Here is a 114,821-nt window from a genome sequence, read left to right as displayed (position 1 = left end):
ATTATAGCGATGATACATAATGATGGAGAAGCGAATAGGGCCATGATTACACCTCCGAAATCATTCTTATCCCGCATTAACAGGCAGTAACACTCCCACCTCAAAATTCAGCGGAAGCGAAGAAGTTAGGTGGGAGATGAACTGTCCGTAAAAGCCCGATTGGTTCAACTAATAATCAGTGGGGGATGGAGAAAACCCCCACTGATTAAAGTTTCACTTTATGTGCATTCTATAAATGGTCTAGCACTGTTAGAGAGTTTCCGATCTTTCAACCATATTATTGATGATTCAGATTGGAATGGGAAATCTATTAAATCTACTATTCTGATAAATTCTTGGGGGATATAAGATACAGCACTTTTAGGTAGAATCGAGGCTCCGATCCCAGCCATGATGAGCATAAGTACAAATGCAGAGTCGGGACATTCACATGCTATATTTAATTTTATACCATGACGACTGCATTCATCAATGACGAGCTGATGGTAACTGTCTTCTTTATCTTTATGTAAAAGTAAGAGGGGGATATGATCTAGTTTAGTTATGGAGATTGGAAGATTTGAATGATGAAGCTCCCATTTTGCAGGCATGACTAATACGAATGGCTCCTTTGATACACAAATACTAGAAAAAGCCTTCTTATTAAAAGGGGTACGTAAGACAGCGAATTCAATATTCCGATTTTCTAATTGCTCTATTAAGTATAAAGGACCACCTTCCCATATTTTTAAGTTTACATTTGGATAGTTCTCTTGAAAATAGCGGATTTTTTCAGATAAAAAAGGAATGCACGAGTGAAATGCGCCAATAGACAGATTTCCTCGTAATCCTTCACCGGTATCTTTAATCTCTGTAATTGTTTCCTCTAATTGTTGGATAATACTTTTTGCTTTCCTATATAATATTTTACCTTCTTCAGTTAAATGCATATTTCGACCGTTTCTTTCAAAGAGGCTTACTGATAATTCTTGTTCTAGTAACGATAGTTGTCTACTTAGAGGTGGCTGTGCCATATGAAGTCGATGAGCAGCACGGGTAAGCTGTCTTTCTTCGGCGATTACAATAAAGTAACGAAGTTGTCTTATATCCATTTCCAATCCTCTTTCTATACCTTTTTTATATACAAAAACAACCTTATAAATAGTTTTTATATAATACGTCACATGATATCATAAATAAAACAAATTAAATATAGAAAATTCTAAAGATTAAAAATATTTTCTGGTAGATTAATAACTTGAAAGTAGATTGTATCGTTCTGAGGAGGGAATATTTATGAAAGTTTCGTTATTCATTACATGTTTATCCGATGTGTTTTTTCCTCAAGTAGGTAAGAGTGTTGTGGAAATTATGGAGCAATGTGAAGTAGAAATAGATTTTCCTGAAGGACAAACTTGCTGCGGGCAACCTGCCTGCAATAGTGGATATCAAAAAGAAGCTAAAGCGGCAGCGAAACAAATGATAAAAGCATTTGAGCATAGTGAATATATTGTGACCCCTTCAGGATCTTGTGCTAGCATGATTCATCATTATTATAAAGAAATGTTTAAAGATGATAGTGAATGGTATGAAAAAGCAGTTCGTTTAGTGGATAGGACGTATGAGCTGACGGATTTTTTAATGAATGTACTCGGAACAAGTAATTTAAAATCTAAGCTAGCTGAGACAGCCGTTTTTCATCAATCGTGTCATATGAGTCGCGGACTTGGGATAAAAGATGAACCACTTAAGTTACTATCACAAGTAGAAGACCTAGACGTAAAAGAATTACCATATTGCCAAGATTGCTGCGGTTTTGGTGGTACTTTTGCAGTGAAAATGAGCCCGATTTCTGAAACAATGGTTGATGAAAAGATAAAACATATTGAGGCAGCAGAAGCCAATCTCTTAATCGGGGCAGATATGGGATGTCTTATGAATATTGGAGGGCGGCTACGCAGAAAAAATAAAGACATTCAAGTGTTACATATAGCAGAAGTACTGGCGAAGGAGCTGAACAAATGAGTGTAGTGGGAGAACTAGAATTTTTGGAAAGAGTAGATAAAGCCATACACGATTCGCAGATGAGAAGTGCGGTTCCATTTACACAAGATAGGCTTCGGATGGGACGGGAACAAGCTACACATGAATTAGGAAATCTTGAGGAATGGCGTGAGGCAGCATCTGAAATTCGGACGCATACAATTGAAAATTTAGATAGTTATTTGGAACAATTAGCTACAAATGTTCGGGAAAATGGGGGGCATGTCCATTTTGCTTTCAAAGCAGAAGATGCCGTATTGTATGTTTCTGAAATCGTGAGAAAAAAAGGAGCAAAAACAATTATTAAATCGAAGTCCATGGTTTCGGAAGAAATACATCTCAATAAAAACTTAGAAGAAATGGGGGTAAAAGTGGTAGAGTCCGATCTCGGAGAGTATATCATTCAATTAGCGGGAGAAGCTCCATCACATTTAATTGCTCCAGCTATTCATAAGACGAAGGAACAAGTAGCAGAGCTTTTTTCTAAGGAGGCTGGAAGGGAAATACCAGTTGATACAAATCAATTACTACAATTTGCTCGGGAGCAATTGCGTAAAGAATTTTTAGAGGCTGATATTGGTATCTCAGGTTGTAATTTTGCTGTGGCAGAATCTGGATCCGTTGTTCTAATAAGTAATGAAGGAAATGCTCGTCTTACCACTACATTGCCAAAAGTTCATATTGCTATTATGGGAATGGAGCGCCTTGTTCCGACATGGCAAGATCTTGATGTTGTCGTTTCGATGTTAACTAGAAGTGCTACCGGTCAAAAAATTACATCCTATGTAACGGGAATGAATGGGCCTCGCTTACCTGAAGATATGGATGGACCTGAAGAATTTCATTTAATCATTTTAGATAATGGTCGTTCTAATATTTTAGGAACCGCTTATCAAGAAGTGTTGAAGTGTATTCGGTGCGGAGCGTGTGTGAATGTTTGTCCTGTATATCGTAATATTGGAGGACATGCGTATGGAAGTACTTATAGCGGACCAATTGGTGCGGTACTAGCTCCTTTATTAGAAGGGTATGTGGAATTAAAAGAATTGCCTTTTGCATCAAGTTTGTGCGGCGCATGTACAGATGTTTGCCCGGTGAAAATTCCATTACATGACCTTCTCATTGAGCATCGTAAAGATGAGGTGGAACAAGGATTTGTAACGAAATTTGAGCAACTGGCCTTTAAAGGTTTTTCGTTTATGGCGAGTCATCCTTTTGTTTACGAGAAAGCCGTTAAAATGGCTCGCACTGGTTTATCGATATTTGCAAAAGATGGTTATATTGCGAATGGCCCTGGTCCATTAAAAGGGTGGACAGAAAGCAGAGATTTTCCAAAACCTGCGAAACAATCATTCCGAGATTGGTGGGAAAAAGAAAAGAGGGATTCATAACATGACGGATGTACAAGAATCTTTTTTAAACAATATCGCACGTAAACTAGGGCGAAATCGTCGCTCCGGGATAACTCCTCCTAAGTGGAATAACGATCCACTTAGGTATTTTTCTAAAGAGATAGATCACGAGAGTTTAGTAGAACAGTTTATTGCAAACTTGAATGCATTACATACAGAAGTAAGTCATATATACCGCTCAGAAATAGAGAATGCCCTTCAGTATGTTGCAGGAAAATTTGATGTTCAATCTGCGGTGTACTGGGATGATGATAGATTACACCAGCTTGAAATAGGAAAGTATTTAACAAAAAATTTCGTTTCTTATCGAATTTGGCAGAATAAAGAAGATGAAAGAGAACTACGAGACTATGTAGCTCGAGTTGATATGGGAATTACATATGCCGAAATGGGGCTAGCTGAAACTGGAACAGTTGTTTTGTGGAATGGTGGTGGGCGTGGACGTTTAGTTAGTGTTTTGCCGCCAGTTTATGTAGTGATCCTTTCGGAACATACAATTTATAGACGTTTGACAGAAGGAGTGATTGCAGTGCATGAACACGTTCCAAATGGATTACCTGCTTGTATTAATTTTATAACTGGTCCAAGCCGGACGGGTGATATTGAAATGGAATTAGCTTTTGGAGTTCATGGTCCTGGAAAGGTTCATGTCATTTTATTAAAGGATTAGAGAGAGAAATAAAAGTATACGAGGGGGAGTGAGGAGTTTGATGAAGAATAAATTCCGCTATTATGTTTTTGCGATGCTTACGTTAATTACGATGGTGAATTATATTGATCGTGGGGCCATTGCTTATGCACAGTCTTTTATTATAAAAGAATATGGATTTGACCCGAAAGAATGGGGAGCTATATTAGGCTATTTTGGTTACGGTTACATGCTTGGTTCTTTATTAGGAGGTATTTTTTCGGATAAAAAAGGACCAAAGTTTGTATGGATTGTAGCAGCAACCGCTTGGTCTATTTTTGAAATTGCGACCGCTTTTGCTGGAGAAATAGGGATGGCTATTTTTGGTGGCTCTGCTTTAGCAGGATTTGCTCTGTTCCGAGTTTTATTTGGATTCACAGAAGGTCCATCTTTCGTGGTTTCGAATAAGACAGCAGCAAACTGGGCAGCGCCAAAAGAAAGAGCTTTTCTAACATCCCTTGGTTTTGTTGGTGTTCCGTTAGGCGCAGTATTAACTGCACCAGTAGCGGTTATGTTACTCTCTTTTACAAGTTGGAAAATGATGTTTTTCATCCTTGGTGCAATTGGGATTGTATGGGCGATTATTTGGTATTTTACTTTTACAAATATGCCTGAAGATCATCCGCGAGTGACGAAAGAAGAACTAGCTGAAATTCGTAGCTCTGAAGGTGTGCTTCAATCAGTAAAAGTAGAGAAAGGGATCCAAAAAGAGCCGTGGTATTCTTTTTTTAAAGTTCCGACATTCGTCATGGTTACGTTAGCGTATTTTTGCTTTCAATATATCAATTTCTTAATATTAACTTGGACACCGAAATATCTGCAAGATGTATTCCATTTTCAATTATCTTCTCTTTGGTATCTTGGCATGATTCCTTGGCTTGGAGCTTGTATTACATTACCGTTAGGGGCGAAGCTATCCGATCGTATTTTACGTAAAACAGGAAATCTTCGTTTAGCTCGAACAGGATTGCCGATTATCGCTTTATTCCTTACAGCGGTTTGCTTTAGTTTCATTCCAGCGATGGATAATTATGTAGCTGTATTAGCACTTATGTCACTTGGGAATGCATTTGCTTTTTTACCAAGTTCATTATTTTGGGCAATCATTGTCGACACAGCTCCTGTTCAAGCAGGAACCTATAGTGGAATTATGCATTTTATTGCGAATATCGCGACAATCTTAGCCCCGACCTTAACTGGATACTTAGTTGTAAGTTATGGCTATCCTTCTATGTTTATCGTAGCGGCCATTTTGGCCGCTATAGCAATGGGAGCGATGTTATTTGTGAAGCCAGGGCAGCAAACTAAGGCTGAAAGTTTGTTCAATTGGAAGAGTAAGGAGAGATTGGAGGAGCCTCGTACAAATATTTAAATGATTAGAATAAGTGGTGTAAAAAACGAGTTGTATACAAACTCGTTTTTTATTTGTCTGAAACGAATGTTTTCTATAGTAAAATATGAATTAAGTAGGAAAAAATTGAAAATAAAGGCTGGGATCGTACATGTATACAGTTGGACAGTTTTCAACAATATGTGGTGTATCTATTAAAACGTTACATCACTATGATGCAATTCATCTTGTAAAACCTTTGCATACTGATTCTGTAACAGGGTATTTTATCGAATAGTAAAGAGCATGTATGTTTGAATCTGAAAAAATATAATTTTGGGACATTATATTCGGTCGTGTATGAGTTAAATAATTTGAGAATCCATCGTGCAGAAGGACAACCGAATCGTTGTAAATATAAAGAAGATAAAAGATTGGTAGAAGAAATTTATAAAAAGAGAAGGGGAATATAAAGTGAAGCTTTCTGAATTTCAGCAGTATGTATCAAATTTTAGTAAAGAAAAAGGGTTTGCGGATACGACAATTGAGGAGCGTACAATGTATTTGATGGCTGAACTAGGGGAACTAACAGAAGCGGTATTAAGGCGAAATGATGATGATAATATAAAAAGAGAAATAGGCTTAGAAATGTTTGATGTAATTTGGAATGTGTGTGATTTAGCGAATAAATTAGAAATTGATTTAGAGGAAGCATTTCAGGAAAAGATGGAAATCAATCGAGATAGAGAGTGGTAAAGATAGAAAGTGTGGATGGTATGACGCTAACATGAGATAATAGAGAAAAGAATGCAATAGGTAGGATTGTAATGGAGGAAGAAAGTGAACTTAAAATATAAATGTTTAATACTAGATCATGATGATACAGCAGTAAAAAGTACACCGGATATACATTATCCATCATTTGTAGAAGCTTTAAAAGATTTAAGACCTAATGAAACGCCATTATCATTAGAAGAGTTTGTTTCAAATTGTTTTCATCCTGGTTTTTTGAGTTTATGTAAAGATATTATTCGTTTTACACCAGAAGAGCAAGAGCACCAACAAAAAGTTTGGAAAAAATACACCGAATCGAAAATTCCAGACTTTTATGAAGGGTTTCCTGAATTGGTACGGGAGTTCAAGAGACAGGGCGGAATTGTAACGGTTGTTTCTCACTCTGAAAGTAGTCGCATTAAGAGGGATTATGAAAAGCATTGTGGATTTGTCCCAGATGCAGTGTTTGGATGGGAGTTAGAAGAAAATCAGAGAAAGCCACATCCGTATCCAGTGAAAAAGATTTTGTCTATGTTTCATCTACATGAAGATGAAGTCATCGTATTAGATGACTTGAAGCCTGCACTAGAAATGGCAAAGAGCTGCAACGTTACATTTGCAGCAGCTGGTTGGTCGCATCATATTCCGAAAATTAGAAAGCGAATGGAAGAGGAATCAGATTATTATTTTGAGAGTGTAGAGAAGTTTAAAGAATTTATCTTTAATGAGTAAAGAGGAGAAAGAACTTGGGAAACACCAAGTTCTTTTTTTATGCTACATCACAGATATTAGAATAATTGTAGGTGTTCTATTGAACAAATAGCACATTTCAAGAGTGAATAAATTATGTAATTGTACGATTAGAAAAGTATGAAGATAAGAAGATCCCGTTAGTTTTTGTTAATTTTTGTATGCATAGCTTTATTAGGAGGAAGACAATATAACAGTATGGCTCCCTCAATATAATATTCTTTTTGGAGGTTGTTTAGTAAAATCAACAGGTGCGAAAGATTTAGGGAATGTTGCGGATGCATACGTAGATGAATCGATATGAAAATATAAAATCAGTTATACCAGGGCATGGAGATGTAGGAGATAAAAGTTTGCTTTCTCATACGTTAGAGTTATTACAAATAAAATAGAGAAATTGAAAGAGTGATAGAAAAGAACCCTTTGCAGGGTTCTTTTATTTTGATAATCTTTTGACTTGATGATCTTTTCCCCATTCACACAGTTCATTCATAATTTGAATTAAAGATTTTCCGTATTCGCTTATTGTGTATTCAACTCTTGGTGGAACTTCTTGATATACAGTACGATGGATAATCCCATCAGCTTCAAGTTGTCGCAATTGTTGCGTCAGAACTTTTTGTGTAATATCTGGGATCGCACGTTTCAGTTCGTGTGTCCGCTGCTTTCCGTTCATGAGAATGCATAAAATACTACTCTTCCATTTTCCTCCGATGACTTCAAGGGTAGTAGCGATAGGGAAGTTCTGATTCATCTTCATATTACACCTCCATAGGTACTTTGAGGTTCCTATAGCACCTGAAAGTACGTACTTTTCAATTATATGTAACTAATACATACTAATACTAAAGGATTTCATTTATTTATAAGGGGGAAGGGAATTTATGAAAACACTTGTAATTGTAGCACATCCAGATATTGAAAAATCAAGAATTAATAAAAGATGGATAGAAGAACTGGAGAAATATTCGAATGAGATAACAGTACATGAATTGTATAAAGCAGCTCCTAATTGGGAATTCGATATTGAGTATGAACAAAGGTTATTATTAGAACACGATCGTTACATATTTCAATTTCCGTTCTATTGGTATAGTTCACCACCATTATTAAAAAAGTGGTTTGATGATGTGCTGACGTACGGTTTTGCATATGGTTCTACAGGGGATAAAGTACGTAATAAAGAATTTGGTTTGGCAATTTCTATAGGGGGATTAGAAACGCAGTATAAAGATGGGTTTACAATGAACGAACTAACAAAACCATTTCAGGCAACTTGTCTATACACAGGAATGAAGTTCATACCAACATTTACGTTGTATGGAGCAGAATACCAACTAAAGGATGAAGATATCGAAAGAAGTGCAGCTGAGTATATTAACTATATTATGAATAAAAGTAATCTTTATATATGATTTAAAAATATCCCGATCCTTTATAGGTATCGGGATATTTTTATTGGTTTGAAATAAAGTTTGAACAGAATGGATTCCAATATAAAAAATCGCCGGATAGAAAAAAGAGGGACCTTTTTCATAATTACTTCATATGAGTTATGACTTGTTCGGTTGAAAGTTGTTATGTAAGGGGTGTGTCATTGGCTTTTGAAACTTTCTTACCATCTTTATAGTCAAGACAAGAAACTTCAATTAATAAACCATTAAATACTGTAAAATAAAATCCATAACTACTACCTCTCATTGTATAAGGTTCCTTGTCTATTTCCATGCCTCCAGCTACTAAGCGATTATATGCTTGATTAACTTCACTTGAAGTTTCCACTAAAAATCCAATATGAAAAGCTTCAGGATATCTAACAGCCTTTTGCCCTTTGAATGCTTTCGGATCACTTAACACGAGAATAAATCCATTCTCATCACTCATTACTACAAGAGCCTTTCCTTTTTGTTCTAAAAATTGAAAATCAAAAAATGTCTCAAAGAAATGTCTAGCTTCTGATAAATCATCAACACATAGATTTAAATGGTTTAACCTCATTCAATCATCTCCTTTTAAACAGGAAATCCCTATATTAGTAACATTTGAAAGGGAATAGACAAGTATTTGAATGTTATGGTCATGGCTTTCTGTGTAGTTATAGTTAAGGCAACTAGACTATATATATGCTATGTAACATCATAATTATTCTATTCGTACCTTTTGATCTTTACTAGAAATAGAACAACAAACTAGTGAATCTATTCTTGCTAACCCTATACAGGGGTTAGCGGTTAGAATGGGGGGGGAATAATGAGAAGTGAACAAGAAATGATGAATATGTTTATTAATTTACTAAATTCTGTATTTCATTTAAAATAATAAAGAAAATTCTAATAATATGAATTATTTGGCGGGAAGTATGATTCGTAAATTTCAGTCTTTGAGTATAAAGGAAGAGATAAAAATTGAAACAGCCATTGTTACAAGTAGAAACTGAAAGGCTTATGATCCGTCCTGTTCTAAAAGAAGATTATATAAGTTGGTATGAAGGTTTCAACAATCGTTTACCATCTCAATATAAGTATGATGATGGTTATCGATATATGTCGTTTTCAACAAAAGAATGGTTTACCGAATGGATTATCAATGGGCGATGATAGGGTATTCAATCCATAATCAGTACGGGAAAATGGGCTATGGCTTAGAAAGTGTACGGGCCGCTATGGACTTATTCTTTGATCATCTTAAATTCCATCGCATTGAACTGCATATAAATGTTGATAACGAGCCATCGATTCGTCTGGCGGAAAGAGCAGGATTCGTTTTTGAATGTACAAGAAAAGCGTTTTCTCTTGAGAACGGAAAATGGACTGAGTATTTAATTTATTATAAAAATCGTCCTGAAGAGGTTTGATCCATCTGTAGGAGAGATAGATTGGTAGTTTCAATTTTTGTATAGAAAGGTGAACATAATGTACAATCTTACAACTATTCAAAACATATTTGGCCCCTCGAAAAAAGTATTAAATGGTTTGCCAAATGCAGTAACAATTGAAGAAATGGATGAAGATTCTTTTTATGATGCTCAAAATTATAAAGAGCAGATAAAAAAGTTTGAAGAGCTTTGTTCAAATTGGAATGTAAAAAGAGCAAGCATTTTACTAGATAAAAGTTTCAACAGTTATACTCTGAGTGCAAAAGTGTTACGTGAATTTGGCTTTGAGCTTTATGCAGCGAAAATAGAGGTGTTTTGTAAGCTTTCGGATAGCGTAACTCTAGAAAAACAGTATGATTTTTGCTCTATAGACGTAGGGACGTTGTCTGAAGAGGAATTTAAGTCGCTTTGGGAACGATGTATGTCAGATTCGGACAACAAATCATCAAGTCTTAACATTAATGAACATTTTCATGCTATACAAACAGAATTAGGTAAGGGGGGGGGGAAATCATGTATTGCTTTTTATGATAAAGAGCAACCGATTGGAATATCCATTCCTCATATTGAACCTGGTACGAAGAATGAAGGTCGATTATTTTATTTTGGACTATTGCCGGAGGAACGTGGAAAAGGACTTAGTGCTCATATCCATCTTCAATCTTTATACATGTTAGAACAGATGGGGGCTACTTATTATATTGGAAGTACTCATATGACAAATGAAAAAATGCAAAAGGTTTTTTGGAAAAACGGATGCTCTATAAGGACAGAAACGGAATTGTATTGCAAAATATTTAAATAAATTCAGGAGATGAGAAAATGAAGGAAATAAAAGTTTTCCATTATGATGCATTTAGTACAAAGCCGAATATGGGAAATCCAGCTGGGCTTGTAATAGATGCAGAAGGATTAACTAATGATGAAATGCAGCTTATTGCAAAAAAAGTAGGATTTAACGAAACGTCTTTTGTGCTTCCTTCGAATGTAGCGGATATAAGGATCCGTTATTTTACACCAGGGCATGAAATGAATCTTTGCGGACATGCGACAGTAGGAACTATATTTGCACTTCACGAAAGAGGGCTACTGAAGGGGAAACGAAATCTCACAATCGAAACGAAAGCGAGTGTTTTACCAGTACATATAGATATAGATGAAAATGGAGAATCATTTATTAAAATGAGACAAACGGCGCCACAGTTTCAAAAGTTTGATGGTTCCATTGAAGAGCTAGCGCACAGCATTGGACTTCATGGGAATGATTTAGATGAAACGCTACCAATTGTGTATGGGAGTACTGGAATTTGGACTTTATTAGTTCCAATTAAAACGTTGGATGCTTTTCAAAGAATGAAACCAAATAATGAAGAGTTTCCATCTATTCTAAAAGAAGTACCGAAGGCATCGATTCATCCTCTTTGTTTAGAGACGTATGATGAAGCAGCACATATGCATGGCCGTCATTTTTCATCACCTTATTCTGGAACGATAGAAGACCCAGTGACGGGAACTGCTTCTGGGGTAATGGGAGCTTACTATGCTAAGTTTTTGAAAAAAGATTTTAATAGTGAAATGAAATTCATTGTGGAACAAGGGCAAGAAATGAATAAAGATGGTCGGGTCGCTGTTTATGTAACAAAGAAGCAGGAAGATGAGTCCCTACAAATTGAGATTTCTGGAACTGCAGTGTATGTAAAAGAATTTCAAATTTCGATTTGAAAAAAGTCCGGTCATATACCGAACTTTTTTCATCTGTTTAAAACTTCAATAAAAGAGGCATTTCCATTTTGTCTCATTACAGAATGAAAATTGTTATTTTCTAACGTTTCGGCAACCTGTTTTAACTGTCTCACATCATCATGATGAATTAGTAAACTATCTGCTCCGCTTTCTTCAATGTGGAGATGCTCAACCTTACCGATAGCCTCATTTACAGCTTGTAAAAAATCGGGTTTCATATATATCCTCCTAATATGTACAGGTATTTTTTTATAGCATGCCCGTATTTATCAAAATTAAAAGTTGGCGGGAATACAAGAAGGGCTCATTGTTTCATACTTCTAATTCGAAGCAGGTTTTCATTACGTGAAAATAAAATATATATGAGGGAAAGAAGTGTGAAAAGGAGAATTGAAATGAATATAGCAGGGTTTAAAAATTCGATTGAAATGTTATTTGGAGAGCATCTTCATAAATATGGTGATGATGAATATGGCTTAGCAAAGAGGAATTTTGTAAAATAGGTTATACAACGAACCTAACGCTGGAAACAATCGAAGAAGCACGGGTAAATCAAGTCGATATGATCATTACACATCATGCACCGTGGAGCTTTTTATTCGGTATGGAAGAATCTTGTGTTGAGAAATTAAAAGAATATGAAATCAATCATTTTTGGATACACTTACCTTTAGATTTTGTGAATTTTGGAACTTGCACTTCATTATTTAACGAAATTGAGATTGATAAAATACTCGAATATTCTTCGTATGAGGAAGAAGAGTTACCTGGGATTGGAGAATATGAATCTCCTATTTTATTGTATGATTTAGTGGAAAGAGTAGAAGAGAGATTAGAGGAAAAGGTAAAAGCGTGGAAGAATCATAATCGTCCGGTGAAACGAGTAGCAATCTTAACAGGAGCAGGGAACAACACAAATATTATAAAAAGAGCATTGGAAAAAGGTTGCGATACATATATAACGGGAGAGAAAACGTTATATACAGTTCAATATGCAAAATTTAAGGGAATCAATCTTATTGTTGGTAGTCATACGTTTACGGAAGTTTTTGGAGTGGAAAGTTTAGCTTATAAATTAAAAGAGCTGAATCGGGCATTAGAAATTACTAGATTATATGAAGAGCATTTGGAGTGAGGGAGAGAATGCCAACGATATACGCGAACTATGGGGAATCAAGGGTGAAGTTAACATGGCTAAAAGCAAATACATTACCAGATTATGAAGGGATTACGAGTGTCCATGGTTTTTGTTTTTATAAAGATAAGGTTGTATTAATAGATCATCATAGTCGTAGTTGGGATTTTCCTGGAGGGCATCTTGAACAGAAGGAAACGCCAGAAGAATGTTTTCAGAGAGAGGCATGGGAAGAAGGGTATGTGAAAGGGGAATGTACCTTGCTTGGATATATCATTGTAGACCATAGTGAAAATCCAAATTGGAATGAAAATGATTCATATCCCAAAATAGGATATCAACCGTTTTACCGGATGGATATTACAGAAGTTCATGATTTTAATGGAGAGTATGAATCGAATAGAAGAATATTTGTGAAGCCGAGCGAGGTTACATTGTATTATCCAAAGTGGAATGAGATTTATGATGAAATAGTAGCTGCTGCATTATTGGTTTCAGAAAGATAGAGATTCCTTCTTTTATAATATAAGGATTTTTAAAGGTTTTTTCTTATATTTGTCAAATAATTATAAAGTCGTTTCATTTAATAGTAGTGATATTCAAGTACGGGTGCAGAATAGGAATGAGAAAAATGAATATTTCGGAAATTATTGAACAATTGGTTGTTAATGAAGTTATTACTGATTATCCGAAAGGGTACAAAAAATTAACTGGCGGTACTACAAGTAGACTGTATCTTCTAGAAGGAAAAGAGCAGTGTGTTGTAAAGTTGAATGAACCAAAGGTCATTGAAGAAGAAGCGTATTTTCTTGATTTTTATGAAAATGAAAGTATATTTCCTAAGCTTTTGTATATAGACCCGCTCAATAGATATATGGTCTATTCATTTATCCCTGGTTCCACAAGTTATCATGCTCGGGATAAAAGAGATATTCTTTGTACACTTGTACAGAAAGTGATTGATAGATATAAACCAGCTATGAGTATGGATCAGTGGGGATGGAAAGAAGGACCGGTAGACTCTCGGCAGGATTTTCTTTTAAACAGAGTGATGGAGGCTAATGAGAATGTTAAATCTTACATTACACAAGAAGAGTTTCATAGTGTTCTTAAATTAGTACACAGTCCAAATAGAACGGCACATAGCAATCAACCATATGTATTACATGGGGATTGTGGATTCCATAATTTTATATTTAAGGAGCATAAATTATATGGTGTGATTGATCCTTTGCCAGTTTTGGGAGATCCAATATATGATTTAATTTATGCATTTTGTTCGACGCCTGAAGATTTAACGAAAGAAACTATAGACTATGTAGTAGAACAATGTGTATTTCATAAGAATACAAAGGGAAAAGTTTTATATGAAGAAGTACTAATAGGGTTGTACCTTCGATTAGAAACTTGTATCAGGCATCATCCTGAAGATTTAGAAGCCTATTTAATAGCATGGCGTTATTGGATAAATGAGCTTCAGTAAAGAAATAAAATGCTTTATTTTTAGAATAACAGCTTAAAAGAATCGAAAACAAAAAGGGGATAGGAGAATGATTATGAAAAACTTTATTTGTACAACATGTGGCGTACAATATGCAGCAAGTGTAGAAGAACCAGTGAATTGTATGATTTGCAATGAGGAGAGACAGTATATTAATCCGAAAGGTCAATCTTGGACAACACTGGAGGATTTACAAGAGAGTAATACATATAAAAATGAAATCATTGAAGAAGAAACAGGGCTTTATAGTATTACAACAAAACCAGAATTTGCGATTGGCCAAACAACTTATTTGGTAAAAACAGATTCATATAATTTATTATGGGACTGTATTACTTATTTTGATGAAAATACAATTGAAAAGGTAAAAGAATTAGGAGGGTTAGATGCGATTGCGTTATCCCATCCACACTATTATTCTACTCAAGTTGAATGGGCAGAACGGTTCGATGTACCAATCTATATACATGAAGATGATAAACAGTGGGTTATGCGTCCGAGTAAACATATTGTTTTTTGGTCAGGAGAATCATTGCAATTAGCTGATGGACTCACTATACATCGTCTAGGCGGACATTTTAAAGGTGGTTCTATTTTACACTGGTCACAGGGGAGTGAAGGGAAAGGGATTTTATTAACAGGCGATATTATTCAAGTTGTAGCGGACCAGCAGTGGGTGAGCTTTATGTACAGCTATCCAAATTTAATTCCGTTACCAGCAAATAAAGTTGAAGAAATGGCTAAAAGAGTAAAGTCATTGCCTTTTAATCGTTTATACAACGCTTTTCACCGAGTAGTAAAAGATGATGCAAATGAGGCGGTTCAGCGTTCGGCACAGCGCTATATTTCAGCCTTAGAAGGGGAATTATTTCATACATAAAAGGGGAAACGGAAATGAACACATTAGTATGTTTTGGTGATAGTATTACAGATGGTGAAATATTCTGGAATGGCGAACCTAGATTAACTCCGCGTTTACAAGATTTATTTCCTGATTGGAAAATAGTAAATGCAGGTGTTTCTGGTGATAATACGTTCGATGCTTTGAGAAGAATAGAAGAAGATGTGTTATCTTATGAGCCGACATTTGTAACGGTCTTTTTTGGCGCAAATGATGCGGCATTTCATAAACAAGTATCACTACAAGAATATGAAGAGAATTTAATTGAGATTGTGAAAAAAATCTCACCAGAAAAGGTGCTGCTAATTAGCCCGGCACCAGTGGATGAGGAAAGACAGCACGCAAGAACAAATGAAGTACTATCACAGTATGCAAAAGTGGTGGAAGAAGTGGCAAAACAAACAGGAAGTTATTTTCTTGATTTACATTCTCATATGATTCAAGAATTAGAGTATAAGAAGTTTGTAGAAAATGAAGATCGTGATGGGCTGCATTTTGGAGAGACTGGCTATGAATACTTATCAGCGTTAATCGGGGAGAAGTTAAAAGGAATTTTAGAATAAACGGTGGAAAAGAAAAAGCAAAGCTACTGGTAGCTTTGCTTTTATTGTTTCCTTTTTGGTCTACGTACTAATTCACCACCGCAGTTTGGACACACTTGATTCGTTTTTTCTGTGCATGGTGCACAAAATGTACATTCATACGTACAAATATAAGCCTCCGAATCTGTTTGAAGTGAAGTGTTGCAAGTTTGACAGTTTGTTTTCATTTCTAATGCCATATGATTTCCTCCTACTTGTATGAATGTTTGTAATTTAATGATAATATAAACGGGAGAATATGTCTTTTTCATATGAAAGTATATTTGGAAGTTAAATTAGCATTTGCAATGAAATGTGCTATTTTATTTTGAAATTGATTGTTTAGTGACTTTTAAAGATTCATTAAAGGGGATTTAAAGCAAATCTATAAGTTTGTTAGTTGCTAAAACGGTAGCAAACATTTCATGAAGACTTACTAATGCAAGCTTATGGATATCTTCTGCATGATGATAATTTCCATCATATGAGATTCTACCAAATGTAGCTGTCGCATCTGAAACGACATAAGTTGAAAAACCTAAATTACCAGCCATACGTGCTGAAGTGGATACGCAATAGTCCGTTGTTAAACCGATAATGACGGCAGTTTCATAATTGTGTTCTCGTAAATATGCTTCTAAATTGGTTCCGATAAAAGCGCTATTCACATTTTTTTGAAATACTGGTTCATTTGGAAGTGGAGTAGCAAATTCTTTAAATTCACTTCCGCTGCTTTCTTTTCTTAATGGGTGATTTTCTTTATTTGAGATGTGCTGCACATGAATTACAGGACGATTTGTTTTTCTCCATGTTTGTAATATAAGTTCCATGTTTGTTTCAGCATGTATATTATTGCGTTGTCCCCAGTAAGAATCATCGAATCCTTTTTGAATATCAACTAGAATAAGTGCAGCATTTTTAGGTAATCGATTCATTTGTTATTCTCCTTTTCAAAAATGATTTATTTTCCATATGGTAATGATATCAATTATTGTAAAAGTAGAGAATTTCCAGTATTTTTGAAGGGTATAACAAAAAGTTTGAACAAGGGGATAAAGAGGATGGAGATTGAGTGGTTACGATGTTTTTTACTTTGCTCAGAGTATAAAAGTTTTTCAAAAGTAGCGGAGCATTTTCATATGACACAACCTGCAGTAAGTAAGCAGATAAAGAAATTAGAAGCTGAATTAGAAGTGGAATTATTAAGTAGATCTCCACAAGGTATAGAATTAACAGAGGCTGGTATGTATTTTCAAAAAAGAATAATTCCATTCGTTAAAGAATGGGATGGCATTAAACAAGCAATGAAAGACATGGGAGAATCCGTACGTGTAATATTAGGTTTACTACCTAGTCTTGCAGCATTCTATCTTCCAGAAAAACTTGTTGGAAGCCAAAGTGAGAATATGAATTTAGAAACGAAAGTATATGATATGTCTAAAGAGATTATGGAAGATATTTTATCAGGGAATTTAGATGTAGGTTTAGTAGATGAAAAGTGGGTACCAAAAAAGCTTTGGAATAGGCAGTTGTTTGTGGAACCATATGATGTAGTTTTTCAAAAGACACATCCGCTTAGTAAAAGAGAAAATGTAACCATAAAGAAGCTGTTATCGGAGAATTTAGTTATGTATCCAATCGGTTGCGATATTCGAAGAGCGATTATGGAAGAGTTTGAAAGATTGGAAGTAAAACCTAATATTAGTTCTGAGGTATCGTTTCGAGACTTTATTCTTGGGATGGTTGCTGCAGGGGCGGGAATTACAATTGTTCCACGGACGATTTCAGAACGTATTGAACATTTGCCACTGCGTACGATACCCATCCGGGATTTTCAAAAACAAAGAGCAATATATTTGATTGCACGAAATGAAAGGATTGGTAAAGCTCTCTTTAAGATGTTTACAGGAACTGCTTTGTAATTGTTGGAAGGTACTTTTATTACAAACTATTTCTTTTATATACATATCTATACAAAATTGAACAAGTAATACAGCAACAGGGGGTACATGTTTTGTTAGAGAATAATAATTTTTTGGATTCAAAAAGTGGTGTGAGTTTTAACAGTTTACGCGCTGACTGTGAGAATTGCTTCGGCTTGTGCTGTGTTGCGCTTCCTTTTGCAGCTTCAGCCGATTTTGCTGTTAATAAAGATGGGGGTAAGCCGTGCTCTAATCTACAATCAGATTTTCGTTGCAGTATTCATAAAAACCTTAGGCAGAAAGGTTTTAAAGGATGTACTGTATTTGAGTGCTTTGGTGCGGGGCAAAAAGTTTCTCAAGTTACCTTTGAGGGAGTTGATTGGCGCAAAGGTCCAGAACAGGCAAAGAAAATGTATGATGTTTTTCCAATTATGCACCAACTTCATGAGATGCTTTGGTATTTGAATGAAGCTTTAACGTTAAAGGTGACAAGTCCGATTTATGGGGAGATTCGTGACGCGATTGAGGAGACAGAACGACTTTCAAGGCTTAGTCCAGATTTACTAATGAAAATAAATGTTCCATTACACCGAGCAGATGTAAATACTCTTCTTTTAAGGACGAGTGAACTAGTATGGATGGAGTCACGTCACCGGTATAAAGGGACGAAAAAAAATAAGAGAACTGACCACCGAGGAGCAAATCTCATGGGGGTAAAGCTTAGAAGGGCAGATCTTAGGGGAGCGAATTTAAGAGGGGCATACCTCATTGCTGCTGATCTTCGAGGTGCTGATTTAAGAATGGCTGACTTTATCGGTGCTGATTTACGAGATGCTGACTTAAGCGGAGCAAATCTAACAGACACTATTTTTCTAACTCAAGTCCAGATTAATGCAGCGAAAGGGGACGCAAACACGAAATTACCAAGTTTACTTTCTCATCCAACGCACTGGTCTGCTTGAGAAAAAGGTAAATGAAACATTAGGTTTAATTCAATATAAATGTATGTAATAGCTTTATAATCAAAAACACAGGCCGTATTTTTTTATAGCCTGTGTTTTTGATATTGTTAGTTTTTCTTCTCAAATGTGGCAATGATTACACTAAATATAATAAGAGCACCACCAATAAAAAAGTTACGATTCAACGTTTCATTTAAAAGTAACCAGCCTAATAATGAACCAACAATAGGCTGAAAAAAGAAAAACAATGAACCGATGCTGGCATCCATTAACTCAAGTCCTTTATTCCAAAGAAAAAAGGCTCCAGCGGTCGAGATGATTCCTAAATATAAAATACCTAAAATGATAGTGGTATTTAAGTCCCCAATTGGATTAGATTGTAATTCCCAAATCATGCAGGGTGTAATGAAAAATAGTGAAAAGAAGATTGCGTACGTTGTAATGACTAAAGATGAAAATTGTTGAGAAGCAATCTTTACATAAATAGATAGTAGAGCCCATGTAATCGCAGCCCCCACTAAAATGATTGTGCCGATAAAATAAGAGCCAACTTCTATATCCCACCCAATAACAATTGTGACGCCTAGTGTAGCTAAGACGGTAGAGAGTATTCTGCGAGTCGTTAAGTTTTCTTTCAAAATCAATGTAGCAAACACGACCATAAATGCTGGAGTGGCCGATGTAACTAAAGAGCTTGTGTGCGCATCTGATAATTTTGTTCCAACAAATTGGCACGTAATTGAAACAAAGTAGCCGATGAAGCCAATCCAAGCAAAGAGTAGCCAATCTTTTTTGTTTATTTGTATCGTTGTTTTTTGTTTTCGTTTTGTCGTTTTTAAAATCATGTACAAAACTACAAAGGCAATAATAAAGCGAAGCCAGACAAGTGTGAGAGGCGGAATAAAGTCTAGTACATATTTACTAACAACATACATACCACCCCAAATGCTTGCTGCAAGTGATAAACATATAGCGCCTAAAATTGTTTGTTTCATTGTGAAATACCTCCGTCTATTTATAGGATTGTAAAATAAGGAATCCTAAGACGAGGCATGTTTTTTTATAAAAAATACGTATGCCCGTCTTAGATTATAGACGGATTACAGGTTGATCGTTTTCAAATAGGTTGTTGTAGTACATAAGAATTTCTCCTCTCAATATTTTGTATTTGTTTATCATAAATAAGTTTTATAATAAAAGTATAACTTAATTTTCAGATTATTGGAGGGATAAAATGAAATATGTTGTGATTCAGTCTCACACTAGTAATTATCCAGAACCAATTAGTTTAGAAAAAGGAGATCAAGTGCGAGTTGGTAATATATATTCAGGGCCAGAAAGCTGGAACAATTGGGTGTATTGCCGTGCTGAGCATAGTGGTCTGGCGGGATGGGTTCCAGAGCAAATAATAACATGTGAAAACAGTGATTCTGGTATTGTGCTTGAAACATATACGGCGAAAGAATTAAATGTAGAAAAAGGAGATATTCTCATTGGTTTAAAGGAATTAAATGGTTGGCTATGGTGCAAGAAAATAGAATGTGAAGAAGTTGGTTGGATTCCGAAAGTAAATGTACGGTTAAAGCAAAAGATGTATTTTGAAAATTAATATGATGAAACATGGATAAAAATATAACTCAATTCTTTTCGCCCTTGTGTTATAAATTATAAATTCAAACTCATGAAACTCTAAATAAGAGAAATAATAGTAAAATAACCCTTGTATTTCACTGGATAAAATATGGCATAATCATTTTGTCGCAAAATATATAGAAAAATAAGGGTATGTAAAAGGAGAAAATGAATGAGTTTTGCTATTGAAGTTTTAATTCAAGCAGCAATTGATGTCGTGTTTGAATATGTAAAAGATGATGAAAAAACGAAGAAATGGAATACATTTTTAATCGAAAATCGTTATCCGTTAGAGCGAGTGAAAGAAAATCCACGTGTAGGAGATACATTTATTTCCGCTCAAAAAATGGGTAAGAAAATATTTGAGTCGGAAGTGGAATTTTTAGAATGTGAAGCGCCGTATATCATTACTCTTGGCGGTGAGATGAAACAAGGATATTCTACTACAACATACATATTGTAAGAAGAGGAAGGCACACTTCTTATATTAATTGTTGAGTATACACCTAGCAATCTATTCTATCGTATTTTATATAAATTAACAGGTTGGATGTATGGATCAGCTTGAACGTTTAGCAGAGTGTGTAGAAGCTACTCATAATAAAGAAAAAGAAATATAGGAAGAAGGAGATCTGCAACATATAGCGGATCTTTTTTGCATATATTGTGAATAATAAACCGTCACGTTTGACTGTATAGTTTATGTATTGTATGATGTTCTTAACATAAATGGGGAGGGAAAAATCGTTGGGAAGGTGTATCGAATCGGACAGTTGGCTCACTTGGCTCACGTATCGAAACGAACGATTGATTATTATACGAATCTAGGTATCTTAAAAGCGGAGCGATCTCAATCTAATTATCGCTATTACGACGAAACAGCATTTGAAACATTACAATTTATTGAGAAATGCAAGGAAATGCATATGCCGCTTTGTGAGATTAAAGAGAGGATCGAGGAGAGGAAGAAGCTGCTCGGTATCAATGAACACGTTTCGAAACAAGTGAATGAAGTGACAAACCATATCCATCGATTAGAAACAGAGCTAACACAGTTGAAACCTCTGTTAGATGGGTTAACAGATTCACAACGTGAAAAAATATCGAAATCTTTATCGGGTCAAACGACAGCTTTAATACAAACACTGATACTATTTTTATAGTTGAAGTTGGATCCAACTCTTTTAATTTCTGTATAGGGCTATGTTTTCTAAAGAAACAGAGAATAAGAAAACATTATAAGTATACAGGAGGTGAACACCTTAGTTTTTTTACTAAGGGGATTCATTGGAAATATTTAATTTAGTCATGGTTGCGATTTTAATCGCATTTACTGGATTTTTCGTAGCAGCAGAGTTTGCGATTGTTAAGGTACGTTCAAGTCGTATAGATCAGCTTGTTGCGGAAGGAAAACGCGGTGCGTTAGCAGCAAAAAAGGTAACAACAAATTTAGATGAATATTTATCTGCTTGTCAGTTAGGAATTACAGTAACGGCAATGGGACTTGGTTGGTTAGGTGAACCGACAATAGAAAAGCTATTGCATCCATTATTTGAGAAATGGAACTTAAACCCTTCTATTTCACAAGTATTGACTTTTGGCCTTGCATTTATGACAATGACGTATTTGCACGTTGTAGTAGGGGAATTAGCTCCGAAAACAATGGCAATTCAAAAGGCTGAAAGAATAACTTTATTATTTGCTGGACCTTTAATGATGTTCTACAAAGTGATGTACCCGTTTATTTGGGTACTAAATAGTTCAGCGCGTGTCGTAACTGGCTTATTCGGTTTGAAACCAGCTTCTGAACATGAAGTAGCACATACGGAAGAAGAGTTACGTCTTATTCTTTCAGAGAGCTATGAAAGTGGAGAAATTAATCAAGCAGAATATAAGTATGTAAATAATATCTTTGAATTTGATAATCGCATTGCGAAAGAGATTATGGTACCACGGACAGAAATCGTCGGTTTCTATCTCGAAGATTCAGTAGAAGAACACATGAAAATTATCCAAAGCGAACGATACACACGTTATCCAATCTTTGGAGAAGATAAAGATGATATTATCGGTATGGTCAACGTAAAAGACTTCTTTATTCGATATATGAAAGGCGATACAGAAGATTTATCATCTATTCGTACGTATATGCGTCCGATTATTGAAGTGATGGAAACAACTCCAATTCATGATTTACTTCTGCAAATGCAGAAAAAGCGAATTCCAATGGCTGTATTATATGATGAGTACGGAGGTACAGCCGGAATTGTAACGCTTGAAGATATATTGGAAGAAATCGTCGGCGAAATTCGTGATGAATATGATGAAGATGAACATCCACCAATTCAACACGTAAATGAACATCATAAAATTGTTGATGGAAAAGTGTTGATTTCAGAAGTGAAAGATTTATTTGGTCTACACATCGAGGAAGAAGATGTGGATACAATTGGTGGATGGATTATGATGCAGAATCATGAAATTGAAGAAGGACAATGTGTCGAAGCAGAGGGATATGAGTTTAAAGTTCTTGAAAAAGATGCATATCAAATTAAGCGCGTTGAAATTCGAAAAATTGATCATCAACAAGAGAAAGCAGCAACTGTATAGGTTGCTGCTTTCTTTTTCACCTATCGCAAAACTTGAAACAAGGAGCGGATATTTTGATTGAAGTTGCGTTACGAGTATACAAACTACAATTATATATGATCTTTAGTGGTTTACTACTTCTATGGACGATAACGCCTTTTTCAAAGCAAGTTACTGGATTCGGGATCGGATTAGCTGTAAGTGCATACTGTCTTTGGTTGTTAGCCAGACGAGTTGAAAAGATTGGGAAAAGTATTATATTAAAACAACGTGCGCCTGGATTAGGAATTTTAAATCGTTTTGCAGCTGCGATACTAGGTGCGATCATTATGTATGAAATTGAACATGAAATGGAAATGTGGGCATTTGGTACGGGCATTTTAGGTGGTCACTTTTTAATGATTGCGAATTTGGCTTATGCGAATATGCAGTTAGTAAGAGAAGAAGAGGAAAAAAGAAAAAGGGTTACACAGGATTCAAAATAAGAAGATAAAGTGAAACTTTAATCAGTGGGGGTTCTTTATCTCCCACTGATTATTAGTTGAACCAATCGGGCTTTTACGGGCAGTTGATCCCTACCTTCCTTGTTCTCCCTGAATCTTGAGGTGGGGGTCTTACTGCCCGTTAATGCGGGATAAAAGGGAACCGAAAACGGTTCTTTTTTTATTTTCTTATTTTTTCATGGGAAAATAAAAAAATTTAGAAAACCCATCGCTTTCTAAAGGTTATATATGTTATTATGACAAAAGACTTTTTGAAAGAGGTGGATGCAAATGTTACAAGCGCTACTTATTTTTGTACTTCAAATTATTTATGTTCCAGTTTTAACGATCAGGACGATTTTGCTTGTAAAGAATCAAACAAGATCCGCTGCTGGTGTAGGATTACTAGAAGGGGCAATCTATATTGTAAGTTTAGGAATTGTGTTTCAAGATTTATCAAATTGGATGAATATTATAGCCTATGTGATCGGTTTTAGTGCCGGACTTTTATTAGGCGGTTATATAGAAAATAAATTGGCAATTGGGTATATTACATACCAAGTTAGTTTACTAGATCGTTGCAATGAGTTAGTTGATGAGTTAAGACATTCAGGATTTGGTGTAACTGTATTTGAAGGGGAAGGGATAAATTCCGTACGCTACCGTTTAGATATTGTTGCGAAACGTTCCCGCGAGAAAGAGCTTTTGGACATTATTAATCGAATTGCACCGAAAGCGTTTATGTCTTCCTATGAGATTCGCTCTTTCAAAGGCGGCTACTTAACAAAAGCGATGAAAAAACGAGCATTGATGAAGAAGAAAGATCATGCTTCATAAAAAAATTAGCTAATTTCTTTTGATTTAATAGTGTTACACATTGTATAAAAAGAAAAGGATAGATGCAGGCAGAAGCAATCTGAGTGATCTATTCTTTTTTTTTGCCACAAAAGAGTTCATTTGCTACTACAACATAAATGGTTTGTAGTATGGAAGGGTGACTTGTTGATATAATAGCTGAAAAAGAAAGTTTTAAATAAATTTGATATTTGTTTCGCATCGTCATCTTTTATTTTTAAATACTCAAGAGATATTTTGTTCTAGACATCATTTTTTCGTTACAGTGCGTATAAGAAGATAAGGAATTGCGGGAACAGCTGAAAATCGCATATGCGAAGATGTATGAAAGAATATGATCAGTTAATTGGAGAAGGGATTTGAATTACCAAAAGAGAATATGTTTAGAATCTATAAACTGTTTTATTCCAACATAATGATATTAATTGAAGACGAGGAGGAAAAAGCGTGTATAAATTACCGTTAGGCTTACAAATACCAGATCGAATACCAGATCGAATTGGGGGGGATGATTACCACACTATACAACAAAAACGGGCGAGAGCGAACATTGTGGAAGGATACAAGATGAGAGAGATTGAAGGTGAAAAGTTTCAGTATTTTACCGAAATCAATATTGATGCTGATAGAATTTGGCACTTGTTTGTAACATTAGTTAATACAATGATTAAAGAAGGGATAGCTTATGGAATTGTAGGAATGAAAGGGGAAGAGCCCGTTCTTAGTCGCTTTACTGAATCTGACCGAATCATGAATCTTTTCAAAGAATATAAATTTGAACTTACAAATGATGGATTTCTCCAATTTGGAATCGCGACTGAAGATGGTACATCCTATAATGAAATTTTTGTGACAAGCTTTAAAACCTTTCAAGTGTGGAGTGAAAACAAAAGTGACGTTCTAACTGCATTGAATCAACTGCATTTAAAGGAGTATAAGGACCTGGATTTCATTCATGATTTTCCAATAGAGTCAAAAGCACTTTCTCCACAACAATACCCTGGGATTCGACATTACACAGAGGTTTTGGAAGAATTGGAAAAAGCTTTTTCTCTCTTATTATAATGAATATGTTCTGAAATAGGAAATCATAAGAAGGCGAATAAAGAGGTTTATAAAAGAAAAAAGTACATCACTTTAGATAAATGGTGTACCAATGGATATATAATGTGTAACCTTATATAGTTTTTCTTTATTCTGTAAGAGTAGACTTCTCCTTTTTATGTAGAAAAGTAGAATTTATTTTTGTAAAAAATCTATATTCTTTCTTAAATCGTTAATAATTATCAGATAATACTAGATATTTTAGTCTATTAATTATTATAATAGAGTATGAGATGGTTATATTTGAGGCAGGAGAGATAGGTTCCTAGGTAGGGGTCTAGGCGACGCTTTGCTTTTTGCGACCTTTAAGCAGATGCACCTACTCTTTTTTGCTAATATAGGGGATGGAGAGATTATCATGAGCAACATGCAGCAAAAAACAGACGTTATCTTAATTGGTGCCGGAATCATGAGCGCGACTTTGGGATCATTACTGAAAGAGTTAGTACCTGAATGGGAAATCAAAGTGTTCGAGAAACTCGCAAACGCAGGAGAAGAAAGTTCTAACGAATGGAATAATGCGGGAACGGGCCACGCTGCACTTTGTGAACTGAACTATACATCCGAAAAATCTGATGGATCTATAGATATTCGTAAAGCTATCAAAATTAATGAACAGTTTCAGCTTTCAAGACAATTTTGGTCTTATCTTGTAAATAGTAATCTGATTCGTAACCCGCAAGACTTTATCATGCCAATACCTCATATGAGTATGGTGCAAGGGGAAGAAAATGTAACGTTTTTGAAAAAACGTTTTGAAGCGCTTTCAAACAGTCCGCTGTTTCAAGGAATGGAATTTTCTGATGACCATGAAAAGCTGGAGGAGTGGATGCCACTTATTATGGAAGGGCGTACATCGAATGAGCCAATAGCGGCAACGAAAATCGATTCTGGAACGGATGTCAACTTTGGTGCTTTAACACGTATGTTGTTTGACCACTTGCAGAGTAAAAATGTCGAAATAAACTACAAACATAGTGTCGAGAATATTAAACGTGCTAGCGACGGATCATGGGAAGTGAAAGTGCATGATATGAATAGTAGTAAAATCGAATACCATACTGCAAAATTCGTCTTTATCGGCGGTGGGGGCGGAAGTCTGCCTTTACTACAAAAAACCGGTATTCCTGAGTCAAAACATATTGGAGGGTTCCCGGTAAGCGGATTATTTATGGTATGTAACAATCCGGAAGTTGCAGCGCAGCACCATGCAAAAGTATACGGTAAGGCTAAGGTTGGTGCTCCGCCAATGTCTGTTCCGCATCTTGATACAAGATATATTGACAACAAAAAAACATTGCTGTTTGGACCGTTTGCCGGCTTCTCACCAAAGTTCTTAAAAACTGGTTCGAATTTTGATTTGATAGGTTCCGTAAAACCGAATAATGTCCTCACTATGATGGCGGCAGGCGTAAAAGAGATGTCATTGACAAAATACTTGATCCAGCAAGTTATGTTATCGAATGAAAAGCGCATGGAAGAATTACGCGAGTTTATTCCGAACGCCAAAAGCGAGGATTGGGATATAGTGGTAGCGGGACAACGTGTGCAAGTTATCAAAGATACTGATGCCGGTGGTAAAGGAACACTTCAATTTGGTACGGAAGTTGTTAGTGCCGCTGATGGCTCGATAGCTGCATTGCTCGGCGCTTCCCCGGGTGCTTCTACCGCTGTTCACGTTATGCTTGAGGTATTAGAAAAATGCTTCCCACAACATATGAAAGAGTGGGAACTGAAAATAAAAGAAATGATTCCTTCTTATGGCGTGTCACTAGCGGAAAACCCAGAGCTTTTCCAAGAGATTCATACTTCAACAGCGCAGACGCTTGATCTAAGCCAAAAAGAACTAGTTTACAGTTAATTCTTTGGATGTAGGAACAAGGGTATTTAAGGAAGTTAAACAGTTCAATAAAAAAATATAAACGGTAAAGAGATTATACTAGGAAAAATAAAGAAGAAAGAAAATGAAATACACAAAAGAGACTATAAGTAATTTGTAAGCAAATAAAAAACAAATATCTGATAAATAGTTAGTGTTTTATCTGAAGAAGTTAGTGTTAAAGGTTTTACATTATAAAATACTAATTCTATAACAATTGTGTTGATTGACAATAAAGTTGTTTAACAAATATTATCAAGACCTAAATCAAAAAAAGTCATAAAAAATAAAGGGTGATACATATTAGTCATGTATAATATGTATCACCCTTGTAATTCTTGTTCCACAATCGCGCCCTTTAATAGAATATCTGTTTTTTTAATGATTTTAGGTAAAGCATCTTCGTTTGACAAAAGCTAAATCTGCCATTATCATCAACTCGAACTTATTTATGGGAGTGATAAAGATGAAAATTTATGTTGATGCAGATGCTTGTCCGGTAAAAGATATTATTATCTCTGAAGGTACGAATGCTGAAATTCCTGTTATCCTTGTTACTAGCTTTTCTCATTTTTCTAATGCGGAACAACCATCAGGAGTGGAAACGATTTATGTTGATTCTGGAGCAGATGCTGCGGATTATCGGATTATGAAGTTAGCAGAAAAAGAAGACATAATCGTTACGCAAGATTATGGTCTTGCTTCGCTAGGTTTAGCAAAGGGGTGTACGGTTCTTCACCATAAAGGGTATAGCTATACAAATGAAAACATTGACCAATTATTACAAACACGTTATTTGAGTGCAATGGCTCGAAAAAGTGGAAAGCGTACAAAGGGGCCAAAACCATTTACATCAGAAGATAGGGAGAAATTTAGGGAGCTTTTTAAAAGAGCGATTTCACTTTAAAAAAGAACTGTCCATTTTTAAGGAAAACCAAGAAAAATAATATTTTGACAAGTATTTCAGTTCTTTTTTAAGCCTTACACTACACTCACATGAATCAACATTATAAATATTTGATGTAGCATATTAATGGTACCATATTCTATCAAATGACTTAATATACAAGAAAAGACGCTTTTCTAAATAAACGCGCCCGTTTGTGAAATTGGCAAAGGCAGTCTAATTATCGAATAGCCCTCTTCCTCTCAGATTTGCGGAAACAGGCTCCTTTCCTATTTCACGTGCCCATATAGATAACTGACCAATATGGTGGATTTCGTGGACAATGACATGACGTATGATTTCTCCGTGTGTACATTCAATGACTCGGCGCCTGATTGGTGCGTCTCTAGAGCTAATCGGTTCTTCATTGAAATCAGTTTCTGAAAGTTTCCGAGAATCCATTTCATTTGTCCAAGATGTCACAAATGGTTTCACTTTCTCATGGTATTGAGCTGAAAGATTTTTCACTTTTTGTAAGCTAGCATAATCCTCAAACAATGGCTCCTCAGGCACTGGTTCACCTCGCAAACCTAAGATCCACATATATTCCACATCTACAATGTGAAATAGGGTATGTAGGATACTGCCGAACCCACCGACCCGTTTCTTTAATAGTTCTTCATCCGGTATGTCTTCGCACAATGTAAACCAATCATCACGAACTTGCCAGTTATATTGAAACAGTTTCAACATCACAACAACCTCCATCTTTTATAGATTTAATATTTAATTTTCACCAAAAGACTTCAAAATCCTTTTTTAAATAATAACTCTAAAAAAGCCTGTTAAAATCCTCAACAAACTGGCCCGTTTGTTGAACAAGCAGGGACGGATAACGGCCGATCTCGCATTTAACTCTTACAATAAAGTCATTCACCAATATGCCCGTTCTGTAATTCCACAATCGGGCACCTTGTTGAATAACAGCTTAAAAGAAAATTGGTTATCTTTTTTACATGTTAGAAGAGATTGTGAAAAAAATCACTTAAAGAGGAAAAATACTTCAAGAAATATTCTGATGGAAATGTGTTAGAATAGTTATTAGGAATGAGTCTAACTGATTAAAAATGTGTAGTAATGAAGAGAAAAAAAGTTTGAAGCGAGGAAATGATATGAGTACAATCAAAAAGAACAAGTCCCATAAACTAAAAATCGTTTTACGAGCATTAATGATTATTATTGGGGCATTTATAACAGCATATGGACTAGAATCAGTATTAATCCCAAACAACGTATCAGATGGTGGTGTGACGGGCTTAAGTATCGTTAGCTCAGAACTATTTGGATTACCATTAGGAATTCTAATTGCAGTCATTAACATCCCTTTTGTTTGGTTAGGATATAAGCAAATTGGTAAAAGTTTTGCTGTTTATTCGGTTATCGGTATTGCTTCACTAGCAATCGGTACTGTTCTTATGCACCAAGTACCAACTATTATTGAAGGGGATACATTGTTAATTACCGTTGTTGGGGGAATTATCATCGGCTTTGGTATGGGGTTAGCATTGCGTAACGGTGGCGCATTAGATGGAATTGATATGTTAGCCGTATTACTTTCTCGAAAATTACCTTTTGGGACAAGTGATCTCATCTTATTTTTAAACATGTTTGTCTTTATTTTTGTCTCAACAGTATTTGGTCTTCAAGGAGCTATTCTTTCGGCAATTGCTTACTTTATTGCTTCTAAAGTAATTCACATCGTTGAAGTAGGTTTAAGTGGTTCTAAAACCTTTAAAATTATCACGAAAGAACCTGAATTAATGGTAGAAACAATTCGAGATCGCTTAGGTCGAAGTGCAACGTATAATGAAGTTTACGGCGGTTATTCAAAGGAACAATTTAAAGAAATCACTTGTGTCATTAACCGTTTAGAAGAAAGTAAAATGAAAGAACTCATTCATGAAATTGATGAAAATGCCTTTATTACTGTATATGACGTAGCAGAAGTAAAGGGCGGTAATTTCAAAAAACATGATATTCATTAATGGTTTCACAAAAAAACACCTTTTAGTTTTACTAAAAGGTGTTTTTTATACTGGATATTATTGTGGGTTTGAAATACAGTTTAACCGTTTATAAAAAGATGAACCGGAATGATCTACATTTCGTTTGTTCTTATTGAACGATAGAGCAGTTGTGTGGAAGAAGAAATTGGTGGTGAAATTTTAAATATATGAGAATATGCTTATTATAATAAGAGGAGACATAACAAAAAGTGAAGATTATAAAGTTTAAGGAAGCTGATACTGAAGAGATTATTTCTTTGTTTTATGAAACGGTTCATTCAGTAAATTTGAAAGATTATTCTCAATTAGAATTGGATGCTTGGGCGCCAAGAGATGAAAAAGAATCTAAAATGAAATCTTGGAAAGAATCATTAGATCGAAATATAACATTTGTTACAAAAGTTAATGATAAAATTGTTGGATTTAGCGATCTAACGCATACTGGCCACTTAGATAGACTGTATGTTCATAAAGATTATCAAGGACAAGGTATAGCCACAGCTTTAGTAAATATGCTTGAATCTGAGGCGAAAACATTAAATCTTTTAGAAATTGATACAGAAGCAAGTATTACAGCTAAGCCATTTTTTGAACATGGAGGCTACAAAATTGTTTGTTCACAAACTGTAGAGCGTAAAGGTGTTACACTGACTAATTTTAAAATGATAAAAAAATTATAATTATTTTATGAAAAGCACCGTTCAATAGACTGGACGGTGCTTTTCATTGCATTATATACGTTTATAATCCTGTATGAATCATCTCTTTTTCATGTTTTTGCTCCATATTTTTTAAAATATGAAGCAAAATAAAACCTGTAACACCAAGTGTTCCCAAAATAAACCAAGGTGTATACGTCCCTTGCATCTGTGATGTAAGCCATGTTCCTGTATAGTTTCCAATTATAAAGCCAATAGCAAGTGAGAGCTGATAAAAACCAAAATATGTAGCTGTATAAGATTCATTACTATAATTCGCAATTGTAATGTCAGCATTAGGCAATACAAGCGTTTCACCGATTGTAAATAAAATAACACAAACAAATAGCCAATACGGATCTTGAAATAAGGGGATTAGTAAAAAAGAAATTCCCATTAATAGAACGCCATATTTTACAATCGATAGTGTATTGTATTTGTGAAAGATTTTCCTAAAGGCGATCATAAATAAAACGCCTGTAATAGCATTCAATGTAATAACAATTCCTCCTAATTTTTCATTATGACTGATGTTGGTCATATGAAGAGGAAGAGCAACAGTAAGTTGAGTGAACATAATGTAAAAGAAAATCATGATGCCTGAGAATGAGAGGAAATGCTTGTTTTCAAAGACGACTTTGAATCCAGATAAGAGCTGTACATTTTCTGTAGAAACTTGAAAGTGATTTCTAAGAAGATAAAAAAGGACAGCAAATAATAACATGAGTGATCCGGTAAGTATAAATGGATACAAAGGATTCCATATGAGTAACAGGCTGCCAGCAATTGGGCCGATAATAGCTCCGCTGTTAAAAGCAAGATTTAAGTATGTAAATAAATCTTTTCGGATACGAGCAGGTTGTGAGCCAAATACAGCGCGTGCAGCGGGTTCATAAAATGCAGTTCCAAATCCAATTAGTGAAGCAGAAATTGAAATAGTATGAAACTCTGAAAATATCCCTAAACAAATAAAGCCAATGCCTCTTAATAGTAAACCAGATATCATCATAATCATATAGCCTACTTTGTCGGCAATGATACCAGAAAATAAAGGGATAACTCGTGATGTGATAGTCATAATTGTTAAAATTGTTCCTACTTGCATGGCAGAAAAGTGTAAAAAATTAGATAAATAAATAGCGAGAAAGGCATACACAGCAAAGTATCCAAATGCCATGAAAAAGGAAGAAATGAGTATAAAACGTATGGGTATTGAAAAGTTCTTCATAAAATCCCTCCTGTGATGTAACCATTAAAACATTTTAATGGTTAACTGTTTTATATTATAATTATACATAAAGTCAGAAAAAAGTAAATTTTAGAAAGATGGTGAATGAATTTGAGTCACGGCCAAGAGGCACCAGGACAATTAGAAGATGTAAGAGATTTTTTAAATACATGGAGAATTCCAAATGACACAAGAAAGCAGGTAGATGAGCTTAATACAGTAGATGATGTACTTCAATTTATGAGAAACCATTTTGATGAGGAACTCTCTTTTGGTACGTTGGATGAGCTGAAGCAATTTAGAGATGGAATTCGTTTCGTGGTTGAGGAGAAAGGGACACTACAAGAATGGTTTAGAAAGTATCCGTTTCGAGTATGTGTGACAGAGAATATGGATTCTGTTGCATATGAACCAATTGGAGAAGAAAATTTGTATACGATGATTTTACAAAGTATTTTGGTTGCTATTGATCAAAAGAGATGGAGCCGGTTAAAAGCATGTCCAGATTGCCGCTGGGTTTTTTATGATTATTCTCGTAATGGGAGTAAACGTTGGTGTGGTATGTATGCTGGAGGTAAAGATGGGAGAGCGTGTGGTACGATTGCGAAAGTGAAAAATTATCGGGCGAAGAGAAAAGGACGTTCAGGTTATATGATGTGAATTTTAGAGAGGAATGAGAAGTGGAGAAATGTCGTTTATAAAGAAGATGACAAGTGCAATTCTAGGTCGCGCGGATAAAAGGGGCGTGGCTGTCTTTTAAGTCAATCCCGCTTACACTTCGATTGCAGGAAAGATGAAATATATGCGAAAATTCGGTATCTCTATTCATCAATCTGCTGCTTTTACGATTGGGCGCCGGGGGTTAGGATACAAAGAAAAAGTGCCGCGGGTTCTGCAGCTGTATATTCCAAAGAAAGATGCACATCACTGGAGTCATTGGCATCAATTGAACAATCGTTTGGCTATTCGCACACATCATTTCTATCAGTTATAGGATGCGAATCGGCCAAACGAAGCATTACAAATTGAACGATTGGACGTATTGGAAAATGAAAAGAAGAAACTAGCCAAATTATCTGTATTATAAAAAAGAACGCCTTGTCCCAGTCTTTTACGCTTATTACCAGAGCAGATAACAAGTCTAGGAACTGGATGCATGACAAGGTGTTCTACTCTCGATATAAGAAAAAAGTAGCTGTACCTCTTTTGTTTTCCTCGGAAGATCGAATGGGTCGTCTTAGGGACACTACGGAACTTCTATATCGTTGTATCCTCTTTGTTGAACGAGAGGAACTGTTTTTGCTAGGGCCGAAACAGGAGAATCCTCCACCTCAGGCTCGTGTAGAGGTAGGTGGGGGTAGTTCAATATTCGTCAAAGCAAGAATCAATATGTAAAGCAATTTGATCTACATAGAGTTATTGGTGCAGTTTCTGTTCCATTTTTACTTATCGTTTCGTTAACTGGTGGTCTTTTTGTGTATGATAAAACTATTTTTGGATGGTTTGGTGCAAAGGCTACTGTGATGCCAGCGAAAGAAAAGCTAATTTCTAAACCTCTTTCAGGAGGAAAGATTCCTCTTGATCGATTGTTACATACAGCTGAAAAAGAAGTGCCAGAAGGAACAATTATGCAAGTGAGAATTCCAGAGAAGGTGAAAAAAGGAAAGGCAGAAGGGGCTATCAAAATTCGTATGAGCCGCTCGTATGATCCAGGCAACGGGAATGTAAAGGTGTGGATGGACCAGTATAGTGGAAAAGTAATAGCAAAGATGGATCCCAATGTAGATCGTGGCCTTACCCATCAAACTTGGCATCTTCCGTTACATACAGGGACATTTGGTGGACTATTTACAAAAGTCTTATATGTAATCGGTGGACTTACTCCATCTATTTTAATGTTTACTGGAATATATATGTGGTGGTATAAGAAAAAGAATAGGAGAATGCAGAAAAGAAATTCAGTAACTGCAGCATAGTATCTTATTTTACAAACTTTGCAGTTGCTTGTTTGGAAAGTGTGCTTTGTTTTGTGCCTATATAATCATAATAAGGAGGCTTAGTAAGAAAGAGAAATTATATGAGAACTAAAAGGACGTATGTTCTAAGTGATTCAGTAGCAAACAAAACTTCATTACACATGGTAATGAAGTTTTGTTTTTCTGAATAAATCGAATAATGTTTTTTCACTTAAAGAAAGAAAAAGCATGAAAGGCCTAACTTAGTAAAGTGCAGCATAGTTTTTTAATTTATAACGTTTCTATCTTTACCTATTAGCAATTTTAGCATGTTAATTTATCTTTTCGGCTGAAAAATATGTTGAAAAAAGTATTTGTGATGTAAACTATCTACAATTTTGTTTGCTTGATACGTACGCTGTTGCTCCAATCGGAGGCGTTGCTCCATCATTTTTATTTCATGATCTGATAAACGTAACATTGTACAAGTCTCCTTTACTATAAATATAGTTTTTTATGATAACGATTCCATACACTTTATAGTTAAGGAGGGATACTGTGTAACATAGGTAAAAAGCACCTTCCCTCTCCCATTACGCTTACGAGGTTAGCTGTCGGACTCGGGAAGTGAGAGTTCCCCTACTTAAAAAAGATTCGCCCCAAGTAGCATAGGCTACATAAATGGTTCCCCCGTTCCAAAATTTGGATTCAGCAAAAGGTTTTATAAAGTAAAAAATAACATAATAAAACATATAAGTCAAACTATTTATTTTTTTCTGTCTTTTTCTAATTGAGTAAGGACGATTTCGTCGGGTACTACAATGTCGTTTACTTCAACAAAGCCGTGTTTTTTATATAGAGAAAGGGCAGGGATGTTTGCTTTCCCTGTTTGTACAATATATTTACTTGTATCAGGGGATGCGCTAAATAAATGAAGGAGTAACTTTGTTGCAATTCTTCTATGGAAATAGTCGGGTGATACAACTAGGCGATGGATATCAATAATTGCTTCTTCATTTACAAAAGAAATAAAACCTATTAGTTTATTTTCAAGGATGTATCCATAAAATGTCTCATTACAATTTTGAATGTCTTTCACAGTATCATATAAACGTGGGATTGCTACACTGTTAATGTATTTTGCCTCCACCTGATAAGCAGGAATTTGGATTGCTAAAATAGCGGATGCAACTTCAATAGAAGCAGGATTCATTTTAAAAATCATTTGTCAATCTCCTTTCTGAAAGAGGGAGCGTAGGTTGGTTTTTGTCTTGAAATAAGATACAATTCACATCGAATCGTGCTAAAATCCTAATTTAGAATGAAAAAAGATATTTTAATATACTTATAATCTCCATGTTGTTTGACAGAATTTAGTTTTTTTGGATACAATGTATGTACATAATTTCGTGTTATTGTAGTAAATCTCCTTTTGTGAATAGTTATAATTCAATGGAAATTACAAAGCGCTAGTAATTAAATAAGGTGGTTTATAACTTTTGTATTTAATTATAAATTAACATCCTAATAGAAAAAGAGAACGAAAAATGGGATGGATTATCACATTTTTCGTTGGGGCTATTATAGGCATTATAGCAGATAAGGGAAGGGATTTCTTCATGGCATGTTTGGTAATATTATTGTTGGTTTATTAGGTGCAATTGTATCGGCTTTAATTGTATCATTTGTAGTAAAAGCTACATGTAAATAGAAATATATTACTGATTGTCTCATAAAGCCCTTTTTAAGGGCTTTTCATACTTAGAGAGGTGGTATATTTGGAGAAAATAAATTTACGAAAGAGAGATAAACTGAAAAAGTTTTTTAAAGAGCAAAATTATTTAGCGGTGCTACTTGGATTTGCCTTACTATTTGTGAATATATTATTACTAACAAAAATTTCGTTTGTATTTACACCGTTCATTGTCTTTTTAAAAACAATCTTTTTTCCAGTGTTGTTAGCTGGTGTACTATTTTATATTTTACATCCATTTGTTTCGCTTTTAGAAAGAAAAGGTGTTTCTAGAATCATTTCCATTGCTTCTATATACATACTTGTAATCGGGTTGTTTGTTTTTCTTGTTGTAACAGTTATTCCGATTATTAAAGATCAAGTAAATGCATTAATAGATAACTTGCCATATTTCGGTCATGAAGTTGAAAGGGCAGCACGTAGATTTGGAGAAAGTAATATAATTGGAAAGATTCAAGATAGCTTAAATATTGATGTAGGTAGTATTGTAAAAGATTCTACAATAAATTTTACAAATTCCCTATCATCAGTGACAGGGAATGTAACTGGGTTCTTAAGTACACTTACAGAAGTAGTTCTTACATTTGTAATGGTTCCTTTTATATTGTTCTATCTCTTAAAAGACGGTGAACAATTACCAAGATACTTTTTGAGATTTATTCCGGAACAAAGACGATCTTCAGCTAAGCTTATATTAGATGATATGCATTACGCCATTAGCTCATATATTAGAGGGCAAATTATTGTTAGCCTATTTATTGGTATTATGTTATTAATTGGTTATTTAATTATTGGGATTAAATACGCCGTGTTACTTGCAGTTTTAGCGATGATTGTAAACGTTGTACCATATGTAGGACCGATTATTGCCATTCTACCTGCTTTAATCATTGCCTTTATTGATTCACCAGCAATGATTCTAAAAGTCATTATTGTGATGATGATTGTACAATTGGCAGAAGGAAAGTTTATTTCACCGCAAGTCATGGGGAAAAAATTAGATATTCACCCAATTACGATTATTTTTATTATTTTAACAGCGGGTAATCTATTTGGAATTATGGGAGTCATCTTAGCGATTCCGGGATATGCGATATTAAAAGTGCTTGTTACACATGGGTATCGATTTATTAAATTAAACACGTAAAGAAAAGAGCTAAAACAGAGAATGTGTCTGTTTTAGCTCTTTTTCATTTTTTAACTAATAATTGATTTGCATATTCGCGTGCCCAACGATCCGCTTCTAATACTGTTTCTAAAGAGGGATTCGTGATGCTGTGATGTGCCTCAAGTGTAGAATAAATTGTTTTTTCAATATCAAAAAATGAAATTTCATTTTTAAAATATAGTGCATTTGCAATTTCATTAGCTGCATTTAAGACTGCAGGTGTTGTACCACTAGTTTTTCCAGATTCATAAGCATAATGTAGGCAAGGGGATTTTTTGAAATCTGGTTTTTCGAAATATATTTTACCATGATAATTCCTCCAAAGTTGTAGAATCCTTTTCTGCAAACCTATACTTCTCATTTTGCAGCTTCTTCTAATGTTTCTCCATATTCAAGAGCACCACCAATAATGCCCCACATATTAAAATCAGTGCGGAGTTGAAGTGATATCTCATTTACAATAATAACGTGTGAACCAATTAGTATAAGCGGGTGATTACCTACGAGCTTCCGCATGTCTTTGATATATCTCATTTTCTTTTCTCCTTTAGAATTAGCAATACTTATGTAATTCTTGTAACATTTTTTCTGCTCGATTTGCTACAGAAGAAAGGTTTGGGTCTATTTTTGTTCTGAAAAATAAGGTTCGTAAAAAAGTTTTTAAATTTGCACATAATTTACAGTATTCATGACAAGAGAGTCTTTTTTTGAGCTGTGGTAAACGTTTTATTTTTTTATAAATAATCGAAAAAAGTTGATCTCTTGAGAAATCATAATAAAGCATAGATAGGAGGGTGGTTACAATTCTTTCATCTTCGTTATTATGATATACGGTAGAGTAAATGAAAATTTTATTTAATATGCAATGAGCAATCTCTTCATAGCAGGAACAGGTAATATGTGGATTGTGTACGAGTTCGTTAAAAACATCAGATGCATGGGCAATGCTATGAGCCCAGCCTTTATCTTGTACATATCCACGGTAATCTATTTCAAGATTCATATATGTAATAAGCTTTTCTTTTACTTTTTGTACTGTTTCTTGTAATAAAAATGAATGAGAATTATCGAACTGTATAATTAAACCTATTAATAAAGTGGTATAAGAACGAGTGAAAACTCCATCCGTATTTGGAGAGGCAATTTCTCGATATAAGTAATTATTACTTAGACAGGTTGTTAATAAAGTCTCCAATTGATCATGGGGTAGGAATTCATTTTGAATAAAGTGTGAAAAACATTTATATATTAATTGATCACGTACATAGCTATCAGTCGTGCCAATGTTTTGAATCATATGGGAACTTAACTCGTTAAGATCGATGTTCTGCATCTGTGTATAGTCATTTTGCTGGATGAGCTCCAATTGTTGTTGCAATGCAATGATATCCAAAGCTCCTCCTCCTCTGTGCTTTAGTAATGAATTGTTTCCTAGTATTCTATATATTCGAGGACAATCCTGCTCATGCAAGGATAAATAATAACCTCTCCCGAAGTAGTCAACAAGGAGGGAGCTTATTATGTTAAAACAAAAGCTTAAACATATGATTGCACTATATCCAGTTGTATTGTTTGATGGTTGGCATATTGAAAATGTATCGGAACGTCAAGAAGGAGAGAAATGGGAAACACTTTGGTTTCAAGTTTTTACACGAACAGGAGTATTTCGAGTAAAAGAGTTTTTTCTAGATATTATGGAGCCAACATTTCCTGATAGTTGTATGTATCAAGCACAAGGTGAATGCTTTCAGTATAATGGTCTTGTATATTGGAGGGGGCTGAATTATAAAGGTAAAGTTAGTTATGCCATATCTAAATGGAAAACGCAGATTGAAATTTCGATCGATGAAGGGTTTGTGCAACAACAAGAAATGGAAAAGTTCTTGGAAGGTTTGCAACCATTAGATTTAGAGAAGGCAAAAAAACAAATCAATAAACCGTTTCATCAATTAAGTTTTCAAGCAAGAGTACCAAATGGTGGTGAAATAAGCAGATGTAGTAAGTGGTTTTCACCAAATGAAATACAATATAACGCTTTACCAATTACAGTCTCAAATTCTTGGCGAATCGAATCTATTGGTTTAGGAAATAATGAAATGCAATATGTGTACTGGGATGTAAAAGAACAACTATATGCACTTTGGGCGTGTCGCCATGTGAAGCGTAATTACTATCCAGCATCTTCATGGATTAAAAATTACAGTTCAATGCAAATGATAAATGGACTAGAATTTTATACACATCCTTAGCGTGGCACAGTTGTATATCAAGATTTAGGTGACGAGCAGATTGCCTATGTATTTCGTGGTATTCCAACTACAACATTCTTAAAAGTACAAGAAATCTTTTCTTAATTTCTAAGAAAGACAAGGGAGTGTCATAAATATAGTCACGACAGAACTAGTATATTTGTAATACAATAAAATAGAGTATTGCTTGATTTAACGGATTATATAGAGAAAGTATTGGTGAAATGATGAAACAACATAAAAGCTGGTTACAGGCAAGTGTAGAACGAAATCTAGATAATAAGTTACATATATTATGGGAAGATGAAGTAGAGGAAGTTGCTATTTATTGGAGTACTTCATCAGAAAAGATTGAGGAAAATGGACAATTTTTATTAAGGGTATCAAAAGCATCTTCTTGTACGATAGAAGATCCAAGCCCTAAAGCACGTCCTTATTTTCGATTAGTAGCAAATAATGGACAAGTAGTTACTGTAGCTGAACGTAGGTTATCACTACAAGGAGCATTTAATTTCCGTGATTTAGGTGGTTATGAGACAAGTGATGGCCGCAAAGTAAAGTGGGGCAATTTATATCGTTCAGAGGAATTAGCAGGATTAACAGAATGGGATATTGCTTATTTACAACAGTCTGGTTTAAAACTAGTATGTGATTACCGAACAGATTTTGAAGTAAAGCATAAACCAAACCCAAGTATCACTGGTGTTCGTCAAGTTTGTTTACCAGTCATGCAAGATATAGCAAAAGATCTAAATATTAATGAGTTTTTCCAAGTCGGAGATTTATCGATGCTTGGAAAACCAGGTGAATATTTGGTGAAAATGAACAAAGGCTTTGTAGAGGGTAATGAAGCATTTGTACGCTTTCTACAGCTAGCTCAAGATCCGGGAAATTTACCGCTAGTTAATCATTGTACAGCTGGTAAAGATCGAACAGGGTTCGGTTCTGCTTTATTATTACTTCTTCTTGGTGTCCCGGAAGAAACGGTGATGCAAGATTATTTATTAAGTAACGGATTCCGTGAAAAGTTAAATCAAAAAATGATGGCCTTTTTAGGTGCAAAGTTACAAAATGAGGAAAGTAAAGAGATATTAGGGGCTATGTTTGAAGCTCGTGCAGAGTATTTACAGGCAGCAATTGATGAAATTACCCATAAATTTGGCAGTATTGAAATCTATGCTGAAAAAGGACTGGGCTTTACAAAAGAACAACTAGAAAATATGAAAACATTGTTACTAGAAGAGAAGTAACATGTAAATTGTTTTGATGGGAAATCCTGTATTATGTATATAATATAGTTTTATTAAATGAAGAATGAGACAGAATAAATGAACAAATCTGTATTAAAAGAACTGAATTTCGAAGGGGAAATCCAGGATCAGCTACACAACATGTAGTAGAAGATAGAGAAAAAATATAGGTAGGTTTATAGACGTTCTGATTATGAACAGAAATTGAAATATATATTCAAACTAGAGCAGTAGTGAGTAATGGAGGTACCTATGAAATATAAAGTTATCTTATTCGATGTGGATGATACATTATTTGATTTTAGTATGTCTGAAAAAAAGGCATTAAATAAAACGTTTGTAGATTTCGGATTACCTACGGGATTGGTAGATTATGAAGACAGTTATAAAGAGATTAACAAAGTATTATGGAGGGATTTAGAGCAGGGGATTCTAACCTTATCTGAATTGGGAGTGGAGAGATTTAGGAGATTATTTCTAGCTCATAAGCTTGAAATAAATGCTGACATATTCAACAGTATATATCTTGGCTATTTAGGGACAGAAATACATATGGTATCAGGAGCTGTAGACTTGTGTAATACGCTTGCTGATTGTCGGCTAGCTATTATCACGAATGGGTTCACAGATGTGCAGAAATCTAGAATCAAGGGGTCGCCTCTCTGTGATACTTTTGAGCATATTATCATTTCGGAAGAGGTTGGATTTCAAAAACCAGCGCGAGGGATTTTTGATTATGCATTTTCAAAGCTGCAGATTACAGATAAAGAGAGCGTATTAATTATCGGTGACTCGTTAACTTCCGATATTCAAGGAGGAATAAATTACGGGATTGATACGTGCTGGTTCAACCCGTATCGCAAGGAAAATAATATGGGCATTAAACCAACATATGAAATTCGTGATTTAACCGATATTATAAGGATTGTAGGAAAGACGGGGAACTAAGGGTTTTTTAATGAATTCTTTTAGCTACACTGGGCTATTCTCAACAATAGGTGCAAATTTTACAAAAATCCCGCTTTCTACGTCATAGTAGAGAGGGGGATTTACTATACTTCATCAAAAATGAATATTTCCTCAATAGAAGCGTTGGATGCTTTTGCAATATCATAAGCCAATTGTAAAGAAGGGTTATATTTTCTCTTTTCCAAATGACTAATGGTTTCGCGTCGAACACCAATAAGCTTTGCTAAATCATTTTGGGTCATATGTGAATGGGTGTGGTATTCTTTTATTTTTGTTGTGAATGCCATGGCGCATCTTCCATTTCATCAATTGGTTTGTTGTATAAATAAATAGAGAATCCAAACGTAAGAATAAGTAAAACAAATAGGTAAATGAAAAGTGAATAATATATATAATTAAAGTTCAGAAAAATGATAATATTTAAAAGTTATAAACAGTAAAAATATTGTAAAATGGTTGCAAGAGGAAGGGGGAAATGGAACACATGATTAAGTGGATGTTAATTGTTTTATTGATTGTGGCAGTAATCGTTGTTGGAACAATAGTAGTCGGGAAAAATGGAGATGAAAATTATAGTAAATCAACGAAAGGGAATATTACAAGGCTTACAATGATTTACCTTTTGTTAGCAGTTGTTTTAATTGTTGGTCTAGGTATATATATATATTTTAATGGCTAAGGAACTATATATAGATTGAAATACCGATATAAAACTTTCCTTTTAGGTGGGAGAGAGTATCCGTCTTTGGATAGAAGCGGTCAATGCCTTTTTTAGCCCTATGCCACGTGAAACCAAATGGAGAAAACGAGTGGGGATTCCTTTTTATTTTCGCGGCTGTGATGTACATGTCGGAAAATCAAAATGAATATATATACTTACTATAGGAATAATAGTGAATTCCTTTTTCTGAATGCATAAATAAGTTATAAAAAGATTTTGTGAAAGATTATTCAATCTGAGAAAATGCAAAAATCTAAAAATACAAGTATGCTATAATAGAGATATAGTTTATTGGTAAATGAGGAAAGGATTGGATAAAATGATTGAAATTGTGAATGTGTCAAAAAGTTATAATGGTTCTTCTTATGCTGTGAAAGATTTAAGTTTAACAGTACCTAGTGGAGAAATTTTTGGATTTTTAGGGCCGAATGGTGCTGGGAAATCAACAACAATTAAGATGGTAACAGGTATTCATGCAATAGATAAAGGAACAATTTCGATCAACGGAAAAGATGTGATGAAAGAGCCTATGGAGGCAAAGAAAACATTTGGTTATGTTCCGGATAGTCCAGATATGTTTCTGCGATTAAAAGGGGTAGAATATTTGAATTTCATGGCTGATATGTATGAGGTGCCCAATGCAATTAGACAGGAAAAAATTCAATTTTTAGCAGAGAGATTTGATCTTTACAATGCATTGTCTGACCAAATTCAAAGTTATTCACACGGAATGAGACAGAAAATTATTATTATCGGTGTTCTTCTGCATGATCCAGATGTATGGATTTTAGATGAGCCAATGACAGGGCTTGATCCAAAATCAGCATTTATTTTAAAACAGATGATGAGGGAGCATGCAGATAAAGGAAAAACGGTATTCTTCTCTACACACGTACTAGAAGTAGCCGAGAAGTTATGTGATCGTGTAGCGATTATTAATAAGGGGAATTTGCAGTTCCAAGGAAATTTAAATGAAATGCGAGATCATTTTAAATCCAATGAATCACTTGAAAAAATGTTCTTGGAGATGACAGGAAATGAATAAAATTTGGACATTAACAAAAGTATTATTGAAATTAAATTATGCAGATATCATAACGGATAAAAAGAAACGGTGGGCGTATGCATTTTCATTTTTAGCATTACTATTTGCGGGCTTTATATTTATTGGTCCACTTACATATGGAATGTATGTTGGAATGAAATCAATTGGTCAGGAAACATCGATAATCGGAATGGGATTAGCTGTTGCGAGCATATGGGTATTTGTAACTAGTATTACGAACATTTTAACTGTATTTTATTATAATAATGATGTTGAAACCCTATTACCTTTACCACTACAACCATCACAAATTATTACGGCGAAATTCATTACGGTATTAATTACACAATATGTAATGGGATCTTTTATTTTATTTCCACTCTTTATTGTTTACGGTTTGCAAAGTGGTGCATTTATTACATACTATTTATATGCACTATTAATTTATATATTTTTCCCTGTTATTCCATTAGTACTCGCATCACTCTTAATGACAGTTATTATGCGTTATACAAATATAGCCAAGAATAAAGATCGCAGTAATATATTTATCGGAATATTAACTTTATTATTCGTCGTAGGTATTAATGTATTTATTCAGTGGAGAAACAAAAGTGCAGTATCAGGGGATATGGTTGCAAATTACTTTGCTGATAACCAATCGTCTCTGTTCGTTCAAATGACAAATTATTTTCCAACAACATACTTTGGTGCAATGGGATTAATAGAAAATGCCTCTTGGAAAGGAATTATATACGTTGTGATTTTTGCAGCGATTTCCTTAGCGTTTTTTGGGTTGTTCTTCTATGTTGCACAGCGTACATATTTAAAAGGAGTTATCGGACTTTCGACGAGTACTGCAAAAAAAGAGGCTATCTCAGCAGAGAACTTAAAAAAATCGACTGTACAAAGTTCACATATAAAGGCTTATGTAAAAAAAGAGTTCAAAATTTTATTCCGAACACCACAATTTTTTATAAATTGTATTGTGCAAACTTTCGTGATGCCAATTATGCTATTCTTTATTCTTTTCGTACAAGAGGGAAACTTAAAGTGGTTAACAAAATTTATAAAAGAGCCAGAATGGTCTGGTCTAGCTCTTGGCATAGGTTTTTGTGCAGGACTATTCTTAATGGGAAGTAATGTCATTGCTACAACGTCTTTTTCTAGGGATGGAAGCTCGTGGTTTGTTAATCGTTATTTACCAGTAAAGGCAGCAGATATATTTTTTGCAAAAGTCTTTACAGCATGGCTTATAAATATAACAATTTTAGCTGTGTTTGGTCTTATCATGACAATTGTTGCCGGTGTTTCACCACTCTTTATGTTGTTATGGTTTTTACTAAGTGCAAATGGCCTTTGGTTAACGAATTTAATCGGTACACGTTGGGACGCTCAAACGGCGGATATACATTGGGATTCAGAGCAGAAGTTGTTTAAAAGCAGATATACAACTCTGTGGAATTTCCTTGCAAATATTGCGATGGATCTAGTAATCGTAGGCGTGGTTGTTGGATTATACTACTTCTTTGGAATCGGTATGTGGGGCATGTTTAGCATTCTATTAATCGTATTTACTATTATAAATGTAATCGTAACACGCAGTTTACAATTAGGAGCAGAGCGCATTCTAGCAAATATTAAATAAAAAATGATAAATCCTCTGTATTCATGCAGGGGATTTATTTGTAAGGAATATTACGCATAATTCTAATTTACTAGAAGGTATATTTTATTTTGTAAAATAGGGGGAGAAACAAGTGACGAAAATAGCAATTGTTACAGGAGCGACACGTTTAAATGGAATTGGAGCAGCGATTTGCAAGTCGCTTGCTCAAAATGGCATTGATATTTTTTTCACGTACTGGCCTCGGTATGATAAGGCAACGCCGTGGAGTATGAATGATCAGGAACCATTTTTATTGAAAAGAGAGATTGAAAATTTTGGTGTTCGCTGTGAAATGGCTGAGGTAAATTTAGCTCAGTCCTATGCACCTAACCGCTTATTATATATGGTATCAGAACGATTAGGAGAACCGTCTATTCTGATTAACAATGCTGCGTATTCTACAGATACAAATGTTGAAGGGTTAGATGTAGAACAGTTAGATAAACATTATACGGTCAATGTGCGCGCTACGATGCTATTAAGTACATTATTTATTAAAAATTACACGTTTGAAACGAGTGGAAGTATTGTCAATCTTACCTCTGGACAATCGCTTGGACCAATGCCGAATGAACTTGCTTATATAGCAACGAAAGGAGCGATTGAAGCTTTTACTACTTCAGTAGCACCAGTTGCAATGAAGAAGGGGATTACTGTAAATGCTGTTGATCCAGGACCAACCAATACAGGGTGGATGACAGAAGAAATGAAGGCATATTTAGTAACCAGATTTCCTGCTGGAAGAATAGGAGAGTCGGTGGATGTAGCACGTTTAATAACGTTTTTAGTAAGTGAAGAAGCAAAATGGATAACAGGACAGATCATTCATTCGAATGGTGGATTTTATTGATAATTTATAATTATATTATGTAAACAAAAATGTTGAGAAATAATACGAAGTGAGAAATATTTTATGAATTTATTTTCTGTGTAAAATAATTGTATTGTCAGAAAATGGGGACTTCTGATAGTGAAAAATGTAATTATAAATATATGGGTTATTTTTCATGGTTCTTTATAGGTCAATACATCCTCCGATTTTTATTGAAGAAAGTATCGTATAAAGCATGTTATATAGAGTAGAAAAAACGCGGATTTTAAAATTAGATTCATAGTTAAGTGTCGTATAAATATGAAGATTTCTGTCGGAAAGATGATGGTTAGAACAAAAAGGAATTTTTATGGATAAATAGAATCGTAAAGAGGAGGATAAAAATGTAAATATAGGAGGCTTTTTATGAAAATGAAAAAAATAACAATTGCATCACTAGCAATTGGTACAATGCTCTCCATTACAGCTTGTAATACCTCCACAGAAAAAGATCAAGTGAAAAAGGAACAAACGAACGCGCAGGAAGAAGCGAAAACAACGAATGCTGATGAAACATCTACAATGAAAAACGATGAGAAAGAAACAAACACATCTACTAACGAAAAAACAGAGAAAGATCAAAAGAATTCCAAAGAATCATCTGGAACTGAGAGTAGTGCGAAAACAACAAATGAGAAAACGAAAGAAAAAGAAACAAGTACAAAAACAACAGACCAAGCTACTAATGGAAAAACTGAAACGAAAGATACAAATAAAGGCGTGGCTGTGAAAACGAATGTGAAAGCAGTTGCGCAACTTATTGACAGTTTGGATAAACAATTAGCTGCAAACCCTAAGTTAGATACAGTGAACAAACTAGGGAAGCAAATAAATGAAAAATGGGATGTAATCGAAAAAGAGTTAGAAGCGACTCATCCAACTGATTATAAAACAATTGGACAAAGCATGTATCCTTTAATTGTTGCAGCTGAAAAAGAAAAAATAGATGTGAAACGAATAAAATCATTAACGACGAAAACAAAGCAAGATTTGAATCAACTATTAAACAAACTCTCATAATATAATTTGGTTATAAAATAGAATATTTTATAGAAAAGGAGAAACAATATAGGTTTCTTCTTTTATTTGTGTCTATTAAAGCTCGAATTTTCATACTATAAAACGTACATATGATGAAGAAGAAACAATAATTTTTGGATTAGCAGGTAGAAATTTTGCGAAAAAAATTCCGTTCCTACATATTTTAGCCGGTATAGTTTGAAAGTTCTTCAAGAAGATCAAGTGGTAGTAGAAAGTCAGCACTCAAGACCAATTCCGGAAGCTTTAAAAATGGAGGCACATGTATACGCAGATGCAGCGCAAATGAAGTTTAGGCAGAGATGGTTTCAATTTTTAACAAGTGAAGAACGAACTTGCTATTTTGATTGATAAAATAAGAATACCATAAAGTTATTATGTAAACTTTATTTAAAATTGTAGCTAAAAGATTATTTAGAGAAAAGTGGTCAACCTTTTAGTAAGCCGTCCTCTTTTGAGGTACCCGAATTGGAAAATATATATAAAAATAAGTATGATTTAAATACATTTTTTAATTAATAGGACAGGATAGTTTAGAACAATTATTGAAGAGTGAACCATTGTTCTATTTATTCATATTATCCGTATGATATTAATAAATAGAACAAAATGGAGGAAGATTAATGAAAGTAATTGTGTACACAAATTACGGTCCCCCCGACGTTCTTCAACTGAAAGAGGTAGAGAAACCTGTTCCTAAGCAAAATGAAATACTGGTCAAAATAAAAGCAACAACCGTAACAGCAGGAGATATTCGATCACGGAGTTTTACGGTTCCTCCTTCTGTTTGGTTACCAGCTCGAATCACACTTGGTTTTAGCCAACCTAAAAGAAAAATACTAGGAATGGAGTTAGCTGGAGAAGTTGAGTCAGTAGGGAAAGATGTCAAGCGGTTTAAGGAAGGAGACCAGGTTTTTGCGGCTACCCAAGTGGGTTTTGGTTCTTATGCCGAGTATATTTGTTTGCCTGAAGATGGAGCAGTATCTATTAAACCTTCTAATATAACCTATGAGGAAGCCGCTGCCATTCCAATTGGGGCACGTACAGCCTTGTTTTTTCTTAGAAAAGCTAACGTTCAGAGCGGTCAAAGTGTTCTTGTCTATGGAGCTTCTGGAAGTGTAGGAAGTTATGCGGTACAGATTTCTAAGTATTTCGGAGCAAAAGTTACAGGGGTGTGCAGTAACACAAATGTAGAATTGTTAAAATCTCTGGGAGCCGACCAGGTAATTGATTACACTGCAAAAGATTTTTCTACTACAGACGAGACTTATGATGTTATCTTTGAAGCGGTAAACAAGAGCTCATTTTCAGATTGTATCAAATTGTTAAAGAAGGACGGTACCTATATAAATGTCGTTGAACCGTTGCCAAGTGTTCGAATGCTATGGACTAAATTAACAAGTAGTAAGAAACTAATATTAGGTCAAAATGCACCTGAAACTTCCGAAGCATTAGACTTCCTTAAAGAACTTGTTGAGACGGGGAGGATAAAAGCGGTTATTGACAGGTACTATTCGTTTGAAGAGATTGTGGAAGCTCATAGATATGTCGAGCAGGGACACAAGAAGGGAAATGTTGTCATAAATGTGGAGCGTAATAACAAATCCTAATAAATAAAGAATGCTCTGAGGTGAATAACAATTTTTTTGGCAGCTGCTAAACAGTATGGCATTTATACATGTGATTAAACCCTCTAATAACACAAAAAACATTGATATAACAATAAAAAAGCAGAGCGAATTCATGTGCGAATTGCTCTGTTTTTTTATCTACTGCGGATACTTCAAAAGAGAACGGCTTAACCTTTTAGTAGGCTACTTTTTTTAAAATAGTCCTTTAAAGTTCCATCTTCAATGCAAGATAGGGGGAGCTTCATTTCGGTACCTTCCTTCATATTACGTAAAACAATGGTTTCTGTAGAGATTTCAGTATCACCGATAATAAGCACGTAAGGGATATTCTCTTTATTTGCGTAATTAAGGGACCGTTTTAATTTACGTCCAGCAAGTTCCAGCTCAACTTTGAAGGTACTTTTAGAACGCAAAAGTTGTGTAATTCGTAAACATTCCACTTCGGTGTTAATAGGAATAATGAAAATATCAGCACAAGTAGATTCCGTTTCTTTTTGCGTAAGAGCTGTATAAATAACATCCAAGCCAAAGGAAATCCCTACTGTTGGATAGGATGTATTGTCGTTACGAAAGGCTCCAATTATATTATCATAACGTCCGCCACTACCAATACTTGAAGTAATGCTTCCATCTGTTAAAAAAATTTCATAAACTGTGCCTGTATACATTGTAAGTCCTCTTGCTAAGAATGGATTGAAAACAGTATTGTCTTGGATACCAAGTGCAAGAAGGTATTGTTGTAATTGCTGTAGTTCATTGATTCCTTCCGTAACAAGTGAATTTGAGAAAATTTGTTTAAACTCATTAAGTTCTAATGTCATACAAGATTCAACTGTATGACAAACAACCTCTATAGTGTCATGTACTATTCCGCGGCTTTGTAAATCCTTCCGTACACCGTCAATTCCGATTTTTTCAAGTTTATCTAATGATAAAATAACATCGTTTGTTTGTTCATCTTGAATTTCAACTGATTTAAGAATACCTGTTAATAACTTCCGATTATTATATTGAATTGTAACATCTAAGTTTAAAGTTTTGAAAAGATCAAATGCCATGGCCATTAATTCAGCTTCAGCAATAACAGATTCTACGCCGACTATATCAACGTCGCATTGAATAAATTCACGAAACCTTCCTTGTTTTATTGGTCCATCACGAAAGACCTTTCCAATTTCATAGCGTTTAAAAGGCAGCCTGATATCCGGATTCATTGCTACTACTTTTGCAAATGGAATCGTTAAATCATACCGAAGAGCGATTTCACGATTTCCTTGATCACGTAGTGTGTACATTTCTTTTAAAATTTCAGCACCGCCTCCATATTTATAAGCCATAAGTTCATACATATTTAATGTAGGTGTTTCAAGCGGTTTACAACCATATCGTTCAAAAGTCTCTTCACAAGCACGTTTAATTTTATTTCGTAACAACTGTTCCGCGGGTAAATAATCTTTTGTTCCTTTTACATTTCTTACATCCATTTGAATCACTCCTTTTTTAAATTAAAAAAAGCTATGCAGGTATAAAAATACCCACATAGCTTTATGAATGCTTCGTGGGTAACAGGAAAAGCCCTGTACCCACGAAGAAAAAATTCTTCGGATACACGGCATTATGTATGATGATGAAGTTGGAAAGAAGTATTAGAATTAAACATATTCAATCTCTCCTTAAGTTTTTTCAAAAGTATAACAAATGATTTTTGAAATATCAATGTTTTTTGAAAATAAAAACAAGATTAATGGATGAATTAATCCTACTGTATATAAACAGTTTGAGTCATAGAATATGCTTGTCATTACTTGTTAAAAAATAGCAAAGTAAGCTACAATATTTATGTATTTGAAATTATATTTCCAATGTCTTTATCTCAATTCATATATTAAATAGTACATATAAATTTGTTGCAGGAGGATTTTAGCACAATGGAATACAAAACGAATGTAATGCGGTTATTAGATAAGAAAAAAATCAATTATAAACATTATAGCTATGTGGATACTGATGCGATTAGTGGAATAGATGTTGCTTTGGTATTAGGACAATCTCCTAATCAAGTATTTAAAACACTAGTCACCATGGGGAAATCAGGGCAGCACTATGTTTTTGTTGTACCTGTAAATAAAGAATTAGATTTGAAAAAAGCAGCTTCTAGCGTTCGTGAAAAATCAATAAGCATGCTGAAATCTAAAGATTTACTCTCGCTCACCGGCTATATTCATGGTGGCTGTTCACCGATTGGAATGAAAAAATATTTCCCTACGGTCATTGATAATAGTGCTATGGAGTTGGATACAATAATCTTTAGTGCCGGGAAGATAGGGTATCAAGTTGAACTAGGACTAGATGAATTTAAAAAAATAATTCGCTTTGAACTACACGATATTGTAGTTGAGTAGTATATTATTAATTCCGATGATTGAGTTGGAGATATAATAGATCCATGTACTGGAATGTAATAAAAAGAGCCATTTGGCTCTTTTTATTATTTTATCCCGCATTAACGGGCAGTAAGACCCCCACCTCAAGATTCAGTGAGAAACGAGGAAGATAGGTGGGGGATCAACTGTCCGTAAAAGCCCGATTGGTTCAACTAATAATCAGTGGGGGATGAAGAAAACCCCCACTGATTAAAGTTTCACTTTATTGAGAAGGCTTGCTCTTCTTAATGGAGTGAAGATAGTGGGGCTAGGTACTGAAATTTAATTCGTATTATTTTGGAATTTCGGTATCTTTTTAATACCTTCAGTTCCCATAATGCTGCCAATAAGTGCAATTAATACACTTGAAGAAATAAATTTGACTACATAATAAATGCCTGTTCCAGTAATTAAATCTAAGATTAAAAACTTTTTTATAGTTGAGCCTTTTATTATATGAATAACAATTGGATCATTTTTTCTATTCAATATTGTCACACCCTTATCCTTTTACAGAATTTGTGAGCGGGAAAGCCCACGTGCTTTAGCCGTGGGAGTGGTCAAAAGGAAAGGTTGTCATATTCACTCATGACTACATAATAGTTATCTAATTTCAGTGTTGATGATTAAAAAGTAAAAAGAGGTTAACTAGCTTTTTAACAAAAGCTTCATTATAAAAACAAAAGAGCAGCTAGCAAAAGCTAACTGCTCAGCCCCAGGGAAAGGGAGAAAAGATTGTAGGTACTACAAAATTGTATCAAAGCTATTCACCAGCCTTTATACAGTATGTACGGAATTTGAAATATTATGCAGATGGGAAAGAAGCTATAGTATACAAAATTTTGCAATATAAGACAGGTGAAAAATAAAACGACAAGAATATGTAACATATATTGAAAAAGAAGAGAGGGAGAAAGATGTGGAGAACGACAGATCTTTGTGATGTTTTTGAAGGAGACGTACAAGTATGTAAGCCTATTTTTCAATCATATGGAAAGAAAGAACAATTTCATGGGAGAATTGCAACGGTTAAAGTGAAAGATGATAATGTATTAGTAAAGGAAGCACTGCAAACTTTACCAGAGGGGACTGTGTTAGTAGTTGATGGAGGTTCTTCTACGAACTGTGCGTTACTTGGAGATAACTTGGCAAACATTGCAAAGGAACGAAATATAGCAGGGATTATTGTATATGGATGTGTTCGTGATTCTAAGGAACTGCGAAACATAAATATTGGTATTTTAGCATTAGGTACAATGCCGAAGAGAAGTAGAAAAGAAGGAAAAGGAGAAACAGAAATTCCTTTGCAATTTGGAGAAATTGAGTGGATTCCTAATCAGTATGTGTATGCTGATGAAGATGGTATTATAGTATGTGAACAACCGATTCATAGTAACCTGTAGTATCTATATAATAGAAGCTTTATAATTTAATGTAACCGGCTATTATTCTTAGAAAATAAATCAGAGAAAACATAGACAAAATCTCGTGTCAATAGTAAAATAATACAGAAATTTATAATTTGATGAATGTATAGGTATGTCGTTTATACGATAACTTTAAAAGGAAATTGGTGGAAATAAAAATGGGTTCGCCGCTAAAAGTGAATGTTATCACAATGATACATTCATCAGCTACATGATCTTTCCTATACAAATACAACCGCTACCTATGCGGATAGGAGGAGGTGTTGTGCATTTTGGTTTAGCACTCACGGTAGAGTGCTATTGCACGCCCTTGAAGGGCCTTTTTTTATGTATATGTAAGCAAAGGGAGGAATAACCAAGGATGGCAATGATAAAAAAATGGCTGCTTACGTTGATAATGGCAGTGGCATTAGTATTTGTTTCATTTACAAATACTGTACATATTACGTTTGCTGAAGGGAAAACAGCAACACTTGCGATCATTGGGGAATCGCAAAAAGGAGTTATTTTATGTCCGAAAGAAGTGTCAATTGAAGATGGAGAAACAGCCTATAGTTTGTTACAAAAAGTTATGGGGACTAAAGTAACAGCTGAGAATACGAAGTATGGTATGTATGTTAAAGGTATTGACGGTTTAATGGCTGGTGATATAAGTGCTACAAGCGGATGGGCATATGATGTAAATGATCAAGCTGCCATGGTAGGGGCAGATAGTTATAAATTAGAATCTGGAGATGTTGTTGCATTTCGTTTTGTTGTAAATTGGGACAATATGAGCATAGAAAAGTTGCAACAAGTACTCGATAAGAATGGAACTTGTAAAAAAGATTCAGGTACAGCAAAACCAGAAGAACAAAAACCAGATGGACAAAAACCAGAAGAACAAAAGCCGGATGGACAAAAGCCTGAGGAGAAAAAACCAGAAGAACAAAAGCCAGATGGACAAAAACCAGAAGAACAAAAGCCGGATGGACAAAAACCTGAAGCTCAGAAGCCACAAGAACAAAAGCCTAATGAGTTGAAAGAGCCAATCAAAAATGAATTACTAATGAAGCAATTAGATCAAGCGATTGCTAAAACATCAAAAAAAATGATGGAAGATGGAATCGATAGTGATTGGGTAGCAATTGCACTTGCTCGTTCAGGAAATAATATTCCAGTAGAAACAAAGATTAGTTATTTACAATCTTTAACACAAAAAGTGGAAAAACGTGTGGAACGATTTAGCGCTACAGATATAGCAAGGACTGTTTTAGCGGTATCAGCGGTAAATGGAAATCCAACAAATGTTGCAGGAAAGAATTTAGTTCAAAAACTATATCAATCTGAAAAACTAAATTCTGTTACTGGTTATACATTTGCTTTACTTGCACTTGATACAAAAAAATATGAAGTACCGGCTGGAGCAAAGTGGAATCGTGCGGCTTTAGTAAAAGAGATTTTAAATGGACAGCATACAGACGGTGGTTGGACATACAATGTTGAAAGTAGTAAGAAAGAAGCTAGTAATATTGATGTAACGGGTATGGTTTTATCGGCATTAGCGCCATATCAGAAACAACCAGAGGTAAAGCAAGCTGTAAAAAAAGCAGTAAAATATTTATCAAATAAACAATTGAACACTGGCGGATTCGAAGCTGATGGCCAAGAAAATTCTAATAGTGTTGCACAAGCGATTATTGGACTTACTATTACAGGGATTGATCCAACTAGTGAAGCATTTACTAAAAATAATGTAAACGCAGTTCAAAATTTAATATCATACCAACTTGCAAATGGTGAATTTAAATGGTTGCCAAGCGACGAAGAGGGTAGTAGTATGGCTACTGAACAAGCACTTTTAGCACTTGTTCAATATAAGGCATTTGTAAATGGTAAAGGTTCTATATATGATTGGACAAATTCATCAACTGAAGATGATATAAACTTAGTTGATGAGCCGAAGGAACCTGTAGTGGATGAGAGCAATGTGATTGAAAAGCAAGAAGTCATTCAAAAACAAGAGAAACAAACAAACGATGAGAACTCTCGTGTTGTTACGAAAGATAACACAGTAAATAATGAAAAAACTGCGAAAAATCGTCAGTTACCAAAAACAGGAGCATCTGCTTGGGATACTGCTATGCCAGTAGGAATGGGCGTATTATGTATCGCTTCAGCATATGTTTTATGGAGACGAAAAGCAGCTTAACAAAAATTAGGAGCAATGATTTGCTCCTAATTTTATTAGGAAAGGTGAGAAAAACATGAATATGATGAAATGGTTATTCTCAGTTGTCCTTTCATTTGGATTGCTTGTTGGATGTAGCCAAAATGAATCGAAATCTGAACAAAAAGCAATTTCAAAAACGGAACAAAAAGAGAAACTGAAACAAGAAGAGAAAAAGGAAGAAAGTAAACCGGAAGAACAGCAAGAATCAGTAGAGAAAAAGCAACAAGAAGAGCTACAAAAGGACAATCAGGAACAAAAATCGCAAGAACAACCTGAAATAAAGAACGAAGAGAAAAAAGAGCAAGAACCAGTTGCTCAGCAAAAACAACAAGGACAAACAAAAGCGCAGCAAGAACAACCTGAGCCAGCGAAAGCGCCAGAAGCAAAAGAAGAGGCTAAAGTAGTAAATCAGCCGAAAGAAACACCGAAGCAGGAACAGCAGAAAGATCCCAAGGCTAAAGAAACAACTCAAGGAGGAGATTCTGTTTCTGGAACGGTTATACCAAGTCCTGTACCATCAGAAGGAGAGGGAAAACCAGATCCGGTACCACCACCAAAACCAGAGGAAAAGCAAGTTACCATTTCGGTACATGGAGATCAGGGGTATTTATTAGGTGCGAAAAAAGTAGATATGCAAGAAGGAACTACAGTTTTTGATGTACTAAAGAATACGGGATTGGAGATTGATTCAACTGGATCTGGAAATAGTAAATATATAAAAGGAATCAATGACTTATATGAATTTGACAAAGGACCGAAAAGTGGATGGAAATACCGTGTCAATGGTACTTTTCCAAACCGAAGTGCAGGTGCATATAAAGTAAAACCAGGAGATAAAATCGAATGGGTATATGTGTTAAATTAGGAAAGGGCTTTAGGTAAAGGTTATGAAAATCATTTTTTCTTCTTTACATCCTTTTGTGAATTTTTTCTATTATATTGGGGTGATGATACTATGTACGATGTGTCTTCACCCTCTTTTTTTAATGGGTGCGATTATTATGATTGTACTGTTAAACATCATGCAAGGAAATGGCGAGAAAATAAGAACAATGTTACCAAGCACATTTGTTTTCTTTGTAATGGTGATTGTGTTAAATCCTTTGCTAACGCATAGGGGAGCGACGACATTGTTTCGTTTAGGGGATAATCGAATTACATTAGAAGCGTGCATGTATGGGTTAATAATGGGATTATTATTACTTGCTATTATGTTCACATTTACTTCCTACAATGACATGATTTCAAGTCATAAATTTTTGTATTTATTTTCACGGATTTCACCGAAAGTGGCGCTATTGACAATGATAACAGTGCGTTTTGTTCCTTTATTCATCCGGCGTTTAAGACAAATTACACTTGTTCAAAAAACAAAAGGTGTTCAATTAGATTCAGGCTCATTCATAGGGAGAATCAAAAATGGAATGAAACTCTTGCAGGTGTTGCTTGTTTGTTCTCTAGAAGATGCATTACAAACGGCAGATTCTATGCAAGCGCGTGGATTTGGAGTGACGAAGCGTAGTACGTACATTCGATATCGAATGGAAAGGCAAGATTGGTATATACTTGCCTGTTTAGTGATTTTATTACTAAGCTGTTTTGTGTTTAATTATTGTGGTGCTGGTAAACTATTAATCTATCCAAGGGTGGAATTACTTGTATTTCAGCAATATGATGGACTATTATTCGTGTTATTTATACTGTTTATTAGTTTACCAATCATAATGGAAGGGAGGGAATGGTTATGGTGGCGCATGCAGAAATAAAAAATTTAGCATTTACGTATGCTGATGAAAAAGTACAAGCATTAACAGGCGTTTCCTTAGCGGTTTCTCAAGGTGAATTTATTGTGCTCGCTGGTGGTTCAGGATGTGGTAAGACAACACTTTTGAAACATTTTAAGAAAGAGTTACTCCCAATTGGAAGGCGCACAGGTAGTATGTATTATAATGGAACTTCTTTACTGGAGATGCCAGACTTATTGTCAGCACAAGAAGTGGGAATGGTGTTTCAAAATCCAGAAAATCAACTTGTTATGGATACGGTAATTCAAGAATTGGCATTTTCTCTTGAAAATGTTGGTTTAGAGACAAGTATAATTCAAAAGAGAATCGCTGAATTAATTAGTTTTTTAGGTTTTCAAGATTTGTTACACCAGTCTGTTCACACGTTATCGGGAGGACAAAAACAACTTGTTAATTTAGCGGCAGTTCTTGTTTTGCAACCTAAATTGTTACTGTTTGATGAACCGACAGCACAGCTTGATCCAATTGCAGCAAAAGATTTTTTAGGGTTATTGAAACGAATTAACGAAGAACTCGGGATTACAATTATCATGAGTGAACATCGTTTAGACGAAGTAATGCCACTAGCAACTCGAGTTGTGTTTATGAATGCTGGGGAAATTATTTATGATGGAATTCCGCAACAGGTTATATCTAAAATGTGGACAGTAGAAGAATTCCGACCGTTTATTCCTCAAATTCCAAGATTGTTTTTAGAATGGAATGTAGAGCAAATACCCTTTACGGTAAAGGGAGCACAAACACAAATTCATTCCGAGTTACCTATCGAACATGAAGTGCCAGTTATATCGCAAACAGAAAAAAAAGAAGTGATTTTACAAGTAAAACATATATCCTTTCAATATGAAAAAAATAGCCCTTTTATTTTACGGGACTTAACCTTATCAATTGAACAAGGGAAGTGGACTGCGCTTGTTGGGAAAAATGGTACTGGAAAATCAACACTTTTAACCATCTTGGCAGGATTAAACAAAACTAGAAGAGGAAAAGTACGGTGGAACGGAACGGAGATTCATAAAATTGATTCAAAGGAACGATTTAAAAGAATAGGTTTTGTATCGCAACATCCATATTATCATTTTACATATGAGACGGTGTGGGATGAAGTTTTTGAAAGAGCAAATGAATTATATGGTGATATAGGGAAAGAAATCGCAGAAGATATGTTGAAAAGATTTTGGCTTCATTCTATTCGAGATCGTCATCCACATGATTGTAGTGGGGGAGAACAACAGTTAATCGCACTATGTACGGCTTTATTATCGAAGCCAAATTTATTATTACTAGACGAACCTACAAAAGGGCTTGATCCAGAAAAAAAAGAAAAATTAGGTGTGCTGTTTCAAGAGTTACAAAAAGAAGGAACAACAATTGTGATGGCAACACATGACATTGAATTTGCAGCTAAATATGTTGATCATTGTATGATGTTATTTGATGGGAACGTAATTATGGATGATACACCAAAGAAATTCTTTAGTGATAATTTCTTTTATACAACATCTATTAATCGTTTTATTCGCAAGCAATTACCTTATGCATTAACGTGGGAGGATGTGTACAAATCGTGTCCAAGCGATATTTTGCTCTCATAATGCTTAGTTTCATTATTGTAATAAGTACGCTTCTCTTTACTTCTTTTGTAACAGATAAATATTATATTTGGTGTAGTTTATTTTTATTATCCATTATCATGTTACCTTTTTATATACGATTTGAGAGGAAAGCATTTGTTTCACGTGAAATAGTCATTGTAGCTGTTTTAGCAGCAATAGCAGCAGTTAGTCGTGTACCGTTTTCCATTATGCCGAGTGTACAACCAACATCTTTTGTTATTATTGTATCTGCAATTGTTTTTGGAAGTGAAACAGGCTTTATGATTGGGGCAACGGCAGCACTTGTATCTAATATATTTTTAGGACAGGGGCCTTGGACACCGTGGCAAATGTTTTCTTGGGGAATGATAGGCTTTATAGCTGGTTTACTTCGAAATACATTTATAATGAGAAAGTTATGGGGGAGAGTCATCTATGGGTTCATAGCCGGCTTTGTTTTTGGCTGGATTATGAACTTGTGGGGGATACTTGGCTTTTTAGAAGGATTAACATGGAAAGACTTTATTGCATACTACGCTGCAAGTTTTTACTTTGATCTAGCTCATGCACTCTCAAATGTAATTTTTCTTGTTTTGTTTAGCTCATCGTGGATTAGAATTATTACAAGGTTTAAAAAGAAATATGGAATTTTAGATGATGATAAAGAGCTATTATCTCAAGTAAACAAAGCATAAGTACATATCATAAAGCATAAGAATATAAAGTAGGGTCGCGACTTACATATTCGTTTGCCTCTTTCATGCTTCTTACCACTGGTGAGAAGCATTTTTTCATACATATTATATTGTGAAAAATGTCAAGAAATCGATTTAATATGCTTCGATTTTTATATGAGATTTTTTATATAATAGTAAATGAGAAAAAATTCAAAGAGGAGATGCCTTATTCATGAAGCTAGTTGTTCCAAAGCAGCACGGTGCATGGGGGATGCTGTTGATTCCATTTATACTTAGTGTAATACTTGGTAAAGCTACTTTCTATCATATTCCACTCTTTATCGCTTGGTTATTTATCTATTTAGCAACATATCCATTTTTAATGTACATGAAGCAACCGCGAAAGAAAGAATTTTTACATTCAGCAATTATTTATTTTATTATTGCATGTGTCTTCGGTATACTATCTTTACTATACGAGTGGAGAATTCTTTTCCTCGCAGCTGTTATGATTCCGCTCTTTTTTGTGAATATATATTTTGCTCGTCAAAAAAGGGAACGAGCTTTAGTAAATGATATTTGTGCAATACTTGTTTTCTGCACGGGCGGTTTGATTAGTTATTATTTTTCAATGAAAACAATTGATGAAACAGCATGTTGGATTGCAGCAACTTCTTTTTTATACTTTTTAGGTAGTACATTTTATGTGAAAACAATGATACGTGAAAAGAATAACCCGACATATCGCTATGTATCATGGGGATATCACATTTTCTTAACTGTTGCATTGTTTGTAGTAAACCCATGGCTTTCTCTAGTTTTTATACCTAGTCTAGTTCGAGCAATTATATTATATGGTAAGAAAATATCTATTTTAAAAGTAGGGGTTTTAGAAATCGTTAATTCTGTATATTTTTTAATTGTCACGGCAATACTGTTTTAGTATGCCATTTGAGTTACATCCCATCTAGTAAATAGATGGGATGTATTTATTCTTGTTCCAAAATATGAACCGCATGATCACATTTTTGTAAGGCGTGCTCCACAGCCTGTAAGGATTGTTCTATACGTTCTCGATTATCACTTTTTTCGACTGTTTGTAATGCGTTTTCTAAAGATTGTTTTGCTTCATGTAAAGAATGATAAGAATCTTGAACATATCCACGTGCGTTTTTGCTCATTATATATTCCTCCTTTATCCCGCTATTTGTGGGCAGTAATACTCCTACCTCAAAATTCGGTGAAAGAAAAGAAGTTAGGTGGGAGTTAAACTGCCCGTAAAAGCTCGATTGGTCGGGCTAATAATCAGTGGGGGATGTAGAAAACCCCCACTGATTAAAGTTCCACTCTATTGCATACACTTCTAGTATGAGCGTTAGAAAAGAAAATATAACTTGTTTTAAATGTTTTATCCCTGCTATTACAGATAGTAATGGTTCAATTGATTAAAGTTTCACTTTATATGATTTGACAATTGAAATGAAAATGGCTATAGTAGGCTATAAAGTGAATATTTTCTTATCCAGAGAGGTGGAGGGACTGGCCCGATGAAACCCAGCAACCGCGATGCAGGTGCTAATTCCAGCAGAACATATTTGTTCTGGGAGATAAGACGAAGATATATACGTAACTTCTTCTTATCGAAGAGGTTTTTTTGTTGCAAAAAAACCGATTCTAAAAACAACAGAATAAGAAGAAAGGGGTTGCAATTGTACTGTGACACTTGAAAAATACGTAAAGCTGCGTAATGCAGTATATGAATATATGATGGAGCAAGATAAACCAATATCACTATTAGATATTCAAGAACATATCGTTTCGCATCATGAAGGAAAATTCACGAAAAAAATGTTACACCAATTTTATTTATCAAGGTTATTAGACGAATTGAAACTGGATGGGAAAATTACTTTAGCTGATGAAGAATACCTCTATGCTGAAAAAGGGGTATATTATAAGGCGCGAAAAGGGAGCTAGGCTCTCTTTTTTCATGCTATAATTTATCTGAAAATTAAAAGGAGTATGTAGAGTAAAAGACTGCAGAAGCAGCCTGATACAAGGGAATGGTGTTGAGTGTGTAGTGTCAAAAGTTGAATATGCCCTGAAAGAGGCATTTCATTCGGCTAAAAACGAAAAGAGACACCTTCGCCGAGTAGGTGTCAGTTGTTGTGTCATGTAGGCTTGCTACTTGACATGTATTAGAATATCATGCAAACCAGGCGGAGTCAAAAGGGAATTTAAGGAAAGGTGTTGTTTGGAGATGAATGTACTAATCATATATGCACATCCCAATCCATCTAGTTTCAATGCAGCTATATTAGAAAATGTACAAAAAGGACTGCAAAAAACAAATCATTTTGTTACATTGCTTGACCTATATAAAGAACAATTTAACCCAGTACTTATTTTTAATGAAGATAAGAGAAGACGTGATTTAGTATATGAAGAAGAGACAGAAAAATACAGAAGATTGATCAAAGAGACAGATTTTTTTATTTTTATTTATCCAATATGGTGGTGGGGAATGCCAGCTATTTTGAAAGGGTTTATTGATCGCGTTTTTGTTACAGGATTTGCTTATAAATATGAAGGGGCGTTACCAAAAGGATTACTCATAGGAAAAAAAGCATGGGTTATTAATACTTTAGATTCGCCGTTATGGTACGTGGCACTCTTATATCGCTCTGCTGATTGGGTGATTATGAAAAAGGGGATTTTACGATTTTGTGGTATACGCCAAATAAAACGTTCAGTCTTTCAATCTGTAAAAACAAGTAAAGCGATAAAACGGGAAAAGTGGCTGCTAGAAATACAAGAAAATGCTAAAAAATTATGAGTGAAATAGAAAACATAATGAGATGCTGTAATCGTACTGATGAATTGTTCCGTACATATATTGCTTGTTTGCTTCAATTGAAACACCATAGCGAGATGTTTCAAAAAGTGTATCAAGAACTAAGAGTTGATTATTTAGTAAGGGGAATTTGTGAACGGGAAGTCGATGGGGTTATTAAAGAAAGTAAGGAGTATAAGATGTATGACTTACCCAAAGCATTACGGTGGGATCTTTTACGAGCAAACCCTTCGAGTATAGAAAATGTATGTACAGAATTATTTGGGTATGGGAGTTTAAATTTCACTACTAGGGAATGGGAAAATGTGATTATATGTATTGAAAATGAACAATCACAATAGTAGTTATTATGTAAAAAAGCTAGTATAAAACTAAGTCATATCGTTTTCAAATCAGCGAGGGGAAAGAGTTACTTGTTCATTTTTATTGAGATTGTGTAGAAATAATAAAGTTATTTCATTTTTCTTCTAAGAACACTCCCCTTCTGGCAAACGATATATAGGAAATTTTTTTAGTTGTTTCGTAATTGTTTTATTTAGTATCATTTTGATTTAAATAAAAAGAAAGCATAAACTGATGATTACCCCTGCATATAGTAAATTAACAACACAAAACCCTATCATATCGCGCACCTAAACCGACAATGGCTAATACAGGTAATGCCCAGAAAGGCTGTATTAAGTTCGTCCAAGCATCGCCCCAAGCGATTGCCATCACAGTTTTCGCGGTAGGTACACCAAGTTCTGTGCCAGCTGGGATCATTTTAGGGGCTTGAACGACTCATTGTCCGCCTCTAGATGGAACAAAAACATTTACAATTCTCGAGCTTAAAAATGTGAATAATTGAATGTTTTGATGAATCATAAATAAAGAAAAGCTTTCACTCCTGTGAAAGCTTTTCTAAGTGTTTTGCAATTTGTATATACATATTGGAGTAAGTAGAATGGACATCACTGCTCGGACTAGCATTTGATGAAAAGTGTACAATCACCATATTTGCATTTGGATCGATATAGAGGCATTGTCCGTAACTTCCTAACACTTCAAAAGCGCCCTGTTCGTTATGAGGAATCCACCATTGATTATGATAAGAAATAGGTGCACCTGGCCCGATTGCTAATTCGCCTTCTTGTACGCTCTTTACACTTTCCGAAATAGAGGAAGGGAGAACTTGCACGTCATGATAGCGACCGTTATGTAAAATCAATTGCCCAAATCTGGCCATATCTCTTGCAGTGGCGTTTAAACCAGCGCTTGCCTGTTCAACTCCTGTTTCATCTGTAACATAATATGCATTTTCTTCCATACCTATTTTGGACCAAATTCGTTCACTTACATTTTCGGCTAATGATTTACCGGTCACTGTCCGTATAATCCAGCCGAGTGTTTCAGATGAGCCGTTATTATATGAAAATGCAGTTCTAGGTGATGCTGTTTCTTTTGCTTCTCGTAACATATCATAAATTTTCATTGGGCCATCATAGTTTTTAGCACGAGGAAGAATATTACTAGCTAAATATAACTGTGCATCTTGATTTTCTAATCCCGGTTGTATATACCCATGTGTCGGGTATTCAGCAGAAACCTGCATGTCCATTAATTGTTGAATTGTTGCTTTCCCGAAAGGTGTATTTCGTAATTCTTTGACATATGTTTTAGCGGTCTTGTGTACATTGATGAGTCCTTCTTCGGTTAATGATTGTACAAGTGCACCAGTAAATACTTTTGCTAAAGAGGCCATTCCATGCGGCTCATTTTGTTTATATCCATTGAAATAATGCTCGTAAACAAGTTTTCCGTTATGTACAACGACAAATGCATCTGTTTTATTCTCATCTAATAGTTTTTTTAAAGGAATATTGCCTCCATTTTCCTTTTTAACAGAAAAATCATCTAAGTTTTGTAATGCAGTAGGGAATGGGGATACTTGCTCAGGATTATTTTTCACTTCGCTCGTTAACGCTAATTCTTTCATATGTGTGTATGACCAACGTAAGTAGGGGTCTTGTAACCAATTTTCTTTTGTCACGTTCTCTTTAGAAGGAGAGACTTTGTTTTGTTTGAAAAATGCAAATCCAAGCCCAGTTACTATAAATAGTAGTGTAAGTATGAGCAATAAAAGGGGAGATTTTTTAAAGTTCATCTATGTACCTCCTTGTTATTTCTACAGTTAGTATACGCTCGTTTTCTTAGAAATACAAAATAAGGAAAGTAAACAGAGGAGTTTACTTTCCTTATTAACATTAAGCTGATAATTTTCTGTCTGTATGTTGCTTTTTGAACTTTTGTTTTCTGCCATGTAGACCATAATAAATAAGTAATGTGAATGCAACGATAATGGCAGCAATGAAATACATATTATGATAACTTGATTTTGCAGCTACTATACCTAATATGAAAGAACCGAAACCAATACCGCTATCAAAGAATGAGAAATAAGTGGCTGTTGCTGAGCCGCGTCGATGGTTTGGAGCCGCGGAAATAGCAATGGTTTGGAAACTTGGAATTAATGTTCCGTAGCCTAAACCAATTAATACACCTGCACCAAGGAACCAAAATGACGTTTGTGCTTGGCTTAAGATGAACATTCCAATTGTAAAAATAATAATCGAAGGATAAACAAGTATATTTTCACCCAAACGATCAAATATTTTCCCTGTGAATGGACGAGAAAGTACAACAACGAGTGCGTACACAATAAAGAAGTAGCTTGCAACTTCTCCTAAACCAATTTCTTTTGCATAAATAGGAATAAAAGATAAAATGCCACTATAAGAAAATGCTAAAACAAATCCTGTTAGAGCAATTGGAACTGAAGAAGGTTCAATTAAATCTTTCCATTTCATTCGTTCACGTTTTTGTTTACTTACTGGCTTTTCATGTGGAATATTTACAAGTAAACCTAATAGAAATGCTAGTAATGAAAATACAGAACAAACGATAAATAGAATAGTAAATGAAAAGTGCGAAATAATCGTTAAACCTAAAAAAGGACCGATTACCATCGGCAGACTCATAAATACACCAAAATAGGCAAGTGCTTCACCGCGGCGATGCGGTGGTGCGACATCTGTTACAATTGTACCTGTTGCTGTAGTCGCCATTCCAAATCCAATACCATGAAGGAAGCGCAGGGTAAGTAATAAAAATAAACTTTGTGCACCGAAATACATCACGGTAGCAGCTAAAAATAACGAAAGTGAAATAAATAATATTTTCTTTCTCCCTAAATCGTCAAGCCACTTTCCGGTAAATGGGCGGCATAGGACAGAAGAAATAAGGAATACTGTTGCGACTAAACCAATTTCTTCTGGTTTTCCTTTCAATCCGTCTATTACATAGACGGGCAGGGTGGTCATAAGCATGTAAAACGTTAAAAAGAGAAACAGACTACTAAAACAAGTTCCAAGGAAGTCCTTCGTCCAAAGTCTCTCACTTTGCATCGTCATCCCTCCAATTAATCATCTAAATTTTTAATAATAGCTTCTAGTACTTGAAATGCTCGCTGCAAGTCTTCTTCATTAATATCCTGCAACGTTTTTTCTTCAAAAGTATCAACTTCTTCTTGCCATACTGGAATCATTTCTAATGCTGTTTCTGATAAGGAAATGAGCTTTTCACGGCGATCTTTCCCCTCAGTTCGAATGATCCATCCCATCGTTTCCATACGTGTTAATGTACGAGTCATCGTTGGAGATTCAACGTTTAAGTATTGACATAGCTCAGTTTGTGTACAAGGCCCCGTTTGATTGATTCGGAAAATAACAGCCCATTGTGCACTAAATAAACCTGTTGGTGACACACGTTCATTAAATTTCTTAGTAAACTTTCGAGAAGTTTGACTGACAATGTGAAAAAAATGTTGTTTTTCGTCCATGTATTTAATCCTTTCAAATTAGTTACCTAGCTAACTATATACCTCTTTACCATAATTGTCTAGCAATAGATATGTTGTTTTATGTAAAAATTTTGTATAGTTTTCGTATTGAGAACATACATTCTATATGGTATTCTGAAAATAAGTTTACAATTTTCTTTCTATTATAGTTGGATGGGGGAATGTGTGATGATTAAGCCTGCAACAATGGAATTTGTTTCGTTATCAAATGGAGAAACAATCGCATACCAAGAAGTTGGAAGGCGAAATAAAGAAATACTTATACTCATTCACGGGAATATGACATCTTCACAGCATTGGGATTTAGTCATTGAGAAATTACAAGATGAATATCATATTTATGCCATTGATTTAAGAGGCTTTGGGAAATCAACATACAATAAGCCAATAGATTCATTGCAAGATTTTGCAGATGATGTAAAGTTATTTATAGACGAGCTACAATTGAAGAAGTTTTCACTGATGGGCTGGTCAATGGGTGGTGGCGTCGCAATGGAGTTTACGGCTTGCCATACGGAGCTTGTAGAGAAACTTATTTTGGTAGAATCAGTCGGAATGAAAGGATATCCAATCTTTAAAAAGGATATTAATGGTCAGCCTATCGTATCCACGTTATTAAAAACAAAAGAAGAAATTGCGCAAGATCCTGTTCAAATTGCTCCTGTACTAGATGCCATTAAAAATATGAACAAGCTTTATTATCGAACGGTTTGGGACTTACTCATTTATACACATAACAAACCAGATCCAGAGCGCTATGAAAAATATTTAGATGATATGTTAACGCAGCGTAATTTTGTTGATGTAAACTATGCTTTAATTACATTTAATATTTCAGATGAACATAATGGAGTCGTTCCTGGAAATGGATATATCCACCGTCTGCAAGTTCCAACTCTTGTCGTACAAGGAAATCGCGATTACGTTATACCGCAAGTGGTAGGAGAAGAATTAGCAAAACATCTCCCGGATGCTGAGCTAGTCATATTAGAGGATTGTGGGCATTCGCCGTTTGTTGACTGTTTAGATGAATTTACGCAGCATGTTACAGGTTGGTTAGAAAATAAATAAGCTGAAAATAGATGGAAAAAGAAGTTAGACAAGATTCTTCTAACTTCTTTTTATATCCTTACATATTATTGTTCAAAAAGTTTATAATGAAGGCTGGTGAACATGTAAAGGGAGAGGGAACAGGATGTCAATACGATTTACATTTTGGATTATGGTGGGGATTGTTGCGATTTCTGGATTATCGCAAGGGATGCTTCTACCAGCTATCGCAATGATTTTTGAACAAGAAGGAATTCGTTCCAGTATTAATGGAATCCATGCAACTGCGTTATATATTGGAATATTATTTATTTCGCCATGGCTTGAAAAACCGATGCAACGGTTTGGAATGAAGCCAATTATCGTAATCGGTGGATTTCTCGTTATCATTTCATTATTCTTTTTTACACAAACATTTTCATTCTGGATATGGTTTTTACTTCGCTTTCTAGTAGGAATAGGGGATCATATGTTACATGTTGGAACGCAAACGTGGATTACAACGACATCTGATCCAAGTAAAATTGGAAGACAAGTATCTATATATGGAGTGTTTTTTGGTATCGGTTTTGCAGTAGGACCATACTTAGCGAGTACTGTTCAATATGGACTTGCAACTCCATTTATTGTATCGACGATTCTTTGCTTAATAGGGTGGTTGCTATTACTTCCAACTAAAAATGCTTTTCCAGCTCAAGATGAAACAGGGAAAGAAAATGAATCATCGCTTTCTCGTTATAAGCAAGTATTTGTACTTGCGTGGATTGCACTTATGGGACCTTTGGCATACGGTGCGTTAGAAGCAATGCTGAATAGTAATTTGCCAGTATATGCACTTCGAAAAGGTTGGTCTGTTTCTGATGTATCCTTCTTATTACCCGCATTTGCAATCGGGGGAATTATTACACAAATTCCACTTGGTATATTAAGTGATAAATATGGAAGAGATCGCATTTTAACGTGGACATTCAGCATCAGTACAGTAGTTTTCTTACTTGCTGCGGTGTTTGACGGGTATTATTGGATTGTATTTGGGTGCATGCTCTTAGCTGGAATGGTAATCGGTTCATGTTTCTCATTAGGACTTGGCTTTATGACGGATTTATTACCAAGACACTTACTGCCAGCAGGGAATATATTATCCGGAATTGCCTTTAGTATAGGAAGTATTATGGGACCTGTATTAGGAGGCGTATTTATAGAAAAAATACAGTATACAAGCTTTTTTATAGCAGTTATGATAATAATGGCAATTATTGCACTTCTATATATCACATATATGAAAAGTCAATTCGCATCAAGAAAAATAGAAAGTAGGTTAGGGCATGACAAAACAACCTAATAAGAAAAAATTTGAAGTACAAGAGAACGAAAGCATTACAGATTGTTTAGCACGTATGGAACGTGAAGGATATGCACCTTCGCGCCGCATGGAAGAGCCGATCTTTCATGAAGTGAAGAAAGATGGACAAACAGTTGTAGAACCGTGCGGAAGAAAAATTGTTTTTGAAGGAAAGTTGAAATAAGGAGAGGTTCTTTGTACTGAACCTCAAAAGTTAGACTTTAATCGGAGTGATTCCTCACTCCGATTTTTCTTTTCGTTTTAATCCAGTTTCGATACGATTTCAAGTATGACTCTTGGGGGTTTATGGAATCATAGTTTGATCCAGTAACGCTGAACAATTTCGCCAGTATTCTGGGAAATTACTTCATCTTCTAAGATACCTCCAACTTTTTGAATGGTTTTGGCAGAGGCGATATTTGCTTTGTCACAAGTTATCAACACTTTCTCCAATCCTAATTTTTTCGCTTCAAATAAGGAAAGCTGAAGTTGCCCAGTGGCGTAACCCTTTCGACGTTCGCCCGGGTGCACGCTATAACCGATATGTCCGCTCTCCATCAGTAATTCTGGTGTTAATCGATGGCGGATATTGATGAAACCGATTAATTTCCCCTTTTCAATGCTCAAAAACTGAGTAGATGGAACTCGATTTAGTGGTAAATTTTCTCCCTTTTCTTGGATTGTGACTTTTTCAAGCCATTCGTCAAAGGAATCAAATTGTTGTAAGGAACAACTACCATGCGGTTGTTCTCTTGCATCTAGGAATGCTTGCCGATAAGCCATGATTTGTTTGCTATGCTGGTGTGTTGGTTTCACTAACTGCATTGTCATCATCTTTCTCCTATATCATTTTTTTACATTACACTGTCTTACTTACTTGCTCTAACTCATTATAGTTTATAATATTTAGAATAAATCGAACAGAGTAAGCAGGGGAGTAGTTTAATTTTCTAGCACTAAACCTTTCAGACAGTTTCATCCATTGACTAACCAGTTCAAATGAAGGAATACCGTATTTTTTCAAAAGAGTAGAATAACCATAACTCGAATTAAGAGATTCTTCAACAAGACGCATTTTTAACCTGCTATTCGCTGGCAGTAAGTATTCTACTGATGGAAGTTTCTGGGTTGTATAGCTTTATAAAATTACTTGCTATTTACAAAGTGGGCATGATGAAGTGTTCTATCTTAATAGATAGTGAAATGACTATCATTTTTTGGTAAAATATTGATATAAAAAAAGATTCATTATATATTAATAAATCAGAATATAATCGCAAGAAATTCTATACGAAATATATTGAAAAATATATTATCTTATCAAGGTAAATAAGGGGGATCATGATGTCGGGAAGTTTGGTGGATTCGTTTTTAGAGTTTTTCGGGTATACAGAAAGTAAACGGAAGCGTGATCAATATGATAAATTGCATGATTACTTAAAAAGTAAGGAAAAAGAATTAGAAAAATTGATTGAAGAGATTGAATCAGCAAAGAAAAGGTATGATGCGAAAAATGGTGGATTATCATCTGATAAAATTCCAGCTCGTGAATTTGAAGTAAAACGTCCTCAAAAGGATCAAGAATACTCCAAGACAATCAGTTATTTTCGCGAAGCCCTAGGTAATGTAAGGTCTGCTAAAAGCAGGGCATATCAAAAATGGGAGGAATATAAGGCACAAGCAATTTCAGAAGAACAAACAGCTGCAGCAGCTATAGAAGCAGAAAAAAATAGGTTAAAAAACTCTTAGAGATAGTGGAGTAGAAAATTGTATAAAGTATTGAAGGAAAAGGGGAATGGGAATGCATCGTCAAGAAATTGAGATTCATGGAAATGAAATATCGAGTGCCATTTCTTATGCAGAGCAGATTGAAAAGGGAGTAAAAGAATCACTCCAGCAAGCAAATGAACTAAAATCACATGTAACCGGTTCTCGTTGGAATGGGAAAACACGAGATGCCTTTTTATGTTATTTAGAATTGCTCATCCAGTACAATTCTGAAGTCGCAGATGCACTTGAAGGACAGACGAAGGCGCTTAAGGAGCTTGATAAGAACATTCATTCCTTTACAAATAGGGATGAAGTAGAAAATATAAAAAGATTGAAATAGAGAGGAGGATAAAACAGATGGGAAGAGAAGTGTGGAGCTTTACACCTGCTGAACTGTACACATTAGCTGGTGCAGCTGGAGTCACGTACATATTTGGCTTACAAGAGCGTGAAATTCTTGCTTTAACCGATGAAGATTGCATAACGAAAGCAACAGCGGAATTGAAAGAGAAAGGGCTTATTACAGAGAATAATGGGCTGACACCAGCGGCTTTTCAGCTGATTGAATTACTGAGGGCATATCAAGAAAGCCAAGAGTATACGCGAATTAATAATCTATTAATTGGATTTTTGCCACAAGATAAAGACAGAGTAGCTGTCTTAACAGAACGAAAACAAAATGAAGAATATGAAATTCATTACATAGCGAAGCGAGATGTCTATTTTTCATTACTAGAACGGATTCCATTTTTAATGCGAGAACCAAGAGAAATTGAAGATACCTTCTTTACAAAGAAGATGACAGAAAAAGAGCAGCAAACTTTTGAAGAAATGGATTTATCTGAAAAGGATTTACTAGCTATCGAAACAGTGTCTCGCCCGCGAAGCCGAAGAGCAGAAGATAGAGGGAAATGGGAATGCTTCTTGTACTTTACAGAGGGGGAAGACTTTATTCAAATAGAAGTAGAACGTAAGCGTTATGAATGGGCTAGTCTGTATGCGGTGAATAAGAAATTATATGATGTTTTAAAAATGCCGTATAAGAAAATAAGTGATCCACGACAATTCTCGTTAGGAGGACGAAATTAATGCAAATACCAATGGAAGATGGCGGAGCAAGTAGCAGTTCAGAAATTGTATTGAATTATGATGAGATAGAAGACATTATAAGACGTCTTCAAAGCATATATAACATTTATTCAGGTGCTATAGCGACAAATGCGAAAAATCTAGAGAAGTGTCAATTCTATCTTGAAGGAGAAGCGATGCGAGTTATAGACGTGTATCCGAAAATATTAAATAAAATATTGGAACTAGCAGACCATTATAACCGAGCGGCATCCATTGTAGAGGTTGTTCGCCAAGAAATGAAAACACAAGATGAAGAATTACATAATAAATTACAACCTCAAGAATAACTACGGCTGATACGGGAATGGGGGATGGAAGAAAAATGGATGTTAGTTATAAGCCGAAAGATTGGGTAGATATGAAAGATGGCTTGAACCAAATCACAAAAGATACATTCGTAAAATTACATCAAGCGAATGGTCTTTTAAAAGATGTACAGGAAAGAATACATGATCTTGATTCAGATGGAAGTATTTATTTTCATCATAAAGATCAGACTGAAACAATTGCGGAATTACATGTTGCATATACGACTCTACAAAAATATTGTGATGACGCAGGAGGAGTCGTTTATGATCATATTGATAAACCATTTTTAGTAACAATGGATCAATTTGCACAAAAAATGAGAGATTTATCAATTAAAAACTTTGAAACTACAAACCGAATTGGCTCTACAACAACAACTACAGTACCAGGTTCATATAGTTACGGTAACACACCGCAAACGATCACAACAACAAAACCTAAAATAACGGTGGATGATATTTTCAAAGACTCACGTGCATTTGATAAAGTTCTTCATGCTGAATATGAAGAATGGAAAAGAAAAGATCCAAACATGAAGCTTGAATATGAAGAATACAGAAAACGTGTTCCTTCGACGCGAGGGTTTGAATACAGATCAATAGAGGATGAGCAAAAACAACTAGAGGCATGGCGTGACTTTGGATTAGGAGTTCTAACAGTCGGAGCAATGTTCATTTGTCCACCATTAGGGGTTGCAGCATCACTGGTATTTGGCGGGCTCCAAGTAAAAAGTGCCCATGACGGAGAAGACTGGGGAACACACCGGAAATTAAGTCAAGGAGAAAAAGTAGAAAGATATGTTTCGGGTGGCCTTGATGTCTTCACGGGTGGTGTCGGAGGAATTGTAAAAGGATTTAAAACCCTTGGATCATTTGGGAAATTGCAAGGGGAAGTAACGAGTTTCAAGCCAAATGCAGGGAAAAATATGGTACAATCATTGCAAGACGGAAAAAATATTACGCTTGACCGCATGAGACTAGCAGGCCTAAAAGCAGAAAAATACGGAAATGAAAAAATGTATCAGCTTGGCGGAAAAATGGCTGGGGGTGTAGATTATGTAACAGCTACACTCAAAGGCGTTGAAGCAGCTGAAGACGGTACATTGATAGGGAAGCAAGCTGGCCCAGGGAAGGTTACTGAGTGGGTTAATGCACGCCATGCAGAGAGCAGTAAGAAAATTAATGATGAGATACAGGGGATTGAGGTTTCGCTTGCGGAGAGGATAGGGAATGGTAGTTCAGGAGTTAGTGGAGCTAAGGGTACGGGTAATACAAACCATCCAGTGAGAGTATACCGTGATATCAATGACAGCGTTTTAAATAAAGAGTATGAAATAATTACTAGAAAAGGAACATTTGTTACTAAAATAGTAGCAGATGAAAAACTTGTTGTGGACATGCCTTATATAGGTAAAGGGAAGCAAAGTACAAATTCAGAAGGCTGGCTTAGAGATAACAAGTATTATTTTAATGAACTATATAAATTACATCCTGAGTATTTTAGCGATGCAAACATCAAAAATCTTAATAATGGATGGGCTATTGTAAATGATGCAGTCTTTAGGAGGCATTTCCCTCAGTATGATATTGTGGGATTAAAAGGAAAACCTTTAGTGCATCATCATATTGGTGGTGGCGGACAAGCGATGGCTATTCCACAACCGTTGCATCCGGGGAGTGGAGGAATCCATAATATAGAGAAACAAATAGGTATATGGGGGAAAGATCAGGGAAATGCTGAACGTCTTCAAGTATTTATTAAGTAATTTTGTTGGAGGTATAACATGGAAATAAAAAAAGCATTAGAACATTATTATAAAGAACTTATAAATGTATGGGGTACAAAATATGGTACATATCCTAAAGTACCGTGGGATGAAGAGATTGATCCTCTATTGTATTTAAGTAATCCAGATGAAGAAGAATATGTATATTGGAAACCTATTGAAAAAATTGATTTAGATAATTTTACAGAAATTGAAAAAAAACTGGGTATGAATATTCACCATGCAATGAAAGAATACTTTAATTCGTATTGGTTCTTAAGCTTACAAGGCTTTTACGGCTCAAGATTAGTTAATCTCGAACCTGTAGAACCAGGTAAATCTATATTAGAATTTTTTCAAGTAATGAAACAATATGAAGAGAAAAATGGAAGAGAACTTAGATATATACAAATAGGATTTGTCTCTCCAGAAGATATGGCTATTATCTTTGACAATGAAACAGGACAGATATTGATAGAGAATTTTGAAACAGAAGAAAACGAATTTCTTGCTAATTCACTTGCTGAATTGATAAATAATTTAAAAGTTGAATTGGAAGTTTAAGAGGTATTACTATTATGTAAACTCTATATGGAAATTTGTTTTACTGATTAAATAATCTAATTTCATTATAGAAGTACACCGATGTATTACGTGCAATGAAAGAATGGAAAACGAAGTACGAGCTTAGGCGAGATGACATTTTACTGGGCGATGAATATAAACACATGGAATGCATATTAAACTAACGAACTCGTACAAACTAGTAAGTTTTAACATAGTAGTTGTCACGACATATAAAAGGTGTCATGCTGTTACTACAAAATTTACAAATATATGCTACTTAAAAATAGATGAACTTAAAGCACTTGATTGTCAATTAAAGGCAACGAGTGCTTTTTGTGTTTTAACGTGAAATTTAAAAAAGAGAACTATAATTTTATAAGTGCACAAAGTATTAAATTTTTATAGTTTGTAATGGCTATGTACAGTATACGAAGATAGTAGAGGGAAATTGTAAAAGGTGCCAAAGTAATAACAAACTTTGGATTATTAGCGAAAAGGTGAGGTGGAGAAACTAGTTTTAATCCAAATATAGTATAATCATTGTGAGACAACAAAAATATTTCGCCTGACCGCATGTGACTAGCAAGATTAAAAACAGAAAAATAAAAACTGTATCAGCTTGGCGGAAAAATGGCTGGGGGTGTAGATTATGTAACAGCTACACTCAAAGGCGTTGAAGCAGCTGGAGACGGTACATTGATAGGGAAGCAAGTTGGTCCAGGGAAAGTTACCGAGTGGGTTAATGCACGCCATGCAGAGAGTACTAAGTTTATGGATGGTAAGATTCAGGGGATTGAGGCTTCGCTTGCTAAGGGTACGGATAATCTTAAATTTAAAGAAGGCTACTATGTTGAACATTTAACTGGAGAAGTAGAAAAGTGTACAAACCGTCACGGTGTAAGTGGTGGACATAACTATGATCAATTTAAAAAATACTTTGATAACAGTGACCAATATAAATTGGAAGAAGTCAAGAGAGTTGAGCACTCAGATATTAAAGGTATATATGATATAGAGTATAGATTGAAAATTGAGACAAAAGATTATAGAGGTCAAGGGACCGGGGAATTTAAATTTGTACCGAAGGAAGGAAAAGACCCCTTACGCAAGACCGTATATGATCCTAGTGTGATTTCAAATGAACAAATTATCAAACTTGGTAAAGAAGCTATGGAAGATGGTCTTCTGAAAAAACAAATAGATTAGGATATCAAGATAAAATATGGGGAACATCCAGTAACGGACTTAAGTTTGAAGGGTTTAGAAACAAAGAAACAGGCGAAATTAGTAACTTTTATCCAGTTATTTAATTTGATAAATAAAGGATGGATACGTATGAACGAAAACTTTAAATCAGAACGAAAATTATTTAGAGATACTTACACTAATAAAAATTTAAAAAAGCAAAATGTAATAAATGTTTTAGTAGAATTAACTCTAGATTATAACTTCATAGAAATTTTACAAGGATTTTTAGTTGAAAATGTTGTAAGAAGAGATACATTAGGTGTTGTGTATTCTGATGAATTTGATCCTGACGATGATGAATACTTTGGAGAGGATAAAGTATTATTTTATTATTACTACGGATTAGATGAAACACAAGAGGATATTGTCAACCATGAAGAACTTTGTGACTATTTAGGAGTGGCTTGTGACTTCTATATTAAGAAATACCCTGATAAAAAAGTTGAAGTTAAAAATTTATTAGAACAAATAAAAGGGAAATATCAGATTAAAGAAAATTAAAGTTTTACATACTTTGATTGGCTAAATGCTTTTCAAGGTTTTTTACTTAAAAAATTTTATAGTTAAAATACCCTGATATCTGAATCAAAACTCATGAAGATGAGTAAACCTGTGACAAAAAATAAAAATAACACTTACTGCTCGGTATATATTTACACATGAGAACGACAAAACTTTTGTTGTTAAAGTTAAATATACACAGATAAAAAGGATTTACTTTTGAAGCGGACAAAAAAGTATGCTATTTAAAAGTAAAGACTCATTATAGGGTACTATGTGTAACCATATAATCAAAAGACAGTACAAATTTAATCCTACTTAAAAACATATAAACTTAAAGCATTTGATTGTCTAGTAAAGGCAACAAGTGCTTTTTTTGTTTTAGTATAGAAATTAAGAGGTTCATTATAATTTTATAAAAGCATGAAGGGCTAAAATTTTATAGCAATTTTTATAGTTTGTAACGGCTATGTACAGTGTATGACGGTCATAGAGAAAAATATAAAAGGGATTAAATTAACAACTAATCTTGGATTTATTCACAAAAAGTGAATGAGGGGAATTTTTTTCATTCAAATATAGTACAATCATTGCAAGATGGAAAAAATATTACGCTTGACCGCGTGAGACTAGAAAGCCTAAAAGTAGAAAAATCTGAAAAAGAAAAAATGTATCAACTTGGCCAAACAATAGCCGGGGGTGTAGATTATGTAACAGCTACACTCAAAGGCGTTGAAGCAGCTGAAGACGGTACATTGATAGGGAAGCAAGCTGGCCCAGGGAAGGTTACCGAGTGGGTTAATACGCGCCATGCAGAGAGTACTAAGTTTATGGATGGTAAGATTCAGGGGATTGAGGCTTCGCTTGCGGAGAGGAAGTTAGGTAAGGAAGTTAGCGGTGTTGCAGGTAAAATAGATCCTCTAAGTAATCCTAAAATAGCAAAAGAAATTGAAGCTAACTCTGATGCTGTTTATGGATATTCACCTAAACAAGGGTCGCCTTTAGATAAATTCGGAATTGATTGGACCAATCCAGAAGAAGTTGCTTTTGCAAAAACTGAAAGAATGAAGTATCTTAAGGAATTAGAACAAAAAAGGAATCAGCTTACAAATGAGGTTACTAAACTTCAAAGTGAAGGAATGTCGCTTGAAGAAATTGCAAGAAAGAAGGTTGAAAAGCGAAATTTGGATAGAATACAATCATATCTTGATTCCAATAATCTTGAAGGACTCAATGCAATGAAAGCACGGAATCGTCAAACATATGGTAGAGAGGAAGGGCCTACACCAGAACAACTTTTTGACAAATATGGTTCATGGGAAGATGTAATATACAGTAGCACAAAATCAAGCCCAGCAATGGATGTGTTAACAGGTTTGTATAAGTAGTAGGAGGTTATGATTATGATTGAGGAAAAACAAAATCAAAATACACGGTGTTATGTGGAAAATAATTTAAGAATCCGTATACAGGAAATAGAGGATGGAAAAGCAAAACTGTGGGTGGCAATTGATAAGTTAAACATTTGCTTTACATTGATTATGTATGATTTTATGGATTGGTGTGAGCGAGAGATAAATATAAACTTGGAGATTGATAAGAGTTGGAATAATCATAGGGGTTTTATTATAGACAGTAAAGACCAAGTAATAATTATGTCGGAAATAAAAAGATTCATTAATGAATTTAATGTAAAACCTAATGAAAATGCTGATCAATTTTCAGATGCTGAGTGGTATGCATAAATATGACTTTTTTCTGATGCTATAAAATACTTGGAAAGCAGAATTTTTAGCTGGACATTATTTTTCTAACAAGAGAATCCGGGAGTTAGTCCTCTGGATTCTCTTTTCTGTCTTTCGAAATTTTCATACCCATAATCTTATTATCTTTAAGTTCTTTTGAATCTTTACGTACAATTTTATTCAAAGTGTCAGGAAGGATTGAACCAGTATATAGTGGGAAACCTATAAAACAGGATTCGTTCATAGTGGAACATCGTATTCAAGGAATGGAAACGGTTATACGTGAAATTTTAAATAAAGCAAGAAGATAATACTATGTCATAGAAGAAACTGCTTGAGAAGATATTTTTTATATAGCGGGATTATTTACTGAATTTCTAAAAAAACATTTTATGATGAAGATGATGAGTAATATTAAATAAGTAAATGCGGTAATAAAGACACCTAAACAATTTAAGTTGTTTAGGTGTTTTATTTTGTAAATTAGAGATAATATAATAGGATAAACATGGAAAATATATTAAGAAAGAGTTAGAATCTGATGAGTAGGTTTATAGGTATTAATAATTTTCTTGATTAAAATAAAAAAATGAACTGTTCAGTTAGAGTATGTAGATTTTAGACTTTCTCAAACTAGTGACCTTAATAATAGATATTGTTCAAAAAATGTATCGGATCGGCGGAAAGATGGCCGAGGGTGTGGATATATAGCAGCTGTCTTCAAAGGCCATGAACCAGTTGGAAACGGTACAATGTGGCGGTGGACCAGGAAAGGTTACCGAATGGATCAATAAGCATCATGCAGACAGTAGTAAGAAAATCAATGATGAGAAGGGGATTGAGGCTTCGCTTGCGGAGAGAATAGGGAATGCTGGCTCAGGAGTTAGTAAGTCAAACTTCCTAATGTTAAAACCGAAAAGGTTACTTTTAATAAAAGAAATCCAAATGACACAGCTCAATTGTGAAAGGATTTTAATAAGGTCAGGAAAGAGTTGATGAAATCTATGGCTGATAATCCTGAAAAAATAAAAGGATTAAAAAAATCTGCAATTTCAGATAATGATATTGAAGATACGAAGGAATTCGGACTAGTTCCTGACGATTGGCAAGCTCATCATAAAATCCCTTTGGATCAAGGTGGTAGCAATGATGTGGAAAACTTAGTTCTAATAAAAACCATCCCTATCAAAAGATTATTACAAATGAACAAAATTCATTAACAAAGGGTATGAAACCTGGGGACAGTAAAATAGTAGATTTTCCTATTCCAAAAGGAGACATTTATCCTCCTAATAAGGAATAAATATTTTTTAGAAGGTGATTATATGTGGAGAGAGCAAGTTAGTCAGATATCCAAAATAAGAGAGAAACGAAACCGAAAACTCAATTTACCTACCAATGAAAACGAGTTATCAAGATTTCGTAAATCTGTAGTAGAAAAATTTGGTGAAGATGTACTGCCACAGCAATACTATGAATTTTTAGAAACAGTTAATGGAATTGAATTTAATGGACTTAAAATTTATGGGATTGATCAAAATTTTTTGGATTCAAAGCCAAAAAATCAGGTGGATAGTTTTTTTGATGCCAATGAAACATGGGAGTCAATTAACGACGAAGATGAGCTGGTTTTTTTTGGAGATTCAGATATAGCTTGGTATTGTTATAATGTTTCTAAAAAAAACTTTGTTGAACTAGATAAGCCTTCAGGTGAGCATATGGAAACTTTTTGCGATTTTGATACTATGCTTGAATCTGCTTTCTCTGTAGCACTTAGTTAAATGTACAACCCGCCGTCAACTTTTGGCGGATGGAGAGTGTTGTGTAGCACACAGAACCTGACCAACTGCTAACTGTTTAAAGGTGTGAGATGATAGCAAATGAATCTGGATATTTATTACTGGAATTGGTAAAGAAAGTGAAGATTATAAATCACTATTTTTGACCTTGATTGGCTCATGCCTTTCAAGGTTTTTTGCTTATTAAATAAATGGTTAATATTTGTTTAAATATAGGCACATTAGTCATGTATAAAAAGGGGTGATTTGTTTGAGAATTGAGAGCTAATGAAGGTAGTACCATCATGGAGCTTTATTTTAGTACTTGAAAATGAAAAGCTGTATCAGCTTGGAGAAAAAAATGGCGAAAAACATAGATCACATGACTGCTAAAACTGGAAAATGAAATCAATGAATATAGCTTAATAACATCTAAGCAAGGCGATACAGATTTCCATAGCTGGGTAAATAAGCATCATATAGAGAGCAATAAGATTATAGATGATAAGATAAAGGGTGTAGAGGCTTCCCTTGCTAGTAAGGGTACGGATAACACTGCTGAAGAGATTTTGTTTTCACAAAAGTATATATTTAAATTAAGAACTGGTGAATGGCCTCCACCAGGGTGGAAAGGCTTTGAATGATAAGGGAGGATACTAATGGATACAAATATAACATTGAATATGGCTATGAACATTGCCATAGATTATAAGAGTAAATATAATTTATCAGGTGATATTTTAGAAAACTTGGAACGTACAATAAAATTTTATAGTGAGTTTGATAGTGTCAATGGACCAGTGTGGTTGGTTATAGTAAGCATAGAACCAAATGATTTTTTTGCAGAGAATGAATACACGATTGTTATTTCAGACAAAGAAGCAGCCGTTAAATATATTATCGACCCTAATGGTCATATTTTTTCTCCTCATTTAGAAACTATGACTGATGAAGAATTTGAAGAAATATTCGGTGGTGATGAAAAAGAAAATTAAAAACCAAGAAAATAAATATATTATTTTGAAGGTATAAATACTATCATTAATAAAATTAATAAATGAAAAATTTTTTAAGAGTATGTGTTAAAAAGATGATTTTTGTATTCTGGCATTCTCCCCTTATAGTAGACAGTTGAAAGAAAGTTACTGTACTGTTTATTATGGAGGGGATTTTTTATGTCTTTAGATAAGTATAAAAACATGTCTGATGAAGAGTTTAAACAATTGTCTAATGAAGAATTTCAAGATTATATTAAGTTAAAGAAAGAAGATTTCTCTAGGCATTATAGAAAAATAAATGAAATTACTGTAGATGTGGTATTAAAACCTGAGGAAGTAATAGCAATTGCGAAACAATATCATAAGAAAAGTAACTTAGATGGAGTGGTTAATGAAGACATCCACCAACTTTTCTTTGATGAGGCTTATACATTCAAAATTGATAAAGAAAATAGAAATAATGATGATGTAAGACCGGTATGGAGAGTATTGGTGGATTTACCAGAAAACCCTTTTCTTATGGAGGACTATACATTGATTGTGTCTGATAAAAATAAAAAAGTGATGGGGATGCTTGATCCAAACGGGCATCCGGTATTTAAAGGAAATGAATTTACGGATGAAGGAATATATTATGAATAATGAGGATTCTGAAGATTAATTAAATTGATAACTTAGTGTATAGTTTTATAAATAGAATAAATATCGTTATTATGCAATATTGCGAGTTTCTCGATTACTGGTAAAGGAACATCTCCACTTTATAACGTTATTTGTTGAAGTTTTTGTCTATACAATCTGAACTGGAAGATGTGAATAATCTTCCAGTTTTTTGTTGAAATAAAAAACGAGATATAATTAAAAGAAGGAAATATAAGTCATCTAGAAAAATTACGAAATATTGTTTAAAAGTATTTGCAAGCTGATGAGTTTATTGATGTAAACGATGCGATTAGAGCAGTTACAGGTACAGACCAACGGACAGGAAAAGAGCTATCCACAAAAGAAAGACTTATTGCGGCAAGTTGGACGCTTTTGAACATTATTCCGGTTAGAAAAGTCCTCAGTGTTGTTGGAAAAGCAATTAAGTATGGCGGGAAAATGGCGGAGGGTGTAGATTATGTAACAGCTACAATCAAAGGCGTTGAAGTAGCTGAAGACGGTACAGTGATAGGGAAGCAAGTTGGTCCAGGGAAGCTTGCCGAGTGGGTTCATGCACGCCATGCAGAGAGTAGTAAGAAAATTAATGATGAGATTCAGGGGATTGAGGCTTCGCTTGCTAAGGGTACGGGAGACACTAAATTTACCTATAAGAATAATCCTATGGATAATCCAAAGGCGATAAAAGATATACTTGAAAATCCAGATGAAGTTTATGGTTTTTCACCTAATCCTGATTCAACTCGTATAGGTAAATATACAAATAAAATAGATTGGAGTGATTTTGATCAAGTTGAAATTGCAAAACAGACAAGACAAGCATATCACGAGGCTAATGAGCAAATGTTGAATAATCCATAGAGTCAGGGATATTCTACAGAAGATATTGCAAGAAAGATGGTTAATGAACGCAATGCAAATAGGTTAAATAGCTATATTGAGAAATGTGATATGGAGGGATATGAATTAGTAAGAAAGAGTAATTTACAAACTTATAATAATGCAGACGGTCCAACACCAGAGTCTTTTTTTGAAAAATATGGTTCATGGGAGGGAGTTGTTAATGCATCTGTAAGTAGTAATCCAGGTATGGATGCTTGTGTTGGATTATATGATATATATCATGGGGGAAAGTTGAAATGATTTGGAAAATAGAAGATAAAAAAGATTTTTTATGGTATACCAGTGATAAGTGTCAATTGAAGATAAAAGTAAATGAAGATAAAGTGAATATTTGGTTGAATTATAATGGGTATAACATTATAATGCCAATGGGAATGTGGGATTTGATGATGAAGTTTCTGAAAGAGAACTTAAGTATTGTATAGGTGGAGATCATATGCAAGAGTGGTATTATATTGTAGACAAGAAAGACTTAAGGCTTTTTGTAGATTTAATTTATTTTTTTATTGAAGAACTTGATGCAGATAAGATGATTAGCCCAAAATTGGGTGTTAAAGGGTGGAATTAAAATATACGCATAAATAGTTTTATAATATTGAATGCATTATATAATAAAGTAACAACATAAAAGTGTTGTTTGATAAAATAATAAAATAGTTAAATTAATTAACTGCATAATTGTAATAATGTAGTAAATTGTAACTAAAAGTAAATATATGTTATAACAATGAAAAGAGGTAGTGTTTCAAATAAGAAACATTATCTCTTTTTCTCATGCAAAGAAATTGTAGGAAGTAATAACAATTAGAGATAATACATAATAATGGGGAAAGATTAAAACCAAATTAATGGGTAATGGAGAGATTTTTAATGGAAGACTGGACATACAACGAGTTGTTTGAAACAATTCAAGGGGTAGATAAAGAATTTTTATCTCAAAATAGAGGGTATAGACACACAATAGCAAGAATAGTAGACGATTTCAATAACTTAGGTAAAATAGAGGATATTATCGTTGATGTTGCTATAGGAGAGATTTTAATTACTTATGATAAAGTTTTCATTGGTTACGTTGAAGGTATAACAAAGACTTTAAGTTTGTTTAATCCACAAGAAGCAGAAGGTGAATTAACATCAGAAGAAATAAATGATTTATCGAGACGAATAAATAAAGTAATAGAAGGATTAAAAAATGCAGAGGTTGATTATAATCCCTCAGCAGAACAGTGATATTTATAAGAGATTGAGTCCATTAGCTGATTATATAAAAATCGAAAGCTCATGACGGGTGAAACATCGTGCATAACAATAGGATGAGAAAAATAGGCTTAGGCGAGATGACATTATAATGGGCGATGAATGTAAAGGGTGAAAATATTTGGGGAATTTAAACCGAGCAATTAAGCGGATTTCAGCAATTGATTGGAGTCGTATTGGGGAAATAGAAAGAAAATCGAATGTCCAATTGTGCAAAGAGTATTTAAGAAGAACTGCGATATTTTTCCGGACATATCCAGGTAAATGTGTTTACCCCTTTATAAGTATTTCTAATTCAATCACATCACCGCAAGTAAATATAGAAGGAATTGAATTAATTAATGAAGTGAAGAATAGTTATCAAAATGCAATAGTTACAAGTTTCCTTGAACTAAATGCACTTATAGATGAGGGAAATCAAATCGCTATTGAAAACAAAAATCTATTTGAGCCAGTAATAAAACTTTATGAACGCGGTGGTTATTTCTATAAGAGAAGTGGCTTTGTAAATGTAGATGGAGTATCGTTTCAATTAAACAATTGGGAGGAATTTGAACCTTCTGACATAAGTGATAAAACTCTGAATAGTTTAGATGAATTTGAGTGAGTTGAGATATAAGTAAGATAATTCAAAAAGTTATGAAAGAAATAAGAAGCTCTCATTAGATAATCTTATCTGAAAAGTATTTGTACGATTATGAGGAATGAAAATTAGTTTGTTTTGGAAGTTAATGAAAAAAGTAGCAGAGATAAATACTAGAAATCTCTGCTGCTTTTTTATGGTGCAAGTTGTAGAAGCGTGTAATCGGCAAAAATTACAGCAAGGGGAAATATGACTGCAGAGGAGAGAGCTGGTTTAGAGGAAAGAAATATTAAAAATACGGTAATCCAATAGGAACAACAGCTGAGAGTATGTTTAATAAGATAAAAGATTCATACATTGATAAAGGAATTTATGAATGAGATGAACAAGTATGGAAAATTATAATTGAAAAATCAATGCAAAAAGATGCAATAAATACACTATTAGGATTAGTACATTAGGAGGTGTAACTTATGATAATACTGAATAATTACTCTAAGACTGGCACATATATTATATTAGAACCTAGTGGATATTCAATAGTTGAAAAAAATAAAGTACAGTTAGTTAGGCAAGGTGTGGGAGGATTTAGTGAAGATGGACAATTGATAGGTATTTCTGTTGATTCAAATAAATTCTTTTTTATATATAATGAGAAGAAATATGAGGCAATTCCTGATGAGATAATCTGTATAAATGAGAGAACAGATGATGGGAAACGTAATTTTCAAGTTAAAATAACAGATAAGGTTGTATGTGATATTACATATAAACCATATATAAGCCCATTCGTTTTAACTTTTGGTGATGATGAGGATGAATTTGATTTTTTACTATACCTAAGTAATTTGATGTTAAGTAAAGATTCCATGTTAAGTTTTATTAAAGGAATGAATAGATTAAGACACTCTTAAGAAGTTTTAAAATCAGGAGCATAATTTTACTGAAAAACTATAAATTATTTGAATTCCTAAATTAAAATTTAAATAGAACATAACTACATTACAAAATAACGAAGATGGTTTGCTACATAATATCAATATTGAATTTGAGTCAATATCGTGGACACAAAAAAGTTAAATCTAAGCGATTTCTTTAACCCAATTTTTATTGCTTGAGGAGTTTTATAACGGATGTAAATATAGATTCGCTTACAGTTATAAAATCTCTCAATGTATTGCAATAATGCTAGAGTTGTTTGCTTAAACATAACATATTGTGTGCAGTGTAATTCTTTTTTTAGAATGGCATGAAACGACTTGATACAAGTGTTATTATACGGACACTTCCTCTTTGAAATCTATTGTAAGAAGTAAGAACTTCATGAAATTGCGTCCATATGACCATAAGAATATAAATGAACTTAAAGCACTTGATTGTCTACAATAGACGACGAGTGCTTTTTTGCGCTTTAGCATAGAAAAGATACATTATATTTTTATAAATGCATGAAGTGTTAAATTTTAATGCTGTTTTATAGATTTTAATGGCTATATACAGTGTAAGACGATAGTAGAGAAACATTGTAAAAAGTGTCAAAGCAACAAATAATCTTAGAGTACTAGCAAAATTGTGAGATGGAGAAATTAGTTTCAACCTAAATGTATTGCAATCATTGCGAGATAGCAAAAATATTACGCTTGACCGCGTGAGACCAGAAAGCCTAAAAGTAGAAAAATCTGAAAAATAAAAACTGTATCAGCTTGGCAAAAAAATAGCCGGGGGTGTAGATTATGTAACAGCTACACTCAAAGGCGTTGAATTTACTGAAGATGGTATATTGATAGGGAAGCAAGTTGGTCCAGGAAAGATTACCAAGTGGGTTAATGCACGCCATGCAGAGAGCAGTAAGAAAATTAATAATGAGATTCAGGGGCTTGAGGCTTCGCTTGCTAAGGGAGCTAGTAAGGCTAAAAATTTAAAACTAGAAGACTTTACAAAAGAAGTCTTGAAAACCAAGCCTATGAATTCTCCAAGACCTGAAAGGTGGCTATTAAAAAAAGGAGGGCAAATTTCTATTGACGACAAGGGAGTTTGGACATATACAAATAAAAATGGACAGTCAGTAAGATACCCAAATGGCTATCCTGATTTTACACCTTATGCCCATCCAGATATACCGCCGGTTACAATTAAAGTCCATTCTCCAAAAAATAATCAAAAAGATTTTGAAGCAGCAAATTTAGAAGCCGGGTTAAGTAAGGATTCAAATCCTCCAGTACCTAACAAAAATCAACCACCAGAAGGTTATACTTGGCATCATCACGAAGATGGTAAGACAATGATATTGGTTGAGGAAGATATTCATGATGAATTTAAACATATTGGGGGACAATCCACGGTTAATGGAAAAAATAAAAAATAGGAGGAAAATTTATGGCGAAAATTGAATTAATACATGATAAATTATCTTTGAAGGATTTAGAGGTTTTTGAAAGGGAACATAATTTGAAATTTCCTGATTTATATAGGGGATTTTTGCTGAATTATAATGGGGGATACGTAAATCCTAACGTGTTTTCTATCTCTTCTGAAGAGGGAGAGAGTGCTTTGAATGTATTCTACGGTATCGGTAACATGCATAATAACCTAGAGAAAAAATTTAATTTCTTTGATGAGATATTGGAAATAGGCTTTATTCCTATTGCGAGTGATTCAGGTGGAAACCAAATTTGTTTAGGTATAAATGAAAGTTTTTATGAAAAGATTTATTTTTGGGATCATGAACAAGAAACTGATGAGTCTATGGAAAATATGTATTTCTTAGCCGATAATATTAATGATTTTTTAGATGGTTTATATGAATCGAAGTAAATAAGTTAACTTTTGGGGTAAGATGGATAATAGATTGTTAGAGCATTTGAATAAAAGATACTTCATAAGATAGATAAAGTGTATTCAAATGAAAAAATTTAATCTTTAATAGATATAGAAAAAAACTAAATGAATTATTGATAGGTAAACAAATAGGGAATAAAACTATATTGACCTTGATTGGCTCCAAGCTTTTCAAGGTTTTTTATATTTTAATTAACATTCTATGATTGTAAACAGATGTACGAGATTGGTTGCAGTGTTAAAAACAAAAGTAGATTAGGGCATAAATCTAGTAAGACAGGAAAAGAAACTGGTGATAGATTTGGAGGTTCTTCAGATTTAGATAATCTTGCATTACTATCGAGTAGTGTAAATTTGAGTAAATATAAGAAGTTAGAAAATCAATGAGCGGCGGACATAAAAGAATAATGTAAAAGCTAATTATGAAGGTGCTGACTTAAGGCTTTGCTTGCGGTGAGGAAAGGGAATAGTGGGTGGTAGATGAGGCAAGGAAACTATTGGAGATAATAGGTTAGTGGATATGAATAAAAGTATTTGATTCTAAGGTAGAATGGACAGCTACTAGACCTAAAGGAACACAACAAACATATGAGGTGTTTAAAAAATGATATTGATTGGAATCAAATAAGGACTACGGATGAAAAACGATTCATCGGTAAAACAAATGCTGAAGCTGCCGTAAGTCGAGTAGCACCACAACTCCCGGATGGTGGATTTGCTACATTGCATCACATTGGACAGGATTCAAGGGGGCCATTAGCTGAAGCTAGTACAAGGTATCATGGTGTTGGAAAATATGGTCAAGATATTTTACACAGTCAATTTGGTAAAAGTAAACCTAATCCTAGTTTTCCAATTGATAGGAAAAAATTTGGAGTAGATACAAGAGAATATTGGAAATGGAGAGTAGAAAATAAATAAATTATAGAGAGAGGTATTAAAAGGGGTGAGAAAATCTTTGGAATGAAAAAAAGATATGAAGCACTATACTCTAATGAAGGAATTAATGCTGAAGATTTAGTGAAAATAGAAGAGAAATTGAATATAAAATTACCAGAAGATTTTTGTGAGATAGCTACATTTTTCAGTGGGGGATATTTTGGGGGAATAAGTAATCACTCATTTTCGAATGTAGATAACAGTCTAAATATCATAGATGAAACAATTAGATTAAGAGAGGTTGTTCATTTACCCTCTAGATTTATTGTTTTAGCTGAACCGCCTGAAAGTTTAATAGTAATGGATACTCTAAATACTCCTGCAATTATCTGGTTTGATGGAGTAGAAATTTCTGAATTAGAGAAAAAGTCTTTTACGTCCAAACCAGATGAGTGGGAGACTTATGCAGATTATTTTGAAAAATTGTTGGAGGAAGAAGAGGAAGAGCAAGGAATATAGGCAATAAATCTTTGTAAGGCGTGGTATAACTAGATTTATAATGAGTTTGAAAAGTTAAGTTGAAAAATATAAACTTTAGTAATTTATCCGAAAGTGTAAAATTGATGATTTTTATTGATATTTTTATATTTTGTATAATAAGAATCATTTGTGAATAACGAAAAAATACTTTAATGATACGGCTGGCACGATAGAATGTGTTAAGTCTCGATCTAATTCAACTTTGAAAGATATCTAACATTATCCATACGATATGGTGCATAATCAAAAGAAATAAATATAAGAATCCACAGTAGAAGATTTTTTTACCTGTGGATTTTCTTTATTTGTTAAACCTTTCATTGTATTAATTAAGTATAAGATAAGAAAATTGATAGCTAGATTATCTAAAACTAGCAAGCCTAAAAGTAGAAAAATACGGAAATGAAAAAATGTATCAGCTTGGCGGAAAAATGGCCGAGGGTGTAGATTATGTAACAGCTACACTCAAAGGCGTTGAAGCAGCTGAAGACGGTACATTGATAGGAAAGCAAGCTGGTCCAGGAAAGGTTACCGAGTGGGTTAATGCACGCCATGCAGAGAGTACTAAGTTTATGGATGGTAAGATTCAGGGGCTTGAGGCTTCGCTTGCTACGAGAATAGGGAATGCTAGTTCAGGAGTTAGTAAGGAAGTTAGTGGAGTTAAGGGTATGGGTGAAAATATTATTTTTAAGCCAGGATATGATACCCATTTAATAGAGGTAGAAGGTTTCAAGGCAAAACCAACAATTGGTGTTAAAGGAGGTCACAATTTTGACAATTTCAAGAAATTTGTTTTGGATAATTTCGGCAACCAAATAACGGATATCAATCAAGCTATTGTAACCAAGACACCTCACCAAAATATCGATGGTATATACGAGATAAAATATAAACTACCAACTTATGATGGATTGAGTACGGCAAATGGTGGAAAAGGGAATTTTACAGGTCAGTGGAAAGAGTATAAGAATCCTAAAACTGTTTATGACCCTAATGTAATTTCTGATGAACAAATATTAAAGTGGGGGAGGGAGGCGATGGCTGAAGGAATAAGCAATAACAGAATTAAAATAGATTCTCGGCCTAATGCTGTTTCCAATGAAGTTGTTGGATATGCAGATATAGGAGGAGAAAAGTTACAATTTATAGGGTATATTGATAAAACAACTGGAGAGGTTAAAAATTTCTTCCATGTGTTTCCTAAACAATAGTCTAAGGAGAATGTTGATAATGGATGATGAAATTTATTACGTAGAAAATTTTGAGGAAAAAGTTCAGAATATGGAAGCTTATTTTAATACCATTGGAGACGGATATTTCTTAGAAGCATTACATCATTTTAAACTTGCTAAAGGATTTGGAATTGGATTTACAAGTTGCTACTTTGCTACCGAATGTCAACCACATGATGAGGAGTATTTTGGAGATACTGGAGTCAACTTTACTACGATTCCGCCAGTAACAAGTGTGGAAGTCTATGCAATTGTAGACTATGAAACATTTTATAATTATTTAAAAGAGGTCAGTGAAAATTATGTATCTCGGAATAAACATAATGCAGAGGAAGTTGGAGCTTGCTTGAAAGAAATTAGACATAAATTTAATATTGGATAAACACTATGTACATGAAAATCAATTCGTGGGTTTACTTTTTAGAAGTAGGATTGTACGATACAATCAACAAATCAAACGCTAAAAAATTTGTCAAACACGCTTAATAAATTTAAAAGGCTTATTCCAACTTGAGTGATGAGTTGGAATGGGTCTTTTTTGCATGCAAAAAAGGCAAGGAGGAAAAGGAAAAAGTAGGTATAGCAAAAGTAAGGTCTAATATATAACTTTAAAGTCAGCTGGTTTGAGTGATGCACAAGCTCAGAAGGCTGTTCAACGAGAAATGGAACAACAATAACTGGAGATTCACTTGTTCCAAGGATTCCTGGTAGAATTAATTTACCAAAACTTAAATAAAGGAGCATTTACATGGAATTAAATACTTCTGTAGTGGAAGCGGTATTGTCTAGTAATTGGTTAAAACATTGTGGAACAGAGAGTAATTTGCCTCAAGGAATTGAGTATACCTATTTATCAAATAAAAAGAAAATGGTTAAGAGTGTGAATGGGATAGAATGGGGAAATATTTGTCTTGAAGAAAGTAATAATTTAACGGGTTATTTAGCAAAGAATGAACCAGAAATATATAATAAAAATTGGAACACCTTAGTTAAAAAAATCAAAGCAGAGGTATTACCAAAAATTACTGACAATATTGAAAAACAAATAACGATATTGGGGTTACCAAAAGATATATTAAATGCTATTAAATTCGATATAGTAAGTATAATAATGGTACTATCTTATGAAGAATATTATAAGTCAGCATTTTATAACGAAATGCTAGAAATCTATTTAAGTGGACATATTCCTTGTGGATGGAATGGAAAGTATCCAGAAGGAAATATATTTATATATTAGGGGGACAAAAATGACTAATGATGTAGAATATTACAGTGAAGTGAAAAAAATGATTCAGCAGTTTTTAAATACTTCACAATTGGTTCCAGAAATATTAAACGAACAAGAAAAGCAAATAATAGCAACATTTTGTTTTGGTATGATAAATGGTTATTCTTTAAAAAATAAAAAGAACGCCATACAAATACAGGGAGCTACAATTGATATATTGATAGAAATGTTCTTTTATTCTCCAGCAGCTAGTGCGGAATTCTGTAATTTTTTAATTGAGTGTACAGATAAATCATTTCATCCAACTATGCATTCTATCATTCATAGAGGAATTCAAGGGTATTATCAATATGAAGAAGCTAAAAATAATGAGTTAAAAGATAATATTGAGAATGTGATTGAAGTAGTAAAGAATCATTAAAATTAAGGGCATTGACTGAGGAAATTTAATCTTAGTTAATGCCTTTGTGCATAGCACCAATAAAAGGGATTGTAGGCTGGTCTGGATTAATATGGAAAGAGGAACTTATACTAAAATTAGTGATCATCGTATATACGCATTGGATCAAAAAATGTTAAGGGAATAGATGGATAGAAAACTTTTTATTATTGGTGAAAAAGATTATTAAGGAAAGAGGATAAATTATCTTCAATAGACGATGAGTGCTTTTTTGCGTTTTAGGATAGAAATAAGTAGACATATTATAATTTTATAAGTTCACAAAGTTTTAAATTTTTACAAACAGTAAATGTAGAGGAACGCATGTGAAAAAAGGAGTAGATTTTGATATTTTAGGATTCCCAATATTTAAAGGGAATGATGTTAAGTTTACAATGAGATTAGAGAAAGATTTATATATTAAGCCAGATGATACACACTTTAAAGAGTTTACTTGAATGCTAAAGGAGGTGATAGAGAAGGGGGAAATTCCAAAAGATATATTCACTCCCAAACAGTTAAAAGAAATAAAAATAGGGTTGCCACGTATATCAGATTTAACTTGGCGTCACCATCAAATACCTGGGAAAATGCAGTTAGTAGTATCCGAAACTCACAGTGTAAATCATTTAGGGGAAATAAGTTATAGGGAGGCGGAATTAGATGAAAAATTTAGAATGGAAGTATGCAGATGATCTGGTTACTGAAGAAATTATTGGAAAAATAGGTAAATCAATGGGGATTAAGTTTCCGAAAGACTATATCGAGTGTGCAAAAGTGAATCATGGCGCTAATGTAATACCATATTGTTTTGATGTTGAAGGAATAGAAAGAGTCTTTGGTTCATTACTTTCGTTTGATGAGGGAAGTAGTGATTACATTGTAACAGATTATAATAACTATCGTGCTACTTTGCCTAATGGTGTAATTCCTTTTGGAATCGATCCAGCAGGAAATTTAATCTGCTTTGATTATAAAAATCATGCAGACAATCCAATTGTTGTCTTTTGGGAACATGAAGATGCATGGGAAAAAGAAGCACTGATGGAAAGTGAAGGAATTACAGCAGAAGAAGCAGAGGAAGTAGCAAGAGAAAATGTATTTTATGTGGCAAGTAGTTTCACTGATTTTTTAAATAAATTGCATGATTAATAGATAGCCCTTTTGTTTTAGTATAAAAATAGTTTCAATAAAAAATTCATATAGGTAAAATAATAATTAGAGTATTTCCAGCTGGTCAGATTAAAAATAGAAAAATATAGAAAACACAAAATGTATCAGCTTGGCGGAAAAATGGCCGAGGGTGTGGATTACATAACAGCTATATTCAAAGGTGTTGAAGTAGCTGAAGACGGTACATTGATAGTGAAGCAAGGCGGTGGCCCAGGAAAGGTTACGGAGTGGGTTAATACGCGCCATGCAGAGAGTAGTAAGTTTATGGATGGTAAATAAATTAGATTTCGCTAATTGGGATACAAAAAGAGTTAGTGGGAATGTATTTAAACTTGATAAAAATGGAAATAGAATAATGCGAGTAGCTGATTTTAAAGCCTATAGAGAGGAGTTAAGTAAACATGGAATTGAAGTTGTAATTGATAAAAAAATAGTACCAAGAGGAAAAGCTGGTGGTTTCGATCCTGAGACAGGTAAAATTTATTTTAGAGGAAGACCGTCACAAATCGCTGCTTATCATGAAAATGTACATGCGCAACAATGGTTAGAGTTGGGAAAAGAGAATTACTTGAAATAAACCGTTTTACAAAGAGAAGAGCATGTATACAATAAAATTATGGAGAATAGAGCAAACTTCACAAGGGCTGAGATAATTGCTACTGAACGTTATATTTAAGCGCTTAGAAATGGCCACCCGCTGATTCTGAAATATTTAAGGGGGGTTTAGATGAGTAATGAACCCAGACTAACTGTAACGGAAGCACTACATGTTGTACAAGAATATTTAAATGAACGTAATAAGAATTACCTTCCATGGACAATAAATAATGATACAAGTCAATCAATTCAATTTTATAATAAGTTTTTTGCAATTGATGGTTGCGTATGGCTTGCTGAATTAGATTTTCAGGATTTTGACAGGTTTTTGGTTATTTCTGATAAAAAAAAAGCTATTGAGTTTTTAATAATAGGAGTTGATAAAAACAAAATACCAAGTATACATCCTAAATTAAATATAGACAGAGTGATTCAAATTTCTCAAGATTACAATGAGGAGAATCATTTGGAAGGGGTACTCCCCACAAATATTAGAGAATCGATAGCTTTTTATGAACGTTATGATGGTTTTAATGGCTATGCATGGCAAGTTAAAATGAAGGTACCACCTTCACCTTTTGGTGGTGATGATAATGTGTATCTTATTATTTCTGATGAAAAATCATGTGTTGAATATATATATGATCCATCAGGCTACCCTGTAACTTCGCATTTAGATGATGATTCAGATGAATATGATGATTAATCAATTAATATTTCGCAGAAATAATGAATTAACATCCATGGGGTACCAGCTTAAAGGAAAAGTCTTCATTGAGACATGCTCGGATCAAACCTAGAATGCAAACGGACATAAGAGAACACACGAGGGTTCTCTTGTTTTTTCTATCTTTAAGAATTCTACAATTATTGAATCTCTTTTTCTGTGATTTCCAAAGTGAAAATGGGAAATCTCTTGAGATTTGAAAAATACCTTAATCTTCATCTAATATTTGTGGATTCCTTCTGAATCTAGGTACGCCCTTCAAAACATCGGTTTTGCGGATTCTCCCCTAATTTTGGACATATACTATCCCTAACTTATTGTTTCATAGAGTTGCTCTTTATTTTGGCAAGTTGCTTCTTTTTTCATATGAGACAAGAAAAAATCTCGTCTCATGCTCTAACTTCTTTGATTTTTAACGTTTCTGTTTACGTTCGTCGATAAAATTCATTTGGTGATAAATCCAAAATATTAGAATGGATTCTGCGGTTGTTGTAAAACTCAATATATGTAGCTATTACTTGATAAGCTTCGGCATATGTTTGAAACATGTAGCGATTCAGGCATTCGTACTCCAGTAAACAATGAAATGATTCAATAGGGGCGTTCATATTTGGTGTCTTCGGTGGAATTCATTCGTGCTCGACCTCACAAGTTTAGCACACTTTTTCAAAGTGAGCGTATCTTCAAAAATTATGTAGTAGTTGAATTTCCGAGGTATAAGGATACAGAAGCGAAGATTCTTGAAGACATAGCTTCTAAAATAAAAGACCCAAATATTAAAGGTGAAGTTAATCTTTTCTCAGAGTTCGATACTTGTCAAAGTTGTACAAATATTATACTAGAATTTAGAGAAAAGTATCCTAATATAAAGATAAGCATCTTTATAAATAATACAGTAACTCCATAGGGGCATAGATTTAAGGAGGTTTGTGCTATGAATAATAATGTTGATTATGAAAGTATCAAAGATTCTGTTGTATATGGTTTTGAAGAATATGTGGAAGATGATGGATTTACAGCATCTCAATCTGCAGCAAAAGTATTTGAAGAATATTGGAGAGAGCTAAACTATAATGCTTTTACAAAGACTGCATACTATATTTGTGTTGCAATTGAGTGTTTTAAACTAAAAGAAATACCAGATTTTATATATGAAAAATTAGATTTTTATATCCATAGTACTGAACTTAAAGGTGATGCTAATAAAGAAGATATAGAACAATTATTGCAAGATATAAATAATTGTAGACAGTTAATGGAAAGTAAAGATTATAAGGTTATTGAATCAAGCTTTGGTGCAAAATCAAGAATTGAATATATTCTTAGTTTGAGGCCATAATTAAGAAAAAATGAAAAGTATCAAAATATTACAATTGAAGTTGTCCATAATGGTGATCTACTGATTCAACCTAAAACTTCAAAATGTATTTTCAGAGGTTCCTATAAAATGGTTTATAGTTAGGAAGAGTATGTAAATAAGGCCTACACTGAATATAAAGAATCTAAAAAAACGAGTAATAAGGAGGCGATTGCAAGAGCTTGTAATTATGATATCATGCTTGTTGGTTTAAAGATAGGATTAGTAATGAATTAATTTATATAGCTAACTATAAAGTAATTGATTGCCTTTAGGGTATCAGGTGTTTTTTGGGGGGGATTTATGCTTTGGACAACATGAATGATGAGTACATGAAATTCATAACTCATGATGGTTGTACCGTCATGGCGTATTACGTGCAATGATAGAACAGAAAACGAGGTGCGAGCTTAGGCGAGATGACATTTTAATGGGCGATGGGTATATTAAGGCTTAATAATATACCTATGAAAATAGATTGTTTTAAGGATTAATAGATGAGATAAATCGTTAAGATTATATAATTGAAACTATACGAGCAAAAATAGCAGACAACATAACCGCCATTTTTAAAGGTGGAGAAGTATTAGCCGATGGAAGCATAAGAAAATACGGCGGACGAACTTCAGTGAAAGAGTAAAAGAAGTCCACGATACCTCTAAAGCGAGTATTCAGAGTCGGATCTCGAATTTGGAGAGTGGTGGTATTAAGGGTACGGTAAACAATGTAAACGAGTATTTAGATGATATAGTTGTGGCTGGTAATGTTAATACAGACAAGATGAACAATATTAAAAATGCTATTCCAAATAATACTTTTTGTGTAGATGAGCTATCTGAGATTAGTAAAAAGATGTCTGATTTAGGCATTACTAAAGAATATAATGAAGCATTAATTAAAATTGATTTTGGTAAGTATCTTAGAGGACTAATAGGTGATCCACCTACTGCTATGATAGATCCGTATGCACATCATATTCTATTTAAAAAAGGTCTTGGCCAGAAGCAACAAGAACTGGTTCGAGAAGGTCAAGAAATATTAAAGAGGTATGGAGTAGAACCGATAATTGGTAAAGAAAATCTTGTTTAGGTACCAAATGCCGTAATAGGACAACATAGCCTTGATGCTTTAGAGGAAGTAATGAATCGGTTAAGGGCTGTTGAAGCAATGGGCGGTGACTTTGATGATATTGTTGAAGCTCTTGAAGATTTAGGAGACATAGCTAGTACAAGATAGTAGAAATACAGGAGGTAATGTTATGGATGAAAAAAGTCTAAATAAAACTATAAGAAGTGCTATTAAGCTTGGTGATATTAATGAAGTAAAGCGTTTAATAGGTGATAATCCAGAATCTTTACATTCAATGACACCATTTGGTACGTGGTTACATGTTGCGGCAAAGAAAGGACATTTTGGAATAGTAGAATATCTGATCCATAAAGGAATCGATGTTAATACAAAAGGTGATATATTTGATGCTTCTGCATTAAATTTAGCAGCAGGAGCGGGGCATTTGGAGATAGTAAAGTATTTAATAGAGGCTGGCGCAGAATTAGATGTGAGCTTAGCAAAAAGAAATCCATTATTTGGAGCGATTTATGGTGGGCATAAAGAAGTAGTTGAGTTTCTAGTTGAAAAAGGAATAGATGTTTCAATTAGATATACTGGAGAGAGTATTAAAAATATGGATGCATATGAATACGCTAGAGAATTTGGACAAACAGAAATTGCTGAATATTTAAAGCGAAAGATGGATGAAAAAGAATAGGCTGTTAAAAAGTAGATACTCCATGATGGTTGTAACATCATAGAGTATTACGTGCAATGATAGAATAGAAAAAGAAGTACGAGCTTAGGCGAGATGATATTTTATTAGGTGACGAATATAAACACATGAAACTAACGAACTCGTAAGTTTTGAGATAGTACTTGTCACAACATATACAAAGATGTAATCCACTCATTAGAACTATAGAATGTGTCATACTGTTGCTATAAAACTTACAAATTTAATGATACTTAAAAACAAATGAACTTAAAGCACTTGATTGTCTGCGAAAGGCAACGAGTGCTTTTTTGCGTTTAAGTATAGAATTAAAAGATTCATTAAATTTTTATAGTTTGTAATGGCTATGTACAGTATACGAAGATAGTAGAGGGAAATTGTAAAAGGTGTCAAAGTAACAACAAACTTTGGATTATTAGCGAAAAGGTGAGGTGGAGAAACTAGTTTTAATCCAAATATAGTACAATCATTGTGAGACAACAAAAATATTTCGCCTGACCGCATGTGACTAGCAAGATTAAAAATAGAAAAATAAAAACTGTATCAGCTTGGCCAAATAATAGCCGGAGGTGTAGATTATGTAACAGCTTCCTTCAAAGGTGTTGAGGCAGCTGGCGACGGTACAGTGATAGGGAAGCAAGGTGGCCCAGGAAAGGTTACCGAATGGGTTAATGCACGCCATGCAGAGAGCAGTAAGAAAATTAATAATGAGATTCAGGGGATTGAGGCTTAGCTTGCTAAGGGTGTGGATGATAGAAGAGTTATAGAAAGACTTGAACCAAGGCAAGGGAAAACTCATTGGATTATGAGATAGTATTTAATCAAGATCGATTTGCTCTTGAAACATATGAAAGATTAAGATTAACTGGTGTAGACATAAAGGAAATAGGAATTTTCGCAAAAAACACTGGATTAAGTGTTGAGGAGGCAACTACTTTGAAGCAACATTTATTTTTAACAAAACATGAAAATCTTGTGAATTATGGTGAGGGAACATATTTCGCTGATTACTTTCAATCCGACATGCACTTGCGTATGGCTGGGATCTTGCTTTGAAAGGTGAATTAACTGCAGAGCAAAAAGCTTGGTTTAAACAGTTAGCTGGACATGAACTTGAGGAAGCTAGATTGATGCAGAGTGGTTTGCCTTATAGAGATGTAAAGGCGATTGAAGATGGTCGTCCAACTGGTAATCCCTCTGGAGCACACGATTCAGCTCCAGAGCCTCCAGGAGATTTCCCAAATTTTATTCCAGATATAGGATGGTGATTTTGTGACACAATTTGAAAATGCAATACAAAGAATAAAAGACATAAATTGGGATGATGTAAAGAAGAATCAACCATCATTTGAATTATTGGTTTCAGAATTTATTAGAAGGGGTAATATTTTCAGGGATATATATAGTCCAGAAAATAAGTATCGTTTAGCAATTTTTAGTGCAGCTGAGACTATAAGCGCTGAAATTCAAGTGGATATTGAAGGTATTGTTAATGACCTAAATTTACTAAGATATGGTTGGACTGCTAGATATCTATGTAAGAGTTTTTTAGAATGGTCATATCTGATTAATTCAAATAATAAAATTGCTATGCAGTTTGAGGATCTGTATGAACCAATAATAATGCTATACGAAAGAGGTGGTAGAATAAGTTATCACCAAAATGAACTACTTTGTGGAAAATATGCTTGGCTACGTAACTGTTATGATCTTCCAAAAAACGGTATTATTAAAGAGCTTAAGCATGAAGAATTAGATAGAATAGATAATAAAGGCAATGCTTAAATGAATTGGAACATTAACTGATATTGGTGAAATTTAATGGAATAAAAATGAATAACACCCACTTTGACGAAGTGTCATTGTGGGTGTTGTTTTCTTTCAGAGGAGTAAACATGAATTTTCTTCTCCATTGCCAAAAAATTTCTCAAAAAGAACTTTGTTTGTAAAATATTTCAAAATAATGTTTAACTCCTCTTTAATTCAATTTTTTATTGCTTGAGGAGTTTTATAACGGGTGTAAATATAGATTCGCTTACAGTTATAAAATTTCTCAATGTACTGAAATAGTGCTAGATTTGTTTGTTCAAACGTGGCATATTGTGTGCAGTGTACTTCTTTTTTAGAATGGCATGAAACGACTTGATACAAGTGTTATCAAACGGACATTTCCTCTTTGAGATCTATTGTAAGAGCTTCATGAAGTTGTGTCTATATGACCATACGAATATATATGAACTTAAAGCACTTGATTGTCTACTAAAGACAACAAGTGCTTTTTTGCGTATTAGGATAGAAATAAGTAGACACATTATAATTTTATAAGTGCACTAAGTGTTACATCTTTGTTGCTGTTTTTATAGATTATAATGGTTATGTACAGTGTACGATGATAGTAAGGAGAAAGTTGTAAAAAGGATCAAAGTGACAACTGGCCTTGGATTATTAGTGAAACTGCCAGCTGGATGCGGTACATTGATAGTGAAGCAAGCTGGCCAAGGAAAACTTACCGAGTGGGTTAATGCACGCCATACAGAGAGCAGTAAGAAAATTAATGATGAGATTCAGGGGATTGAGGCTTCGCTTGCGGAGAGGATAAGAAAAACTGGAATAGGTGTTACTGGTGAAGGGATTCCTATAGAAGAAGTAAGTGAAAAGGTACTTAAAGAAATTCATGTTGATAAAAAGGAAGCATATGGTTATTCACCTAATGAAGGTACAACATATTCAAAGTATGATTTTACAGATATAGAGGCAACTAAAAATAATCATATTATTAGAAAAGAATACCTAGAACAATCACGGAAGATACAAGAAGAAATTGATTTAATGGTTGCAAATGGAGCCAGTAAACAAGAAATAGCCAATAAAGTGGTCGAAATGAGAAATCAAGATAAAATATTGTCAAGAGCAAAAATGAACCCAGAAGATTTAGCACCTATTGAAGCAAGGAATATGAAAATGTATGGAAATAAGGTTGGTCCGGATGCAATATGGTTATTTAAATCTAAGAAGGCTAAGTTGGAAGATTTGAAATTGAATCCTACTGATGATGAAGTATGGGATGCAGTTATAAATGGTTCTATGAAAAAAGATGATGTATTGAATACTTTGTTAGGATTAAAGCATTAAAGGAGGGTATATAGTGTGATTATTTTAAGGAATTATTTTGATATAGATTCAAAAATAGTATTGCATGACAACGAGTACAAAATAGAGAATATTAATAGTATTATAAATGGAGTTGGAGGGATAACGGATAATAATATATTATATGGTTTATATGTTTATAATAAAAAATTATTTTTTGTAATAAATACAAAATCATATGAGCTTAATAAAAATAATATCAATTGTAGTAATAAATACATTACTAAAACTGATAGATTATTTATTATATTAAGTTCGAATCAAAAGGTATGTGAAATTCAATATGAACCAGTTGTTGACCCAGGAATGATGTATTATGATATTGACGAAGAGGAATTTGACGTTTTGTTATATATTAGTAGTTTGTTAAAGGATAATGAAACAATTAGTAAATTTGTTGAGGCAATGAGTAAAAGGAGTTAATTGCTAGTATAGATTTTGATAAAAAAATATAAAATAAGATGTATTATTAAGGCATGTGTGAATTTGAGTCAATATCGTGGACACAAAAAAGTTAAATCTAAGCGATTTCTTTAACCCAATTTTTTATTGCTTGAGGAGTTTTATAACGGGTGTAAATATAGATTCGCTTACAGTTATAAAATCTCTCAATGTATTGCAATGATACTAGAGTTGCTCGCTTAAACGTGACAGATTGTGTGCAGTGTATTTCTTTTTTTAGAATGGCATGAAACACTTGATACAAGTGTTATCATACCGACACTTCCTCTTTGAAATCTATTGTGAGAAGTAAGAACTTCATGAAATTGCGTCCATATGACCATAAGAATATAAATGAACTTAAAGCACTTGATTGTCTACAATAGACGACGAGTGCTTTTTTGCGCTTTAGCATAGAAAAGATACATTATATTTTTTATAAATGCATGAAGTGTTAAATTTTAATGCTGTTTTATAGATTTTAATGGCTATATACAGTGTAAGACGATAGTAGAGAAACATTGTAAAAAGTGTCAAAGCAACAAATAATCTTAGAGTACTAGCAAAATTGTGAGATGGAGAAATTAGTTTCAACCTAAATGTAGTGCTCTCATTACGAGATAGCAAAAATATTACGCTTGACCGCGTGAGACCAGAAAGCCTAAAAGTAGAAAAATCTGAAAAATAAAAACTGTATCAGCTTGGCAAAAAAATAGCCGGGGGTGTAGATTATGTAACAGTTACACTCAAAGGCGTTGAATTTACTGAAGATGGTACATTGATAGGGAAGCAAGTTGGTCCAGGAAAGATTACCGAGTGGGTTAATGCACGCCATGCAGAGAGCAGTAAGAAAATTAATAATGAGATTCAGGGGATTGAGGATTCGCTTGCGAAGAGAATGGGGAATACTGATGGTTTAGGTAAGGTAGTCAGCGAAGTTAAAAATGTAGAAATTACTATTCCATTGAGTAAGAGAAATTCAGAACATATTAGGCAGCATACTTTGGATTCAGTGATAAAACAATCAAAATATTTAGATGATGCAAAATTAGCTCGAAAGTTAGCAAAAGATTCTTATTTTAATCCTGACTGGAACTTAGAGGAAGTTAATAAATATGCAGAAATTGCGTATAACGATCTTTTAAATCAAGGTAAAAGGGGTCGGTTAGAGTATGAGATTAATGGTGAAATTTTAGATGTTTTTATTCATCCAGATGGAAAATTTGGTAGCGTATATGGAAGATATAAATATACTGTTGAAGATATAAGAGATCTAACTAAGTAAAAAGAAAGAAGGTAGACTATGTTTCAAATTCGATATAAAATTTTAAGGGATATGTTGGATATAAGTGATGATTTAAAGGGAGAAGATGGATATTTTCAACTTATTGTAGATGGTGAAAGTTATGGAATGTATATTGATAATGAGGAAGTAATAGACTTTTCAGTTTCAATTCATTGGAAATTTAGTTATTTACTAGAGGCAACAATTCTTTTGAAAGAGCATAATGTAGTTTATTTAAGTGATATAGAAACACCTAGAAGCTGGATAGAAATAAAAAAATATGATAACGAAAAATTATTGATCAGTGAAGTAAATGCAGATAAGCCAATAGGAAGCTGTGCAGTTGAGATTGGTCCATTAGCAAATGTAACCTATCCATATTGGAAAGACAAAGTTATTTCTTTAAAAGACTTCAAACAAGAATCGTTGGGGAAATCTAAGAAGTATGTAGATGATTTAAAGAGATTAAATGATGGAAGTCATCCTAATATCTTACAACTAAGATCTCTAATAGAACAAGTTGAGAATAAATATAGTTAAGGAAATTATCTATTTTGCAAGATTTTTAGGGTAAAGAAAAAAGAGTTTAAAAGCAAATAATAGGTATGTTAAGTTAGAACGCGGCTAGGGAGCGCTAATGTAAATTGTTATTTTGTGAATTCTTTGGGTACTGATAAAAAATATACCATTAAAAAGAGTCAATAGCGATTCTGAGAAAATGAAATTGCTATTGACTCTTTTTGTTGGGAAATCTCTGTCCTAAGGGACGGAGTGGCAATGGTAAGATAATTACAATAAAAGAAGAGGTTTTTTGAAAAAACTATAAAGGAAAAATGGAAAGAAAGAATTTACGCCCCAATGTAAAACGAAATAAAGGGATGCAAGTAGTGGCCTAGGAAAGGTTACTGAGTGGATTAATACGCACGATGCAGAGAGCAGTAAGAAAATTAATGATGAGATTCAGGGGCTTGAGGCTTCGCTTGCGGAGAGGAAAGGGAATGTTGGTTCAGGGCGAGCGCAAAATGCGAACCGGTTATCTGGGGAGAAAGTTCCTGAAGAGGGGATAAGAAAAGCTGGAGTAGGTAAAACTGGTGAAGGAATACCCTTAGAAGAAGTAAAGCCAGATGTACTTAAGCAGATACCCCCTGATGATAATGGAGCATATGGGTATTTACCAAATGAAGGTACTGCATACCATAAACCAGAATATGATTTTACTGATGTTGATTGGGTAAAAGGAATGCAAAATGTTAGGAAGGATTATCTTGAAGCATCTAAACAATTAGAAATTGATATTAAAAGAATGACTTCGGAAGGATTTTCTAAAGAAGACATAGCAAAACATGTTGTTGATGCACGTAATCAACAGAAAGTTACAGCTAGAGCAGACATGACAGCAGAAGAAAGAGCAGGATTAGAAGCGAGGAATATGGAAAAATATGATAATCCAATAGGTCCAGATTCACAATGGTTATTTAATAAAACTAAGAAGAAATTAATTAAAGAAGGCACATATATAAATGACGACGAAATTTGGAGTAGTATTATTAAAAAATCCATGAAAAAAGATGATGTAATAAATACACTATTAGGGTTAATTCATTAGGAGGAGTTAGTTATGATATTTTTAGATAATTATTCTAAAAAGAACACAATTAATATAACACCAGAAGGATATTCACTAGTTGATGCAAATAGTATAAATGATATAGAAAATGGAGAAGGTGGATTTAGTGAAGATGGTGAGCTATTAGGGCTATATATTGACGATGGCAAATTATATTTCCAATATAATGATAAAAGGTATGAAACTAAGCCAGATGAAATAAATTGCACAAATGAAATATTAGATGATGGTAAGCGTAATTTCAGAATGAAAATAAAGGAAGTCCTTGTCTGTAATATTATATACAAACCATATATAAGCCCATTCGTTTTAACCTTCGGAGATGATGAAGATGAATTTGATTTTTTACTTTATTTAAGTAATTTAATGGCAGATGAAAATTCTATTATAAATTTTATTAAGGGCATAAATAATTTAAAGCAATATTATTCTAATATCTAAGAAAGAGAAATTCTATTTTACAAATAGTTTTTTACTGCAAAATTAAGTAGTACCTAGATGCATAAACTAACAGAATTAATAAATGGTATAAAAACTAGGAGAATACTATATATAAATGAATTCATAATTGTAATAATGCAGTGAAAAGATTAAATGAATCAGCTGAAATTTAAGTAGGCTGATTCATTGTTTTTTTAGTAGTTAACATATGCTATAAATATGGACAGTTTCATAAAAGAGTTTTTAAGAATATGAATAAAAAATGACTAGTTAAAAGTTATTAGATTATAACTCCAATTTCAGGATGCTAACAGATAAAAAATTGGCATAGAAATCATATAATAAATCCAAATATAGGGAGTATGCTCCCTTCATATGAGATTTAACGATTGATAAATATAAAACTCGAAATATCATCGGCATGAAAGAAACAATTGCTGTTCCTATGTCCAAACGACAGAGCGCGTCAAAGACAAAATCACTATGAATGATATCTTCATTTCCAACAATGTGTTTACGACCATTATGATAATTTTATGATTAGAACGGAAAACCTACAAGGTGGCTTTGCTGAACCTTGTGATAATTGTAGTAGAACGTTTTCTGGATTCTATAACATTGATTACTAGGAGGAATGAAAATGAAAATATCAAATAAGACAATAGAAGAATTAAAAAAAGCGGGATGGTACGAGGGGAGAAAAATAGACATATCAGAAAATGTAAAGTTTCTTGAAGAAAGAGGCTTTGAAGTTTTTGAAAGTGCAAAAAAATTTATGGAGGAGTTTGGAGAATTACGAATCAATGTTGAAAAGATTCGTTCAAATGGGTCTAAGACAATATCTGAACATACCACTTGTATTAAGGAAGTGATAGGTGTGTTAGATAGTTCGTGTTTTGGCTTAGATGATTTTATTGATGATAAAGTTATTCCTATAGGTTCATTATATGATTTCGGGTTAGATTTATACATATCAGAATCAGGAAGATTATTCAAATCAACAGGGTGGGTAAGAGACAATGCTTTGGAGGCATTTGATAATATTATTCTTGGAAAAGGAACAGTGATTTGGGATAAATTTGAAGGGTAATAATATTTTTCAATGCAAAATTCTGTCCTAACCTACTGCGTAACTGTAATTAAGCAGTGAGTAGGGGAAAGGGAGCAGAGTGGTAGATAAAATTAAAAAGTAGTTTTAAGTTGATGAAACTAAAAAAAGTTTTAAAATATTCTGCTATTTAACCACCTTTTGCTCTAAATTAAAGATGTAATGAAAAGAAGAAATAGATTTATATTATAACTAAGAATAGAACCAATGTTTCTAATGGAAGAAGCGTTGGTTCTATTTTTATGCAAAGAAGCTGGGAGGATTAATAATAATGTATCTGAATGTAGAAAGAAAAACAGATATGACCATATACAAACGTAAAAATAGTTAGAGAAAATCTGGATTCAAGGCTGCAGCCAGCAGGAGCTTTTAAGTGTAGAGTATAATGCAGGTAAAGAAGGAAAAGGCTTTAGTTATAAAGTCTATCAAAGAGGAGATATTGATTGGAATATGGTTCGAACAAAGGGAGTGGGTCCATTATTTGAAACATCGACTAGGTATCATAACATTAGTAATGCCAAAAGGGCACCATTACATCCATATAAAGGGAAGTTAAATCCATTTTATCCCATGGATGAGCCAATAAGAAGAGCACTCAAAAAGTAGAGTCTATAAATTATTGGAAAGCTAGAGGGAATGAAGTTTTAGGAGGGAATTACAATGAATGCTTTGCCTGATGAATTAGACCAAGCTCTTGAAGAAGATATTTATAAACGTGAAGATAAGAATAAAGTGAAGGAGACATTAACTAACCTAGGTGTAGAAGTATCTGATACATTCAGAGAATTTTATTATCGATATGCAGGACCTTTTTGGGAAGAACACGTTCCTTACGAGTTACTAGATGTTGTAGATGAAGAAAATAGTATTGAATCATACACAATTATTGCTCGAAATGAACATGGATTTCCTAAAAAGTATCTAGTTTTAAGTGAAATGTCAGCAAATGCTGTACTAGTACTTGATAGTGTAACTGATAAAGTTTACTCGGTTAATTTTGAAGGTGGAGATGAGCTACTTTTAAGCGGAGGGTTAAAGGAAACTTGGCCAGCATTTTATGTGTTTTTAAAAGAATATTTTAACTGTTAGATGGAGATTAAGTTAATGTTGGATAAAATGATTTTATTCATGATGCTAAGTAGGCGCAAGGGGTTATAGTAACTTTATAAGCTTATATATGTATGAAAACGATAAAGCTCTTGTAAACATACAGGTGAAGAGAATTTATTTGAAGTTGATAAAAAATGAATCAGTTGTTTAAAAGTAGAGACTCATGATGGTTGTACCATCATGGGCTACTATATACAATGATTTAATTGAAAGAGGAGTACAAGTTTAGACGAGACGACATTTTACTGGGTAACAAATACAATGACATGGAAGTTAAACTAACGAACTCGTACAAAGTCGTAAGTATTAATGTATTACTTGTTACAACATGTAATAGGTGTCATACTGTCGCTATAAAACTTACGAACTTAAAGCGCTTGATATGAACTGCACCCCAATTGTTAGTCGTGTCTAACAATTGGGGTGCAGTTCATTGTCTACAATAGACGACGAGTGCTTTTTTTCGCTTTAGCATAGAAAAGATACATTATAATTTTATAAGTGCACTAAGTGTTACATCTTTGTTGCTGTTTTTATAGATTATAATGGCCATGTACAGTGTACGATGATAGTAAGGAGAAAGTTGTAAAAAGGATCAAAGTAACAACTGGCCTTGGATTATTTGTGAAACTGTCAGCTGGATGCGGTACATTGATAGAGAAGCAAGGTGGTGGACACCAGGGAAGGTTACCGAGTAGGGTTAATGCACGCCATGCAGAGAGCGGTAAGAAAATCAATGATGAGATTCAGGGGATTGAGGATTCGCTTGTGGAGAGAATAAAAAATGGTGGTTTAGGTAAGGAGGATATTGGTGTTGCAGGTAAAATAGATCCTCTAAGTAATCCTAAAATAGCAAAAGAAATTGAGGCTAACTCTGATGCTGTTTATGGATATTCACATAAACAAGGGTCGCCTATAGATAAATTCTGAATCGATTAATCTAGAGGAAGTTGCTTTTGCAAGAACTTGAAGTATCTTAAGAAATTGGAATAAAAAAGCAATCAGCTTACAAATGAGGTAGGTTACTAAACTTCAAAATGAAGGAATGTCGATTGAAGAAATTGCAAGAAAGAAGGTTGAAAAGCGAAATTTGGATAGAATACAATCATATCTTGATTCCAATAACCTTGAGGGACTAAATGTAATAAAAGTATGGTAGAGAGAAAGAACCTACACCAAAACAACTTTTTGACAAATATGGTTCATGAGAAGATGTAATATACGGCAGCACAAAATCAACTCCAACAATAGATGTGTTAATGGGTTTGTATAAGTAGCAGGAGGTTATGATTATGATTGAGGAAAAACAAAATCAAAATACACGGTGGTATGTGGATAATAATTTAAGAATCCGCATACAAGAAATAGAGGATGGAAAGGCGAAACTGTGGATGGCAATTGATAAGTTAAACATTTGTTTTACATTGATTATGTATGATTTTATGGATTGGTGTGAGCGAGAGATAAGTATAAACTTGGAGATTGATAAGAGTTGGAATAATCATAGAGGTTTTATTATAGACAGAAAAGACCAAGTAATAATTATGTCGGAAATAAAAAGGTTCATTAATGAATTTAACGTAAAACCTAATGAAAATGCTGACCAGTTTTCAGATAATGAGTGGTATGCATAAATATGACCTTTTTCTGATGCTATAAAATACTTGGAAAGCAGAACTTTTAGCTAGACATTATTTTTCTAACAAAAGAATCCGGGAGTTAGTGAGGGTAAAGGCTCAATAACTAATTTAGAAAAAGCTCATCAGTGGGGAAGTAAGTATTATGATAGTTGGATAGAATCACTCAATGAAAGTGAAAGGAATGCTATCAAGCAGTATACTGGAAATGATTATAGTAAGATTAATTCCTATCTGAGAGGATTAAATGACTCTTTAGAAGGTATAGATTTGCAAGTAATTAGTGATATTAAGAGTGGCTTAAATAAAGCATGAGTTCCGTATGATATGCAAGTATATAGAGGGACAGATATAAAGCCGTTTAAAGATTTGATTGAATTAGGAAAGGATGGGAGATCTGATTTTGAATCGTTAATTAATAAAACAATTAAAGATGATGGATTTGTTAGTACTGCGATTTTAAAAGCATCTTCATTTGATTACATGGAAGTGTCATGGGAAATAAATGTCCCAAAAGGTGCAAGTGCGGCGTATGTAGGTAAAATTAGTCAATTTTCAAATGAGGCAGAGTTACTTTTGAATGCAAGTCATGAAATGATTATAAAAAGTGTAAATGTTGAGAGTAATGGTAAATTACATGTTACCTTAGATTTAATATTAAAAAAGTAGGTGAAAAACATTGTCTGGTAGAAGAATGATAGAAAGATGGGAAGATGATAATAAAATTTTTCTTGGTTTAAACATAAAGAAGCGAGTACTTCCTACTTTATATGGTGGTATTCTTGGCGATTTAATGGGAGTTCCAGTAGAATTTAAACAGAGAGGTTCATTCCATATACAAGATATAGTTGGGTATGGCACATACAATCAACCACCTGGGACTTGGTCAGATGATACCTCGCTAACTTTATGTTTAATAGAAAATATTATGGAAGAAGGAACTACAGAAAGTTTGCTCGAGAAATTTGTACAATATCAAGATGAAGGGTATTACACTCCGTTTGGAAAGATGTTTGATATAGGCAATGCTACTGCTGAAGCAATTAGGAGGTTTAAAGAAGGTACTTCACCAGATAAATGTGGGGGGGATTCTGAATATGATAATGGTAATGGTGCTATAATGAGAATTTCACCATTGGTATTTCTACTGCATAATGAGTTTGATTTTGTGAAAAAGACAGAGGTAATTAAAAAATATACAGAAATCACTCATGCTCATCCTCGTTCTATAGTGGGTTCAATTATTTATATAGAATTATTATTAAGGCTGTATCATAATAATTCTCTTGAAAAATCTATAAAAGAAATACTTGAGCTTTTTAATGAAAATTTTAACGTAAACCACTTATATAGAAAAGAATTAAAGCGTTATATGCGAATTTTTAGTAAAGATTTCTTTAATATACCTGAGAAAGAAATACTTTCAGGAGGTTATGTAGTACAAACTTTGGAAGCGGCAATATGGTGTTTAGGGAATTCAGCAACCTTTAAAGAAGCAGTTTTAAAGGCTGTTAATTTGGGAGAAGATACAGATACTGTTGCAGCAATAACAGGAGCATTAGCAGGAATGTACTATAAAATGGATAATATTCCGGAAGAATGGTTAAAGAAAATAGCAAGAAAAAAAGATATAGATGAGTTGATAGGGGAATTCTATAAATATTGTATAGAAAAAGCAATTATGGAGGAGTATGGTAGTCTTTAAAAGCAACAAATTAGAACTGAAAGCATTAAATGATAGAGATATATAAGCTAATTATTTAATGTTTTCTCTTATTAATATTACATGCATAGAAATTAAAGTAATTGGAGAGATAATTGAGAAATTGTGTGACAATAATTTAAATTTTATGGGGTATTCAATAAGAGATGTTATTCAATCATCAGAGAAATTTTCAGATGATTTTGTATCAAATAATGTTGTTTGTTGAAGATATGGTGGAAGATTTACATATGTGCACCTTAAATCGTTTAGTAAATGAAAAAGATAGTAATTTTCACAAAAGAATTTTTATAGCTTATACACTCGGTGATTAGGAAGGCGCGTATCTACGAGGAAAAATAATCGTCTATTTACCTAGAAAAGAATAAAATATTAATAACACAATTAAAAATTGTGGACAAATAGCAAAAGCTGATTCATAAGAATCAGCTTTTACTATTTCAAATGTGTATCTATCATATTGAAAGGTTGAATTTTTGGGTAAATTGGCTGCTTGAATCATATAGCAGCTAGATTCAAAGGCGTTGAAGCAGCTGGAGTCGGTACAAGTGGCCAAGGTTAAGAGCATCATGTAGATAGCAATAAAAAATCAATGATGAGATTAAGGGGCTTAAGGCTTCGCTTGCTACGAGAATAGGGAATGGTGGTTCAGAGGTTAGTAAGGAAGTTAGTGGAGTTAAGGGTACGGGTAATGTTGGTAAGGGAGCTAGTGAGGCTGGAAAACATGTAGATGATGTGAAAATCCTTGAAAATATAAAGAAATGGGATTATCCATCTAATGAAGGATTATATAAGAAATATGAAAATGTATATAAGAATCCAAAATACTATGACCAAAAAACAGGAGAAATCCATTGGCCGCCTAATGATGGATTTGTTTCGGGAACTCAAAAAGTGGAAACATTACATCCCGGAATGAGACTAGGTAGATATGGTAATTCAGCAGGTTTCTCTTTAGCTCCTGAAAGAGATTCGTTCCCAAGTAGGGTTTTGGCTCCGCATAGTGAATAAGCGCCTTATAATGTTTATGAGGTTATTGATGATTTTGAAGTAACTTCAGAGAAAATTGCTCCTTGGTTTAATCAGCCAAGTGGAGGAACGCAAATTATTAAATATAAATCTAATGGTCGACCTTACTCTATAGAGGAATTAATAGAGCTTAAAGTTATTAAACAAATAAAGCTATAAAGGAGTGTGAAATATGGACTTAAGTGGTATATATAATTTAATTGAAACAGTATTTAAAGTGATCAAAAGGGAAAAAGATATTATTTGTGTTGCACCATTAGGTGGGGAAGATCATCCTGAAACTATTGTTAAGTTAACTTTTAATGAAGCAAATAATCATTATGAGCTTTTTGAAGTTGTTAGAGGAAAAGAATACAAAGTAGATACATTTTCAGATAAATATAAATCAGCATTGGCTTTATATATTTTTTCGAAAAATAAATTAGAAGTAAGAAAATATGATACAAATGTTCAAAATGAAATCGAGATTGCAACATCAATAAATAATATTCAAAAGATATTCAAAACTTTTTCAGATGAACAGTATCATTCTTTTTTCGAACTTAAGCCAGATAGAATAATTTTAGAAAAAAGCACAAATGATAGATATAATGTTTTATTTTTAGGGAAAAGAGGCTCTAAGATTTATATAGATAGATTTAGAAAATTGAATAGTGCCGCGGTTGTTCTATACAATTTTTCTTTTAAATTAAGCCAATTTTATGATCTTATTAATATGATTGAAGTAAAGACGGATTCTGATTTTATAGAAACTCTAAAAGAATTATATCTTTTGGGTTGAAGAATGCAAATATATATCTTTGAAACTATTGAGTAAGCAACAACCTAAAGCAGGTTGTTGCTTACTCATAGGTAGAGTCAGTTCAGAGGATAATCGTGCACCAGGAAATAAAGATATTGCTTCTGATAATCGAATACAGTCTCATTATCCATTGCAAAATGAATAGGTAAAAGGATGGGCTAAAGAGGGAGGCTTTTTGATTATAAGGAAAAGAAAGCTTCTGTAATACTTCTCCCTTCAAGCTTTGGCCGATCACGTGCAATAATTTCTTCTATGCAGAGGAAACGGAGAAAAAATGAAGGCTTGAATACTGATATACGTTATGAATTTAATGAGATCTATAGGTAAATGATTAAAGCAGGATCAAAAAACGGCACGAAAGGCAATGATTGATGCATATAAATATCTTGATAGTTTAGGAGGATTTGTCAAATGATTAATCTATCCAAGGTTCCAGACTTGATAAAAAAAACGGCAGCAAGTGATATTGAAATCCAAGAAGTAGAAGATCGTATGAAAGTTAAATTCCCCAATGTATATAAGGGTTTATTAAGATGTACAAATGGTTTTTCAATCGGTGGTGGGTTAGTTATTTATGGTACGGAGCATATTGTAGAAAGAAATGAGGTTTGGGAAGTAGATGAATATGCAATTGGGTATATCTCGATTGGTGATGACGGTGGAGGTAATGTTTTTTTAATGTCTCAAGATGCAGAGGGAAAAGAGGTATTAGTTATTGATTCTGGGGATATGAATCCAAACCATGCTACTATAATTACCTCTGATTTTAACAAATGGGTGAATAGTGGTTGTTTAAGTGAAATAGAACAGAAAACAATAATTAAGCCATCTGATATTTGTAATATAGTGTTAGCAAAAACTCCTAATGAAGGCTTGACAGATTTAATAAGAATAAAGAACGTATTAGGGATTGAGATTTCCACAGCAGATTTGCTAAAGGGTTCAAAAAATCCTCCTTATATATTAGTAGAGAGATTTCCATATGGTAAGGCAAAAAAACTAATTGAAAAACTAGGAACCAGTGGTACGGTACTGAGTATAGAACCTATTGGTAATAACAATTAATATTAGAGAGTAGGATAGAACAACTTTTTAATTGGTTTAAACAACTTTATAGCAGAGTAGATTAGTTTTACAATAAAAATAATGTTAATGAAGAGGATGACTTTTGTACTATCAGAGAAGTAAATCTTGTCCCAAGAGATTTTCTGATAAATAAAAAGGGAGAGTTTGAAAATGATAATAAATGATGTGGTTTTTGGTGAGCTTGAATATACATATGGATGGGTTAAGTATATTACCATTGAATTTTGTGGGAAAGAAGCTGAAATAGCATTGATGGTTAAAGGTGAAGAAGACGGTAAGTTTGATGAAGAACAATATACTGTTTATAACTCATTAGTGCAAAATTGGGAACAATTACAGCAAGGTTTTTTACAAGCTATATTAGACTATTACAAACAAGAGCGTCAAGAACTAGGGTATGATATTGAATTTAATGAAAATTATCCACACATCGAAACAACTGATCAATTACTTGAGATGATAACTTTAGTTGGAATTGTAGTTCCATATGGAGATATTTATGAAAAGCGAGATATTGGGATAACTTTTGATTGTACATGGGAAACAGAAAATGGACTAGGGATTCGTCTATTAAATGAAAAAGTAACTGAAGTGGGTTACCAAGACGTTGCCATTTAAATCTTAATCGAAATAGCTATTTCCGTATGCCTACTCCATCAAGTGTAGATAGTGGTTATGCAGAACTTGTCATGCATCTGCCAAAAGATTGGGAAGTATCAACATCTGCTTTGGATAGTGCGAAATACGGTTGGCCCTTGCGCCTTTTACGACAGCTTGGGGAAAATGTACGGCGAAATGGATATGGCTTAGGACAGTGGCATCAATCAGAGGGATATTTAAAACAGACGTATGGAGTCCAATTAGGTGAAATGAAGTGGGATCCAAATGCGTCAATTCATCCATATGATAAAGAGACGGAATTTTCTGGTGCATTCAAAATAGAATTTCGTGAGGATGGTAAAAGAATAGAGGTGACTGGCCAATCTACTTCCATACATTATTACCATATAGAAAAAATGAAGACTTCAAGGAAAGACACTTTGACGTTGAAGAAGGTGAATGGTACGATATATAGGAATAATATGGATATGGTGGAAGTAACGAAAACGGTTTTAATCAGTAAAATTTAAAGGGGATAAATTAGTCATGAAAGCAAAGAAACTAGTAGGTGTAGCAATTCCAGTTATGTTATTATTCGGTTGTGGGGTATCGGATAAAACTGAATCTAAGGAAACAAAGACAGAAGAGTCTAAATCCGCTAAAGAAGATGAAAAGAAGTCTTCTGTTAAGAAAGTGAAGGTATCAAAAGAAGACTACACAACTAGGGTAGTTGGACTAGTTGAAGAGTTTGATACTATATTTAAGAAGCATAATGATACAATAGGAGAACTCTTTGACGGCAAGAAAAAGAAAACAGACGTATTAGATTCAATAAAAGAACTGGATGGGGTATTAGATAAGATTGAATCTATAGACCCACCTAAAGAGTATATAGAAGAACAGAAAAACCTTGAAAAAGCGACTGGTTACTTTAGAGAGTCCTCCAAAATAGTAGAAGAAGTGTTTACTAGAAAATCAACTAGAGAAAAAGGCGAAAAGACTGACAAAGAAATGGTTGAAGAGTCAGAGAAGATTCTGAAACAAGGTGACGAATACTGGTATAAAGCAATTAACTCACTTAAAGATAAGAATACAAAAGTCGGTGATGGTAAAGTATCGGTTAAAGATATTAAAGACTTAGATAAGAAAGCCGGAATCGACTATGATGCGGTACAGAAGAACGTAATAGATGGTACTGAATTAATTGGTAACTGGGGCGTACAGACTTCTGACGGATTTAAACCATCATTTATCTTAAAAGGTGGAAGTCCTAAAATTTTCGAAGTTTACAACGCAGAAGAGTATCCAAAGAAAACGAACCATATAGAAGGTACATGGGAATATGATAAAGCTAGTTTAATATTAAAACTACATATCACAAAACAAATGTCAAACGGTGTAGAAGCAGAGGTTGTTCAAAAAGACATAGATTATAAAGTTCAAAACTATGATAGAAAGAACTTGCAATTATTCAACGATAAATCATTTAATACAACTAGGTATGTGAAACAAAGTTAATAAATGAAATAATAATTGCTGAAGAAGATATTAAATGAATATAAAATAGTTTGTTAACAGGAGAAAGATAAATATAAAAATTAGAAATCCACCTTTAGTGAAGTACACCCCAATTGTTAGACACAGTCTAACAATTGGAGGTGCTTTTCTTATGGCTAAATTTGCAATTGAAGAGAAATTATAGATTGTTTCTAGAACGAAAACAAACACAAACACCTCAACCAGTGGTTCACTATATATGACAGAAGACATGGGGGATGTTTGCTTTGCTATTTCATTTTTTATTATGTATCTCTTTTTTCAATTCGATTTGTTTTTCTATCTCCTTTTTAGCTCCATCGCTCATTTCATAGATATGAGACCAATATTCCCTTGCAATCGGATCATATTCTACCCTAACCGTGATATCTTTTTGGGAATCCGTGTTTAAATATCCGTTAATGGTTAGCGCATGAATTGCATTCGATGGTCTATTTTCTTTCTTATAGGAACTTGTATGCTTATTAAGCGTTTTTTCAACAATTGTTAAATCCAAATTATACTCATTTTTCACATATTGAATCGCTTTCGATTCAGCATTGTTACAGATATTTAGCTCTTCCTCAGGAGTAAGAGCTAGCTGCTTTTCTACTTCTACAGCACGTTGGTTATCTTTAGATAGATTCATAACACCTGTATTTTCTTTTGAATTATAATCTACCAGCCACTTTTTATCTTTGTAGTATGCTTCGACAGAAGATTCACATGAAAAGCCACTGCCTCCACCATTTTGTTTAGCACAGTTTAATAACTCAAAATGAATGTTTATTTTGGGATATACAGGACTTCCTGAACTTTCATTCGATTGCAGTACACTTTCCTTTGTCACATATGTAATCTGAATGGGACCATTATTTTTTTCAATCGCTTGTTTTATTTTTTCTTCAATACGTTGATCATGAACCTGCTTCGTGAATATGTAGTTCTCCTCATAAAAACCATAAATTTTTAAAGGAAGAAATAAAGCAAGCCCTAAAACAAAACAAGAAAGTGCATAATAAGCCAACATTCGCTCTGAAGTGTATATACGGAAACAGGAAAGTACAACGCGAATATATACTAAAGGCAAAGCAATATAAAAAATAGGCACGGAAAAGTAACATGTAAAGGCTGTTATTAGAGCGATCTCCCCGAGCAACTTGATATATTGCGGAATCCCCATACTGTATGCCGCTAGAATCAAAAACCAAATGTAACTTGTTGATACAAGAAAAGCAATTCTATAATATTTCTTACTTCTTGTTTTTTTCTCTTCCATTTTCCCACCATCTTTGCAAAATTGAACTTCTAATTTCCATCCTTACTTTAAACAAAGGTTTTGTTTAAATTTAGTTTCTTAAATATACAAAGTAAATACAAGAACAAACTCCATTCATTAAATTGGTTTCATACCTTATCTGAAAATGATATGATTGCATTGTCAATATTATCTAATTATTCAAATGTATTATAAGGGAATGAAAAAGAGGAGGAGAAATCATGGTTTTTTTCAATAGATTTTTTAAGAAAGTGGAACAAGTAAACAATAATGAGGCAACCCTCAATGAATTAAATGAAGAATTGTATGTTGAATCCCCATTAGAAGAAGCCAATA

General features: G+C 33.9%; 132 protein-coding genes, 22 pseudogenes and 2 riboswitches (1 of these 156 running past the window's edge). Of the genes and pseudogenes, 124 read left to right on the top strand and 30 right to left on the bottom strand.

Going from position 1 to position 114,821, the window contains the following annotated elements:
- Together C568_RS0113320 and C568_RS0113315 are read right to left on the bottom strand one after the other, a co-directional pair.
- Positions 1-44, bottom strand: partial view of a DUF3784 domain-containing protein gene (locus C568_RS0113320; protein ID WP_018781804.1) — the start only. The gene continues 247 nt to the left of window position 1, outside the view; 44 of the gene's 291 nt are visible here — the first part of the coding sequence; its start codon is at positions 42-44; its stop codon lies off the left edge, out of view.
- A 174-nt stretch (positions 45-218) separates the two neighbouring features.
- Positions 219-1,091 (bottom strand): LysR family transcriptional regulator, encoded by an 873-nt coding sequence (locus C568_RS0113315; RefSeq protein ID WP_018781803.1) that lies wholly within the window; start codon positions 1,089-1,091, stop codon positions 219-221.
- 184 nt (positions 1,092-1,275) lie between these two features.
- Here C568_RS0113315 and C568_RS0113310 point away from each other — a divergent pair, with 184 nt between their 5' ends.
- From C568_RS0113310 to C568_RS32910, 9 genes and pseudogenes are all read left to right on the top strand, one after another.
- Positions 1,276-2,004, top strand: coding sequence for a (Fe-S)-binding protein (locus C568_RS0113310; RefSeq protein ID WP_018781802.1), 729 nt, complete (start codon positions 1,276-1,278; stop codon positions 2,002-2,004).
- Entirely contained in the window at positions 2,001-3,413 is a 1,413-nt protein-coding gene (locus C568_RS0113305) for a LutB/LldF family L-lactate oxidation iron-sulfur protein (protein ID WP_018781801.1), read from the top strand. The genes C568_RS0113310 and C568_RS0113305 overlap by 4 nt, the downstream gene beginning before the upstream one ends.
- 1 nt (position 3,414) lies before the next feature.
- Complete coding sequence (locus C568_RS0113300; RefSeq protein WP_018781800.1) at positions 3,415-4,104, top strand: LutC/YkgG family protein; 690 nt, start codon at positions 3,415-3,417, stop codon at positions 4,102-4,104.
- Between the two features lie 40 nt (positions 4,105-4,144).
- Positions 4,145-5,494: an MFS transporter gene (locus C568_RS0113295; protein WP_095995506.1), complete on the top strand. Its 1,350-nt coding sequence runs from the start codon at positions 4,145-4,147 to the stop codon at positions 5,492-5,494.
- Positions 5,495-5,624: 130 nt separating this feature from the next.
- The gene (locus C568_RS0113290) at positions 5,625-5,750 is read left to right on the top strand and encodes a MerR family DNA-binding transcriptional regulator (RefSeq protein ID WP_029427269.1); all 126 of its coding nucleotides are present in this window, start codon (positions 5,625-5,627) and stop codon (positions 5,748-5,750) included.
- 16 nt (positions 5,751-5,766) lie between these two features.
- Positions 5,767-5,925, top strand: a complete 159-nt coding sequence (locus C568_RS32915; protein ID WP_231398750.1) for a hypothetical protein — start codon at positions 5,767-5,769, stop codon at positions 5,923-5,925.
- 1 nt (position 5,926) lies between these two features.
- Complete coding sequence (locus C568_RS0113285; protein WP_006095256.1) at positions 5,927-6,208, top strand: MazG nucleotide pyrophosphohydrolase domain-containing protein; 282 nt, start codon at positions 5,927-5,929, stop codon at positions 6,206-6,208.
- 84 nt (positions 6,209-6,292) lie between these two features.
- On the top strand, positions 6,293-6,958 hold the full coding sequence (locus tag C568_RS0113280; RefSeq protein ID WP_003198733.1) for an HAD family hydrolase: 666 nt from the start codon (positions 6,293-6,295) through the stop codon (positions 6,956-6,958).
- A gap of 199 nt (positions 6,959-7,157) precedes the next feature.
- Positions 7,158-7,368, top strand: a pseudogene (locus tag C568_RS32910) (subclass B1 metallo-beta-lactamase); the annotation flags it as partial.
- 44 nt (positions 7,369-7,412) lie between these two features.
- On the opposite strand, the gene C568_RS0113275 reads toward C568_RS32910, so the two are convergent.
- The gene (locus C568_RS0113275) at positions 7,413-7,736 is read right to left on the bottom strand and encodes a winged helix-turn-helix transcriptional regulator (RefSeq protein ID WP_003207774.1); all 324 of its coding nucleotides are present in this window, start codon (positions 7,734-7,736) and stop codon (positions 7,413-7,415) included.
- A gap of 124 nt (positions 7,737-7,860) precedes the next feature.
- On the opposite strand from C568_RS0113275, the gene C568_RS0113270 reads away from it, so the two are divergent.
- The gene (locus C568_RS0113270) at positions 7,861-8,391 is read left to right on the top strand and encodes an NAD(P)H-dependent oxidoreductase (RefSeq protein WP_018781798.1); all 531 of its coding nucleotides are present in this window, start codon (positions 7,861-7,863) and stop codon (positions 8,389-8,391) included.
- A 163-nt stretch (positions 8,392-8,554) separates the two neighbouring features.
- On the opposite strand, the gene C568_RS0113265 is transcribed toward C568_RS0113270, so the two are convergent.
- Positions 8,555-8,974: a VOC family protein gene (locus C568_RS0113265; RefSeq protein ID WP_018781797.1), complete on the bottom strand. Its 420-nt coding sequence runs from the start codon at positions 8,972-8,974 to the stop codon at positions 8,555-8,557.
- A gap of 407 nt (positions 8,975-9,381) precedes the next feature.
- Here C568_RS0113265 and C568_RS31930 point away from each other — a divergent pair.
- From C568_RS31930 to C568_RS0113250, 3 genes and pseudogenes are all read left to right on the top strand, one after another.
- Positions 9,382-9,830, top strand: a pseudogene (locus C568_RS31930) (GNAT family N-acetyltransferase).
- Positions 9,831-9,888: 58 nt separating this feature from the next.
- Complete coding sequence (locus C568_RS0113255; protein WP_018781794.1) at positions 9,889-10,656, top strand: GNAT family N-acetyltransferase; 768 nt, start codon at positions 9,889-9,891, stop codon at positions 10,654-10,656.
- A gap of 17 nt (positions 10,657-10,673) precedes the next feature.
- The gene (locus C568_RS0113250; protein ID WP_003207769.1) at positions 10,674-11,573 is read left to right on the top strand and encodes a PhzF family phenazine biosynthesis protein; all 900 of its coding nucleotides are present in this window, start codon (positions 10,674-10,676) and stop codon (positions 11,571-11,573) included.
- 29 nt (positions 11,574-11,602) lie between these two features.
- On the opposite strand, the gene C568_RS0113245 is transcribed toward C568_RS0113250, so the two are convergent.
- Positions 11,603-11,812 carry a hypothetical protein gene (locus tag C568_RS0113245; protein WP_003198717.1) on the bottom strand — a complete coding sequence of 70 codons (210 nt, stop codon included), beginning with the start codon at positions 11,810-11,812 and terminating at the stop codon, positions 11,603-11,605.
- A gap of 177 nt (positions 11,813-11,989) precedes the next feature.
- On the opposite strand from C568_RS0113245, the pseudogene C568_RS31925 reads away from it, so the two are divergent.
- The 5 genes and pseudogenes from C568_RS31925 to C568_RS0113220 all read left to right on the top strand — a co-directional run bounded on the left by C568_RS31925 (position 11,990) and on the right by C568_RS0113220 (position 15,694).
- Positions 11,990-12,729, top strand: a pseudogene (locus C568_RS31925) (Nif3-like dinuclear metal center hexameric protein).
- A gap of 8 nt (positions 12,730-12,737) precedes the next feature.
- The gene (locus C568_RS0113235; RefSeq protein WP_018781793.1) at positions 12,738-13,235 is read left to right on the top strand and encodes an NUDIX domain-containing protein; all 498 of its coding nucleotides are present in this window, start codon (positions 12,738-12,740) and stop codon (positions 13,233-13,235) included.
- A 125-nt stretch (positions 13,236-13,360) separates the two neighbouring features.
- Positions 13,361-14,212: an aminoglycoside phosphotransferase family protein gene (locus tag C568_RS0113230; RefSeq protein WP_018781792.1), complete on the top strand. Its 852-nt coding sequence runs from the start codon at positions 13,361-13,363 to the stop codon at positions 14,210-14,212.
- A gap of 73 nt (positions 14,213-14,285) precedes the next feature.
- Positions 14,286-15,110 (top strand): MBL fold metallo-hydrolase, encoded by an 825-nt coding sequence (locus tag C568_RS0113225; protein ID WP_029427265.1) that lies wholly within the window; start codon positions 14,286-14,288, stop codon positions 15,108-15,110.
- A 14-nt stretch (positions 15,111-15,124) separates the two neighbouring features.
- Positions 15,125-15,694, top strand: coding sequence for an SGNH/GDSL hydrolase family protein (locus C568_RS0113220; RefSeq protein ID WP_018781790.1), 570 nt, complete (start codon positions 15,125-15,127; stop codon positions 15,692-15,694).
- 41 nt (positions 15,695-15,735) lie between these two features.
- Here the strand turns inward: C568_RS0113220 and C568_RS0113215 are convergent, their stop codons facing one another.
- Together C568_RS0113215 and C568_RS0113210 are read right to left on the bottom strand one after the other, a co-directional pair.
- Complete coding sequence (locus C568_RS0113215; protein WP_006095268.1) at positions 15,736-15,912, bottom strand: DUF1272 domain-containing protein; 177 nt, start codon at positions 15,910-15,912, stop codon at positions 15,736-15,738.
- Between the two features lie 174 nt (positions 15,913-16,086).
- A complete protein-coding gene (locus C568_RS0113210) occupies positions 16,087-16,647 on the bottom strand; it encodes a cysteine hydrolase family protein (RefSeq protein WP_018781789.1) in 561 nt (186 codons plus the stop codon).
- A 126-nt stretch (positions 16,648-16,773) separates the two neighbouring features.
- Between C568_RS0113210 and C568_RS0113205 the strand changes: the two genes are divergently transcribed.
- A complete protein-coding gene (locus C568_RS0113205) occupies positions 16,774-17,634 on the top strand; it encodes a LysR family transcriptional regulator (RefSeq protein WP_018781788.1) in 861 nt (286 codons plus the stop codon).
- A gap of 92 nt (positions 17,635-17,726) precedes the next feature.
- On the top strand, positions 17,727-18,596 hold the full coding sequence (locus C568_RS0113200; protein ID WP_018781787.1) for a pentapeptide repeat-containing protein: 870 nt from the start codon (positions 17,727-17,729) through the stop codon (positions 18,594-18,596).
- 107 nt (positions 18,597-18,703) lie between these two features.
- On the opposite strand, the gene C568_RS0113195 is transcribed toward C568_RS0113200, so the two are convergent.
- Positions 18,704-19,591, bottom strand: a complete 888-nt coding sequence (locus C568_RS0113195; RefSeq protein WP_018781786.1) for a DMT family transporter — start codon at positions 19,589-19,591, stop codon at positions 18,704-18,706.
- A gap of 239 nt (positions 19,592-19,830) precedes the next feature.
- Here C568_RS0113195 and C568_RS0113190 point away from each other — a divergent pair, with 239 nt between their 5' ends.
- The 9 genes and pseudogenes from C568_RS0113190 to C568_RS0113150 all read left to right on the top strand — a co-directional run bounded on the left by C568_RS0113190 (position 19,831) and on the right by C568_RS0113150 (position 28,044).
- A complete protein-coding gene (locus tag C568_RS0113190) occupies positions 19,831-20,205 on the top strand; it encodes an SH3 domain-containing protein (protein WP_018781785.1) in 375 nt (124 codons plus the stop codon).
- 195 nt (positions 20,206-20,400) lie between these two features.
- Positions 20,401-20,848 (top strand): annotated as a pseudogene (locus C568_RS35405) (SRPBCC family protein).
- Between the two features lie 135 nt (positions 20,849-20,983).
- Positions 20,984-21,391 carry a MerR family transcriptional regulator gene (locus tag C568_RS0113180; RefSeq protein ID WP_018766274.1) on the top strand — a complete coding sequence of 136 codons (408 nt, stop codon included), beginning with the start codon at positions 20,984-20,986 and terminating at the stop codon, positions 21,389-21,391.
- Between the two features lie 124 nt (positions 21,392-21,515).
- Entirely contained in the window at positions 21,516-22,838 is a 1,323-nt protein-coding gene (locus C568_RS0113175) for a hemolysin family protein (protein ID WP_018781783.1), read from the top strand.
- Positions 22,839-22,891: 53 nt separating this feature from the next.
- The gene (locus C568_RS0113170) at positions 22,892-23,302 is read left to right on the top strand and encodes an ATP synthase subunit I (RefSeq protein WP_018781782.1); all 411 of its coding nucleotides are present in this window, start codon (positions 22,892-22,894) and stop codon (positions 23,300-23,302) included.
- A gap of 288 nt (positions 23,303-23,590) precedes the next feature.
- Positions 23,591-24,136 (top strand): DUF2179 domain-containing protein, encoded by a 546-nt coding sequence (locus C568_RS0113165; protein ID WP_018766277.1) that lies wholly within the window; start codon positions 23,591-23,593, stop codon positions 24,134-24,136.
- Positions 24,137-24,601: 465 nt separating this feature from the next.
- Positions 24,602-25,219, top strand: a complete 618-nt coding sequence (locus C568_RS0113160) for a hypothetical protein (protein WP_018781781.1) — start codon at positions 24,602-24,604, stop codon at positions 25,217-25,219.
- 352 nt (positions 25,220-25,571) lie between these two features.
- On the top strand, positions 25,572-27,119 hold the full coding sequence (locus C568_RS0113155) for a malate:quinone oxidoreductase (RefSeq protein WP_003198678.1): 1,548 nt from the start codon (positions 25,572-25,574) through the stop codon (positions 27,117-27,119).
- Between the two features lie 484 nt (positions 27,120-27,603).
- A complete protein-coding gene (locus tag C568_RS0113150; RefSeq protein WP_018781780.1) occupies positions 27,604-28,044 on the top strand; it encodes a YaiI/YqxD family protein in 441 nt (146 codons plus the stop codon).
- Positions 28,045-28,260: 216 nt separating this feature from the next.
- Here C568_RS0113150 and C568_RS0113145 read toward each other — a convergent pair whose 3' ends face one another.
- A complete protein-coding gene (locus C568_RS0113145) occupies positions 28,261-28,776 on the bottom strand; it encodes a DinB family protein (protein WP_000915549.1) in 516 nt (171 codons plus the stop codon).
- 419 nt (positions 28,777-29,195) lie between these two features.
- Between C568_RS0113145 and C568_RS0113140 the strand changes: the two genes are divergently transcribed.
- Both C568_RS0113140 and C568_RS0113135 read left to right on the top strand, forming a co-directional pair.
- On the top strand, positions 29,196-30,068 hold the full coding sequence (locus tag C568_RS0113140) for a YitT family protein (protein WP_026008611.1): 873 nt from the start codon (positions 29,196-29,198) through the stop codon (positions 30,066-30,068).
- A 230-nt stretch (positions 30,069-30,298) separates the two neighbouring features.
- Positions 30,299-30,769 (top strand): GNAT family N-acetyltransferase, encoded by a 471-nt coding sequence (locus tag C568_RS0113135; protein ID WP_018781779.1) that lies wholly within the window; start codon positions 30,299-30,301, stop codon positions 30,767-30,769.
- 61 nt (positions 30,770-30,830) lie between these two features.
- Here C568_RS0113135 and C568_RS0113130 read toward each other — a convergent pair whose 3' ends face one another.
- The gene (locus tag C568_RS0113130; RefSeq protein ID WP_018781778.1) at positions 30,831-32,015 is read right to left on the bottom strand and encodes an MDR family MFS transporter; all 1,185 of its coding nucleotides are present in this window, start codon (positions 32,013-32,015) and stop codon (positions 30,831-30,833) included.
- A 105-nt stretch (positions 32,016-32,120) separates the two neighbouring features.
- On the opposite strand from C568_RS0113130, the gene C568_RS0113125 reads away from it, so the two are divergent.
- The 3 genes and pseudogenes from C568_RS0113125 to C568_RS0113110 all read left to right on the top strand — a co-directional run bounded on the left by C568_RS0113125 (position 32,121) and on the right by C568_RS0113110 (position 33,991).
- The gene (locus C568_RS0113125; RefSeq protein ID WP_018781777.1) at positions 32,121-32,675 is read left to right on the top strand and encodes a CGNR zinc finger domain-containing protein; all 555 of its coding nucleotides are present in this window, start codon (positions 32,121-32,123) and stop codon (positions 32,673-32,675) included.
- Between the two features lie 37 nt (positions 32,676-32,712).
- A pseudogene (locus C568_RS31915) lies at positions 32,713-33,102 on the top strand (IS200/IS605 family accessory protein TnpB-related protein); the annotation flags it as partial.
- A 280-nt stretch (positions 33,103-33,382) separates the two neighbouring features.
- A complete protein-coding gene (locus tag C568_RS0113110) occupies positions 33,383-33,991 on the top strand; it encodes a PepSY-associated TM helix domain-containing protein (RefSeq protein WP_331271561.1) in 609 nt (202 codons plus the stop codon).
- A gap of 316 nt (positions 33,992-34,307) precedes the next feature.
- On the opposite strand, the gene C568_RS34735 is transcribed toward C568_RS0113110, so the two are convergent.
- A complete protein-coding gene (locus C568_RS34735; RefSeq protein ID WP_003198661.1) occupies positions 34,308-34,451 on the bottom strand; it encodes a hypothetical protein in 144 nt (47 codons plus the stop codon).
- 99 nt (positions 34,452-34,550) lie between these two features.
- Positions 34,551-34,694, bottom strand: a riboswitch (cyclic di-AMP (ydaO/yuaA leader).
- Between the two features lie 42 nt (positions 34,695-34,736).
- A complete protein-coding gene (locus tag C568_RS0113100; RefSeq protein WP_018781773.1) occupies positions 34,737-35,195 on the bottom strand; it encodes a GNAT family N-acetyltransferase in 459 nt (152 codons plus the stop codon).
- A 553-nt stretch (positions 35,196-35,748) separates the two neighbouring features.
- On the opposite strand from C568_RS0113100, the gene C568_RS0113090 reads away from it, so the two are divergent.
- Positions 35,749-36,870, top strand: coding sequence for an AI-2E family transporter (locus C568_RS0113090; protein ID WP_018766287.1), 1,122 nt, complete (start codon positions 35,749-35,751; stop codon positions 36,868-36,870).
- A gap of 43 nt (positions 36,871-36,913) precedes the next feature.
- Here C568_RS0113090 and C568_RS30775 read toward each other — a convergent pair.
- From C568_RS30775 to C568_RS0113080, 3 genes and pseudogenes are all read right to left on the bottom strand, one after another.
- Positions 36,914-37,198: pseudogene (locus tag C568_RS30775) on the bottom strand (1-deoxy-D-xylulose 5-phosphate reductoisomerase); the annotation flags it as partial.
- Positions 37,181-37,425, bottom strand: a pseudogene (locus C568_RS30770) (NUDIX domain-containing protein); the annotation flags it as partial. The pseudogenes C568_RS30775 and C568_RS30770, both read right to left, overlap by 18 nt.
- A 19-nt stretch (positions 37,426-37,444) precedes the next feature.
- Positions 37,445-38,284 carry a DUF2785 domain-containing protein gene (locus C568_RS0113080; protein WP_018766290.1) on the bottom strand — a complete coding sequence of 280 codons (840 nt, stop codon included), beginning with the start codon at positions 38,282-38,284 and terminating at the stop codon, positions 37,445-37,447.
- 127 nt (positions 38,285-38,411) lie between these two features.
- Between C568_RS0113080 and C568_RS31910 the strand changes: the two are divergent.
- The 3 genes and pseudogenes from C568_RS31910 to C568_RS0113065 all read left to right on the top strand — a co-directional run bounded on the left by C568_RS31910 (position 38,412) and on the right by C568_RS0113065 (position 41,338).
- Positions 38,412-39,245, top strand: a pseudogene (locus C568_RS31910) (hypothetical protein).
- Positions 39,246-39,367: 122 nt separating this feature from the next.
- Positions 39,368-40,390, top strand: coding sequence for a tyrosine-protein phosphatase (locus tag C568_RS0113070; protein ID WP_029427257.1), 1,023 nt, complete (start codon positions 39,368-39,370; stop codon positions 40,388-40,390).
- Positions 40,391-40,642: 252 nt separating this feature from the next.
- Positions 40,643-41,338 carry a YjjG family noncanonical pyrimidine nucleotidase gene (locus C568_RS0113065; RefSeq protein ID WP_018781768.1) on the top strand — a complete coding sequence of 232 codons (696 nt, stop codon included), beginning with the start codon at positions 40,643-40,645 and terminating at the stop codon, positions 41,336-41,338.
- A gap of 104 nt (positions 41,339-41,442) precedes the next feature.
- On the opposite strand, the gene C568_RS0113060 is transcribed toward C568_RS0113065, so the two are convergent.
- Positions 41,443-41,646: a helix-turn-helix transcriptional regulator gene (locus C568_RS0113060; RefSeq protein WP_018781767.1), complete on the bottom strand. Its 204-nt coding sequence runs from the start codon at positions 41,644-41,646 to the stop codon at positions 41,443-41,445.
- Positions 41,625-41,726 (bottom strand): annotated as a pseudogene (locus tag C568_RS36430) (DUF3796 domain-containing protein); the annotation flags it as partial. The pseudogene C568_RS36430 and the gene C568_RS0113060, both read right to left, overlap by 22 nt.
- 117 nt (positions 41,727-41,843) lie before the next feature.
- Between C568_RS36430 and C568_RS0113055 the strand changes: the two are divergent.
- From C568_RS0113055 to C568_RS0113025, 7 genes and pseudogenes are all read left to right on the top strand, one after another.
- The gene (locus tag C568_RS0113055; protein WP_026008613.1) at positions 41,844-42,038 is read left to right on the top strand and encodes a hypothetical protein; all 195 of its coding nucleotides are present in this window, start codon (positions 41,844-41,846) and stop codon (positions 42,036-42,038) included.
- Positions 42,039-42,399: 361 nt separating this feature from the next.
- Positions 42,400-43,125: an ABC transporter ATP-binding protein gene (locus C568_RS0113050; protein ID WP_029427255.1), complete on the top strand. Its 726-nt coding sequence runs from the start codon at positions 42,400-42,402 to the stop codon at positions 43,123-43,125.
- Positions 43,118-44,773 carry a putative ABC transporter permease subunit gene (locus C568_RS0113045; RefSeq protein ID WP_018781764.1) on the top strand — a complete coding sequence of 552 codons (1,656 nt, stop codon included), beginning with the start codon at positions 43,118-43,120 and terminating at the stop codon, positions 44,771-44,773. Before C568_RS0113050 ends, C568_RS0113045 begins: the two co-directional genes overlap by 8 nt.
- Positions 44,774-44,885: 112 nt before the next feature.
- Positions 44,886-45,644, top strand: a complete 759-nt coding sequence (locus tag C568_RS0113040; RefSeq protein WP_018781763.1) for an SDR family oxidoreductase — start codon at positions 44,886-44,888, stop codon at positions 45,642-45,644.
- Between the two features lie 387 nt (positions 45,645-46,031).
- Positions 46,032-46,685 (top strand): hypothetical protein, encoded by a 654-nt coding sequence (locus C568_RS0113035; protein ID WP_006095300.1) that lies wholly within the window; start codon positions 46,032-46,034, stop codon positions 46,683-46,685.
- Between the two features lie 112 nt (positions 46,686-46,797).
- Positions 46,798-47,054, top strand: a pseudogene (locus tag C568_RS34730) (aromatic ring-hydroxylating oxygenase subunit alpha); the annotation flags it as partial.
- A 272-nt stretch (positions 47,055-47,326) separates the two neighbouring features.
- Entirely contained in the window at positions 47,327-48,313 is a 987-nt protein-coding gene (locus C568_RS0113025; protein WP_018781761.1) for an NAD(P)-dependent alcohol dehydrogenase, read from the top strand.
- A gap of 188 nt (positions 48,314-48,501) precedes the next feature.
- Here the strand turns inward: C568_RS0113025 and C568_RS0113020 are convergent, their stop codons facing one another.
- Entirely contained in the window at positions 48,502-49,818 is a 1,317-nt protein-coding gene (locus C568_RS0113020; RefSeq protein ID WP_018781760.1) for a histidine--tRNA ligase, read from the bottom strand.
- Between the two features lie 444 nt (positions 49,819-50,262).
- On the opposite strand from C568_RS0113020, the gene ybaK reads away from it, so the two are divergent.
- Positions 50,263-50,736 carry a Cys-tRNA(Pro) deacylase gene (gene ybaK, locus C568_RS0113015; protein ID WP_018766302.1) on the top strand — a complete coding sequence of 158 codons (474 nt, stop codon included), beginning with the start codon at positions 50,263-50,265 and terminating at the stop codon, positions 50,734-50,736.
- Between the two features lie 303 nt (positions 50,737-51,039).
- On the opposite strand, the gene C568_RS0113010 is transcribed toward ybaK, so the two are convergent.
- Positions 51,040-51,249, bottom strand: a complete 210-nt coding sequence (locus C568_RS0113010) for a hypothetical protein (RefSeq protein WP_033794507.1) — start codon at positions 51,247-51,249, stop codon at positions 51,040-51,042.
- Positions 51,250-51,674: 425 nt separating this feature from the next.
- On the opposite strand from C568_RS0113010, the gene rraA reads away from it, so the two are divergent.
- From rraA to C568_RS0112975, 7 genes are all read left to right on the top strand, one after another.
- On the top strand, positions 51,675-52,160 hold the full coding sequence (gene rraA, locus C568_RS0113005) for a ribonuclease E activity regulator RraA (protein ID WP_018781759.1): 486 nt from the start codon (positions 51,675-51,677) through the stop codon (positions 52,158-52,160).
- Positions 52,161-52,545: 385 nt separating this feature from the next.
- Entirely contained in the window at positions 52,546-54,375 is a 1,830-nt protein-coding gene (locus C568_RS0113000) for a DUF4430 domain-containing protein (protein WP_018781758.1), read from the top strand.
- Positions 54,376-54,430: 55 nt separating this feature from the next.
- Entirely contained in the window at positions 54,431-55,261 is an 831-nt protein-coding gene (locus C568_RS0112995) for a DUF4430 domain-containing protein (protein WP_018766306.1), read from the top strand.
- 22 nt (positions 55,262-55,283) lie between these two features.
- Positions 55,284-56,162 (top strand): energy-coupling factor transporter transmembrane component T, encoded by an 879-nt coding sequence (locus C568_RS0112990; protein ID WP_018781757.1) that lies wholly within the window; start codon positions 55,284-55,286, stop codon positions 56,160-56,162.
- Entirely contained in the window at positions 56,135-57,796 is a 1,662-nt protein-coding gene (locus C568_RS0112985) for an ABC transporter ATP-binding protein (RefSeq protein WP_179864033.1), read from the top strand. The genes C568_RS0112990 and C568_RS0112985 overlap by 28 nt, the downstream gene beginning before the upstream one ends.
- Positions 57,769-58,491 carry an ECF transporter S component gene (locus C568_RS0112980; RefSeq protein WP_018766309.1) on the top strand — a complete coding sequence of 241 codons (723 nt, stop codon included), beginning with the start codon at positions 57,769-57,771 and terminating at the stop codon, positions 58,489-58,491. Before C568_RS0112985 ends, C568_RS0112980 begins: the two co-directional genes overlap by 28 nt.
- A 214-nt stretch (positions 58,492-58,705) precedes the next feature.
- Positions 58,706-59,416: a YwiC-like family protein gene (locus C568_RS0112975; RefSeq protein WP_018766310.1), complete on the top strand. Its 711-nt coding sequence runs from the start codon at positions 58,706-58,708 to the stop codon at positions 59,414-59,416.
- Positions 59,417-59,462: 46 nt separating this feature from the next.
- On the opposite strand, the gene C568_RS0112970 is transcribed toward C568_RS0112975, so the two are convergent.
- Positions 59,463-59,654 carry a hypothetical protein gene (locus C568_RS0112970; RefSeq protein ID WP_006095316.1) on the bottom strand — a complete coding sequence of 64 codons (192 nt, stop codon included), beginning with the start codon at positions 59,652-59,654 and terminating at the stop codon, positions 59,463-59,465.
- Between the two features lie 334 nt (positions 59,655-59,988).
- Positions 59,989-60,087: riboswitch (SAM riboswitch) on the top strand.
- A 102-nt stretch (positions 60,088-60,189) separates the two neighbouring features.
- On the opposite strand from C568_RS0112970, the gene C568_RS0112965 reads away from it, so the two are divergent.
- The 3 genes from C568_RS0112965 (at position 60,190) to C568_RS0112955 (ending at position 61,668) form a co-directional block, all read left to right on the top strand.
- A complete protein-coding gene (locus tag C568_RS0112965; RefSeq protein WP_003202914.1) occupies positions 60,190-60,450 on the top strand; it encodes a hypothetical protein in 261 nt (86 codons plus the stop codon).
- Positions 60,451-60,733: 283 nt separating this feature from the next.
- Entirely contained in the window at positions 60,734-61,309 is a 576-nt protein-coding gene (locus C568_RS0112960) for an NAD(P)H-dependent oxidoreductase (protein WP_018781755.1), read from the top strand.
- A complete protein-coding gene (locus tag C568_RS0112955) occupies positions 61,306-61,668 on the top strand; it encodes a hypothetical protein (protein ID WP_018766312.1) in 363 nt (120 codons plus the stop codon). Before C568_RS0112960 ends, C568_RS0112955 begins: the two co-directional genes overlap by 4 nt.
- Before the next feature lie 210 nt (positions 61,669-61,878).
- Here the strand turns inward: C568_RS0112955 and C568_RS31905 are convergent.
- The 4 genes and pseudogenes from C568_RS31905 to C568_RS0112935 form a co-directional block, all read right to left on the bottom strand.
- Positions 61,879-62,170: pseudogene (locus C568_RS31905) on the bottom strand (TIGR00366 family protein); the annotation flags it as partial.
- Between the two features lie 37 nt (positions 62,171-62,207).
- Entirely contained in the window at positions 62,208-63,470 is a 1,263-nt protein-coding gene (locus C568_RS0112945; RefSeq protein WP_018781754.1) for a serine hydrolase domain-containing protein, read from the bottom strand.
- A 100-nt stretch (positions 63,471-63,570) separates the two neighbouring features.
- Positions 63,571-64,770 carry an MFS transporter gene (locus C568_RS0112940; RefSeq protein ID WP_018781753.1) on the bottom strand — a complete coding sequence of 400 codons (1,200 nt, stop codon included), beginning with the start codon at positions 64,768-64,770 and terminating at the stop codon, positions 63,571-63,573.
- Between the two features lie 14 nt (positions 64,771-64,784).
- Entirely contained in the window at positions 64,785-65,204 is a 420-nt protein-coding gene (locus C568_RS0112935; protein WP_003202902.1) for a MarR family winged helix-turn-helix transcriptional regulator, read from the bottom strand.
- Between the two features lie 189 nt (positions 65,205-65,393).
- Here C568_RS0112935 and phaZ point away from each other — a divergent pair, with 189 nt between their 5' ends.
- The 3 genes from phaZ to C568_RS0112920 all read left to right on the top strand — a co-directional run bounded on the left by phaZ (position 65,394) and on the right by C568_RS0112920 (position 67,801).
- Positions 65,394-66,296, top strand: coding sequence for an intracellular short-chain-length polyhydroxyalkanoate depolymerase (gene phaZ / locus C568_RS0112930; protein ID WP_018781752.1), 903 nt, complete (start codon positions 65,394-65,396; stop codon positions 66,294-66,296).
- 124 nt (positions 66,297-66,420) lie between these two features.
- Positions 66,421-67,617 (top strand): MFS transporter, encoded by a 1,197-nt coding sequence (locus C568_RS0112925; RefSeq protein WP_018781751.1) that lies wholly within the window; start codon positions 66,421-66,423, stop codon positions 67,615-67,617.
- Positions 67,601-67,801 carry an NETI motif-containing protein gene (locus tag C568_RS0112920; protein WP_018766317.1) on the top strand — a complete coding sequence of 67 codons (201 nt, stop codon included), beginning with the start codon at positions 67,601-67,603 and terminating at the stop codon, positions 67,799-67,801. Before C568_RS0112925 ends, C568_RS0112920 begins: the two co-directional genes overlap by 17 nt.
- Positions 67,802-67,929: 128 nt before the next feature.
- Here the strand turns inward: C568_RS0112920 and C568_RS0112915 are convergent, their stop codons facing one another.
- Together C568_RS0112915 and C568_RS34240 are read right to left on the bottom strand one after the other, a co-directional pair.
- The gene (locus C568_RS0112915) at positions 67,930-68,442 is read right to left on the bottom strand and encodes a GNAT family N-acetyltransferase (RefSeq protein WP_029427251.1); all 513 of its coding nucleotides are present in this window, start codon (positions 68,440-68,442) and stop codon (positions 67,930-67,932) included.
- Between the two features lie 34 nt (positions 68,443-68,476).
- Entirely contained in the window at positions 68,477-68,692 is a 216-nt protein-coding gene (locus C568_RS34240; RefSeq protein ID WP_033796268.1) for a hypothetical protein, read from the bottom strand.
- 269 nt (positions 68,693-68,961) lie between these two features.
- On the opposite strand from C568_RS34240, the gene C568_RS0112910 reads away from it, so the two are divergent.
- The 23 genes and pseudogenes from C568_RS0112910 to C568_RS0112810 all read left to right on the top strand — a co-directional run bounded on the left by C568_RS0112910 (position 68,962) and on the right by C568_RS0112810 (position 83,746).
- Positions 68,962-69,366, top strand: coding sequence for a hypothetical protein (locus C568_RS0112910; protein WP_018781749.1), 405 nt, complete (start codon positions 68,962-68,964; stop codon positions 69,364-69,366).
- Between the two features lie 52 nt (positions 69,367-69,418).
- Entirely contained in the window at positions 69,419-69,727 is a 309-nt protein-coding gene (locus tag C568_RS0112905; protein WP_018766320.1) for a WXG100 family type VII secretion target, read from the top strand.
- A 17-nt stretch (positions 69,728-69,744) separates the two neighbouring features.
- On the top strand, positions 69,745-70,476 hold the full coding sequence (locus tag C568_RS0112900) for a DUF5081 family protein (protein WP_018781748.1): 732 nt from the start codon (positions 69,745-69,747) through the stop codon (positions 70,474-70,476).
- Positions 70,476-70,805 (top strand): hypothetical protein, encoded by a 330-nt coding sequence (locus tag C568_RS0112895; RefSeq protein WP_006095325.1) that lies wholly within the window; start codon positions 70,476-70,478, stop codon positions 70,803-70,805. The genes C568_RS0112900 and C568_RS0112895 overlap by 1 nt, the downstream gene beginning before the upstream one ends.
- Positions 70,806-70,840: 35 nt before the next feature.
- Positions 70,841-72,592, top strand: a complete 1,752-nt coding sequence (locus tag C568_RS0112890; protein WP_018781747.1) for a hypothetical protein — start codon at positions 70,841-70,843, stop codon at positions 72,590-72,592.
- An 18-nt stretch (positions 72,593-72,610) separates the two neighbouring features.
- Complete coding sequence (locus tag C568_RS0112885; RefSeq protein WP_018781746.1) at positions 72,611-73,156, top strand: SecY-interacting protein Syd; 546 nt, start codon at positions 72,611-72,613, stop codon at positions 73,154-73,156.
- 633 nt (positions 73,157-73,789) lie between these two features.
- Entirely contained in the window at positions 73,790-74,365 is a 576-nt protein-coding gene (locus C568_RS0112880; protein WP_018781745.1) for a CdiA family toxin C-terminal domain-containing protein, read from the top strand.
- A gap of 129 nt (positions 74,366-74,494) precedes the next feature.
- Positions 74,495-74,908: a ribonuclease toxin immunity protein CdiI gene (cdiI, locus tag C568_RS0112875; RefSeq protein ID WP_018781744.1), complete on the top strand. Its 414-nt coding sequence runs from the start codon at positions 74,495-74,497 to the stop codon at positions 74,906-74,908.
- Between the two features lie 575 nt (positions 74,909-75,483).
- Positions 75,484-76,296 (top strand): annotated as a pseudogene (locus C568_RS30755) (hypothetical protein); the annotation flags it as partial.
- Positions 76,297-76,311: 15 nt separating this feature from the next.
- On the top strand, positions 76,312-76,653 hold the full coding sequence (locus tag C568_RS0112865; protein ID WP_018766323.1) for a hypothetical protein: 342 nt from the start codon (positions 76,312-76,314) through the stop codon (positions 76,651-76,653).
- A 729-nt stretch (positions 76,654-77,382) separates the two neighbouring features.
- Positions 77,383-77,649 carry a hypothetical protein gene (locus C568_RS0112855; RefSeq protein WP_018766324.1) on the top strand — a complete coding sequence of 89 codons (267 nt, stop codon included), beginning with the start codon at positions 77,383-77,385 and terminating at the stop codon, positions 77,647-77,649.
- Positions 77,649-77,873, top strand: a complete 225-nt coding sequence (locus tag C568_RS31900) for an HNH endonuclease (protein WP_231398747.1) — start codon at positions 77,649-77,651, stop codon at positions 77,871-77,873. Before C568_RS0112855 ends, C568_RS31900 begins: the two co-directional genes overlap by 1 nt.
- 105 nt (positions 77,874-77,978) lie before the next feature.
- The gene (locus tag C568_RS0112845) at positions 77,979-78,434 is read left to right on the top strand and encodes a YrhA family protein (protein WP_018781742.1); all 456 of its coding nucleotides are present in this window, start codon (positions 77,979-77,981) and stop codon (positions 78,432-78,434) included.
- Positions 78,435-78,761: 327 nt separating this feature from the next.
- Positions 78,762-78,985: pseudogene (locus C568_RS35400) on the top strand (HNH endonuclease); the annotation flags it as partial.
- A 105-nt stretch (positions 78,986-79,090) separates the two neighbouring features.
- Positions 79,091-79,426 carry a hypothetical protein gene (locus tag C568_RS0112840; protein ID WP_003209539.1) on the top strand — a complete coding sequence of 112 codons (336 nt, stop codon included), beginning with the start codon at positions 79,091-79,093 and terminating at the stop codon, positions 79,424-79,426.
- A gap of 180 nt (positions 79,427-79,606) precedes the next feature.
- Positions 79,607-80,090 (top strand): annotated as a pseudogene (locus tag C568_RS31895) (hypothetical protein).
- Between the two features lie 260 nt (positions 80,091-80,350).
- Positions 80,351-80,584, top strand: a pseudogene (locus C568_RS36425) (pre-toxin TG domain-containing protein); the annotation flags it as partial.
- Between the two features lie 402 nt (positions 80,585-80,986).
- Positions 80,987-81,232, top strand: a complete 246-nt coding sequence (locus C568_RS35395; RefSeq protein ID WP_018781739.1) for a hypothetical protein — start codon at positions 80,987-80,989, stop codon at positions 81,230-81,232.
- Positions 81,229-81,417, top strand: a complete 189-nt coding sequence (locus tag C568_RS35390) for a hypothetical protein (protein WP_018781738.1) — start codon at positions 81,229-81,231, stop codon at positions 81,415-81,417. The genes C568_RS35395 and C568_RS35390 overlap by 4 nt, the downstream gene beginning before the upstream one ends.
- 11 nt (positions 81,418-81,428) lie before the next feature.
- Positions 81,429-81,560: a hypothetical protein gene (locus tag C568_RS36110; RefSeq protein ID WP_018781737.1), complete on the top strand. Its 132-nt coding sequence runs from the start codon at positions 81,429-81,431 to the stop codon at positions 81,558-81,560.
- Positions 81,561-81,862: 302 nt separating this feature from the next.
- The gene (locus tag C568_RS0112820; RefSeq protein WP_018781736.1) at positions 81,863-82,222 is read left to right on the top strand and encodes an Imm3 family immunity protein; all 360 of its coding nucleotides are present in this window, start codon (positions 81,863-81,865) and stop codon (positions 82,220-82,222) included.
- A 148-nt stretch (positions 82,223-82,370) separates the two neighbouring features.
- On the top strand, positions 82,371-82,856 hold the full coding sequence (locus C568_RS0112815) for a hypothetical protein (RefSeq protein ID WP_018781735.1): 486 nt from the start codon (positions 82,371-82,373) through the stop codon (positions 82,854-82,856).
- A 449-nt stretch (positions 82,857-83,305) separates the two neighbouring features.
- Entirely contained in the window at positions 83,306-83,746 is a 441-nt protein-coding gene (locus C568_RS0112810) for a hypothetical protein (protein WP_018781734.1), read from the top strand.
- A 122-nt stretch (positions 83,747-83,868) separates the two neighbouring features.
- Here C568_RS0112810 and C568_RS36420 read toward each other — a convergent pair.
- Positions 83,869-84,129: pseudogene (locus C568_RS36420) on the bottom strand (IS3 family transposase); the annotation flags it as partial.
- Between the two features lie 483 nt (positions 84,130-84,612).
- Here C568_RS36420 and C568_RS0112805 point away from each other — a divergent pair.
- The 13 genes and pseudogenes from C568_RS0112805 (at position 84,613) to C568_RS0112745 (ending at position 92,467) form a co-directional block, all read left to right on the top strand.
- Positions 84,613-85,197 (top strand): HNH endonuclease, encoded by a 585-nt coding sequence (locus C568_RS0112805; RefSeq protein WP_018781733.1) that lies wholly within the window; start codon positions 84,613-84,615, stop codon positions 85,195-85,197.
- An 11-nt stretch (positions 85,198-85,208) separates the two neighbouring features.
- Positions 85,209-85,646 carry an SMI1/KNR4 family protein gene (locus C568_RS0112800; protein ID WP_018781732.1) on the top strand — a complete coding sequence of 146 codons (438 nt, stop codon included), beginning with the start codon at positions 85,209-85,211 and terminating at the stop codon, positions 85,644-85,646.
- 612 nt (positions 85,647-86,258) lie between these two features.
- A complete protein-coding gene (locus C568_RS0112795) occupies positions 86,259-86,591 on the top strand; it encodes an HNH/ENDO VII family nuclease (protein ID WP_018781731.1) in 333 nt (110 codons plus the stop codon).
- Between the two features lie 42 nt (positions 86,592-86,633).
- The gene (locus C568_RS0112790; RefSeq protein WP_018781730.1) at positions 86,634-87,068 is read left to right on the top strand and encodes an SMI1/KNR4 family protein; all 435 of its coding nucleotides are present in this window, start codon (positions 86,634-86,636) and stop codon (positions 87,066-87,068) included.
- A 431-nt stretch (positions 87,069-87,499) separates the two neighbouring features.
- Positions 87,500-88,300 carry a CdiA family toxin C-terminal domain-containing protein gene (locus C568_RS32890; protein ID WP_018781729.1) on the top strand — a complete coding sequence of 267 codons (801 nt, stop codon included), beginning with the start codon at positions 87,500-87,502 and terminating at the stop codon, positions 88,298-88,300.
- 19 nt (positions 88,301-88,319) lie between these two features.
- Positions 88,320-88,703 carry a ribonuclease toxin immunity protein CdiI gene (cdiI, locus tag C568_RS0112780; protein ID WP_018781728.1) on the top strand — a complete coding sequence of 128 codons (384 nt, stop codon included), beginning with the start codon at positions 88,320-88,322 and terminating at the stop codon, positions 88,701-88,703.
- A gap of 366 nt (positions 88,704-89,069) precedes the next feature.
- Complete coding sequence (locus tag C568_RS0112775) at positions 89,070-89,561, top strand: hypothetical protein (RefSeq protein ID WP_018781727.1); 492 nt, start codon at positions 89,070-89,072, stop codon at positions 89,559-89,561.
- Positions 89,562-89,571: 10 nt separating this feature from the next.
- Positions 89,572-89,973, top strand: a complete 402-nt coding sequence (imm48, locus tag C568_RS0112770) for an Imm48 family immunity protein (RefSeq protein ID WP_006095351.1) — start codon at positions 89,572-89,574, stop codon at positions 89,971-89,973.
- Between the two features lie 335 nt (positions 89,974-90,308).
- A pseudogene (locus C568_RS36250) lies at positions 90,309-90,658 on the top strand (HNH endonuclease); the annotation flags it as partial.
- Complete coding sequence (locus tag C568_RS0112760; RefSeq protein WP_018781726.1) at positions 90,655-91,143, top strand: SMI1/KNR4 family protein; 489 nt, start codon at positions 90,655-90,657, stop codon at positions 91,141-91,143. The pseudogene C568_RS36250 and the gene C568_RS0112760, both read left to right, overlap by 4 nt.
- Before the next feature lie 120 nt (positions 91,144-91,263).
- Positions 91,264-91,443: a hypothetical protein gene (locus tag C568_RS35385; RefSeq protein WP_018781725.1), complete on the top strand. Its 180-nt coding sequence runs from the start codon at positions 91,264-91,266 to the stop codon at positions 91,441-91,443.
- A pseudogene (locus tag C568_RS35380) lies at positions 91,409-91,840 on the top strand (zincin-like metallopeptidase toxin domain-containing protein). Before C568_RS35385 ends, C568_RS35380 begins: the two are co-directional and overlap by 35 nt.
- Before the next feature lie 51 nt (positions 91,841-91,891).
- Positions 91,892-92,467: a hypothetical protein gene (locus tag C568_RS0112745; RefSeq protein ID WP_018781723.1), complete on the top strand. Its 576-nt coding sequence runs from the start codon at positions 91,892-91,894 to the stop codon at positions 92,465-92,467.
- 446 nt (positions 92,468-92,913) lie between these two features.
- On the opposite strand, the gene C568_RS36415 is transcribed toward C568_RS0112745, so the two are convergent.
- The gene (locus tag C568_RS36415; protein WP_368493481.1) at positions 92,914-93,117 is read right to left on the bottom strand and encodes an IS3 family transposase; all 204 of its coding nucleotides are present in this window, start codon (positions 93,115-93,117) and stop codon (positions 92,914-92,916) included.
- On the opposite strand from C568_RS36415, the gene C568_RS30710 reads away from it, so the two are divergent.
- The 8 genes and pseudogenes from C568_RS30710 (at position 93,102) to C568_RS0112705 (ending at position 97,416) form a co-directional block, all read left to right on the top strand.
- Complete coding sequence (locus tag C568_RS30710; RefSeq protein ID WP_331271560.1) at positions 93,102-93,395, top strand: deaminase domain-containing protein; 294 nt, start codon at positions 93,102-93,104, stop codon at positions 93,393-93,395. The two genes, C568_RS36415 and C568_RS30710, sit on opposite strands and share 16 nt — an antisense overlap.
- 27 nt (positions 93,396-93,422) lie before the next feature.
- Positions 93,423-93,827: a hypothetical protein gene (locus tag C568_RS0112735; RefSeq protein WP_018781721.1), complete on the top strand. Its 405-nt coding sequence runs from the start codon at positions 93,423-93,425 to the stop codon at positions 93,825-93,827.
- A 603-nt stretch (positions 93,828-94,430) separates the two neighbouring features.
- A pseudogene (locus C568_RS36410) lies at positions 94,431-94,517 on the top strand (hypothetical protein); the annotation flags it as partial.
- An 18-nt stretch (positions 94,518-94,535) separates the two neighbouring features.
- On the top strand, positions 94,536-94,934 hold the full coding sequence (locus C568_RS31870; RefSeq protein ID WP_018781720.1) for a hypothetical protein: 399 nt from the start codon (positions 94,536-94,538) through the stop codon (positions 94,932-94,934).
- 169 nt (positions 94,935-95,103) lie between these two features.
- Positions 95,104-95,613: an ankyrin repeat domain-containing protein gene (locus C568_RS0112725; protein ID WP_018781718.1), complete on the top strand. Its 510-nt coding sequence runs from the start codon at positions 95,104-95,106 to the stop codon at positions 95,611-95,613.
- 816 nt (positions 95,614-96,429) lie between these two features.
- Entirely contained in the window at positions 96,430-96,687 is a 258-nt protein-coding gene (locus C568_RS0112715) for a hypothetical protein (protein WP_018781716.1), read from the top strand.
- Positions 96,684-96,899, top strand: a complete 216-nt coding sequence (locus tag C568_RS0112710; protein WP_018781715.1) for a hypothetical protein — start codon at positions 96,684-96,686, stop codon at positions 96,897-96,899. Before C568_RS0112715 ends, C568_RS0112710 begins: the two co-directional genes overlap by 4 nt.
- A gap of 4 nt (positions 96,900-96,903) precedes the next feature.
- Positions 96,904-97,416, top strand: a complete 513-nt coding sequence (locus C568_RS0112705; protein WP_018781714.1) for a hypothetical protein — start codon at positions 96,904-96,906, stop codon at positions 97,414-97,416.
- 198 nt (positions 97,417-97,614) lie between these two features.
- Here C568_RS0112705 and C568_RS34725 read toward each other — a convergent pair.
- Positions 97,615-97,811: pseudogene (locus tag C568_RS34725) on the bottom strand (IS3 family transposase); the annotation flags it as partial.
- A gap of 244 nt (positions 97,812-98,055) precedes the next feature.
- Between C568_RS34725 and C568_RS35375 the strand changes: the two are divergent.
- From C568_RS35375 to C568_RS0112605, 21 genes and pseudogenes are all read left to right on the top strand, one after another.
- The gene (locus C568_RS35375; RefSeq protein ID WP_018781713.1) at positions 98,056-98,763 is read left to right on the top strand and encodes a hypothetical protein; all 708 of its coding nucleotides are present in this window, start codon (positions 98,056-98,058) and stop codon (positions 98,761-98,763) included.
- Positions 98,764-98,778: 15 nt separating this feature from the next.
- Positions 98,779-99,204 carry a hypothetical protein gene (locus tag C568_RS0112695; RefSeq protein WP_018781712.1) on the top strand — a complete coding sequence of 142 codons (426 nt, stop codon included), beginning with the start codon at positions 98,779-98,781 and terminating at the stop codon, positions 99,202-99,204.
- A gap of 796 nt (positions 99,205-100,000) precedes the next feature.
- Positions 100,001-100,507, top strand: coding sequence for a hypothetical protein (locus tag C568_RS35370; protein WP_018781711.1), 507 nt, complete (start codon positions 100,001-100,003; stop codon positions 100,505-100,507).
- Between the two features lie 18 nt (positions 100,508-100,525).
- Positions 100,526-101,047: a hypothetical protein gene (locus C568_RS0112685; RefSeq protein ID WP_018781710.1), complete on the top strand. Its 522-nt coding sequence runs from the start codon at positions 100,526-100,528 to the stop codon at positions 101,045-101,047.
- 700 nt (positions 101,048-101,747) lie between these two features.
- Complete coding sequence (locus C568_RS35365; protein ID WP_018781709.1) at positions 101,748-102,113, top strand: hypothetical protein; 366 nt, start codon at positions 101,748-101,750, stop codon at positions 102,111-102,113.
- A gap of 12 nt (positions 102,114-102,125) precedes the next feature.
- Positions 102,126-102,575: a hypothetical protein gene (locus C568_RS0112675; protein ID WP_018781708.1), complete on the top strand. Its 450-nt coding sequence runs from the start codon at positions 102,126-102,128 to the stop codon at positions 102,573-102,575.
- A 640-nt stretch (positions 102,576-103,215) separates the two neighbouring features.
- Entirely contained in the window at positions 103,216-103,665 is a 450-nt protein-coding gene (locus tag C568_RS0112670) for an SUKH-3 domain-containing protein (RefSeq protein ID WP_018781707.1), read from the top strand.
- A gap of 678 nt (positions 103,666-104,343) precedes the next feature.
- Complete coding sequence (locus C568_RS0112660; RefSeq protein WP_018781705.1) at positions 104,344-104,772, top strand: SMI1/KNR4 family protein; 429 nt, start codon at positions 104,344-104,346, stop codon at positions 104,770-104,772.
- Between the two features lie 645 nt (positions 104,773-105,417).
- On the top strand, positions 105,418-105,723 hold the full coding sequence (locus C568_RS0112655) for a hypothetical protein (protein ID WP_231398736.1): 306 nt from the start codon (positions 105,418-105,420) through the stop codon (positions 105,721-105,723).
- Between the two features lie 362 nt (positions 105,724-106,085).
- Positions 106,086-106,427, top strand: a complete 342-nt coding sequence (locus tag C568_RS0112650) for a hypothetical protein (RefSeq protein WP_018781703.1) — start codon at positions 106,086-106,088, stop codon at positions 106,425-106,427.
- A gap of 105 nt (positions 106,428-106,532) precedes the next feature.
- Positions 106,533-107,099 (top strand): annotated as a pseudogene (locus tag C568_RS34210) (ADP-ribosyltransferase).
- Positions 107,100-107,109: 10 nt separating this feature from the next.
- Complete coding sequence (locus tag C568_RS0112640) at positions 107,110-108,135, top strand: ADP-ribosylglycohydrolase family protein (RefSeq protein ID WP_018781701.1); 1,026 nt, start codon at positions 107,110-107,112, stop codon at positions 108,133-108,135.
- Between the two features lie 753 nt (positions 108,136-108,888).
- Positions 108,889-109,164 (top strand): hypothetical protein, encoded by a 276-nt coding sequence (locus C568_RS35360; protein ID WP_018781699.1) that lies wholly within the window; start codon positions 108,889-108,891, stop codon positions 109,162-109,164.
- 15 nt (positions 109,165-109,179) lie between these two features.
- A pseudogene (locus C568_RS35355) lies at positions 109,180-109,341 on the top strand (glycohydrolase toxin TNT-related protein); the annotation flags it as partial.
- 13 nt (positions 109,342-109,354) lie between these two features.
- Positions 109,355-109,963 (top strand): hypothetical protein, encoded by a 609-nt coding sequence (locus C568_RS0112625; RefSeq protein WP_018781698.1) that lies wholly within the window; start codon positions 109,355-109,357, stop codon positions 109,961-109,963.
- A 28-nt stretch (positions 109,964-109,991) separates the two neighbouring features.
- A complete protein-coding gene (locus C568_RS35350; protein ID WP_200894342.1) occupies positions 109,992-110,129 on the top strand; it encodes a hypothetical protein in 138 nt (45 codons plus the stop codon).
- Positions 110,130-110,188: 59 nt separating this feature from the next.
- Positions 110,189-110,311: a hypothetical protein gene (locus C568_RS36405; RefSeq protein WP_414629876.1), complete on the top strand. Its 123-nt coding sequence runs from the start codon at positions 110,189-110,191 to the stop codon at positions 110,309-110,311.
- Between the two features lie 84 nt (positions 110,312-110,395).
- Entirely contained in the window at positions 110,396-111,049 is a 654-nt protein-coding gene (locus C568_RS0112620) for an SMI1/KNR4 family protein (RefSeq protein WP_018781697.1), read from the top strand.
- 171 nt (positions 111,050-111,220) lie between these two features.
- Positions 111,221-111,688, top strand: coding sequence for a DUF2004 domain-containing protein (locus tag C568_RS0112615; protein ID WP_018781696.1), 468 nt, complete (start codon positions 111,221-111,223; stop codon positions 111,686-111,688).
- A gap of 26 nt (positions 111,689-111,714) precedes the next feature.
- Positions 111,715-112,200 carry a suppressor of fused domain protein gene (locus C568_RS35345; RefSeq protein ID WP_231398734.1) on the top strand — a complete coding sequence of 162 codons (486 nt, stop codon included), beginning with the start codon at positions 111,715-111,717 and terminating at the stop codon, positions 112,198-112,200.
- A 16-nt stretch (positions 112,201-112,216) separates the two neighbouring features.
- A complete protein-coding gene (locus tag C568_RS0112605; protein ID WP_018781695.1) occupies positions 112,217-113,188 on the top strand; it encodes a DUF3994 domain-containing protein in 972 nt (323 codons plus the stop codon).
- A gap of 274 nt (positions 113,189-113,462) precedes the next feature.
- On the opposite strand, the gene C568_RS0112600 is transcribed toward C568_RS0112605, so the two are convergent.
- Positions 113,463-114,485 carry a hypothetical protein gene (locus C568_RS0112600; protein ID WP_018781694.1) on the bottom strand — a complete coding sequence of 341 codons (1,023 nt, stop codon included), beginning with the start codon at positions 114,483-114,485 and terminating at the stop codon, positions 113,463-113,465.
- Between the last annotated feature and the right edge of the window lie 336 nt (positions 114,486-114,821).

The organism is Bacillus sp. 95MFCvi2.1, from assembly GCF_000374965.1.
GTDB lineage: Bacteria > Bacillota > Bacilli > Bacillales > Bacillaceae_G > Bacillus_A > Bacillus_A pseudomycoides.
Note: the sequence above shows the minus strand (reverse complement) of the source record. Positions and strands in the feature narration are given on the sequence as shown.

Bases quoted from the DNA above. Each gene is read 5' to 3' on its own strand.
- C568_RS0113045 (WP_018781764.1), top strand. From the start codon at position 43,118: ATGAATAAAATTTGGACATTAACAAAAGTATTATTGAAATTAAATTAT.
- C568_RS0113265 (WP_018781797.1), bottom strand. From the start codon at position 8,974: ATGAGGTTAAACCATTTAAATCTATGTGTTGATGATTTATCAGAAGCT.
- C568_RS0112985 (WP_179864033.1), top strand. From the start codon at position 56,135: ATGGTTATGGTGGCGCATGCAGAAATAAAAAATTTAGCATTTACGTAT.
- C568_RS0113025 (WP_018781761.1), top strand. From the start codon at position 47,327: ATGAAAGTAATTGTGTACACAAATTACGGTCCCCCCGACGTTCTTCAA.
- C568_RS0113140 (WP_026008611.1), top strand. From the start codon at position 29,196: ATGAGTACAATCAAAAAGAACAAGTCCCATAAACTAAAAATCGTTTTA.
- C568_RS0112810 (WP_018781734.1), top strand. From the start codon at position 83,306: ATGATAATACTGAATAATTACTCTAAGACTGGCACATATATTATATTA.
- C568_RS32890 (WP_018781729.1), top strand. From the start codon at position 87,500: ATGTATCAGCTTGGCGGAAAAATGGCCGAGGGTGTAGATTATGTAACA.
- C568_RS0113230 (WP_018781792.1), top strand. From the start codon at position 13,361: ATGAATATTTCGGAAATTATTGAACAATTGGTTGTTAATGAAGTTATT.
- C568_RS0112990 (WP_018781757.1), top strand. From the start codon at position 55,284: ATGAAAATCATTTTTTCTTCTTTACATCCTTTTGTGAATTTTTTCTAT.
- C568_RS0112685 (WP_018781710.1), top strand. From the start codon at position 100,526: ATGTTTCAAATTCGATATAAAATTTTAAGGGATATGTTGGATATAAGT.
- C568_RS0112910 (WP_018781749.1), top strand. From the start codon at position 68,962: ATGTCGGGAAGTTTGGTGGATTCGTTTTTAGAGTTTTTCGGGTATACA.
- C568_RS0112660 (WP_018781705.1), top strand. From the start codon at position 104,344: ATGAATGCTTTGCCTGATGAATTAGACCAAGCTCTTGAAGAAGATATT.
- C568_RS0112905 (WP_018766320.1), top strand. From the start codon at position 69,419: ATGCATCGTCAAGAAATTGAGATTCATGGAAATGAAATATCGAGTGCC.
- C568_RS0112605 (WP_018781695.1), top strand. From the start codon at position 112,217: ATGAAAGCAAAGAAACTAGTAGGTGTAGCAATTCCAGTTATGTTATTA.
- C568_RS0113210 (WP_018781789.1), bottom strand. From the start codon at position 16,647: ATGAATCGATTACCTAAAAATGCTGCACTTATTCTAGTTGATATTCAA.
- C568_RS0113225 (WP_029427265.1), top strand. From the start codon at position 14,286: ATGAAAAACTTTATTTGTACAACATGTGGCGTACAATATGCAGCAAGT.
- C568_RS0112880 (WP_018781745.1), top strand. From the start codon at position 73,790: ATGGCTGGGGGTGTAGATTATGTAACAGCTACACTCAAAGGCGTTGAA.
- C568_RS0113070 (WP_029427257.1), top strand. From the start codon at position 39,368: ATGAAACAACATAAAAGCTGGTTACAGGCAAGTGTAGAACGAAATCTA.
- C568_RS0112945 (WP_018781754.1), bottom strand. From the start codon at position 63,470: ATGAACTTTAAAAAATCTCCCCTTTTATTGCTCATACTTACACTACTA.
- C568_RS0112925 (WP_018781751.1), top strand. From the start codon at position 66,421: ATGTCAATACGATTTACATTTTGGATTATGGTGGGGATTGTTGCGATT.
- C568_RS0113100 (WP_018781773.1), bottom strand. From the start codon at position 35,195: ATGATTTTTAAAATGAATCCTGCTTCTATTGAAGTTGCATCCGCTATT.
- C568_RS36110 (WP_018781737.1), top strand. From the start codon at position 81,429: ATGCAAGAGTGGTATTATATTGTAGACAAGAAAGACTTAAGGCTTTTT.
- C568_RS34735 (WP_003198661.1), bottom strand. From the start codon at position 34,451: ATGTTACGTTTATCAGATCATGAAATAAAAATGATGGAGCAACGCCTC.
- C568_RS0112975 (WP_018766310.1), top strand. From the start codon at position 58,706: ATGAAGCTAGTTGTTCCAAAGCAGCACGGTGCATGGGGGATGCTGTTG.
- C568_RS35385 (WP_018781725.1), top strand. From the start codon at position 91,264: ATGTATCAGCTTGGCGGAAAAATGGCCGAGGGTGTGGATTACATAACA.
- C568_RS0112960 (WP_018781755.1), top strand. From the start codon at position 60,734: ATGAATGTACTAATCATATATGCACATCCCAATCCATCTAGTTTCAAT.
- C568_RS0113305 (WP_018781801.1), top strand. From the start codon at position 2,001: ATGAGTGTAGTGGGAGAACTAGAATTTTTGGAAAGAGTAGATAAAGCC.
- imm48 (WP_006095351.1), top strand. From the start codon at position 89,572: ATGACTAATGATGTAGAATATTACAGTGAAGTGAAAAAAATGATTCAG.
- C568_RS0112890 (WP_018781747.1), top strand. From the start codon at position 70,841: ATGGATGTTAGTTATAAGCCGAAAGATTGGGTAGATATGAAAGATGGC.
- C568_RS0113150 (WP_018781780.1), top strand. From the start codon at position 27,604: ATGAAAATTTATGTTGATGCAGATGCTTGTCCGGTAAAAGATATTATT.
- C568_RS0113300 (WP_018781800.1), top strand. From the start codon at position 3,415: ATGACGGATGTACAAGAATCTTTTTTAAACAATATCGCACGTAAACTA.
- cdiI (WP_018781744.1), top strand. From the start codon at position 74,495: ATGAACGAAAACTTTAAATCAGAACGAAAATTATTTAGAGATACTTAC.
- C568_RS0113050 (WP_029427255.1), top strand. From the start codon at position 42,400: ATGATTGAAATTGTGAATGTGTCAAAAAGTTATAATGGTTCTTCTTAT.
- C568_RS0113295 (WP_095995506.1), top strand. From the start codon at position 4,145: ATGAAGAATAAATTCCGCTATTATGTTTTTGCGATGCTTACGTTAATT.
- C568_RS0112800 (WP_018781732.1), top strand. From the start codon at position 85,209: ATGGCGAAAATTGAATTAATACATGATAAATTATCTTTGAAGGATTTA.
- C568_RS0112995 (WP_018766306.1), top strand. From the start codon at position 54,431: ATGAATATGATGAAATGGTTATTCTCAGTTGTCCTTTCATTTGGATTG.
- C568_RS0112675 (WP_018781708.1), top strand. From the start codon at position 102,126: ATGATATTTTTAGATAATTATTCTAAAAAGAACACAATTAATATAACA.
- C568_RS0113165 (WP_018766277.1), top strand. From the start codon at position 23,591: ATGTTACAAGCGCTACTTATTTTTGTACTTCAAATTATTTATGTTCCA.
- C568_RS0112760 (WP_018781726.1), top strand. From the start codon at position 90,655: ATGAAAAATTTAGAATGGAAGTATGCAGATGATCTGGTTACTGAAGAA.
- C568_RS35345 (WP_231398734.1), top strand. From the start codon at position 111,715: ATGCCTACTCCATCAAGTGTAGATAGTGGTTATGCAGAACTTGTCATG.
- C568_RS0112820 (WP_018781736.1), top strand. From the start codon at position 81,863: ATGGAAGACTGGACATACAACGAGTTGTTTGAAACAATTCAAGGGGTA.
- C568_RS0113215 (WP_006095268.1), bottom strand. From the start codon at position 15,912: ATGGCATTAGAAATGAAAACAAACTGTCAAACTTGCAACACTTCACTT.
- C568_RS0113250 (WP_003207769.1), top strand. From the start codon at position 10,674: ATGAAGGAAATAAAAGTTTTCCATTATGATGCATTTAGTACAAAGCCG.
- C568_RS35365 (WP_018781709.1), top strand. From the start codon at position 101,748: ATGCAAAATGTTAGGAAGGATTATCTTGAAGCATCTAAACAATTAGAA.
- C568_RS0113155 (WP_003198678.1), top strand. From the start codon at position 25,572: ATGCACCTACTCTTTTTTGCTAATATAGGGGATGGAGAGATTATCATG.
- C568_RS0112795 (WP_018781731.1), top strand. From the start codon at position 86,259: ATGAGGTGTTTAAAAAATGATATTGATTGGAATCAAATAAGGACTACG.
- C568_RS0113255 (WP_018781794.1), top strand. From the start codon at position 9,889: ATGTACAATCTTACAACTATTCAAAACATATTTGGCCCCTCGAAAAAA.
- C568_RS0112735 (WP_018781721.1), top strand. From the start codon at position 93,423: ATGAATAATAATGTTGATTATGAAAGTATCAAAGATTCTGTTGTATAT.
- C568_RS0112915 (WP_029427251.1), bottom strand. From the start codon at position 68,442: ATGCAGTTAGTGAAACCAACACACCAGCATAGCAAACAAATCATGGCT.
- C568_RS0112865 (WP_018766323.1), top strand. From the start codon at position 76,312: ATGATTGAGGAAAAACAAAATCAAAATACACGGTGTTATGTGGAAAAT.
- C568_RS0113130 (WP_018781778.1), bottom strand. From the start codon at position 32,015: ATGAAGAACTTTTCAATACCCATACGTTTTATACTCATTTCTTCCTTT.
- C568_RS0112600 (WP_018781694.1), bottom strand. From the start codon at position 114,485: ATGGAAGAGAAAAAAACAAGAAGTAAGAAATATTATAGAATTGCTTTT.
- C568_RS0113275 (WP_003207774.1), bottom strand. From the start codon at position 7,736: ATGAAGATGAATCAGAACTTCCCTATCGCTACTACCCTTGAAGTCATC.
- C568_RS0113235 (WP_018781793.1), top strand. From the start codon at position 12,738: ATGCCAACGATATACGCGAACTATGGGGAATCAAGGGTGAAGTTAACA.
- C568_RS0112625 (WP_018781698.1), top strand. From the start codon at position 109,355: ATGGACTTAAGTGGTATATATAATTTAATTGAAACAGTATTTAAAGTG.
- C568_RS0113270 (WP_018781798.1), top strand. From the start codon at position 7,861: ATGAAAACACTTGTAATTGTAGCACATCCAGATATTGAAAAATCAAGA.
- cdiI (WP_018781728.1), top strand. From the start codon at position 88,320: ATGGATGATGAAATTTATTACGTAGAAAATTTTGAGGAAAAAGTTCAG.
- C568_RS0112900 (WP_018781748.1), top strand. From the start codon at position 69,745: ATGGGAAGAGAAGTGTGGAGCTTTACACCTGCTGAACTGTACACATTA.
- C568_RS0112775 (WP_018781727.1), top strand. From the start codon at position 89,070: ATGGAATTAAATACTTCTGTAGTGGAAGCGGTATTGTCTAGTAATTGG.
- phaZ (WP_018781752.1), top strand. From the start codon at position 65,394: ATGATTAAGCCTGCAACAATGGAATTTGTTTCGTTATCAAATGGAGAA.
- C568_RS0112970 (WP_006095316.1), bottom strand. From the start codon at position 59,654: ATGAGCAAAAACGCACGTGGATATGTTCAAGATTCTTATCATTCTTTA.
- C568_RS0113020 (WP_018781760.1), bottom strand. From the start codon at position 49,818: ATGGATGTAAGAAATGTAAAAGGAACAAAAGATTATTTACCCGCGGAA.
- C568_RS0112855 (WP_018766324.1), top strand. From the start codon at position 77,383: ATGAACCAGTTGGAAACGGTACAATGTGGCGGTGGACCAGGAAAGGTT.
- C568_RS0112790 (WP_018781730.1), top strand. From the start codon at position 86,634: ATGAAAAAAAGATATGAAGCACTATACTCTAATGAAGGAATTAATGCT.
- C568_RS0112940 (WP_018781753.1), bottom strand. From the start codon at position 64,770: ATGCAAAGTGAGAGACTTTGGACGAAGGACTTCCTTGGAACTTGTTTT.
- C568_RS35395 (WP_018781739.1), top strand. From the start codon at position 80,987: ATGGTTAATGAACGCAATGCAAATAGGTTAAATAGCTATATTGAGAAA.
- C568_RS0113205 (WP_018781788.1), top strand. From the start codon at position 16,774: ATGGAGATTGAGTGGTTACGATGTTTTTTACTTTGCTCAGAGTATAAA.
- C568_RS0113195 (WP_018781786.1), bottom strand. From the start codon at position 19,591: ATGAAACAAACAATTTTAGGCGCTATATGTTTATCACTTGCAGCAAGC.
- C568_RS0113125 (WP_018781777.1), top strand. From the start codon at position 32,121: ATGAATTTGAGTCACGGCCAAGAGGCACCAGGACAATTAGAAGATGTA.
- rraA (WP_018781759.1), top strand. From the start codon at position 51,675: ATGTGGAGAACGACAGATCTTTGTGATGTTTTTGAAGGAGACGTACAA.
- C568_RS34240 (WP_033796268.1), bottom strand. From the start codon at position 68,692: ATGCGTCTTGTTGAAGAATCTCTTAATTCGAGTTATGGTTATTCTACT.
- C568_RS0113145 (WP_000915549.1), bottom strand. From the start codon at position 28,776: ATGTTGAAACTGTTTCAATATAACTGGCAAGTTCGTGATGATTGGTTT.
- C568_RS0112885 (WP_018781746.1), top strand. From the start codon at position 72,611: ATGGAAATAAAAAAAGCATTAGAACATTATTATAAAGAACTTATAAAT.
- C568_RS0112745 (WP_018781723.1), top strand. From the start codon at position 91,892: ATGAGTAATGAACCCAGACTAACTGTAACGGAAGCACTACATGTTGTA.
- C568_RS0113310 (WP_018781802.1), top strand. From the start codon at position 1,276: ATGAAAGTTTCGTTATTCATTACATGTTTATCCGATGTGTTTTTTCCT.
- C568_RS0112650 (WP_018781703.1), top strand. From the start codon at position 106,086: ATGATTGAGGAAAAACAAAATCAAAATACACGGTGGTATGTGGATAAT.
- C568_RS0112615 (WP_018781696.1), top strand. From the start codon at position 111,221: ATGATAATAAATGATGTGGTTTTTGGTGAGCTTGAATATACATATGGA.
- C568_RS0112935 (WP_003202902.1), bottom strand. From the start codon at position 65,204: ATGGACGAAAAACAACATTTTTTTCACATTGTCAGTCAAACTTCTCGA.
- C568_RS0112620 (WP_018781697.1), top strand. From the start codon at position 110,396: ATGATTAATCTATCCAAGGTTCCAGACTTGATAAAAAAAACGGCAGCA.
- C568_RS0113315 (WP_018781803.1), bottom strand. From the start codon at position 1,091: ATGGATATAAGACAACTTCGTTACTTTATTGTAATCGCCGAAGAAAGA.
- C568_RS0113060 (WP_018781767.1), bottom strand. From the start codon at position 41,646: ATGGCATTCACAACAAAAATAAAAGAATACCACACCCATTCACATATG.
- C568_RS0112840 (WP_003209539.1), top strand. From the start codon at position 79,091: ATGGATACAAATATAACATTGAATATGGCTATGAACATTGCCATAGAT.
- C568_RS0112920 (WP_018766317.1), top strand. From the start codon at position 67,601: ATGACAAAACAACCTAATAAGAAAAAATTTGAAGTACAAGAGAACGAA.
- C568_RS0113055 (WP_026008613.1), top strand. From the start codon at position 41,844: ATGATTAAGTGGATGTTAATTGTTTTATTGATTGTGGCAGTAATCGTT.
- C568_RS31900 (WP_231398747.1), top strand. From the start codon at position 77,649: ATGAAATCTATGGCTGATAATCCTGAAAAAATAAAAGGATTAAAAAAA.
- C568_RS0112725 (WP_018781718.1), top strand. From the start codon at position 95,104: ATGGATGAAAAAAGTCTAAATAAAACTATAAGAAGTGCTATTAAGCTT.
- C568_RS0112670 (WP_018781707.1), top strand. From the start codon at position 103,216: ATGAAAATATCAAATAAGACAATAGAAGAATTAAAAAAAGCGGGATGG.
- C568_RS0112955 (WP_018766312.1), top strand. From the start codon at position 61,306: ATGAGTGAAATAGAAAACATAATGAGATGCTGTAATCGTACTGATGAA.
- C568_RS0113035 (WP_006095300.1), top strand. From the start codon at position 46,032: ATGAAAATGAAAAAAATAACAATTGCATCACTAGCAATTGGTACAATG.
- C568_RS0112845 (WP_018781742.1), top strand. From the start codon at position 77,979: ATGTGGAGAGAGCAAGTTAGTCAGATATCCAAAATAAGAGAGAAACGA.
- C568_RS35390 (WP_018781738.1), top strand. From the start codon at position 81,229: ATGATTTGGAAAATAGAAGATAAAAAAGATTTTTTATGGTATACCAGT.
- C568_RS0113000 (WP_018781758.1), top strand. From the start codon at position 52,546: ATGGCAATGATAAAAAAATGGCTGCTTACGTTGATAATGGCAGTGGCA.
- C568_RS0113290 (WP_029427269.1), top strand. From the start codon at position 5,625: ATGTATACAGTTGGACAGTTTTCAACAATATGTGGTGTATCTATTAAA.
- C568_RS0113245 (WP_003198717.1), bottom strand. From the start codon at position 11,812: ATGAAACCCGATTTTTTACAAGCTGTAAATGAGGCTATCGGTAAGGTT.
- ybaK (WP_018766302.1), top strand. From the start codon at position 50,263: ATGGAATACAAAACGAATGTAATGCGGTTATTAGATAAGAAAAAAATC.
- C568_RS0113065 (WP_018781768.1), top strand. From the start codon at position 40,643: ATGAAATATAAAGTTATCTTATTCGATGTGGATGATACATTATTTGAT.
- C568_RS0113220 (WP_018781790.1), top strand. From the start codon at position 15,125: ATGAACACATTAGTATGTTTTGGTGATAGTATTACAGATGGTGAAATA.
- C568_RS0112895 (WP_006095325.1), top strand. From the start codon at position 70,476: ATGCAAATACCAATGGAAGATGGCGGAGCAAGTAGCAGTTCAGAAATT.
- C568_RS0113190 (WP_018781785.1), top strand. From the start codon at position 19,831: ATGAAATATGTTGTGATTCAGTCTCACACTAGTAATTATCCAGAACCA.